The following is a 112,144-nucleotide window of genomic DNA, read 5'->3' as shown; positions in this document are numbered from 1 at the left end:
CCGCCGACAAATCGTCTGCGAACGCGATCTCGAGGGCGGCCTGAATGACGTGCTGTGTCGAGTCAAGGTTCTCGTCAGTCACCCACGCGTAATCACGTGGGAACACGTACGACTTGTCGAAATACGGCGGGTCATCGATTTCGCCCAATTCAGGCGCCTCCCCACCACTCTCCTTCTCGAAGACCCCAACGATGTAGTCGCTGTATGTCGCGAGCAACGAAAACATGATATCGAACGTATTGAGGCGGTCAGTCGGAAGTTCGAGGAGATCACCCATGATGAACGGATAGGCACCGAGCTGCTTCGTGAGTTCGTTTTGGACGGCGTGAAGCCGGCGGATATAGGGGTCGCGATAGCTCCCCAAGATGAAATACGATGTCCGCTGACTCCAGAGATACGGCAATTCACGCTGGGTGAACCGCCAGATTTCCCGTTTCTCTGCAGGCTCAAGTTCGATGCCCCCGACGGCCTCGTGAACAACGGTCATAATCTCCCCAGCGTCCGGCGGCGGGCTTGAGTCAGTCATTAGCTGCTGATTCAAACCACACCACCTTATTCCTTCTGAATCACTTTGGTTTTTTCTGAGTTAACCAACTTGGACAACCCTAACTGTTATAGCGTCCTATCTCGTACCATCACGTATGAGCGAAACCGACACTGGCGCGGCCGATGCAGGGCCGTTCGCGGAACAGCAGCGGCTGTTCAAGCTGCTGTCCCAGGATACGCGCCATCTCATCATCCAGGAGCTGCTGGGCCACCCCGCCCATCTGATGTCGCTCGCCGAACTCGAGTATATGACGGGAAAGAGCCAGGCGGCCATCAAAGACCAGTTGGAGACGTTGATCGACGCCGGGCTCCTCGCACGCTACACGTACGAACCAAGCGAGGGAAAACGTGATCTCCCCTCCCAGTTCTACGGATTCACGGAGCGGGGCGTCGAGGTCCTCCACGACTACAAGTATCTCCGTGGGCTTCCGGTCGCACGCGCTCTCTACGAAAGCACGCGGAAGACCGAGAAAATCGAACGCCACGAATCGGCGCCCCGTCCGGAGCTTCCTGAAGCTGTCGCGGAAGCACTCGAGTTCGACGAACCCGATCTCGACGCCGTCGATGGTGGTACAACCCGATAGTTCGTCGTAGAACAGCCCCGTTCTCAGTGCCGGAGACTGAAGGTATGCTGACTTCGCACCCTGGTCAGGACTCCGTCGGCTCTAGCGTGGCTGGCTCGACGTTGATTCGAAGGCGATACGTGCTGTCGGTCGATCCGGTTTCGGGCCGCGTCGGATCCAGCAGCGAGTACCCACTCGTGAACGACGCGACGAGTTCCTCACGGGCGGGGAGGTTGATGCCGAGCTGGTCGGCGAGGTAGACGATTCGCTTGGTCGCAGCACCGTTGTCGAGGCGTCCGAGGTACTCACCGACCGTGTCCCAGTCGCAGCCCCGTTCGTCGGCAGTTCGCATCGCGGTCGCAAGTTCCCGAAGGCCACCACAGAACTCGGGGTGGTCCGCACAGTCGACCAGCGTCTTCTCCAGGTCGCTGACCTGAACGGTCGTGCCCTCGATCGATGTCGACTCAAAGCCGAAGAATTTCCGCTCGGTGACTGTCGTGACGCGGTACGGGACGCCGTGGATCTCTCGGCTTTGCGCCCGGGTCGGCGTGACGACGTACACCGTCCGGGGGACCTGTTCGGTCAGCCCGTGGTGGCTGAGGGCGCTATAGTAGCCGATGTACATCGGCTCGGCGACGTGGGCGGCGATGAGGTACTCGTGGGTTGTGTACACGGCTTCCTCGCCGGCAGTGAGTGGAATGATGAGATACGTGCCCGGGAAGAGCTGGTCGAGCCAGCCCTTTTCGGTGAGCCGGGAGGCGATCTCGCGGGCGGTGTTCGGGGGGACCTCCAGCGTCGTCTCGATGTCGTCGACGGAGATGATCTGGTGACCCGCGCCAGCGAGTCGTGTAAGGAGTCGACTTTCTCGAGTCGAGAGACTCTGGCGTATATTTTGCAATCGTTCTATAGTACTCATACCTGCGTTTCCTACATAGAGTATAAACACGGGCCTGCTTTAGCCTTGCCCCATCCCTCTTAGCTTCCTTAGAGGGTGTCATAGAATCCATCTCATACCGTGATGACGGTGCTTCCCGGATTGTCACCTCGTTCGTAGTTGGTGACGGCGACGACGAGTCGAACGCAGAGCGCAAGGAACACCTGCGCTCGGGCGTGGACGCGGCCTCGGGCGCGTAGCGTCCCGAGGCCGCAGTCCTTGACCGCATCGTTCGTTCGCTCGACCTGACTCCGGCGGTTGTACGTCTCGTCTAGGATCGACTGTTTGAGCTGAATCTCGTCACTGTGTTTCTCGATGCGGTCTTCGACTCTGTACTTGATATTGAGCGGATCGTCGGTGTTTCGCGGGTTGTACGGGGCGATTGGCACGACTCCTGCGGTCAGCAGGAGGTCGTGCCAGTCGAGCGTGTCGTAGGCGCTGTCACCGAGCATCCAGATCGGCTGGGCGACGGCGAGCGCGTCACGGGTGACGCGCATCGCCGTCTCTTCTGCGGCTTGTTTGCTCTCGGTGAACTCGGCTGCAATCGGGATCTTTGCGCCGGTTGAGACGATCGTACAGCCGTAGCCGTAATAGTACTCCTCAGCGGTTGGGTCGTAGTTCTTCGACGCATCTGGGTCGGATGGCATCGCTCGCACGTCCGTCGAATCGATTCGGTAGGTCATGTCGAGCAGGCCGCGGGCGGCGGCCTGCTCGACGAGGTGGTCGAAGACTTCGTCGACGACGTGTTCGAGGTCGGTGAGGAAGCGATCGACCGCGTCTCTTGAGGGCGGTCGATCGAAGCCACAGCTGAGCCAGACGACCGTGTTCTGGAGTTCTCGTGTGACCGGGCGAATGCCGTAGATGTCCTTGTAGTAGCAGTGGAGGAACGCTCGGAAGAGTTCTGGTGGGTGGTGGTCTCGTGTTCGCCCCCGGCGAGCGGGGGCGAACACGTCGAACTCGCTGAAAAAGTCGAACTCAAGATGCTCGAACAACGCGAGCGTCTCGGTAGCCACGACATTGAAGAACTCGTCGATAGAACCCTCTTCTTGCAGGGTGCTGGCGCTCGTAGACACAGTTCCAACACCCTGCGTCCTCGTGTGTGAGGCTTTCTATGACACCCTCTAGCTCTAGAGAACATAGATTGGTGCCTTTCCCAGGCTCCTGGTCAACCTGTTCATAGTCGATACTAAGCGTATTGGCTCTGTTGAAATCCTCTTCTTCAGATATATTCTCGCCTGAAACAGCCGGTCGATGAGAGCTGCGAATATGCCACTACATTCTTCGAGACTCGGTAGAGATACTCCCATACGATTCGTCGTTCTGTATCCGAATCAGAATCCCACGTTAAGTGCGTCTCAATTCTCAATCTCATCGAATAGGTGAGCGACTCGTTGTTCAATTTCATCACGTTGCTCCCTCGTCTCAGATGCATTTAGTGACCAAACACGATGTTCACCGTTCCACTCATTGGGTCGGAATTGATCGACGGAACAACCCATCGTCACGATGTAATTTGCATCCATACCGTCCTCTGCGGTAATTCTGCGTGGAGAGTGGTCGCTAATAGTAATTCCTTTCTCTTGGAGTGCCTCGATGACTTCATCATGGACACTCTCAGCGGGGTCAGTTCCTCCTGTGACGATGTCAATTTGGAATCCACGACGGTCACGCTCTCGTTCCGCGAACGCTGTCGCCATCTGGCTCCGACCCGCGTTTCCGACGCAGGCGAATGCGATCTTTGTCATTATATTCTTATTCGTCTTCTCACGACTACAAGCTTCTGCCCCTGCGCAGGTAGTAGAAATCAGACGGTATAACCGGGCACAGACGCAACTCCTGACCAAATGGCTCTGTTGAAATCCTATCCTTCAGACATATCTCGTCTAAATCAGCCGGTCGAGGAAGACTGCAAATATAGCGTACCCTTGTGAACCATGCAGTGTGATTATCCGTCTTTGCCACGTAGGGCTAATAATGAATACATCTGGACCAACAACGAAGGAAGAACTCAGTCACACTCTGGATGAAGCTATCCTACAGGCACATGAAAACGGTGTTGAGATAGAGAGTGGTGCGTATCCGCTTTATCATGATGACCCCGATATTCCAGACGTGGAAATTGTTCTTCCTACTACAATCGTAGCACACCCGAATTAATTTCTATCAGCTCATGCTGTGCTGTTGAGTGGTTGTATTGGTCGATTTTGTGCGAATGAGCGACTATTTGACTGTATCTCAGTTAATCAAAAGTATGGGTGAGAGTAAGATTCGCAAGCATTTATCAGTGCATACGGCCTCTCTATGTTAAGCCAATGACTTCACACAACAGATCCAATGATCTATTCCGAGACGACCCTGTTTCTGCCGACGAAGACGTAGCGAAACTCCGCCTCGAACTCAGAGACTACTCCCTTGAGCAATTAGAGGATATTGGGTTAGTCAGTTGGAACAGAGAGGACAATGTAGTTCGTAAAGGTCCTTACTTCGGTGAAAAGTATTCGTGTGAAGAAAAGAACCAAGACGGCTGATACTTGGTTCCTCTCGCCTTGTTGAAACCCTTGCTGACAAACACGACAGGTGAGTAGATAGAGAGGAGATGGATGCTCTCCCGAAGTCACGGCTTCTTCGATTCGTTGAACGGGCTATGGTAGTGGCTCGTCGTGCTGTGGCACGGTTTTCGAGTCGCTATTCACGGAAGCGGTTCACGCTCCGACAACACGTTGTCCTCCTCTGTCTCAAAGTGAAGAAGACGACCACGTACCGCGACCTCGTTGACGAACTCATCGAGATGCCCCGCATCCGTGACGCCCTCGATCTCGATTCGATCCCTGCACCATCGACACTCTGCAAAGCTTTCGACCGCTTGGAGATGGCTGTCTGGCGAGTGTTACTGAATATCTCGCTTGCTGACTTGCCACTGAACGGTGTCACCAGCATCGATGCGTCCGGGTTTGAGCGAGCGCATGCCTCAACTCACTACACGAAGCGAACGAACCTCACCATTCGGCAGTTGAAGACAACGCTGTTGGTTGATACAGCGACCAACGCCGTTCTCGATATTCACGTAACGACGACACGAAAACTCGATACACAGATTGCGCCACAGGTGGTGAAACGGAACGCAGCATCCATCGCAATCCTGGCTGGTGACAAGGGATATGATGACCAGACGCTCCGGCAGGTCACCTGGAATCACGATATTCGACCACTCATCAAGCATCGTGAGTTCACCTCACTCCACAAGGCATGGAATGCACGGTTGGACAGCGATCTCTACCGAAGGCGGAACATGAACGAGACAGTCAACGCGGCGATCAAACAGAAATTCGGAGCATTCGTCCGGTCACGCCGCTGGTGGAAGCAGTTCCGCGAACTCGTTATCAAGTGCCTCGTTCACAATCTGGAGCGAAGCCTCGATGTTTCACACGAGGACGGCGGATGTCCGTGATTCCGAGACGAAAGGACTGCTGAATATAGCGCGTGTCTCGCGCGGAATCCTTGCCGGAAAAAGATCGGTTGCACCGGCCAGTAACGATGAGATGTCGGCCGTTCGGCACAGGCCTAGTGCTGACCGCGCGAGCATCCGCAAGCGAAGCCAACGAGGAACGACGACGAGTAAAAGATTGCCTCGCAAACACCGTGGCCGGCCGAGTATCCGGCGTGTGAGGACGCAGTGGCTCCGAAGTGACGTTCTACGAGTGGTCTGCTTCGGTCGGCTCGTACACCCGTATCCATCCGTCGCTCTGGACTTTCACGAGGTAGTCGGAGTACTGAAACTCGACAGTCCCTACGCCCTGCCGAGAATCCCCGGCTCCGTTCGGCCCGAAGAACGCCTTTTCGATCGCTGGTACGTCCACGGAGTCGTACAGCGGTGGCGATTTCACCTCGCTCAGAGAGACGCCGTCGGCCTCTGCGATGGCGTAGATGATTGCGGTCGTGAGTTCCCCCTGGCCATTGTGTTCGTATTGCCGCTGTGCTACCTGCGTCCCGTGCGTATTGGCACTGCTGGTCAGGTCGTCTTCTGCCATCGTACTCTCGTCAGCCCTCTTGCTCATCCATGTCACTCTGGGCGTGCGTTTCCTGCTCCGAGTCGAGGCTGGCACCTATCCCTTTAAGGGCGGTCAACACTTGGTCGGCGTGTCTGGCGGTCGTGATCGTCTCGGTTGCTTCATCGAACGTAATCACGCCTTCGTCAACCAGTTTCGGGACGTGGGCGTGGTATAGCGAGGCGTACACCTCTTCACGCTGGTCTTCTGTTACGGTGTGTTCAGGAACGTCGTTCTCCCACGCGGCGATTTTCGTCGCCAAGTCAGTCAGCGACCATTCGGTGTCTTCGAGAAGCGTGTAGCATAGGTAGCGCCGTCGGGAGTGCGCCAATACCTCGTACACCGGCTCTATCTCCAAAATGTCCAGCGGCGGCAGTTGCGTTTCCGGTGACGCGGAGGCATCGGATGTTACTACCTCGTCGGAGTCGGGTTCACCTGCCATGACAGAGAGAGAGAAGACTAGAGAATATAATAATTCCGCCTATACCCGTCGGGACGGGGGTTTTCAATGCTGAATACGGCCGATTTGCGTTTTCATACTCTCCATTTATTGACCGCTCGAATGAGTCGCCATTCCCGACGTTCTCGACTAGTGATGTCACCGGGGCGTCTGAGGACGCGGCAGAATTGGGTGGCCAGATTGAGGCAAATCATCACACGGTGCAAAGTAGCACGGGTATATTCGTTTCTGGCGCAATGATGAGGGACGGAACCCCGACTGCACACTATTCGTTCGTGCTCCGATCATGAAGGGGCCGTTTGAGCCGGGATACCGGACGAACAGACAGTCTCCTCGTTCTCCTCGCGTGGCTGGCGCGCGGGACGCATCACACAGTACGCTCGTTCCGCAACAGCCACCACCCACCAATGCCCGCATTCGACCGCGAATTCCATGCAGATAAATGGTCGCAGACACTCATCGACTACCTAGCGGACGCCGACGACAGAACTGCATCGCTTGATGCCTTTATCGAGCACATCATCGACCAAGAGACGGATGCAGTCACACCCGACAAAGTGACCGTCACCTACGAAGTAGTAAACGCGTGTCCCCCGACGCTCGCCGAGAACGGAGTCGTCACGTTCGACGAACGACCGAGAGAATCAACTACCGACCACCAGCAGCGTCATAACCTTGCCTATCCGCTTCCAAGCGGTTCCCTCGCAGTTCGTGTGAAGCGATACCGACCCACTGCTGGTCTACGCTCTTCGTCAGCACGGGTTCAGAGAACTATCACCGATTGAGGGTTTCAACAAGGCCATCCGTCTCTAACCCTTGTTCAATTAGTTCGCGGTAGGCTCGCGGATGGCGGATACCATTCTCACGAGCGTACTCTTTGACCCGCTCGTGCAGGTCGCCACCGCGCTCCATATCTATCTCAGTTCGCACAAGAATTTGTACGTTTTTGGCACACTAAATACTTACGTTGGGCATTCAGTCTGGTAACAGCCACGGAAAGTGTGACACGGGAATTACACGATTCTCTCCCTCCCTGTTCGCTCCTCGGTTCCGACAGAGCGTCAGAACACTCGTCACTCACGGGGAGGCCGGAATTCTCTCACTGTATCAAGATAGTCCTCTGGGTCGCGAGCGACCTGGTAGCCACCGCGGGTCCAGACGTAGACCGCATCGATGCCAGTGTATGCATACTCCATCCCCGCGAACTGCGGGAGAACATACGCCTCCTCAGAGAATGGCTCTATCCCTTCATTATCAGCAGAAGACACTCTCTCTTGATCTAGATAATCACGCACCAACTCATAGGGGTTCTCACTTGTGAGGGGTTTCAGAGCAACTTCTTCCCCAATTCGCTCACTGAACGCGTGGTACTCACTCATCACGTCTTGCCATACCTCGGGAGCACAACCAAACAGCATGCATAGTCCCGAACTGTTCTGATCCATCAGGTGCCGAATGCTGTTGAGTGTTGCCTGTTCATCCTTTGGTGAGAGTCGCGTTGCGGACTTGCTCGTCGACGGGGAGCTCGGCGCTCTCGAGAGTGATCGTTATTCGACACGCTGACGTCTTGTTGGTTTCTTTCATTTGGTTCGCCTCTGGGGGTACGTTTGATTCCCCTGCACCCCTTTGGGGGAGAAAAACTATCCCCAGCTGTTACCCTCCGGCGTTAATGGGTGGTTCCACTCTCGAGAATGGCAACGATATCGGAGAGATCGAATAGCCGGAGATCATCACGCTCGTCTGCAGCTTCCTCGACGGAGCGTTTGAACCCGGAGCGGCTGAACAAGGCGAATTCATACGTCGGCTCACCACCTCCGGTGGGTGTCCAATCGATTTGCTCCACGTCGTCTTCGAGGTCCGCGAGCACGTCATAGCCGAGGGGGGTGTTGGTAAATTTCGCTTCGCCAGCGATCAGCGTTGACTCGTCAGTTGGTGCGACGACATCTACTTCCTGGCCCTTGTACCACCACTGGCTTGGCACCTGTGTGAGCTGGTAGTCTGCATAGAGCGCCGGCACTGCCTGGTGACAGAGCGATTCGAACGTTTCGCTGACGAAGTCGGGCAATTCCGGTTCGATGAGATCTGCATAGGCGTTCTCGCCGTAGAGTTCATACTGTCCCTCGCGGCCGTAGAGATACCGGAAGTAAAACCGGAATACGGGATCTCGAATCTTGTATCGAGTCCGCTTGCTGCGCGCCGGATCGGCGAGTGCCGGATGATGTTTCTCGATGATCTGGAGGGTTTCCAGCCGGTCGAAGTAGTACGACGTGTTGGTGCTCTCGATGCCGGCTCCCTGGGCGATCTCGTTTCGACTGCGGTTCCCGCTGGCCATCGACTCCAGAACCGAAAAATACGTGTTCACCTCGTTGAGCTCCATCTGGAGGACGGTTTCGGGCTCGTCGTGGAGTGGGCCATCCGGGTCGCACAGCAGCCGCGTGATGTTCTCTCCGAAGCTCTGTGATGGATCGAGCGGGCTGAGATATCGGGGTGTACCGCCGAAGACGCCATAGACGAACACCCGTTCTTCGGGATCGTACGTCGGCACGAACTCTTGGATGGAGCGAAACGGCAGCTGGGTGAGTTCGAGGCGGCCATTCGGTGTCTGGGATACCCGTCCGTAGAGTGGCGCACCGCCATCGAGGACGTGGGTATGGATCATGCCGATTGCAGAGCCTGTGAGTACGAGCGTCGCCTGACTCTCTTCGACAGCTGTATCCCACAGATGTTGAATGACAGAGGGAAGTCCCCCGTTCGATTCGATGAGGTACGGGAATTCGTCGATAACGATGATGGCGTCTCTGTCGGTGAGATACGTTAAGAGCGGTTCCCACTCCTCTTTGACGGCCGTGATGTCGGGATAGGTCGACGCTGCGGCCTCGACGAACCGCCTGAGCTGTGTCGTCGCTGTTCCTTGGACTGCCTGATAGTACACGGCTTCGTCGCGGTCGGCAATCGATTGGCGGACGAGTTCGCTCTTGCCGATCTGGCGCCGCCCATAGATGATTGCGAGTTCTGCAGTGCCACTCTCATAGAGGGTCTGCAACCGATCGAGTTCATCGATACGATTGACGAACTGGTCCATACTCCCAGTCGTTGTGGGAGATACATATGTGCTCCGAAGTTAGGAATCAGACTATAATAGTCTGAACTATAATATTCTAATCCCTAATACGGTGGGTCAATCATTCGATCCTTCATATACAGGTGGTCAAGGCAGAGAGCCTCGGGGCTTGAACCCGAGGGTGAATGCCGGCAACGCCTGACCTATCAACACTAATCTATACCTTTACAACACCTGGGTCCGTCGATTAAGGTATGGAGAAGTCGCTCACGAAGACACTCGTCTTCCAACTCCAACCCAAGAAAGAGCGACTTCTCTCCGACGCGTACCACGAAGCCCGATGGGTGTACAACCAGGCCATTCAATTAGCGAAAGATGGGGTGGACTGGGACGACATCTCGCCACGTCTTGAAGACGAAGCTGACCTTGTAAAGAACACCACCCAACGCATCATCGCCAAGGCATTTGATGCACTTCAGCAGTTCTACGACCGCGACGACTACAATATGCCCAGTCACGAGAAAACTGGACCGTACCCGTTGCGGATGAACTTCACTGAAGGCTACACCCTCACACTCAAAGACAGCGAGATACACTACCGTATTAGTGCTAAGCCGTACAACCCGGTGGACGGCACGCTTCGTGGCGCACCCGATACCCTCGAACTCCTCAAACAAGCCCTCGAAAGTGACGAATGGCGAGTCGGAACCGCTGAAGCGATGGCTCGTAACGGCAACCACGAACTCCACGTCAACGTCACCCATCTCAAAGCTACAGTTCAAGACAAACACGACGCTCAAACCGTCGTGGGAGTGGACATCAACGAGGACTGTATAGCACTCGCTGCGCTCCACGAAGACGACATCATTGACTCCGTGGTCATTGATACCCGGAAATCAAGCAAGAGCGCCACCGATACTTCACGATGCGGAAACGAATGCAGAACGCGGGGCAGACAGCGTTTGACTGCGTGTTCGAGGACAAGGAAGAACGATACATTCACGACCAACTTCACCAAGTATCCCGACGAACCGTGGAGTGGGTTCAGCACTTCGAGTCGCCGCTTGTTGTGTTTGAAGACCTCAAGCACATGCGAGACTCGATTGACTACGGCACTCGGATGAACCGTCGGTTGCACTCGTTGCCGTTTCACAAACTCCGTTCCTTCGTTGCGTACAAAGCGGCGTTCGAAGGGATTCCGAGCGATGACATCGACCCGGCTTACACCAGTCAAGCGTGTTCTTTTACGGGGTGTGAGCATACGGCTCGGTCGAATCGTCGGAAGAAGCGGTTCAATTGCAAAGCGTGTGGTCGGCAAGACCACGCTGACCGGAACGCGGCAGTGAATATCGCGAAGAAAGGATTGGAGGAACTGAATCGAAATGTGCCTGTTCTCAACAGCCTTCCCGTTGTTCGGAAGGTGCGACGGCAGGCATCGGGGGCCGTGGACGCCCCGACCGTGACCCACCCGACTGTTCGAGGCTATCAGGCCGATGGTCGCGTGGGAGTGTCCGACTAACCCACGGGAAGCCTCGGGCTTGACCCCGAGGCAGTTCACTAAGGCTCCGACAGACATCCCCGAATGTTCCGTTAGTCGTCCTGTGAGCGGATTTTGCTGGCCCGCTGTTCAAGTCGGCGGAGGATCTGGATGCGCTGCTGATTCGCGTTCTCGTAGGCGACGCAGGCTCGGAGTGTCTCCATGTTATGAATAGTCGCGATACCAGCGTTGATGAGTCGGGTGTTTGGTGGTTCGAGACGCTGTTCCGGTGTGAGACCGTCTGGTTCGACGGATAGATTCGATGAGTCGCTCATTTTGTTCGCCTCTGCCCTCTCAAGGCGACAAAAACAGCTGCTAGGCCACTCCCGGTCGAAGAAATTCCTTGTCAGAACTCTACGTTAGTTGGACGGTAGTTCGCGTCAGTGTCGACGCTGTCGTACATGCGGCCGAGCATGTCGAGTGCTGACTGGAAGTGCGCGTAGTGCTCGTTTGCGAACGCCACGGTTTCTTTGAGTGGGATGACGGGCCGTCCGTCGACCATCTCGGCCTCGATCTGTGGCCGCGGCTCGAAGATCACCTGTATCGAACCATCGAGGTCGTCAGCGGACTGACGCTCCTCTGCAGTCGGGATCCTGAACCGGTCGAAGAATGCCACCCAGGCGTCGAGGTCGGACTCCTGGACGGCGATGAACAGCGGATAATCCCCCGGGTCGCGAGCAACCTGGTAGCCACCGCGAGTCCAGACATAGACCGCATCGATGCCGGTATAAGCATACTCCATCCCCGCGAATTGCGGGAGGACGTACGCCTCTGAGATCGACGGTGGCGAGGTGTCTGCTGCCGCCTTCAGGAACTCGAGACCGGCGTCTCGGATTGTCTGATCGACGAGATGGAGTCCATCGTCGTACGCGACGTATCCCGCCTCCTCGAGGCGATGCACGACGCGACGGATCGTCTCCCGATTCTCGTCGGTCTTCCGTGCGACGCCTGAGATGGAATCGCCCGGGTCAAGCGCGAGGATGACCTTGAGTTCCTTCTCACCGCACACTTCGTACATTCTATGGTTACACAATTCTGTGCAATAGTCAAAAAAAGTACTATTCGTGTGGGTCGGCTGGCTGGATCTGGCGAGTGTCCTCAGCGAGGTCGTGGATATACTCGCGGAGGGTTTCCATATCCTCGCGGGCGTCTTCAAGCGTCTTACCCTTCACTTTGGCCGTAATCTTGTCTTGGTCGCGGGTGCCAGTACCGCGAGTGAGTTTGACGGTGAGTCAGTAACCCACGACCTAAGCCGTGGGCTTGTCAGTGGACTCCCCTTCTGACTCTGTAATAGAGTAGGCATGGAACTCGCCATTCAGGTTCAACGTCCCTGACGTCAGCGCACACTGACAGGGTGCGCCTCCACTCGAAGACGTCTGCCCCGAGTGGAGTCGCTTCATCAGTTTCCAAGCAATGTTCTTACTCGCGTTATAATCCGCGTTCAGTTCGTACGCGCACTTCTGACACGCGAACTGGTGCTTCGACCGTCGATTAGTCTCGTGGGTAAACCCACACGATGAACACCGCTGAGACGTGTACGCCGGACTCACCTGCTCAACCTCGATGCCAAACATCTTTGCTTTGTATTCGACGTATTGGTGCAGACGACGGAACGCCCACGCGTGGAATCGCTTCGCACCAGCCATCCGCTTGCGAATATCTGTCAAGTTCTCGAACGCGATATGTGTACAGCCGCGGTCACGAGCTTCTTCGAGAATCTGAGTCGAAGCCTGATGCAATTTGTCTTGCATCCAGCGATGTTCGCGGTCGTTCATCGACTGAATCGCCAGGTGCGCCGATCGCGTCCCCGTCCGTTGCATCGAACCGCGAGTCTTCTCGAACTCTCGGCGTCGATGATTCATCTCGTTGGCGTTTCCGATGAACGCGCCCGTTGAAGTTACCGCGAGCGAGCCGTCCACGTTCAGGTCCACGCCAAGGACTGTTCGGTGCTTGGCGTCCTCAGGACGCGACACGTTCTGATGAACGTCGGAAGAAGGAGTTGTAGACTGTTCTTGCTCGTCGTGTTCGACTCGGCGCATCCGCGCATGGAGATAAAACGACTCTGAATGGCGGTCGTACTGCAACGTGGACATTCGAAACTCGTAGTCCTCGTTCAGTAGATACTCGCCAATCGGTGTTCCATCTGGATTGTTAGGAATCACGTAGTCGCACTCAACACGACCGTTCACCGTTGAAAGGGAGACGTGGTCGCGGTGGAACGTCGCAGAGCGTTTGTCATAGACGACGCTCCACGCATCGAAGTGTGGTTGACTCGTGTTCTCACCTTTTTTGAGGCGAGCGACACCGCTTTTCGTGGCCTCGATCGCGCGTCGAATCCCCTTCTGTACGAGGTTCGCGGTCAACTTCGTCTCGCCACGGAGTCGTTCGTAGAGGGCTTTCTCAGCTTTCTGTTTTGAGGTTATACAGTAATCGTCCGGGTGTCTCCACGCCCACTTTGCTGTAGTGTTCGCACAGTGGAGGAACTGGTCTTTGGTTTGATGGAGGTCCTCGCACCGTTTGTCGGGGACGTCGAGTTTGACTTGGACAGTGCGAATCACCTCCATCCGTGGTTCACATATTAGACTAATTCTTTATAATAACTTGGATTAAAATGGGGAGTTGACCTGCGACCGCTCTTGGTTTGTGGAGAGGGTTGTCGGATTTCTATCACGGCTAAAGCCGTTGGCTTCCTCCTTGGAGTTCTGTGAGACGCCGACATCGCTTCGCTCGACGTACTCGGTTGGTGCCTGACGCTCACTCTGCGGCGATTCTGCGCTCGTACGAGGTTGCTGGGTGTGTTCTGACATTGATAGGTCTCTGTGATCGTTAGTTGACGGACGGTGCGACTGGATCGTCGACTATCTCACGAAGGGTTGTATCTATCTCGTGTCCGGTGAGTCGCCAGCAGTTGTCGGGTTCTGTACACTCTAGCTGGCTCACCACTTCGGTCTTGAACGCCTTGTACTCCGCCAGTGCCACCTCCTCATTGTCAGTGTAATCGAGCAGGAGGGCGAGTGCGAGTTGCGCCGGCCCACTCCCACCATATCCCCATTCAAAGCCCGAAGGACTGTGATTCGCCAGCTCGAGACTCCGATCTGGCGTGAGCTGTTCTTGGTCCGATTGCTTCTCGACGATGGTGCGGCCTCGACGACGGTAACCGACGTAGATGACGTCGGGATCAGCCGAGGTCCGTGACTGTACGCGCGAACGTGGGTCGCTGATTCCACTCATAGGTTGGTTCGCGGGAGGCTCGTTTGATCACCCCCGCACCCCTCTCGGGGGTTCAAAAACAGGGCGGGGCTGCGTTCGGCAACGTATTTGACAGTTGCAACGTACTGTCCAGGTATATCGGAATGGCTGTACTGGACGATCTCTCAGGGTTTGAGTTCGAGGACGTGATAGAGGACGTCTTCCGAAATCTCGGGTACGAGAACGTCCGTCAGGCCGAGCGAACCGCCGACGAGGGGCGGGACGTCATCATGGAGGAGGTCGTCGACGGCACCCGGTGCGCGATCATCGTGGAGTGCAAGCACACGGGGACGGTCGGGCGACCAGTCGTCCAGAAGCTCCACTCGGCGATCGCGACGTCCGACTTCGACGGCCCGAAACGCGGGATGGTCGTCACGACGGGTCGGTTCACGAATCCCGCTCAGGAGTACGCCCAGCGTCTCCAGCAGAGCGATGATCCCCATCCCATCGAGTTGCTCGACGGCGAGGACCTCCGGGAGATCGCCGACGAGATCGGTCTCGATCTCTACAACGGCCGCATCGAGATCCTCTGTGACGAGACACTACGGCCGTACGACCCGGCGGCGGATGTCGACGCACCTGTCCAGGAGGCGTTCCGCGACATCGAGCACATCGAGGCCGCGAATCTGCCGGTGCCGCGCTCGCAGGTAACGTTTCGGCCGGTGGTCGCGATCACCGCCGACACGAACGCTGTCTTCGAGACCTCCGTCGGTGTCATCCACCGGATCAACGACCGTACACAGTTCGTTGTCCACGCTGAACGCGGCCATCCGAAGGTGGCCGATGACGATGTCTCGACGCTGGTCACCGAGAACTTCCACGCGACGGTTCCCCTCGATACCGGGCAGCTTACCGAGGTATTCGACGACGTCGAGGAACGACGGTTCGGCCAGACCCAAACGGAGTACAAGGAGTGGGCTGTTGACCGCCTCCAGGACTACCACACGACGACGGTGACCTACACCGGCGACAACAACGTCACCTACAACAAGACGTGTGAGCCGAATCTCTCGGACATCTCAGTGCAATCGATTGAGCCGGTGTATCTACCTGAGGTTCGGCAGACGACAGAGATTCTGGAATACTCGTATCCATACGAATACTATGCTGCTGGCCCCTCACGGGTCACTCTGGAGGACGGGATTCATCGGTGCGTCCACTGCGAAACGAGCGGCGTCGACGAGACGTACACCTACTGTCCGAAATGCGGGGCGATCGCCTGCAACACCCACATCAAGACCGAACGGCTCGAAGGGGAGCCGGTCTGTACCGGCTGTGCAGTGACTGAACGGTTCGCGCTGCGAAGTACTTCTACGACGAGGAGAACCTCGAGGCGTTCCGAGAGGAGTACGCCGAGATGCCACTCCACGAGAAGGCAATGGAGAACAAGCTGCTGGCTGGCGGGAGTGTGGTTGCGACCCTGTTAATCGTCCTCGGCGTTCTCGTGATCGGCGGCATCATCTAATCCGTCGCAATTTTCCGCGGGGCTGCGGGCGTTGTTGTTACGAGACTCCGTACTGCTCTTTGAGTGCCATATATTTGTCCTTCTTTGGAAGGATGACTGGCAGATCATCTGTCCTGTCGTAGTCACCCTGAAGTGGCCGATACAACGCGTCCACAGTAGGTTCCAGGTCGTACCACCGTGCGGTCTCGATGAGTGCTTCTTGATCGATATCTTGCGTCTCGATCAGCAGCATCGAATAGCTGACCCGTCGGGATCCGCTATCGAGAAGGAGCGTATGGCACACGGCTTCAGCAGGCGTTAGCTCCTCGTCTGGAGCATACCAGAACGGAGGCTCGCCGGCGAGGAAAAACTGTAGACCATACGCTGCAAACCGGCCCAGTCCGGTCATCTCCCAGCCTGGAGCTGCTTGGAGCGCGTCCGTATCCTCAGCGGTCTGTACGCGGACGAGGGATCGCTTCGGATCGCACCACGCGATCGTGGCGCTGGGGGCGATTTCCCGGACTCGTGCTCGATGTTCGTGCTCTATGGCGGCCCGAGCGAACTCCAACAGCGGCGAGACCTCGTCCCGGAGGGCGTACTTCGGATCGGATCTGGAGAGTAATGCTCGGTGCTTGAGCGGTGATAACGCGCTGTGGACACCTTGTCGGGTGATTCCAAGCCGGTCTGCGATATCAGCGATGTGTCGTGGCCTATCGAGATACCAACACACGCGGAGGGTGGCTGGGGAGAGCAGTTCCGTCCAGTCTACGTGGCTGAACTCCGACTGGAGCGTTCGATACGCTTCGGCGACGGGATGTCCCGCGATGCGGACTCGACGCTGATTGCTGGGGCCACGGTTTTCTGCGAGCAATCCCGCTGCGAGCAATTCGTCGAGTACGTCGTACAAATGTTCTCGTGAGTACTCGGTTTCAGCCGCGAGTTCCTTCGGTGTTGCTTCACGGCCGGTACTCAGCGCGTCAAGCACGGCGAGTCCGGCCTTCGTAATCATCTGGGTCTTTCTAAATCCTAACTATATAAATACGATTTGGGATTTTACTTGACGACTGCTTCGTCCCGAACCAGTTCTGTGAGCGCGTCCTCAAGCGACCCGTAGAACTGCCAGCTGGCCTGCTCGAAGGCCTCGTCCGTTGGGCCGTCTCAGCGGGGGAACACGGAGTGACCGCTCACTTTGACTGTCCACTCGGTCGGCTCGTCGAACGGGTTCTCCGTCGGGAGTTCCACGACGTAGAGGAACTCCTCGTCGCCGTGAATGCCGTCAGCTGGATCCTCGACTCTGTGGCCCAGCAGGAACAGCGGCTGGTCGAGGTGCTCCATGTTGGACGGCTCAAGGAGATCCGCTGGCTGAGCCGCGTCGATCGTTCGCTCTGGGTCGTCATCCAGATAGAGGCCGACCGTCGAGAGCTTGTCGAGGAACACGAACGTCGCCGCCGTGTAGCCCGGTCCCCGCTCGGCACGAGTGCGCCGGCGCCCATCACCGGCGCACCACAAACACTGATGCCAGCTACTTACTCGATTTCCAGATTCCCCGTTCCTCCTTCAGCACTCTCACTGTTCTCATCCCATTCGAGTTCGAACTCGATGCTCAGCTCTCCAGGGCCATCGGCCGGCCCTTCCCGTTCGGCTTTGACTTCGAATGTCGGACGTTCGGGAGGGTCCATTGTGACGGACTCTGCCCCCGTCTTCAGGGTGATCGAATCTCCCTGTTCGAGTTTTTCGGCGACGCTCCGGAGGTACGACGCGATTTCGTCTCGGCTCTGGGCACTCTCAGATTTGAACAGGCCTTCTTCAGGCATACACTCTTACCTACACCCCCTACTCGAATAAGTGGCCCTCTCACTCTCACAACGAAAATTTTCTCGTTACGCTAGGTGAGAGACCTCCGAAGGTTCCTCGACGTCGGCGAACTCTCTGCGCTCGACAGGTATCCAGTCCACATCTGGCTTCGGACTCCACCAGTCGACCTGGTACGCGCCCGGTGCGCCGAGGACCTTCACCCGCGCCGATCCATCCGGAAGATCGCGACGGAGTTTCTCGTCGACGTGGAGATTCCAGGTCGTGGCGGTATTAAAGCAGGCGAGAACGGCCTCTTCGTAGCCGCGTGATTCCCGTGACTCTTGCAGTTTGACCTGCGTATTGCAGTTCTTGCAGAACACTCCCTCGAAGGGAATGTGACGGAACACCTCGTGCCCGCAGACCGGACACCAGAGGAACTCGAATAGTGCTTCGCTGTGGCGGTCGATGACTTCCAGACTCATCTGTGGATCTGGCCCAATTGAGACGGGCCACCCATTCCGGCCGAAAATAAACGTCACCGAAGATACGTTCCCACCAGTCAGCGCTCGGCGCCGTACACGATTCGCGAGGGCGTTTCGTACCCACAGCTCCGACACTCAAACCAGCGCTGAATCTTCGCGCAGTCAGCTGTTTTCCCACCGATTGCCACGTCGCTGTTCGGACACTCGGGACAACTCAGTTCGGGCGCTGGCCGTGCCCGGAGTTTGTCACGGAACGATTTCGCGTCCTTCGTCTCGTACCCCCGCGACCACACTGGGTAGCCGTCGACGAGGATTACGCCACGCCATTTGTAGCGGTACGAGTCCGGTACTCGGTGTAAGACAGCCCGAGCTCCGGTCTCGGTATTCCGGTATGCGAGTGTGGGCGTGCGGCTCTCGCGCTTCCAATTTGTGATCCGGGACATCTGTTAGAAGTGGACGTCGGCGGGCACGATCCAGAGCTCTTCGCTCTCCTCCAGCACTCGATCCAGCTGCTCACGGTGACGGATACCGTTCGCATATTCGTTGTACAGGAAGATCGTTGGCCCGTCGTAGGCGCCGACCTGGTGGAACGCGTGCCGAGCGAGATCTTCGTCGCGCATGATCTCCCCATCGGAAAGTTCGTCAAGTACCTCCCTCACCCGGTCGAGGTTGCGCTCGAACTCCTCTTTCGTCGCCTCCCAGCCACGCTCAAGCAGGTCCTGGCCGTCATCGGAGTCGACAGGGGCCGCGGTCGGCAACTCACCCCATCGCGCCTTCCCCGCAACGGACGTGTCCTTCTCGTCGAAGGTCACATAGTAATCGAAGACGGCGCCGGCGTGTGGGTCCGCGCCGACCAGGCGGTCGAACACCGTCTTTCCGGTGGCCAGGGCGTCGTCGTGCGTCGATGCCTCTACGAGGGCGTAAATCACCATATGCATCTCGAACACCTCGAAACGCCGACGAACCGGGTTTCGTTGCTCGCACCAGCTGCGCCGGCACCCATTGCCGGCGCTCGAAAAACTCTCCTCGTGACGGCGGATTCTCAGGATTCGTCCGCTCGTTCGACAGTGATGGTCAGGTCGCCCGATTCGTAGTCGGCCTCGAAGTCGACCGCGAACGCGTCCGACTCGTAGGCGGCGTGGTAAGCACGGTGGCGTGCGAGCGAGCCAGTTGCCTTGAAGTGGAAGAACGCGGCCGCCGTGTAGGGCTTGCTCTGTGTTTCGACCTGTGACTCGACGGAAGCGGGAAGCGCGATCTGGGGCGTCTCTGTGTCGATACTCGCAGCGAACTCCTTCGCTTCCTCGACGGTTGCTTGCGAATGTGCCGGTGTCTCGCCGGTCAGCACGTTCACCGGGGTTTCCGTCTCGTCGGTGAACAGGACGTCTTCGAAGGTGTGTGTCCCGAGGATCGCCTCGGGATCCAACTCGCAGTCGTGAAACGGATCGTCGTCTGAGGTCATCGAATCACGAGCCTACGGCGGGGCTCACCCATTCCGACCCCTGAAAAACAGCAGCTGCCACGAAGCAGATCGAACTAGGAGTGGTTCAGGCTCGCCTTCTCGAAGGGTGACTCTCCGGTCGGAATGAGCAGCTCCTGTCGGTCTCCGACTCGCTCGGCCAGCTTCCGTTTCAGGTACTGCCTCGCCGTCGACGGCGTGAAGACACCCTTGTCGAGCATGTCGCCGACGACGTCTTTGAGGGCCGCGAACTGTCCCTGCAGGTGGCCGTCGCCGACCGGCTCGCCGTCGTACCAGCGCACCGTCGCGAGCGCGCCGTTCCCAACCGTCTCTCCCTCTTTGACCGTCTCCGAGTCGTACTGGAGCCCGAACCACAGCGTCCGATAGGCGGTCACCTCGAACGTCGTCGACACCACGAAGAACGCCTCGTGGTGGAGATAGTCGAGATGGTCAGCGACGATCTCGTCGAGGGTGAGCCCGGTAGCGCGGGGCTTCGGCTCGACGACCGTCGACGGTCGAGCCTCGCCGGCGAGGTAGCCGTCGACGGCTTCTGCCTCGAGGCCATCGGCAAGCTCTGCGAGGAGCTGTTTCGCCCACTTGGAGTCGGTGTCGTCGCCACCGAACGGCGACTCAGCCGAGATTCGGTGCTTGAGCTTCAGGTTCGCTGCGCCCCAATGGCTGTAGTGGAGCGTGTACTGTCCGTCTGTGCGTTCATACGCAACGAGTGCGCGGTGTCCCATCGAGCAATCACCTCACGGGGCGACCGCGACTGGATCGCCCCGCACCCCTCCCGGGGGGACGAACAACGCTACCAGTAGTGCCAGCGGGGCTTCTTTATTCGGGATGAGTCCTGAAATTGGGGCGGCTAAATCGGCAAGTAAAGGTGGTATACTGAGCGAATCAAGGGAAACCCCTTGTTGGTGGCTCCCTTACGGTCCTTGTCCATGGCCTCAGAGGAACTTGATTCGGTTGACAAAGGCATCCTGTATCTCTTACAGAAAGATGCCAGGAATAACACGACGAACGCCATCGGGGAACAGGTCGGCGTCTCGTCCAGTACGGTCGCCAATCGCATCAATAAGCTCGAAGAGGGCGGCGTTATCACGGGGTATCACCCGACGATAGACTACGAGCAAACGGGGATGGGCCATCACTTGCTCGTCATTGCGACGGTTCCAATTGATGACCAAGAGGAGATCGTTGACGACCTCGTTCGCGTCCCTGGTGTAGTAAGCGTCAGTGAGTTATTAACGAATAACGCAAATCTCTCAATTGAGTTAGTCGGGCAGAACAAGCAAGAGATCGAGAAGAGTATCGGTGAGATGAGTGAGTTGGGAGTCGATATCGAGCGCCTGGATATGCTGAAGCGGGTTCGAGCGTTTCCCTACAATCACTTCGGAGAAGAATTCACGAACGAGGACGATACTGGCTGATTTCCAGACCTTATTTAAGTCCCTGTGGTTATTATCAAATACCCGATATGTTTATCCGATGCGCTGGCCTAGTCGTTTCCGATGAGCCAGGTTCAGACCATCGAGACAGATGAGCGGAGCGTGAGTCAGGCAGTCATAGATGCAGTAGCTGCCGTGGAGGATACTCCACCTACGGAATTAACGCCGCCACTATACGACGTAGTTGACCCCGAGGCGTTGGACAAAGTGTTCGCTGGGAAGGCATCTCTGGGGAAGGTGGTGTTCAACTACAACAGTTACGAGGTTAGTGTGGATGCCGATGGCCATGTGGCCGTCAAGGACCACAGTGGATAGCGACCGTAGTGAAACCATGAACCGTTCTGGAGAGCAGGAACATCCGTTTCCTTCCCCTCAATCAACAATCGAATGTACCGACTGTGAAAGTGAGGATGGGAAAGTAACTAAAGTAACATACGAGACTGGGAAGATCTATCGGGCACCCGTTTGCGAGGACTGCATTATAGAGTACGTTATGAATTCGAATGTTGCTGAAATCGACCGTGTACGGCTATCCTGAGATATGGTCTGTAAACAATCTGTACTGACCGGCTGTTTCAGCCCTCATCATGGATAAAGAAACCGTATCGACAACTACTCCCACTCGTCGATCGGGTTGGGGGAACTGAGGTCCGCGTGGAGGACTTCGCCGTCGCGAACGACGTACCGCTTGGCCAGGACCGGGAAGCGGCACTTGGTGAACCCCGCCGTCTGGATATCGAACTCTTCGTCGGCTTCGAGGTGGTTGGCGAGTTCTCGCAGGAATTCGTGGGTCACGATGCCGCCCTCGTAGTCCGGGAGGCCGTTCTCCCGCGCCTCGTACACCTCGAAGTCGTCGTAGCCCCAGATGGTGAGCTCTCCGTCTTCGGTAACCTCCCAGTCGAGCGTCCCGAAGCAGTAGCTCTCACAGAGCTCGCGGACTGCCTGCGGATCCGATACGATCGCGCCGGTCGATGTCGTCGAAGCTTGCAGTGTCGCCATGTCTGGACTTCACGGGGTCGCCCCCGCACCCCTGTCGGGGGCAATAAACCGATGCGAGAGGTGGTTCCCGAGGCGTGGCCGGCGACTCCAGTTAGGAGTCTGCGTGGGCGTTTGCCCCGGCTCTGTCGCCCGGCCGCGTGAGAAGGCTCACCTCTTCCAGGAGGTCTCTCGCGGTCTCAACTCGCTCTCGATCCGCGTCGTCCAATCGGTCGACGTCGAGTTGGTTGAGATTGCTGAGTATACGATGCATCCGGTAGCCCTGTTTGAACTCTTGCTCCATCGGAAGCGCCTCACCGCTCGCCGGCCCGGAAAGACTCCCCATCGAGACTGGCGTCGGACTTGCAGGAGCTCGTGGCCTTAACCAACGAACCTCGACGGTACTCGCAAGTTGTTGGTTAATCGATGCTCAGCACTGGGGCTACTCGAGACTGGGTCCGTAGCGAGCCGAGCCACACACCCGACACTCCCAGATCGGTTGCCCCGTCCACGCTTCATCCGGGACCGACTCGTGGGTCTTGAACCGATGGTCGGTCGCCTGTCCACAGTTTTGACAGTCGAGTTCCTGCGTCGTCGGTACCGACGACTCCTGCCGATCAGCCCCAGCTTCGCCGGCGGATTCGGTCAGCGCTATCGCTGGAACCAGCCACACCGCGTCGTCGGCGTCGTCGAGGACCGCGTCGAGACGCGACGCGTCGCGGATGCCGTCCCCACGCTGGTCGTAGAGCCGCGTCGGGGCCTGCTCTTGACGCTCCGATGCTCCCTGCCCGTGCCATCCAGTCCGGTCACGGGCGGCACTGAGAAGCCGCTCTCCCTCCTCTGACGACACCTGTACCGCGTCGGGAAGTGAGGGCCATTGTTCGGCCAGCTGGCGCGCCGGCGCCTCGTCAAGGTCGTAGATGAGCGTGTAGTCGTCGACGGCCGGCTCCGCCTCTTTGGCGGAGAGGAGGTTCGCCGCCGCGCCGCCCTTCGCGACGGCGCCGTAGAACGTGGTCGACTCGACGACCAGGTGGACGATGCCGAGGACCGTCGTCGACGCTGACTCGTCCGTGCCAGTCGGGTCACCACCGAGATGGTTGGCGAGACAGAACCGGCATTTCGTCTGGTCGTCTGGGACTGACGCCCCACAGGACCGGCACTCGCCGTCGGTTACCGTCGGCGCATCAGGGTAACCACCAGAGCCCGTCGCGACGCGTTGCCGTCGGGGGTCACCTTCACACCCGCCGTTGACCTTCTCGTCCGGAATGTGGGACGCCTCGCCAGTCGGCCGCAGTTCCTCAAAGTCAGAATATTTGTAGTGCATCGGTTGGCTCATAGCTTCTGTCGGTCTCGCATTTCAATGTCCGGACGACTATGCTCGTAACATACTCTTGATTATACAAGAGTGTACAAACATATACGCGAATACGGCACGACCCTGTTGCAAGAGGTGCTAAGCATGTCGGAATCCCCACGGAATGGCGTCCAGTCGTGGACTGAGTCGATGAGCGCTCGCGACCGTATTCGAGCGGTCGTCGAGACGCTCCGCGAACCGTGGTCGGTCAACTGGATCAGCGAGCAGGCCGACGCCGCTTGGAGTACGACCAACGATGAACTCCAGGATGTCGTCGACCAGGGCCAGCTGCGCCGCGTCGAGGCCAGCGAGACCACGCGCTATCAGCCGGACTACACGCGACTGCTCTTCGAGGAAATCCGCACGCTCATCGACGAAAACACCCGCGAGGAGCTCCGCAACGAATTGGCCGCGATTACCGAGGAGATCGAGGAGTGGCAGGCGACCTACGACGTCGAGACGTGGGAAGAGCTCGAACAGTCGCTCGCCGACGGTGACCTTGCAAGTGCGGAGCTCCACGAGCGCCGTGAGGTGATCACGCGGTGGGAGGAGAATCTGGAAGACCGTCGCCTCATCAAGCACGCGTTGGCGCTCTACTCGGATGTCGAAGCCGCTCGTGAGCAGATGATGGACGTGGCTGACCGCGCCATCCGCTAATCCCGTCTCACGGCGGGTTTGAGGCGCTATTCAGCTGCTCTATGTCGTTATCCTCGTACGCTGCCCGCCACATCGCATGAACTGCACGCGTCACGAGTGACACCTCGGTCACGTCGATACAGGACGATTCGGCGTCCGTTGTTGCGGCTTCAGGCGGCCGGTGGAAATGGATTTCGGGAGAGTGTGTATTTGGGTGGCGATCGAAGCGCCAATTGACGTCGTCGCTATCGACGTAATGGAACGAGTACATCCCCCATTCGCTCCATTGGATATCGAGTCGAGCGTTCTCGGCGTTGCCAAGCCCGTCGCTGAGACTGATCTGCAGTTCCGTGGGGGCGACGACGTCGTCGTACGCTGTTTCGTCTACAAGCGGTTCGAGTTCGAGCCAGAGGTCACGAATCCGCTGGAGTGCCGGAAGATAGATTGGTCCGAACTCGCCGGCGCGGTCGTCGTCGTCGCTCATACAGCGAGCTGGTGGCTGGCCTCGTCGTAGGCGAGTGCTGCTTGGGCAACGGCGAGATTCTGCCGCGTCGTTCGCCACGCGGTGAGATCGTCCCAGCCCGCTGTCTCGTCGGCGTCGAGTTGCTGGGCGAGTTCCTCGGGTGAGACCACATCGTAACGATCCTCGTAGCGCCGGATCTCAGCCTTCATCTCCTGGATGCTGTCGAGCAACTCTGGCCGATTGACTTCCTCACGCAGCTCACGGATCCGGGACATCAAAACCCGGTCGCTATTGCGCTTATACAGCGTTGTTTGGCCGTCCTGTTCCGTCTCGGCGAACCCGGTGTTCACGAGCGTCTTGCAGTGGCGACGCGCCGTCGGCTCGCTCACGAGCGCTCGATCGGCGATCTCGGCGGCCGATTGCCCATCGTGGGTCTGTTCGACGATTTCGTACACCCGCTCGAACGGCGTGGTATCGTCTTTCCACTCCGCTTTGACTTGCTCGTTGACGTCGTCCCACGTCTCGGTCATACTGGGGTCTACACGGTCGAGAAACAAATAGTTTCCTGAGAAAATTATCTAACGGCCGTATTTGTACAGGGGCGTTGTCGGGCTACTTGTTCCTCTAGTGTCTGGTGATGCGTCCGGACAGTTGTTGGCGTGACGTTCCCGGACTCGGCGACGTCACTTTGCGTCAGCCATCGGCCTTCTTCGCGACCGGCCTTGTAGAGACAAGCCGCTGCGAACCCAGCCGGATGGACACCCGTTGTGACGCCGTGCTCCTCGGCCTGCTCCGCGAGCGTTCGGGCCCGTTGACGGATCTTGTCCGGACACTCGAGGTCCGAGGCGAGTCGCGGCACGAACATACTGGGGGAGACGGGCTCGGCAGGGAGCCCCAACTCTTCGTTCAGCACCTTGTACGCATTCGTGACTCGCGACTCCGCGACGCGGGCCATCTCACTGACCTCGCCTACCAACCGCGAGAGGCCGTTGCACCGGCAGGCTCCGTACACGCTGGCCGCGGCGATGGCCTCGATGGACCTGCCACGAAGCAGATCCTCGTTCTGGGCGCTCCGGAAGAGCTGACACGCCTGGTCATGAACCGAATCGGAGAGGCCGAGGGCACTTGCTAAGCGGCGCACCTCGCCCAAGCCGTGTGCGAGATTCCGTTCCGCTTTCGATCGCCAGCGACCTCGGGTCTGCTCACGGCGCATCCGGGCGAGTCGCCGTCGCTTCTGTCCGGAGAGTTCGTTCCCGTTCGCGTCGGTGCCGTAACCGATTTCCGTCGACAGGCCGCGATCGTGGCGAGCCGCAGTAAGTGGGGCGCCGGTTCGTTCGCACTCCTCGTCGTCGTACGCCCGCCACTCCGGCCCGTGATCGATACGCTGCTCGTTGATGACCAGCCCACAGTCCTCGCAGACTGTTTCGACCGCGTTCGTGGTGACCCGGCCGTCGCACTCGGGACACTGGTTCGCACTTGATTCCGTTCGGACGTCTTCGTCGAATCCGCTTTCGTAGATGTCTCTGGTTGCCATCGTTCTCACCGTGTTCAGGGAACTCGCCAGTTCGGCGCGCCCCTCACCTATCGAGGGGTCAATAAACGCTATCGAGTACGAATATGGATTCAGCTGGATTGTGGCTCAGACGACAGTACTTGAGTTACTGCGGTGTCCCTCATCTCGATAGAGTTGGACACTCCTCGAAGTGGGGACTAATTAGACGTACTTTTCTGTAGTAGTACTGCCAGTAGGTTAGTATGGATTTGGAACGAGGTTGGCGGGGTGATGCATCAGAAGCCTTAGTCGCCGCAGACATTCTTCGAAATGGGTATGGCGTAGCTTATCCCCATGGTCATGAGCAGAAGTACGACCTGATAACCGACGTTGAGTGGGGGCTGTTACGAGTTCAGGTAAAGACGGCGAGCGATTATGATAAATACCGTTACGAGTTGGAAATCTCTCCAGAGCGGTACCCCGATGGTACCGTTGATATATTCGCTGGTGCCATCCACGAAGAGGGTACGGCAATATACGTCCCTGCTCACGAAATGGGAAAGACGCAACGTGTGAATTTCAATCCGCCAGAGGAAATGCCCAGTGATTGGCATCGGGAACAGGCGAACCTGCCCGGAGATTTCTCTATAGATGAGGCTCTCCTTAAAATTCGAGAGGTGACCGACTCTCAGTGACATGCGTATCTGATAAACGAGGGTGTCATAGAATCCATCTCATACCGTGATGACGGTGCTTCCCGGATTGTCACCTCGTTCGTAGTTGGTGACGGCGACGACGAGTCGAACGCAGAGCGCAAGGAACACCTGCGCTCGGGCGTGGACGCGGCCTCGGGCGCGTAGCGTCCCGAGGCCGCAGTCCTTGACCGCATCGTTCGTTCGCTCGACCTGACTCCGGCGGTTGTACGTCTCGTCTAGGATCGACTGTTTGAGCTGAATCTCGTCACTGTGTTTCTCGATGCGGTCTTCGACTCTGTACTTGATATTGAGCGGATCGTCGGTGTTTCGCGGGTTGTACGGGGCGATTGGCACGACTCCTGCGGTCAGCAGGAGGTCGTGCCAGTCGAGCGTGTCGTAGGCGCTGTCACCGAGCATCCAGATCGGCTGGGCGACGGCGAGCGCGTCACGGGTGACGCGCATCGCCGTCTCTTCTGCGGCTTGTTTGCTCTCGGTGAACTCGGCTGCAATCGGGATCTTTGCGCCGGTTGAGACGATCGTACAGCCGTAGCCGTAATAGTACTCCTCAGCGGTTGGGTCGTAGTTCTTCGACGCATCTGGGTCGGATGGCATCGCTCGCACGTCCGTCGAATCGATTCGGTAGGTCATGTCGAGCAGGCCGCGGGCGGCGGCCTGCTCGACGAGGTGGTCGAAGACTTCGTCGACGACGTGTTCGAGGTCGGTGAGGAAGCGATCGACCGCGTCTCTTGAGGGCGGTCGATCGAAGCCACAGCTGAGCCAGACGACCGTGTTCTGGAGTTCTCGTGTGACCGGGCGAATGCCGTAGATGTCCTTGTAGTAGCAGTGGAGGAACGCTCGGAAGAGTTCTGGTGGGTGGTGGTCTCGTGTTCGCCCCCGGCGAGCGGGGGCGAACACGTCGAACTCGCTGAAAAAGTCGAACTCAAGATGCTCGAACAACGCGAGCGTCTCGGTAGCCACGACATTGAAGAACTCGTCGATAGAACCCTCTTCTTGCAGGGTGCTGGCGCTCGTAGACACAGTTCCAACACCCTGCGTCCTCGTGTGTGAGGCTTTCTATGACACCCTCTGTTACAAGCTGTTTTAAACACGGGATGTGAATTCGGTCTCGATAAGCGGAGTCTCAACCAGATATGGAACCGCCCCGGTCAAGAGTCGTTGAGATCGCAACCCTCCTCGAGAGATATCTCGCGCTCTCCGTCTATATCGGCGTTCGAGGAATGATATTTTTTGGGAGCTGGTTTATTCTGTATACCATTATTGGACTATTTGTAAAAATGTCTGGGTGGTTCGACCCACCGTATCCTCCATTATCACTGGAATCTGACCCATTCTTCGTCATCGGAGGCGCAATTGTGGGGTTATTCGTCGTTCAGAGTGCTGGTTCGTTCTTGCTGTATCATTTCCTCGTTGGGGTCGAGGACGAGAAGTCAGAGTTCGCAGTCCTGATGGGATTCATCAGTCTTGGATTCGGTGGCGCACTGCTTCGAGTGACCCTCCCTCCTGCGCTTCGAATGGTCTCAAGCATAGTATAATCCGGAATTAATTCGTATCCTCACCAATTGACGGTGAGGACCTGACTGGTATCAGACCACAACGTCTTTTCTCGGAGAAGTCGGAGGACCTACCAGTCATCTAATTGGACAGCCAAACTGTATTGGACTCCTGGCTTGAGCACTATGTTGGGACTCAAGAACGATTCCGTATGCTGCTCGGCAACGATGAGTGCTCTCTTCGCGGGTCAACCGAGGTGGGAACCCAATTCTCCAGTTCCTTTGCATACCAGGCCAGTGATCCTATCTCGTTCTGAGCCGTAGGAGTTGTTGAACTCTGTCACTCTCTGACACTTCATGCGTCTGGGACTTACGGAGATTCTCATAGGGCCATCCGACTTGATCACAGTATCGCCAGTCGCGTTGTCGGGGTATTGTCGCGTGGACTCTCGTTCTGGTCGCCGTAGGATGCAGTATTTACTTATTTATAACTGGCATACAGCCACGCTAGTATGGCCGATGATTCAATTTCGTCTTCTACTCAGGCAGGGGGTGGGCAAAGCGTAACCGAAGAACTCAATCCGGAAATCGGGCTCCTCGGCGCGCTGGCGATCGGCGTGGGGACGATGATTGCCGCTGGCATTTTCGTTCTGTCCGGCCTCGCCGTCGAAAAGGTCGGTGCCGTCGCTATCCTCTCGTTTCTTATCGCTGCGATAGTCGCCGCGTTCACCGCCGCCGCCTACGCCGAATTCTCCTCCATCTACCAGGAGAGTGGGGGCGGATACATGTACACCGCTAACACCTTCGACAACAATCTCACCTACATCATGGGATGGACGATGATTCTCGGCTATCCCGCGAGCGCCGCCTTCTACCTCGCTGCGTTCTCTGACTGGTTCTACCGGTTCATCTATCCCGCTCTGAGCATCCCCGAGGCAATTCCGTTCTGGGTCCCGGGAATCGTCATTCTCTCTTTGCTTGTGCTCGTCAATATGCGCGGCACAGAGGAATCCAACCAGTTCCAGATCATCGTCACCGGCCTGAAGGTCGCGCTGTTGCTGTTGTTTCTCTACGGTGGATTACAGGCGCTGGATCCGGCGGTCATCCAACAGTCAGTCACAGAGAACATTAGCGAGTTCGCCAACATCGGCCTGACCAGTGCCCTCGTGTTCATCACGTTCTTCGGCTTCTCCGCGATCGCCACCAACGCCGAGGAAATCAAAGACCCTGGTGACACTATCCCGAAAGCGATCTATCTCAGCATGGGGATTGTGACGGTCATCTACACGCTGGTCGTGCTGGTGATCGTCATCGCCGTCAACAGTGATGCCTTCGTTCAATTCCTCGCAGCGAATGTTGATCTCGGTGGCGTGGACGCCGCCGAATACATCGCTACCCATGGAGAGGTATCGATGGGGTACGCGGCTCGGTTCTTCCTCGGATTGCCCTACAACGCCGGGTTCTACGTGATTATCGTCGGGGCACTGTTCTCGATGCTGTCGGCTGCAAATGCGACGATCATGGCCGGGTCGCGCGTGAAACTGGCAATGAGTCGCCGGAACCACCTGCCACGAAGCCTCGAGGCGATTCATCCGAACTGGGGGACGCCGTACAAGACGGTGCTCATGACTGGGGGACTCATCTTCCTGTATATCTTCGTGTTCGCGGTGTTGTTCGGTGAGACCGGTGGCTCCCGCCCGCTGTTCGGTATACACCTCGGGATCGAGGGGCTCGCACAGTTCGCTAATTTCCTGTTGATCACTGGTCTCACGGTCGTCAACGTCGCGTTAGTCGTCAACCGTCGCAAGTATCCTGACATCAACCGTGGCTTCCGGGTCCCGCTGGTCCCGATCATCCCGGCGATTGCCGTCCTCGCTAACCTCGTGCTCATCGGAACCATCGTCACCGATACGGTCGGACAGTACGCCGTCGCACTCGGGGTTCTAGCGGAGGTTATCGGCGTGGGAATCTGGTTCGCCTGGAAGAGTCGGACACCGTCAGTCGAACAACTCGAGGAGGAGACACCGACGGCTGTCGCCGAATATACGGCTCCTGGTAACGGCTATCAGATTGTCGTCCCGATTGCGAATCCACGGAATGCACCCCAGTTAATGCGAACTGCGACGACACTCGCCAATGAAAACGACGGCGAAGTGCTCGTCATGAGTGCGGTCACTGTTCCCAACCAGACGCCGCTCTCGCGTGGACGTGAACGGACCGGCGAGAAGCGTGCCGTCCTCGACCAAGCGATGGATATCGCCGAGGAGGAGGGAGTTCCCGTCAGCGGGACGATCAGGATTGGCCACCACGCCGCCGACGCCATCATCAACACGGTCGCCCAGCACGGCAGCGACGCCGTCCTCGTCGGATGGGGTGGCGACCGGTCGAGCGATAGTGACGTCGTACTCGGCTCTGTCGTCGATCGTGTTGTCGCCGAAGCCGACTGTGACGTCTTCGTCGAGCGGATCGGGATAGAAGCCGACGGCGATCTCGATTCGATCCTGTTACCGACGGCGGGTGGCCCACACGCCGAACTGGCAGCCGAAACGGCCGCCGCGCTCGCCCGCGGAACTGGCGCGACAGTGACGTCCGCCTACGTCATCGACCCCGACGCGTCCGACGCGGAATACGAGCGGGCACGCTCGTTGCTCGCTTCGGCGACCGAGGCGTTCGAAACCGGTGGAGCATTCGAGACAACCCTCCTAGAAGGAGAAGACGTGGTGGCGACCTTGGTTGAGGCGAGTGCAGATCACGACCTCACCATCATCGGCGCGACGCGGGAAGGCGCGTTCCAGCGGTTCCTGTTCGGCACGATTCCGGAAACGGTCGCCATGCGAGCGTCTAACACGGTCATCATGGCCAAGCGGAACCTAGACGTGCGGTCGCGACTTCAACAGTCGATCGACATATTACGCGAGCGTCTGACTGGGCAGTCAAACACGATGGAGCAAGGTGGGGAGGAATAAATGTCCGAGCCGGATGCGGATCCGTTGCGCGTAGAGTACACGACAGTTGGTGAACTCATTGACTTCATCATATATGCGATCGAGGATATTAGTCTCGAATTCGAGAGGTGGGGCGAAGAGCACGTTCGGGGACCGGGGTTGTACTTCGTGGTCGTGGCAGGGGTGCATTCTGGCGCGTATGCGGACCCACTGGGCGAGAACGTCTGGCCGACCGAGACCTGTCGGGTCGTCACGGAGAATCTCGACGGATTCGTCCAGGCAGCGCGAACGGTCGGCCATTCACGTGACGGCGCGGTTGTCGTCAGTACGGACGGAACTATCCAAGAGCAGATGGTCCGGATCAAAAGTCCGAATTCCGACGAAGCGGAGGCGGCAGAAACGATTGAGTATGCTGACTGGATGGGAACGAAGCACTTGAGCGCAATCGAGGTGTCTGTCCGTGAAGAAGTGGTCGCGGCTGTGACGCTCAGTGAGGAAGACGGTCGCATGACACTCTTTGAGGATGGGGATTACAACGATTATCAGCGCGATGAGTTAGGTGGTGAGTGGCGTCCTTCGGGTTGATTCAGACTCTTCAAGAACATCCTTCCTTAGAAGATTCGACCCGGAATGTCGAGAACGACTTTTTTGTAGGGTTCGCCCTTTAGTCACGTCTAATGAGTACATTGAGGGAGAACCAATGCGTGTAATCGTAGTTGGGGCTGGTGAAGTCGGTTCCAATATCGCAGTCAGTCTCGCCGAGAGCCACGACGTCATCGTTATCGATGTTGACCCCGAGAAAGTTGATGAACTTACCTATTCGAACGACATCTTAGCGATAGAGGGGGACGGGACCTCGCTGGAGACACTCGAAAACGCTGGCATCGCCGAAGCAGACATGCTCATCGCCAGTACAGACGACGATGAGACGAACCTCGTCACCTGTGGAACCGCGAAAACAGTTGGTGGCGTCTTTACTATTGCCAGGACTCGAAATACGAACTTCTTCAAGACTTGGACAAAGTCGGAGGATGCATTCGGCGTCGACTTCATGGTCTCGACGAATCTCCTCACGGCGAATGATATCGTCCGCGTCGTCGGGCTCCCAGCAGCAATCGACGTCGACCCGTTCGCTGGCGGACTCGTCCAGATGGCCGAGTTCGAGGTGACAGCAGAAAGTGAAATCGCGGGACAGACCGTCGAAGAGGCGGATAAATTCGAGGCGCTCACGTTCGCTGCACTTGTTCAGGATGGCGACGTCGTAATCGCTCGTGGGCAGACGCGTATCGAAGCTGGGAACAGGGTGATCGTCATCGGCAGTCCAGAGAGTGTCCAATCCTTTTCGAGAACGGTTGCCTCACCTGAATCTTCAGATGAGGCCCGCAATATTGTCGTCGTTGGTGGGAGCGACATCGGATATCACACGGCTAAGCTACTCGAAGAGCGTGGTATCGAACCTCGTCTAATCGAACAAGATGCGGACCGTGGTCGGGAACTCGCCGAAGACCTCCCCGGAACAATCGTGTTGGAACACGATGCGACAGATACAGATTTCCTCGTCGGGGAACAGATCGATCGAGCGGACGCAGTCATCGCAGCGACCGACAGCGACGAAAAGAACCTCCTCGTCTCGCTGCTCGCACAGAACATTGGAGTTCAACGAACAGTCGCCGTTGTCGAGGAAGGGCAATACGCCGGCTTATTTGAGGCGATCGGGATCGACGTCGCAATCAATCCACGTGAAGCGACTGCAGAGGAGATCATCCGCTTTACACAGAAGGGCCAGGTCGAAAACCTCTCACTCATCGAAGATCGTCAAGCTGAGGTGCTGGAGATCGAGGTCGACGAGGAAAGCGTCCTCACCGGTCGACCGATCCGCGAGTGCGTTACCGAACTCCCATCCGACGTCGTCATTGGAGCGGTCACTCGCGATCAGGAGTTCATCGTTCCCCGCGGCGAAACCGTCATCGAACCCGGCGATCACGTCGTTCTCTTTGTGGCTACAGATGTCCTTTCTCCTGTTATGGATCTCGTATGAGGATTCGCGTCGATTGGCGGGTTAGCTGCCGACTGGTTGGAACGATTCTCAAGTGGCTGTGGGTGCCATTACTCTTCCCACTCGGTATCGCTCTCTACGACGGAACGGCACTGCTCCCGTTCGTCCTCCCGATATTGGGCACGGTACTCCTAGGATTCGGTCTCGAACAGCTAACCGACGAGCGTGACCTCCGTGCCCGGGAGGCGTTCCTGATGGTCTCGCTGACGTGGCTGAGCATAGCTCTCGTCGGTGCCGTCCCATTTCTGCTGGCTGGTGAAGGCACTCTTGCAGAACCTGTGAACGCGCTCTTCGAGAGTATGAGCGGCATCACGACTACCGGCGCGACGGTCATCGTGAATTTCGACCGCCACTCGCGGGCCATCCTCATGTGGCGAGCGGTTCTTCAGTGGCTCGGTGGGCTCGGAATCCTCGTGCTAGCGACGGCGGTCCTCTCCCAGTTATCCGTCGGTGGGGCGCAGCTCATGGAGACCGAAAGCCAGACCCAAGACGTCAACAAACTCACTCCCAAAATTTCGGAAACGGCTGCTCTTCTCTGGAAGCTCTATATCGGCCTGACCGGGCTCCAGGTGGCGGTTCTCTACGGGCTTCACTTGGTTGGATATGCACCGGAGATGACGTTGTACGATGCGATTGCGCACGCATTCACGACGATCGCGACGAGTGGCTTTTCACCCCGGGGGGACAGCATTGCTGCCTTCTCTCCTGCTGTGCAGTGGGTGATTATTCCGTTCATGGCAATCGGTGCAACCAGTTTCGTGTTACTCTACTTCGTCTTCCAAGGGAACTTCGACCGGCTCCGGAACAGCGACGAGTTTCGGTTCTACGTCGCGATCCTCGGGTTCTTTTCCCTCGGTGTTGGCGGGATGCTGTTCGCGAACGGCGGGCCATACACGAGCCTCGAAGAGATCGCTCGACACGCTATCTTCCAGGTTGTCTCAATCGTCACAACCACTGGCTACGCGAGCACGGACTTCAACCTCTGGTCGGCGGGACCCAAACACCTCCTGTTCGTCTGTATGTTCATCGGTGGAATGGCTGGCAGTACGACCTGTTCGATCAAGACGCTGCGCTGGTTGGTCGTCGTGAAGGCGTTTCGGCGCGACCTGTTTACGGCAGCTAGTCCAAGTGCGATTCGCCCAGTCCGACTGAGCGGATCCGTCATCGACGAAGAGACGATTCGGGATATCTATGCGTACACCCTCGTGAGTCTCGTGTTTTTCATCCTGGCGACGATTTTCGTCGTGCTCGACGCTTCTCGGGTACAATTAACGGTTTCTGAGTTTGAGGCGATGAGTGCTGCAGCAGCAACGTTCTTCAATATCGGACCGGCCTTCGGTATCGCAGGCCCACTCGAAAGCTACGAGCCGTTCCCGCGGTCGACGAAGCTCGTTATGACGTTCCTCATGTGGGTTGGACGGATCGAAATCATTCCGGTGCTGGTGCTATTGACGCCGTCCTACTGGCAATCGTGAAAAGCGTGGAGAAGCGGTACTAGTCCAGCTGCTTTCCACATCGAGGGCACAGACGGACTGAAGAGAGGATTGGATGGAGAAACTTGACTTGAAACTCGAAGCCACAGTTCTCACACTCGTAGACGGGTGGTTCTCGAATCCAGATCGTCCGGTTTGGTTCGGGCTCTTTTTTCCGGACTTTGTCTTCGCCGACGAGCTTGTTCAGAAACGACCAAATGAGACCTTTCGATGTCTCGAGGCGGCGTGCTAACTCATCCGTAGTGTATGGTTCGAGCGGGTCCATAGTCTCATAGACATCCTCAGGGGAGAGCTCATCCCCATTCGACGACTCGCTATCGGGATTCGGGTCAGGCATGATGAGGGATAGTACGGGTACCTACGCGTCGCATACGGCTTTCGAGCTTAAATAGGGTCGGAATGCCCTTCAAGATATCCCGGCTTCACTCGGGTGTTGACTTTCGCAGTCTCAGTGGAACACGGTCCAGAATCGGATCCGAGTTCTGGATCAGAACAGTCCCCAAGATGCTCATCAGCAAGACGTAACCAACCGTAAATGCGGGAATTACGGATCCGAGTGCCCCAGTGCCAACACTGGCAGCAAGTGTAGCGATCACGAGAGAAAACTCACCTCGTGGCACCATCCCAAAACCGACACGGGCCGAACGTATTCGATCCAATCCGTAGACTTGACCGGACAGTGTGCCACTCACCAGCTTTCCAGCAGTCGTGACGAGAATGGCTGCAAGGAGCAACCAGACGACGTTGGCGAGTAATGTAATGTCTGTCGTGAGCCCGATCGAGAAGAAGAACACAGCAGCAAAGAAGTCACGGGCAGGTGCGACGACGTCCTCGATCCGTTCGGTATGGTCGGTTCCGCTGAACGCTGTCCCGACGAAGAACGCAGCGACAGCTTCACTGAGTCCAGCGGTGAGAGCTGCACCGGCTATGAGTGTCGTGATCCCCAGAACCCGAAGCAGGAATAGTTCATCTGAATCCGCGTCGAACGCTCGCTCCACGTACTCCGAGCCGTACCACGCAACGACGGTGAGGACACCGAGAAACGCAAACGCCGACCCCACAGACATCGCAGCATCCAGAGCTGTCCCCTCACCCAGTGCGACCGCCGATAGTAGTGCTAAGTAGATGGCGATGAGAATATCTTCAAAGACGAGTGTGCCCAAGATCGGGCTACTCTCCGGGTTCGCAACCCAGCCGTTATCGATGAGTGACTTCGTGATCACGGCACTCGAGGAAATGTAGACGATCCCCGCGATGAAGAACGTCTCCAAGAGCGTGTAGCCGAAGACGACACCAAGAGTCAGGCCGAGACCGAAGTTGATGAGGAAGTCGATACTCCCGATTTTCGCGATGCGTTTCCGATCGGCCAGCAGCTGAGAGACGCTGAACTCGAGACCAAGGAAGAACAACAGGAATATGATACCGAGTTCAGCGAGTACATCGATAAACTCCCGATGTTCGACGAGGGTGAGTGAGATTCCGCCAATTGAGGACGGCTCATTCGGTCCGATGAGGATCCCGATGATGATGTATGCTGGGATTACGGACAGGCCGATGCGGTTGGCCAAAGCACCTGCGAGCGCGATACCAGTCAGTGCGATGCCGATCTCGACAAGCAACAGTTCCGCCATTCTTAGGCCTGCGAAGTATCGGTAGATCCGGTTTCGACAAGTTCGGAGAACGCCTGTTGCTCGTCCCGGCTCCCGAGCGTGACGAGGATATCATCAGCCTCGATAGTCGTATCGGGCATCGGATTCGCTATCGTCTTTTCGGCCCGCTGAATTGCAATAATTGATACGCCGGTCTGCTCCCGAATATTGGCCGCCCGGAGGGTCTGTCCCACTAATGGTGATGATGAATCGATATCGACCCACTCGATGATCGCTTCGCCCAAGGGCACTTGGATTTCGTCCATTTCGATGGGCTGAAAGTGTGCTCCCTCAAGGATAGAGCCAAGCTGGCGCGCTCGCTTACCAGTAAGACTGAACAACTTCTGGCTGTCTTGGTTTTCTCCAGGACGGCGATAGACCTCACGCTTCCCATCGTGGTGAATGAGTACAATTAGTCGTTCCTCACCATCCAGTTCGAGTTCGAATTTATGACCGACCCCTGGAACTTCGGTTTCATAGATCGTCATACGTTATCGCGGGAGGCCGAGTATGATAAATGACGTGCGTTGAAGCAATTTCCGGCGAGTTGCTACTCAACGTCGCTCCTGGCGGCTTTATGTCCAGCCGAGAAATAGTCTTCTAGAGCGCTTATGGAGGAAGTGACCGACAAAAACTCTACGAGTACACGACTGAGATAATCGTCGAGGTCATGGGCATCGATAATCGTGGTGAGTTCGCTATTGCCACCTATCAGTTTACGTTTGAAGAGAGAAGTGGATGGTTCAAGCAAAAGGCGAACTTGACATCCTCCATGAGCCTCACGTCGAAAGGGCTCTGGAAGAAGCCGGCTATTCATTCAAACGGTCGAAGTGAGCACAGTTTCAGATTACACTAGTGGGACCTAAGAATGGAAGCGACGAAGCAAAAAGTTCATAGCCTTTTTGAAGAAGGTGTCGGTATGGAAAAACTCCGAGTGATGGTTCGGAGATTGAGTGACATCTCATTACTCTCCAGTCCAGACTTTGAATGTCCGAACTGCGAAACTACGGTTAAGTCACAATACGAAGAGTGTCCATCCTGTGGCCGACAGTTGCTCTAACTCCGAACATCTGTTATATATTGATGAGATGTTTAATTCTATGTTTTTGCAGGGAAGCGAAATACCAGTTCCGTTCTGGAAATGAGCTCAGTCAAAGTTGTATTTGGATTACAGGGGTGGGCTCATGAACCGGAATCAAGTACGCGCGACTGCACTCGGATTTCTTGGCGTGTTTGTCGTCTTTGGTATATTGGCATATCTTGTCGGCGCAGAAGGATTCATTCAGGAACTTGCTGACGCTAATCGTCGTATCGTTGCACTTATCCTCCTAGTTACACTCGGATGGCTCGCTGCGTGGGGAATTGGTCTTCGGACAGTCCTGGCGGTGATGGACATCGAGATCTCGTTCATACGATCGTTTTTCATTCTCAACGGAGCAATGTTCTCGAACAACATCACCCCATTTGGGCAAGCAGGTGGTGAACCGGTGACCGCACTGCTTATCTCAAAAGTAACTGACTCGGAATACGAGCAAGGGCTAGCAGCTATCGCAAGCGTAGATACCCTCAACTTCATTCCATCGGTGACGTTCGCTCTGATCGGTGCCGGATATTACGCCACCAAAATGTCGTTCGGGCGGCGCCTGCAATTCCTCGTCGCTGGTATCATCATCCTTGCTATAGTTGCCCCCGCCGTCGGATATCTTTCGTGGCGAAGGCGAACTCGGGTACAGTCGTGGATCGTTCGAATTCTCACTCCAGGTCTCAAACGGCTAGGTGGGATTCTCCCGCGGATGCAATCCCCCACACGACAGGCTATCCGCTCTCGGGTCAGGCATTTTGTCGCCGCTATAGAACGCGTGGCGGGGGATCGTCGGGGAATTATTGTTGCACTCGCTGCCTCGACGGCTGGCTGGGTCCTCCAGATGGTCGCGCTCTGGTTAGCCTTTCTGGCGATCGGTTCTCCGATCCCGTTCTCCGTCCTGTTATTCGTGATCCCAGTTGGGGCTCTCGCTGCGATCACGCCGCTTCCAGGTGGCGCTGGTGGCATAGAGGTAGTACTCGTCGGCGTGCTTACTACCCTTCCTGAACTGGCGATTGGAGGGGGTACCGCCTTCGCCGCTGTCGCTATTTTTCGGGGAGCAGTTTACTGGGTTCCTGTGACTATCGGTGGCGTAGTAATGGGAATCGTAGGCGTTGACGCTGTTTGATACACATTCGTTGTTTCAAAGAACGTCTGCAACCATACCATGGATTAATACTCTACAGCCCAACCACCGGACAAGGATCCAGAGTGCACTCGTACCTCCGCGAATATCTCCGGCGTCTTCGCTTAGTCGTATGGAACAAGCGAGAGCAGCGACCTCGGGCGTTTCTTCGGATATATATCTTCTTGATAGCCTACACCATTATCTTCATCTCGATTCCGGTCCTCGTAGCGCCATCTGGTGACAGCCTCTTCCGGTCTGCTTTGCTTCGCACGATACTCACAGTCTGTGTGATTGGGCTCCTGTTTGGGGCAGCAACCTACATCGACAAACGCCCCATTCGCTCGTTTGGACTCGAGATTGACGGGCGGTGGGGGGTTGACGCACTCGTCGGCCTCATAATTGGAGGCGCAATCCCAACAGTAGCAACTGTACTCGGATTGGTTGGTGGCTGGATGACAGTTAGTGGAGTGGAGTACACTCCAACAGCCACCTATCTCCGAGATCTCGGCTTTGCTATCGTTATTACAGTGGGTATCGCGATTGTTGAAGAACTCGTTTTTCGAGGGTACGTACTCTCGAACGCCATCGAGGGGCTTAACTTTCGATGGCTGTCCCAGCCCGTAAGGGTCGGTACTGCATTGGGGTTGTCCGCCCTTCTATTCGCACTCACGCATCCAGCACCTGAACTCGTCAATGGTCTCCATTTCCTGTGTGCCGGTCTTTTGCTGGGCCTCGCATACCTCTGTTCGGGACAGCTCGCCCTCCCAATCGGCATCCACGCTGGCTTCAATTTCGTCTCTGCGTACGTCTTTCCGACAGCTGCTGATCCATCAGTAGCCGTGCTCTCGTTGACCGTCCACGGGCCCTCCTGGCTCACCGGGCAGACGGGATTTATACCGTTGGTACTCCAGTTCCCGGCGGCACTTGCGATCATAGGATACATTTGGTGGCAAACTGGCGATTTCGGTATCAGCCCAACGGTTAAATCCAGAAATCTCGAGGGGTGACCGCTCTACATGTGCGCTTGAATGCTGTCTCAAAGACGGTTAGATCGGAGCCCCTCGACACGAGGTATAAAACGACACGTCTGGAAAAGGTAGTATACCCATGCCCCTCACCGGTGACTCGACGATTCTCGTTCCGGTCGACGTCTCCGTCGCAGAACCACCTGATCAGGAGGTTTTAGAACTACTTCGACCGGTTAACCTCGTGGTACTCGGTTACTATCCGGTCCCAAAACAGACCGCCCCAGCTCATCTCAAGGAAGACCACGAATCCGACGCCTCAGAGCGATTGGACGACCTCGTTAGACAGTTTGACAGTACTGAACACGACGTCGAGGGCGTCCTCGTCTTCACGAAGGACCGTCAGGATTCCATCGACCGGGTCGCAGATCAACACGACTGCGACGCGGTCTTTGTCCCCGGTGAAGCCGGACCCGTCGAACGGATACTCGTTCCCCTTCGAGGAGACGTGAACCTAGAGCGAATCATCTCACTCGTCGGCGATCTCGTCCGAGCGAGTGATGCGACTGTCACCTTGTTTCATTCTGTTGAGGAGGGGACCGATCCGAGTCAAGGAGAGTTTGTTCTCCGGGGTGCAGCTGACCGGCTATCGGAGGAGGGAATCGATCGCGACCGGCTCGACTGGGAACTTTCCGGAGCCGAGGATCCGAAGTCAGCGATTATCGACATCGCTGCGGAGCACGATCTGATCATTCTTGGGGAAACAGAACCATCACTTCGAGGCCGGATTCTGGGAACTGTTCTCACTCCGATCCTCGATGGAACCGAGAAACCTGCGATCGTCGTTCGAGACATCAATTAGACTCTTCATGACAACTATTTCTGAGCGACCAGCATGACCGACGACAGCGGCGGGGAACTAGAGCGGAATATCGGGTTCCTCGAGGCGATGACACTAGGCGGTGGTACGATGATTGGAGCGGGAATTTTCATCCTACCAGGAATCGCAGCCGAAGGTGCCGGCCCCGCGAGTTCGATCTCCTTCATACTCGCTGGCTTCGTCGCGTTGCTCGCGGCCCTGTCGCTCTCCGAGCTGGCGACAGGAATGCCCATTGCCGGCGGAAGCTACCATTACGTGAATCGTGCTCTCGGTGGACTGTTCGGAAGCATCGTCGGATGGGGAATGTGGAGTGGCCTCATGTTCGCCAGCGCGTTCTATATGATCGGATTCGGCCAATACCTCGTCGAGCCGATTCCATTTCTCGATGGCCGACTGTTCATTGTCCTTCTGGGACTCGCGGGACTGGCCCTGATTGTCGGGGTGAATTACTACGGGACAGAGGAGTCGAGCCAGCTACAAAACGTGATGATTGGGACGGAAACCGTAGTCGTCCTGGCGTACGTGGCTCTCGGTCTGTTCTTTATCGACCCGTCCAATCTCGAGCCGTTTGCTCCCACGGGACCGAGTGGGATTATCGCCACGACTGGCGTCGTTTTCGTCTCATTTCTCGGCTTCGAGATCATCGCGACTGTCGCAGGGGAAGTCAAAGATCCCAGCCGGAACATCCCGCTGACGATGATTCTCTCGGTCGTCCTCGTCACGATCCTCTACGCATTAGTGATGCTTGTCAGTACCGGGGTCATCCGATACGAAGCACTTGGTGACTCACTCGTTCCGGTTTCGGATGTCGCAGTCGTGTTTATGGGCTCAATCGGAGTTGTGGCAATCGTCGCCGCTGCAGCCATCGCAGCGATTTCCAGTTCGAACTCTTCGATTCTCGCAGCGGCCCGAGTGAACTTCGCGATGGGGCGCGATGAGTTGATGAGCAACTGGCTGAACGTCACCCACGACAGATTCGGTACCCCACACCGGGCGATCATCGCAACCGGTGCCGTCACGGCGTTACTGATTGCTGCCGGGCTCAATATCGAGACGATCGTCGCGCTCTTGGCCGAGGTTGCGAGTTTCAGCTTCCTCGTCTCGTATTCGATGGTCCACGTCGCCCTTGTCGTCTTCCGTCGGGCCGATCCCGAAGACTACGATCCGTCGTTCAAGATTCCCGATGTATTGTATCCGGCAGTACCGATCCTCGGGGTGGTACTCTCGCTCGTCGTCATCTCACAGATGGCGTCGGTCATCATCCTCCTCGGATTAGGAATCGTCGGAGTCGGTGTGGGCTGGTACTTCATCTACGTCAAGGAGCACGCCATCGACAGAGGCCTCATCGACGATGCAATCTCGCCGACAGTAGATGGATACACGGTCGTTGTTCCAGTCGTGAATCCCGAGACACAGCAGGACCTCCTCCGACTGGCAGCGGCAACTGCACACGCACATACCGACGAAGAGACGCCAGAACTCGTGGCAGTGAACGTTCTCCAGGTTGCCGACCCGTCACCACAACAGAACATCGAAGCCGAGCGCCTCGACCACCAGCACGACCTCCTCGAAGCGGCACGGGATATCGCAGCGGAGATGGACGTGAATCTGCGGACGGTGGCGATGACCGGACAGCGCGTCGACGAGACGATTCTTGAGGCGATTCTCGAAGAGGACGCCGATCAAGTGCTGCTCGGCTGGAAGGGAACGCTCACTCGACTGGGGCACGTGTTCGGCCCGAATCTCGACTCCGTCGTCGAGAGGGCACCATGTGAAGTCACTCTCGTTACGCTCCACGACGAGACGATCGGTACCACCGTGGCCCTGGCAGGTCCGGGGCCCCACTCGCCGGTTGCTGCACGGCGGGCTGCTGAGTTTGCGACCGTCGACGGGAGCGTCCCGACACTAGTGAACGTTCAGCCAGAAAGAGAACCGGAATCCGCTGCTGTCGAACGAGGGGAAGCAGTGATCGAAGACGTTGCACACCAAGCAGGACTCGATCCAGAGGAGTATGAGAGTGAGGTCATCGTTGCCGATGATATCGAAGCCACGATCCTCGAGACCGTTAATCACTACAATACGATCTGTGTCGGGCTGTCCGAACGGAGCGAAGCGTCTCGGATTATGTTTGGAACGATCGCAGAACGCATCAGTCAGGAGGCAACGAGCAACGTTGGCATCGTTCGCGGTCCCCTCGAAGTCGACGAGCCAGCTACGCGTCCTCTAGAGGAACAGCTATCGAAATGACCAGTGCGGAGTCCCCCCTAACGGTGAACACACCTCTCCGGACAACAGCAAAACGTTATCCCGGGGATGCACCTGTTCCCAGATAGTCGTCAATTTCGGAAAGTGCCTCAGTCGCAACATCACCGAGTTCCCCAGCCTCGATATGCGAATACCGTTCGCGAACCATCTCCTCGGAGTTGTCCAAGTACCGGGCAGCGACAGTGTACCCGAACGCCCGAACGAGGACCTCTCCCATCCCACGTCGACCGCCGTGAGGGGCGAGATAGTCGTGTTTCGGATGGTCGATGTCGATCTCTGCGGCCTCTGAGAGTCGCTGGAGAATCGACCGTGCGCCGTCCGTCGTGATCGACGGCGGTCGCACGTCCTCATCGAGCGCCAATAAGAGGTCACGAGCGAACTCGCTACGTCTATCGTCGATTGTATCCGGGTGTTTCCCTCGGTCGGCCAGCTCGTCCTGTACGAGCGTCGCAAGCGTCCGCTGGTCGAACGTCGAAAACACCGGCCAGCGGTCCGTCGGCGGGTCCATCAGCTTGCGGTAGCTCCGCAGGGGCGAGATCACCGGGTCGGGGAGACTGGCGGCGTCCCACTGCTGTTTCTTCCGGTAGACGTCCATACTCCCGTCGTCGAGGGAGAGGTCCTCCCAGCGGACGCCGCGCCGGCGCGGATCGTTTGGGTCTCGAAGGAGTTCCCCGACCCGAACGGCGGTGTACGCGAGAACGAACACCAGCGCCCGGTCACGAGCCGCCTTCAGCGCCGCGTAGCGCGCTCGCTGTTTGTCGAGGGGGTCAGTATCCTCCGAGAGGGTCGTGTACGCCTCGACGGCGTCGCGGGCCCGTTCGTCGACGTGGCGGGTGAAGGCGTGGCGCTGCTCGGACGTCCAGGCCTGCTGGTCGCCGGGCTTGCGGCCGTCGTCTTCGGGAAGTGGAGCCATCGCACTCGCCCGCTGAGCGTAGTGGGCCTCGAGGTAACCCTCGTTGACGCACCAGCCACACCACGCAGAGATATAGCGGTAATAGGTTTGTACGGTATTCTGCTTGAGCCCGCGATCACCGGCGAGGTGCCGGGCGTACTCCCGGAAGACGCGTTCGTCGAGGTCCTCAAAGGTGGGTTTGCGGTCGACGTCGTCGGTAGTGATACCGGTCCAGTCGTCGTCACCGCGGTCGCCGGCGGCCCACTCGGCGAACCGCTCGAGCTCGCGCGCCGCGTTGCGTCGGTAGTTCCCGCCATCGCCACCCCGGCCTTTCCCCTTGTCCTGCAGGTAGCGCTCGAAGCTGTCGTCGAGCGGTGTCGAACCATCGCGTGTCGATGAGGTGTTCTGATTCATACGGTTTCGTCACGGGAGCAGGTGGTCGTCCAGAATATCACTACAATCAATCGGGATCGCCTCCCACGCAGCTTTCACGGCGTTGTATCCGGTCCAGCCCTCACGTTCCAACATCTCGCCGCACGCTTCGCAGAACTCGCGACGCGAAATTAGCTCGTTGTCGTAAAGAATGTAGAACAAAAACGGCGGTGTCACGACACGGATATCTTCGTCTTGGTCGTCGACAGCACGACGAATCGAGCGCCGGCCCGCCGCGTCCATCAAGATGACGTAGTCAACGGCCCCCGGGTTCTGTAGCACTTCCTGTCGGAGCGATTCCTCGCCGGCGTCCGCTCCGTGGGGACGGGGGACGCTCGTCACCTGGGTGAGCGGTGTTTCGTTATCCTCGAGCGCATCGAGCGCGGTACGGCTCCCGTAATGAAGCCGGTACGGACGGCTTCCCTCTGGCGCTGTCTCGCGTGTGTTCTCGACGTGTCGCTTGAGTTCCTGTTTGCAAACGTTTGTCGTCGTGAGGCCGATTTGGTCGGTTATCTCGGTCCACAAGGGGCTGTTCGCGACGGCAATCAGCGCGTCCGTATCGACCAAGATCGGATACCGAGTGTCGTCACTTGCCATTTAGACGAGATAGTCACTAGTGTCATCCTTGGCAGCCTCACGGAAATCGCCAATGTCCTCTTCGAGCAGGTCGAACTCTTCACCGAGGAGCACGCGAGCAGCGTCCTCCGAGAGGTCGCCCGCTGAATAGCGTTCGTAAATCGCGATCTTGTCGTCGTCCGTCATCGCTCGCCGAAGCATCTGAGTGAGCCCTTCGCGTGCGAGTTCACTAATGTTGATTCCGCCCAGATGGACGGAATCGAGTTCGTTCGCCGCCTCTTTGAGCGGCCCAGCACGGAATTTGATCGTATCGTCAAGCGATTCCTGGCTCATGATACGAATTACGCGGGGCAGAGTGATAAGTTGTTCCCCCATGTGTGAACACGTGGGTGGGTGGCGAGCTTCTATCGAGCGTAGAGGTTCGCGTTCGGATCACCACCTGGATGTGGGACCGACATCCGTTAGCTGTTGGCCTCGGCAGGCTCTGTCGTCGGAGCGAGGAAGTCCCATTCGCGGATGGCGAAGCCAACGATCTGGATACGCCGCTGAAGGTGCTCCCACTCGCGGGCGATCTCACGGCGCCGGTCTTCCTCGTCGGAGTCAAGGGACTCGTCGGCGAGCGTTCCACGAAGCTGGTTCGGTGACTCGACGCCGAATTCGTCCTCCCAGTCGCGAATCTGCGTCTTCATATCGGCGAGACGGTCCGTGAGCTCCTCGACAGTGTGCCCGCTGTCTCGGAGGCGCATCGCCTCCTGCATCGCTTGGCGGCGGTAATCAGGGTAATACGTCGTGTGAGTGCCGCTTTCGTCACGATGGAGGATCCCATCGTCGACGAGGCGTTCGAGGACGCGTTTGGTTGGTTCGTGTGACCAGCCCGCTTCGGAGGCGATCCAGTTGGCCGTCCGCGGCTCCGACAGCTGCCGGGCGACCATCCGCACGCGGTCTTCGCCCGTAGTCTGTTGATTCCGTAGTCCAGTATCTTCTGTCATATCCTACTATCAACGCGATTTCTTAATATAGGTTGAGATGGATAGTTCTATATCGACATCAGGGGATGGGTCACCGAAATTCGTTGGCGGTGATCGTCTCGAGATACTCGACGCTGACGTACCGGAATTCGATTCGGTCGCTGAAGCCGTGTTGAGGGAGGAGCGTCTCGGCCGCGCGTCCAGCCGGTTTGTCCGTCGTTAGGAGAACAACGTGGTCTGCCTCCCCAGTGTCGAGTACTTGAGCAGCAAGCCCAACGAGTGCCGTGTCCGCTTTCTCGGTGACATCCTCGTCGCGGTCGGTCTCGTTGGCGATGAATCGGCGCGCTTCGTCCATCACTGTCGAGACGAGTGGATTGGTGTAGTCGAGCTCGTCGGCGACGACGATCCACCCCTCCTCGAATCCATCGGGATAGGGAATGTTCCCCGAGGGATACTCGTCCGCTGCAGGATCGCCCCCGAGCTCTTCGTAGACGCGCTGCGGGATACGCAATGAGACACCGGCCTGTCGGAGTGCCCGACGAAGCCGTTGAAATTTGTCCTTGTCCGGGCCACCACACCGTACAAAGACGCCGGTATCGGCGATATAGACCGTCGTCATGCAGCCGCGTCGGCGTACTCGGTCGCAACCGGTTCCAGCGCCTGGAGGATGATCTCGGCCTCAAGCGGTGAGAGGTCAAGCTCCCGGGCCGCAATCCGATGGTTGACCGTGCCGTCGACGTACTCGTAGGCGTACTCGAGGGCGACAGCAAGGCTGTCGAGGCCATGACGCTCGATGTAGACGTCGACGTCCTCGTCCTCCTCTCGGCGGGCGACGGCTGCAATAAGGGCCGGCGTGATCGTTTGGGTCTCGCCGTCCGTCGAGAGCGTGAGTGCAATCGACTCGGCGTCGTATTTATACGGTCGCTGATCACGGGTTTTCTCCACTAAGCCAGCTGTTTCGAGGTTCTGCACGTAGTCGTAGGTGGTCCCTTGTGGGATATCGAGCTCGTCGACGATCTCGGAAACGGTGACGGGGCCGTGCTGCAAGATGTAGGCGTACAGCCGAGCGAGTGCCGGCGTCTCGAGAAGGTCGACGACCGTCTGCAGCTGCTGAATAGGTGGTCGACCTGACCGGGGCGGCGAGTGCGCCATCTCGATTACGAATTATAGATAATTCGTGATAAGACTTCCGGCGATGGATCGGAACTCGCAACCAGTCCAATACCCGCAGAGAGACAGCCGCTTGCTGCGGCTCAACCCCGGGGGAAGCGGCGTCGTGAGGCGGTTGCAGCATTCGTGCTTCACCGACGGCGGCGGGGTACTTCAAACTGGTCGTGATTACGGGCATAATCATGACCACCGGTGACAGAAGTCTCATAACCATTTTTCCTATGATAGAAGGGTTCTATACCCCGAAATTCGGATTTGGCCAACGGTATAAATCATATACCGCTATACCAAAACCGCGACCGGTGAAGTTGAGACTACAGCGGGTTTAGCGGGGCTGTAATGCGTGGTTTCGGACGGATCAGTGAGACAAGACAGCTTCAGATCGGCTCTCAACCACACCACCTTATCGAATTTGTAACTAGTTCAGGAATTTTCCTCTCTGCTCCATAGTGTCGCCACTCACGACTCGACTATCTCAGCAAATAGCCGCGGTCTATCCGATTCCAGTCTCCTTCTTCAACAGCGTTAGCGTATTGTCCGCCGTCACGAGTGGCGAATGTTCGTACTCACCGGTCAATTCGACCTGCACCAGCGCATCGACTGCCCGCCAGATCGAATACAGCAGACACGCGAACGCGAAATAGAAGAACCGGAGTCCGAAATCCTTCGAGGTCGTCGCCGCCATGAATCGCTTGATCGACCGATACCCACTCTCGATCTCCCAGCGATACGCATACTCGGTGAGGAAACTCCCGCCATGATTCGACATAAACACTGAGTACTGCCGGTGATCATCGTGCTCAGCGTTCTCTTTGCGCCGGTAGATCAGCGTCGTCTCGTGCCACTCGTTATTCCCGAGATGGAGTTTGCGGTCCGCTTCGTATCGATCATCATCCCGCTGGAGGAGTCGCTTCGCCTGAGCTCTCTCGCTCGTCTGCATTCGTTTCGGCACGACGTATGAGAGTCCGCGCTGGCTAATCATTTCCAAAACATGCTGGCTATCGAACTCCCTATCCATCAGCACGTTATCGACATGGACCAATTCCTCGGCGGAGTTGAGAAGGTCCTCGACGATCTCCTTGCGTGACTCACCTCGTCGAACAGGGCGAGCATCCAACACGATCGGGATGGCGTTGCCGACCAGCTGGACAGTGGCCCACTGGTAAGCGTACTCATCGGTCTTCTCCTTCGTCCCTATAATTTCGTCTTCGTGTCCCGTTCGATCACCGGTGAAGGAATCCGCTTCGGTGATGTCGATCGCGATGATCCCGGCCCGGAAGAACTGCTCTGTCTCCGAGACTTCTCCTAACAACCGATCTACCGCCTGTCGGTACATCTCGCGAGTCTGTTCGATTGAGAGGTCACGGATGTGCTCGCGATGGACGTGCCCCAGCGGTGTCCGCTCACGCATCGACTCGTAGACGAAACTGCGAGCGCCTTCATTGACAGCCAGCCGCTCACGAAGCCCGAGATACGTCTGTAAGTCCCAGTAGGCGTTCTCATGAATCTCACAACCGTCGCCACGATTCAGTGAGAACGCGGGGAATACGACGCGGCTGATGTGGTCCGTGATCGGTGCCGCTTCGTCGAGGACAGTTCGATTGTCTGGGTCCGATTCGTCCTCTTTGCCACCTCGAGATGGAAGGTGTCTTTCTGGCTTGCGCGGAACGGTGACACCCGCGTTCTGGGCTTTGATGAGGATGGTCCGCGCAGCTGTCTCGACTGTACTGCGAAGCTCGGCAGTGAACCGGTTGTGCCAGCTGCGCCACAGCGTTGATTGGTTCGGTACTGTCTCCAGATCCAGTTGGTCGCAGAGTGCTGGACGACGCTCAAGGTACTCAATTAGTGCGGTTTCGTGCTCCCATCCGTGGCATTCTTTCAGAACGAAGACGCGAAAGAGCGTGTCCATCTCGTAGCGAGTCGCCCCCACATAGCGGTCGTGCGCGGCGAATACGAAATACGCCAGAGGGAGTGAGCAGACGAAGTTCTCAACCGATACATGGCGGTCGTGCCTAAACCACGTCTGTGAGACCGTCCGGATATCGGACTCCAACCCGGCAAGCGTGCTTCGATCGTATACTGGCGTGGCATCGTATACTGGCCACTCGACGTGCGTTCGTTGGGCAATCCGTCGAAAGACAGTTCGTCGCGACTCACGAATTGCAACCACTACGGGACGTTGAACACGACTCTCTCAAAAACGCCACTCTCTGGTAGTAGTTGCAATGGTGCAATCCGCCTCTGCGCTATTTTGATTTAGGATCAAAATGCCAATAATGGATCGTGTTTTGTACGGCTACTACCAGTAATGGATCGAGACGACTTCGAAGAGACGGCACCCGGTGAAATCGTTCCGATTACGACCCCAAAGGGAACGTATTCGGCGTTCAAACCTGGATCCGTTACCGCCCACAACTAGCACTGACCAACTGATGCCCGTTAGCGAGGGCGACGCAAGCTAAGCCGGCTCCACGGCATTGGCCCTCGCATCGGGTCAAGAGAGATCCTCATTGAACCGTTCATTCGGAAGGAGACACTGGAAGCGTCCCAGATCGAAGGCACTCATGTGACCCTCTCAGATATCTACGCGTATGAAGCAGGACAGGAGACGTTCATCGACGAGGACAGACGACAGGGTACCCAGGAGATCATAAACTACTTGCACGCCCTGACACACAGCCGAGATGCGATAACGGCAGGTAAGACTGTCACCGTCGAGTTGTTGTGTGAGATGCTTCACCGATTGCTCTCGGGGTACGCGGGGACGAAGCAAACCCTATTGTCTCGACACTGTTCCTACTGAAACAGCCACCAAGTCGGTATCTGATATAATGGTGTTGTTGACTCAGCTACTCTTTGAGCCTAAGGGATAATTTTACCTCTCGGCACTCAATAATCTCACTATGAATCGCCGTGCCCTCCTCTCTTCTTTTGGTGCAATAAGCGTTGCAAGTGTCGCAGGATGTCTCTCGACACTCAATTCACCTACAGCTGGATCTCCAACAGCGACAAAACAAAAGGAAACAGATGGTCTGTCAGCGACCGTCACGAGTGTCTCATACGATGGGACGGCCGGAGAAAATGAGGAGAGTGTGTCTCAGTCCGGCGACTGCACGGCTCAGAGCGCAACGCTCAGTGGGTGGTTCTCGACGAGTAGTTGTCGGACAGTGGCTATTCGGGCGCTCCAATACAACAGCACCGAGCGGTACGCAGAACTGGTCTTGTATCCCCGTTGGACCAACTCAGACCCCCCCGAGAGTGTTGACTGCGCTGGTGCCTCGTATCAGTATCAAGTCGAACTAACGGCACAAAATCATCTTCCAACAGACATTAAGATCGTCTACCAGCGTCCCGACGAACGAGCGGCGACTGAGTTTACTGTGCAGATCATTGAGTGCTCATAAGCGGAACGCAGACAGTCTGTCTCTACCGAACTCAAATATAGAACACAGATTAGAGATTATTACTTTCTATACGTTAGTGTACACCGTTATTGTAGGCATGCTCTCTAGAATAGTTCATTCCTTCAACCGTACAGTAGGTAATATCGTAAGTCACACCATCAGTATTCTTATCGCGGTTGCAGTCTCCCTTAGACTCGTAATTTTCGCTACTATCACCGTATGAGGCGACCATTGGTGTTGCATTATCATATGAACCCTCATCAGCATCCTGGCCGAGTGAGTGATCATCCCCTGGAAGCTTGAGACAACTGTCCAGCAGGAAGGAATGTAATGCCTCTTGAATTGCCACGGCTCCCAGCATGTCACCGGAGTACCAGTCGGTACTGACGAATGCCTCAGTCCGACCCTCCCATGCCCCTTCTGAATCAGCGAAGGCATCGGAACAGTTTGTCACCCAGAGGAACTGTCCATCGGTGAACCCATTATTATCCAACCACGTCGTCGCGGAACTTTCCATATTGGAACAATTTAAAGAGTGGTCAGTTTCATACTTTTCTATTACATAACCTGGTATGTCCATACCATAGGCACTTCCTGTCTCGTCCATAATTTGATCCAGTGCGTTGAGAACCGCCTGATATACCGTATCAAGCTCACTTGTGCTGGGGACCTTTGCCTTCATTAGAGGGTGTCATAGAACGATTAGCACACCAAAGAGCAGGGTGAACGCTGAGGTGGATGAGTTCAGCGACCCTGCAAGATGATCCTTCGGTAGAGTCGTTCTTCAATGTCGTGGAGACAGAGACGCTAGCGCTGTTCGAGCACCTCTCCTTCGAATTTCTCGAAGAGTTTGACGTGTTCGCCCCGGCGCAGACGGGGCGAACACGAGACCACGAACCACCAGAGCTGATGCGTGGCTTTCTCCACTGCTACTACAAAGATATCTACGGCATCCGCCCCGTCGAACGAGAGCTTCGGAACACGGTCGTCTGGTTGAGCTGTGGCTTCGATCGACCGCCGTCGAGAGACGCGGTCGATCGCTTCCTCACCGACCTCGAACACGTCGCTAACGAGGTGTTCGATCACCTCGTCGAGCAGGCCGCCCGCCGCGGCCTGCTCGACTTGACCTACTGTATCGATTCGACCGACGTGAGGGCGATGCCAGCCGACCCAGATGCGTCAAAGTGCTACGATCCAACCAAGGACGAGTACTACTACGGCTACGGCTGTACAATCGTCTCGACCGGGCAAAAGATACCGATCGCAGCGGAGTTCACCGAGAGCAAACAAGCACCAGAAGAGACGGCGATGCGCGTCACCCGTGACGCGCTCGCCGTCGAGCAACCGATCTGGATGGTCGGTGACAGCGCCTACGACACGCTCGACTGGCACGACCACCTGCTGGCCGCAGGGGTCGTGCCAGTCGCTCCGTACAACGCGCGAAACACCGACGACCCGCTCGATATCGAGTACAGGGTCGAAGACCGCATCGAGGAACACAGTGAAGACGTTCAGCTGAAGCAACCGACGCTAGATGAGACGTACAACCGCCGCACGGGAGTTGAACGAACCAACGAATCAGTGAAGGACTGCGGCCTCGGGCGCACCCACGCCCGAGGCCGCGTCCACGCACGAGCGCAGGTGTTCCTCGCGCTGTGCCTTCGCCTTGTCATCGCGATCACCAACTACGAACGTGGAGACAATCCGGGAAGCACGATCATCACGGTGTGAGAAGAGTTCTATGACACCCTCTCTATTTCTGGTTGAGTACGCGGTCAAATTCACCAGCGGCATCTGAATTATCAGATCATGACGTTTTCCACTCTGTAGAACTGCTTGATTCACTCGACGAAGAGTCTCTCTACACCGCACGCTTGCACAACGACCATGAGAGTATCTGTGTCGGAATCACGAAGGCAGCTGTCGAGCTCGAATCGGCACAGTCAACTCCAAACAAGTGGACGTTTCGACTTCGAGCCGAATCAGCTGAACAGCTCTCCACATTTCAAGCGTACTGCCAAGAGAACGATTTCGGTGTTCGGTTGACCCGGTTCCCGACCCAACTCCAGATTTTCAATTCGCAGGAGTACAATCTCACAGACAAGCAGCACGAAGCATTAGCACTCGCGTATACGGAGGGCTATTTTGAGACACCTCGGAAAATCACTCTAGAGGAACTCGGCGAGTTATTAGGGATTACACAGCAGGCTGTGATAGCGAGACTACGGTACGGAGAAAAGAACATCCTCGAAAATACAATCGTCCATTCAGTGAACTCAGAGTCTAACCCATAGTATCTACTCTATCGAATTATGACGTTGCAGCTTCGGTGGCTTCAATTTCATCGAATAGACTACGAACCCGCTGTTCGATTTCATCGCGGATGTCGCGCACCCGATCAGGATCCTGTCCGTCAGGGTCCTCCAGCGCCCAATCACGGATATCGACGTCGTCACCGACTTCGCCGACGTCGAGTGTCGAGCAGCCCATCGTGGCAACGTAGTCGCAGGAGCGCAGTTCGTCCAGCGTGATCTCTCGTGGCGTCCGCTCGGAGAGATCGAACCCCGCCTCTTCCATCACGTTGACGACTTCGTCGTGCACGTGGTCGGTCGGATGCGTCCCTCCGGTGAGGATTTCGACGCGGTCTTCAAGTCCACGTCGCTCCCGTTCACGCTCCGCAAATGCCGTGGACATTTGGGAGCGGCCAGCATTCTGGACGCACATAAAGGCGATTCGAATCGGATCGGTGTCGCTGTGTTCAGTCATTGTATCTGGTGTGTGTGGTTTCTTCGTTCCGCTTCGGTCGGCAGGTCGGCAATTAGTTCGATAACGCGCTGTTCGATCTCTGTACTGATTGCCCATACAGACTCCGTATCAGCATCCGCCGGATCGATGAACCCCCAGTCACGAACGACCACTCCCACTGGAAGGTCATCGACCGACAACGAACACCCCATCAAGGCGACGACATCACACCCCTTGAGGGTCTCGCGGGAGATCTGTGTCGGTGTCCGCGTCGACAGGTCATAGCCTTTCTCCCGCATTACGTCGATTACGGCCGGATAGATCTCCTCTGCTGGGTCCGTCCCACCGCTGAGGATCTCGATATCCGTTCGGTCCTGGATCTGAACTTGGGTTTCAGCGATGGCGGCCGCGATCTGACTTCGACCCGCGTTTTCCACGCAGACGAACGCGAGGCGAAGGGGATCAACGGAGTTTGTCTGGGGAATCATTGGATTGTTTGGGGCTCAATCATCCTCAGGAGTGGGTTCTGAACCAGTTGGGGTGAGCTGTCCGGTCGTGGCGCCACGCCAGTCGAACTTTCGCTGGAAGTACAGCGCGACGTTGACCAGCGCGAGCAGGACGGGAACTTCGATGAGTGGGCCGACGACGGTGGCGAACGCGACGCCGGAGCCAACACCGAACACCGCCACGGCGACGGCGATGGCGAGCTCGAAGTTGTTCGACGCCGCCGTGAAGCCGATCGCCGTCGTCGTCGAGTAGTCTGCGCCGATGCCCCGCCCCATCCCGAAGCTCACCAGGAACATCACGACGAAGTAGATCGTCAGCGGTACCGCGATCAAGAGGACGTCGCCCGGCGAGGCGACGATGGCGCCGCCCTGCGTGGCGAACATCACGATGACGGTGAACAGCAACGCAACGAGCGTCAGCGGATCGATCTTCGGGATGAACTCATCATCGTACCAGGCTTCGCTCTTGACGCGAGTTCCGACATACCGGGTCAGGAAGCCGCCCGCGAACGGAATCCCCAGGAAGATGACGATCGCCTCAAACACCTGCATCGGCGAGATGTCGAAGGTCGTGATCCCGGCCACGAGTGACTCCATGCCGAGCAGCGGCGGGAGGAACAGTGCGAAGAACCAGACGTACACCCCGTAGGTGACGATCTGGAAGAGGCTGTTGAACGCGACGAGGCCGGTGACGTACTCGGTCGATCCTTCTGCGAGTTCGTTCCAGACCAGGACCATCGCGATACACCGGGCCATCCCGATGAACACGAGCCCGAGGAAGTACTCGGGGCGTGCCGGCAGACCGGGAACGAGGCCGCTGAAGAAGAATACGGCGAGCCCGAACATGAGCGTCGGACCGATCAGCCAGTTCTGGATGAGACTCAACCCGAGTACCCGCCAGTTGCTGAAGACGGTCCGAAGTTGCGAGTAATCGGCCTTCGCCAGTGGCGGGTACATCATCAGGATAAGTCCGATCTCGACGAGGTGGAAGTCCTGAATCGGTTGGGTTACTGATGGGGCGACGAATCCCAGCCCGACGCCGATCGCCATCGCACCAAAGATCCAGACAGTGAGGTACTTGTCGAGGAAGTCCATCGACCGTGGGTCGCCACAGCTCTCACAGTCGCAGTCGGGCCCGTGGTCGTGTTCGACGTTACTCATCTGCCACGCTTCCCTCAAGAACGGTAACAAGCGCAACAGCTCGATTGGTAGCCCGATACTTCTTCCAGCGCCCGTCCTTCCAACCCTCGACAAGGTCTGCGCCGACGAGTGCCGAGAGGGCATGGCTGAGACCGCTCTCGGTCACGTCAACGACGGCGTTCAGCTCGCAGACGCAGAGTTCCTCTTGGGCTGCAACGAGGACGCGCACGAGCGTATAGCGCGTCTCGTTGGACAGCGCCGACAAGACGTCGAGTTCGGCCTCCGCCTGTGCCGTCCCGAGTCCGGCCTCAAGCGTGGAGAGTTCGTCGAGACGGCGCTCGACATCCTCGCTGCGGCACTCCCCGAGTTCGTCATCGAGATACCGCTGTAATCGTTCGGTCGCTTGTGCCATCAGCAATCACTTGATCACTCTCTCAATTAACCATTGCGGAATATTCCTAGCAGAAGATTAACTCACATACTCTATTAAGTCGTTAATGGAGGTCATTAGTGGGGCGAGTACTCGTGGGTGAGCGAACCAAAGTGTTTATGCTGATGTCTGAACAGAGTTTTAATTGAATCGTTGGTAAACTAGATGCGGTGGTTTGTGACCACGACTCTACCGGCAGCCGGAACGGTAACCGAGGAGACCACATATGATAGAACTCACACTGTACGAAGAGGCGATGTGCTGCTCCACAGGCGTCTGTGGCCCCGATCCCGACGACGAACTCGTCGAGGTCAGTGCCGCACTTGATCAACTCGAAGAGGAATTCGATCTCGAGGTGTCGAGGGCGAATATGCAACACGACATCGACCGATTCCTCGAGACCGAGGCGATCGCCGATCTCGTCGACGAACACGGCCCCTCGATCCTCCCCATTACGGTCCTCGACGACGAGATACTCGCCAAATCGGCGTACCTCTCCTACGACGAGCTCGCGGGCGAGATCCGCGAGCAACAGAACACGCCCCAGGAGGCTTAACCGATGAGTACGGACACTACGCCACGAGAGCTCGTCGAACCGAGCAGTGACGACACAGAATTCGTCTTCTTCAGCGGGAAGGGCGGCGTCGGCAAGAGCACCGTCAGTTGTGCGACTGCGACGTGGCTCGCCGATAACGACTACGAGACGCTGCTCGTGACGACTGACCCTGCACCGAACCTCTCGGACATCTTCGGCCAGCAGATCGGCCACGAGGTGACTGAAATCGAAGGCATCGAGAACCTCTCTGCCATCGAGATCGACCCGGACACGGCGGCCGAAGAGTACCGCCAGGAGACCATCGAACCGATGCGCCAGCTGCTCGACGACGAGGAGATCGAGACTATCGAAGAGCAACTCAACAGTCCTTGCGTCGACGAGATCGCAGCCTTCGACAATTTCGTCGACTTCATGGACAGCCCCGAATACGACGTGGTGGTCTTCGACACCGCGCCGACCGGCCACACCATCCGGCTTATGGAGCTGCCCTCCGACTGGAACGCTGAACTCGAGAAGGGCGGCTCGACCTGTATCGGCCCCGCGGCCTCGATGGAGGACAGGAAAGACCAGTACGAGCGGGCCATCGACACGCTCCAGGACACTGAGCGGACGACCTTCGGGTTCGTCGGCAAGCCCGAAGACTCCTCGCTCGACGAGATCGAACGCAGTGCCGCCGACCTCGGTGAGCTCGGCATCGAGTCCCAGATGCTCGTCGTCAACGGCTACCTCCCCGAGTCGGTCTGTGAGGACCCCTTCTTCGAGGGGAAACGCGAGGACGAACAGGCGGCCATCGAACGCGCGGAAACCGAGTTCAACGCCGACGCAATGGCAACCTATCCCCTCCAGCCTGGCGAAATCGCCGGCCTCGACCTGCTGTCGGACGTCGCGGGCGTCATCTACGACGGCGAGAACGCTATCGTCGACGTCGGCTCGGCGACCGACGTCGAGACCGACCAGTCGGTCGACGTCGATGCGCTGGCCGACCCAGAGTCGGTCGCCGACCGAGTGACGCCGGGCGACGACACGCGGTACCTGTTCTTCACCGGGAAGGGCGGCGTCGGCAAGAGCACCATCGCCGCGGCGTCGGCGACGAAGCTCGCGGAGGCGGGATACGAGACGCTCGTCGTGACCACGGACCCGGCAGCCCACCTCGAGGACATCTTCGGTGAGCCGGTCGGCCACGAACCGACGTCGGTGAGCCAGGCGAACCTCGACGCGGCCCGCATCGACCAGGAGAAGGCCCTCGAAGAGTACCGCACGCAGGTCCTCGACCACGTCACTGAGATGTACGAGGACAAGGAGGACACCCAGATCGATGTCGACGCCGCGATCGCGAACGTCGAGGAGGAACTGGAGTCACCCTGTGCCGAGGAGATGGCGGCGCTCGAGAAGTTCGTGAGCTACTTCGAGGAAGACGGCTACGACGTGGTGGTCTTCGACACCGCGCCGACGGGGCACACGCTCCGCCTGCTGGAGTTGCCCTCCGACTGGAAGGGATTTATGGACCTCGGCTCGCTGACGAAGGGTGCCGCCCCAGCGAAGGGCGACCAGTACGACGAGGTCATCGAGACGATGCAAGACCCTGAACGGACTTCGTTCGCGTTCGTCATGTATCCTGAGTACACGCCCATGATGGAGGCGTACCGCGCGGCCGAGGACCTCGAAGACCAGGTCGGTATCGAGACAGCGTTCGTCGTCGCGAACTACCTGCTCCCCGAGGAATACGGCGACAACGCGTTCTTCGCGAACCGGCGGGCACAGCAGGAGAACTACCTCGATGAGATCAAGGACCGCTTTGAGACGCCAATGATGCTCGCACCACTGCGCCGGGACGAGCCAGTCGGACTCGAGGAACTGAGCTCGTTCGGCGACGAGATCACTGGCTTGTCAGCTCTCCCGAAGAAGGAACCGGAGGTGACGATCTCATGAGTGAAGTTCGCTCGGACGAGGAGCCAGTCGAAGCGTCGTTCCAGACGTTCGTCGAAATGCTCACCGATTCCGAAACCTATCAGGAGTTCACGGCAGCCAGCCGAGCCCTCGAGAACGACTCGGAAGCGACGGCACTCCTCGAGGAGTACCGGGAAAAACAGCAACGGATGCAACGCGATGGATACGATCAGTCGCTGCTGAGCGAGCTGCGAGAGCTCAAATCGGAGATGGCGGACAACGAGACCATCCAGCGACACAAGGACGCACAGGAGACGCTCGTCGATCTGCTCCAGGAGACGAACGACGCGATCAGTGAGCAGATCGGCCGCAAGTTCGCCCGGTCAACTGGAGGTGGGTGCTGTTGAGCGCGACCGACGAGGAAGTACTGGCCGCTGCCGAAGCGTTCGGCGAGGAACTGGCAGAGAGTCAGCCTGACGGAGCGTCATCTGAGTTCGAGACGATGCTCAAAGAGTACAACGACGCGATTAGCGAAGCGACCGGCCTGAACTACGGGAGCGTCTGTAGTACCGACGACTGCTGCTGACTATTCCCATGTAGAGGCCGGTACTCGTCCGGCACTTGTATGCGGATATATATTCTTCGTGATAGCACATTCGACGGGTGGTTTCAGCGCTGAAAGGTACTTCGTACCAGGGTACTGTCATCTTATGGGGGCCGTCCACGTAGTGGTTCCTGTGATACTCCGATGACAAGCGTCGAAGTCGAATACTGTGACCCGTGTGGCTTCATCGACCGCGCAACGGAAACGCAGACACAGATTCTGGAGTCGTGTGGCGAAACAGTGGACGGCGTCGAACTGGTCCCCGGCGAGGACGGCATCTTCGAAGTTCGAGTCGACGACGTTGTCGTCTTCGACGTCGACGAGATCGAGTACGACCTCACGACAATTATGGAGGGTGTGTGTGGGCAACTCTCTGACTGTGACTGTGATCCCCGCGAACTCGTCGACGAGGTTCCCGATTCGAATGATTGCAGTCCTGGGTGTTGTTGAGTTCACTCTATACAGATGAGCAAGACTCGTGTCGATGATTTCGACCAAGCTATTTGTCGAGGAACCCACCCGGACGTCGAGACAGCGTGCCCACATCTCGTGGCCGGCCAGGACGGAACGGGTCGTGCAGTTGTTGATAGACTCGCTCGGCTCGAGACGAAAGCACTCGAAGCCGCGACTGGTGCCAAGCAATTCAAGTGCGAACATTGTGGCTGTCCACTCGCGAACCTGGAGGGAATGAATCTCGCTCCTGATGAGTGTCCTCGCCTACAGATTCACGACGGGTGAGCGCGACAGCTGACAGAGGCCACTGACGATACTTTCGAGTGTTTGCACGCCCATTAGCGGGTATGAAGACGACCGACGTGTCTGATTGGCAGCAGTCGTGGCACCAACTGCGAGAGATTCTCGGCTCGAAGTGGGCGTTTCACGCCTTGCGGTTGCTTTCGGATCGACAATACGGGTTCAACGAGATGCAGCGCTCCATCGACGGCGTGACGGCGACGATGCTCTCACGACGACTGAAAGAGCTACAGTGTCACGGCTTCGTCGAGAAGCACGTCGAAGCGACGACGCCGCCCTCGACGACGTACGAACTGACCGAGAATGGGGACGCATTCGTCGAACTCCTCGAAGAGATGGAAGGAATGATTGGTCTTGCGGAGTGCTCCGACGGAAGCGAGTGTGCAACCACGGACGAGTCGTCGAAATGTGCGACAGTTCAGTAGTTCAATATCGAGATCAGACGGTTCTCGATCGGTTTGATGATTCGTAGGGGTTCGGTTAATTCGCCTGCAAGAATGCTTGAGTAGTCGAACCCAGCAGTACTCGAAGTGAGTCAGACGTCGCGAGGTGGTCTCCGGGCCTCGATGGTTGCAGATACGAGGTAGTCACCGAGGTCCCGGTTCGCATCCCAGTCACTGATGAACTCGGTGCTCTCGTCCTTGGGCTCTATCTCGATTGCTTCGAAGCCGGCACTGTCGAGCATCGCTTCGAGGGCGTCGACCGTTGAGGCCCCAGCGACGCAGCCAGTCAGCGAGTCCGGATCCATCTTGACATCGTCCGGGAACGGCGCGGTTTGGACGACGTCTGAAATGGCGAGGCGGCCGCCGGGCTTGAGGACCCGGTAGGCGTCATCAAACACGCGCTGTTTTTCCGGGGCGAGATTGACGACGCAGTTCGAGATGACGACGTCGACGGTTGCGTCAGCAACGGGGAGATGACTAATCTCGCCGAGACGAAACTCGACGTTGTCGGCGTCGTTCTTCGTCACGTTCTCTCTCGCTTTTGAGACCATCTCCGGGGTCATGTCGACACCGATGACGTGTCCGTCCGGGTCAACCTCCTGTGCAGCGAGGAAGCAGTCGAAGCCCGCACCGGAGCCAAGGTCGAGCACTATCTCGCCGGGCGTCATCTCGGCGAACGCTTTCGGGTTTCCACACCCGAGGCCGAGGTCCGCACCGTCGGCGACGGACGCGACGTCGTCCGCGTCGTAGCCGAGGCGTTCGCTCCCGGTCACGTCCGTGTCGCCGTCACAGCACCCACCGTCGTCGGTGACATCGATGCCGACATCGCCACAGCAGTCTTGGTCATCCGAAGCGATAGTCCCGTAGCGTTCGCGCACCATCTGACGAGTCTCCTCGGGATCGGGGTCACCGGTCGCTGTCTCAGTATCGTTACTCATAGGTTCCTCGCAGGTCGTCGAGCGTTTCGAGGAGGGCTGAGGTCGTTTCAGTCGTTTCGTAGTACCGCCAAGACCCCTCCTTGCGGCGCGTGACCAATTGTGCGGTGTACAAGCGAGAGAGTGCTTGGCTGACGGCACTTTGACTGACGCCGACTGCGGCTTCGAGATCACAGACGCAGACGCCGTCGTCGGCGTTCGCGATTCGGCGAAGCAGCTCGTATCGCGTGTCGTTCCCCATCGCGGTCAGCACTTGGAGATCCGTCGCCATCGTATCTGAGTCAACATCACCGGGCGGTGCACAGCAGGGAGCAGTCCCTTCCGCGGTTCCGTCAACGATCGCGTCCTCTACCATATCAGGTTCAGCTTATACAAGCAAATACTAATATGTTTTCCTCGACGGAACCATTCGCAACTGTAGAATCATCTTAGACCCTCGGTGTAGCCTCAACACCACCGATTTGAATCCCGAATCAGTGCGCTAGAAAGACGAGTACATCGACGAAACTGTCTGAAGTAAAATCCACGTTCGGGATTATGTGTGCTGAATGCGTATGCATTGAGAGCTCCAGTCTCAACTTCTGCGCGACCGCCGTTCGGACCCGGTTCCGAGAATAATCGCGAGACTGCAAGCAGATAGCTTGCTACACAATCTGCATAATGTACAATGCGCACGAAATCTGAATGATGAGGGAAATCACCCAAATCCAATGTTAGTCGTTCGTAGCTTGCTCGCTCAGCATCTCCACAACTTCCTGAACACGTTCCTCATCGGCTTCGATACCACGCTCCCGGAGGATCTGGAGGGCGACCTCATCACCGTGGTCCGCAATTACCCGGAGACACGCATCTTGAAACTCTCTTCCCTCAAATTCGGGAACATCAAACATAGAGCACACAGCAGTTACCGATGATCGCATCCGGGTGACGCCATCCCACGTGTCCTCCCGGACATAGAAGCCGTGCATATCGGTCTCATCAAAGGAGAAGGCCGGTCCACCGGTGGATTCGTCCACATCCTCCTCATCCTGCTCAGGAATGGACTCAGTCTCCGACTCTGTGTCCTCAGTAGTTATCTCTTCATCCGGTTGCAGTTCATCCTGGGTGTCAGTACGTTCGTCGTCATCCGATTCGGCTCCTTCCTCCGTTTGTTTGAGCTGTTCAGCGACGTCCCCGAAACGGTCGTCCTCATTAGGCATAGCTGTGTTCCTCCACGAGGTCCGCTAAGTGGTCGAAATTCGGGATCTGGTCGCAATCTTCGTCGAACTTCGAGACGGGCATTCCTTGCTTGAAGGCGCGGGAAATTGCGGTCCGTTCGCGAATCCCCGGCTTCGGGATATTATCGATGGTGCGTCCCGAATCATCGAGGGCATCAAAGATCTCCGGGTCCACACGAGCGTACTCAGGGACGAACGAACCGAACTCTCGGTTGAGATTTTCAACGAGAGTCCGATGCTCGTTGCGTTGTCCCATTGTTTCGCGAATCATATTCGGAGTGACTGCGAGGATATCCAACCCGATATTCTGCCGGATTGGGGAGATCTGGCGTTCAATCATCTTATTGAGGCCGTTGATCGAGCCAGCACGCGGGATTAGCGGGATTATGACGCGCTGGACGGCGATGAGGGCGTTGTCGGAGAGTTTCCCACGGCCGCCTGCGGCATCAATTATCACGTAGTCGTATCCATTTTGAATGAGCGGATCGACAACGTTCCGCCGAAGCTTCACGTCTGCGAACCGTTCGTCCTTCAGCCTCGTCTCAACATTCTCGAGCTCGTTACTCGACGGGAGGAGGTGAACGCCGAAGTCCGTCTCGATAAGCAGGTCTTCGGGGTCCTCACCATCGATAAGGGCGTCACCGAGGTTCGCATCTCGGTCGTACGCATCGTCGTATCCCAACTGGGTCGTCATGTGCCCGTCCTTATCCAGATCCAATAGTACCGTCTCATGGCCACGAGCAGCGAGTCGATCAGCGATGTTGAGCGCGATCGTGGATTTCCCTACCCCTCCCTTGAGCAACGAGACAGCTGCTCCGGGGAGCCCTTCAAACTCGTCAGCACTCATAGCTCAGCACCCCGTAAGAAGCGGATTTTGTACATTTTGTAGGTAATGTACATTGGGTAGATGTTAAAGGTTGCGCGAGTTTTGTCGATAATGTACGTTTTGCACTGGTCATACGCGGTCAATGAAGCTCGTCCATCTTAATTCTGTGTCAGACAGATTGCGTACGCCATCCCCACAATCTACATTTTGTACATTACGTAGATTGTTGGCACAATCTCAATTGGCATAATCACCGTCGACCCTACGCAATCTACATAATTTAGATTATCAGCATTTCATACATATTCATCACAATCTTTGCCACCCACACGAACCAATTGAAGAAGCCCAATTTGCATTATCTACATTATCCACATTATGCAGATTGGCTATGAGATCTACATTCTTCAGTCATTCAATGGGAGAGTCCTGAGTGATAGAACTCAGACAGAGCCGTTCTACCCCGTCCTCTAGTAAGACTTTTAACTGTTACCGGATTATTGGTAACCACCAGATGTATGAGGTTCTCGACGACACCGCGGCGCAGGTCATCCTCACCATCGAGAGTGGTGACTCCATCCGCCGTGTCGCCCAACACCTCCACACGCCCTACGAGACAGTGAGACAGGCCGTCAATCGGCTGGAAGACGCAGGCTACGTTTCATATGACGACGGCCTCACTGTCGTCGACGAGCGCGTACGCGACGCAGCGCTCGAGCTCGTCGCTGCCAGCGCCGGCGTCAGTCCACCCTCCATCGAGGAAACGTACGTCATCCCACAATTCGGTGACTGGTCGTTCGCGTTCACGCGGATCGACGCCGTCTACGTGTGGACTCAGGGCGGCTACCAGGTCGGTCGCGAGCCCGACGACTATCCACTGTTCCTGGCGGTTCGTGAGCAGGACGTCGACGCCTGGGAGGGGTTCTTCGAGTCCTTCGACCTCCCGACCGCATTCGAACGACAGCCCCGAGACGAGCTTAACGGACCGCTACAGATGGTCCTCGAGCCACGCCCGTCACTCGACATCGGATACGTCGAGGGGTACCCGGTGATACCGAGAGCAGAGACGATCGAGTACATGCGCGAGAACTACGCCCAGTTCCAGTCGGCGCTGGCGATGCTCGACCGGATGTACGAGGACCTCGACCTCGGCGTCACGTATCGAGAGACGGAACGGGCACAGCCATGAGCTTCAACAATCGAAGTGACGCACTCATCGAACTGCTCGAAGAGCTCACCCAAGAAGGCCACGAGTACGTTCTCGTCGGTGGCTACGCAGTCTCAGCGTTCAACGCACGCTTCTCTACGGACCTCGATATCGTCGTCGCACCGGACTCCAAGGCCGAGTTCGTCCGATTCCTCGAACGTCGGGACTTCGAGGAAACGGACAGCCACGCCAAGGAGTGGTTCTACGACACCGAAGTGATCGAGTACGAGAAGCGACTCACGCCGCAACAACCGATCGGCTTCGATCTCCTGGTGAACGGCCTTGGGTGTCGCCAGACTGAGGCACAGTGGTCGTTCGACTACCTGTACGACCACAGCCACCAACAGGAGGTGAGCGGGGGCACAGTGACGACAACGGCCAGAGTCATCGATGGGGCAGTCCTCGTCGCGGCAAAGCTCCACAGTGGCCGAGAAACGGATCTCCGAGACGTCCTGGCAGTGGCTGAAGAGATCGACCTCGACGCTGTCACACCCCACCTACGGCGAGGGGACGACGATGCGCTCCGGGAGCAACTTGAGCGTGGTCTGGAGATCTTGGAGAGCGACGAACTCAAACACGGATTTCGGAGTGACTTCGGGGCCTCAGCTGTCTCAGAAGAAACGGTCACCGCTCTCCAAGAGTATCTGTCTGCACAGATTGACTACCTGAGCTGAAGCGGTCGGGACCCCCTTGATCGGAAGTGAAGATAGGGACTTCAGCGGTGCTTGCAGTCAGTCAAAAAATTGGAGGGGCGGTGTCAGTCGACCGTCGCTAACACACGGACATCCGTAGCTGAGTGTCGTTCCCGTTCAGTTCGAGCGCCGTGCTCGCGGAGGAACTCATCAATACGGTCGGCAAGGGACTCCGCATCCTCCCTATCGACGTGGACGATCAGCGTCGGTCGCTCCTTGTCGCTGTTCTCAATCACGAGCGAGACATCCTTGAATTCGTCCGGCTGTCTATACGCCTCGAACTCATCGGCGACCTGGTCGGCCAGGTCATCGAGTACCTCAATCGGTTCCTTTGTCATAAATTGAATTTCGGCCTTGGAAGGTTGTGCCATCGCGAACGCGTGAAGAAAACGTGACGTGACTTTCAGAACCACCTCCATCAGACAAACTCGAACGGAGCCTTCTCACACCGATGGTTTACCGAGAAGAAGACTGATCCACAGAAGGGAAATGGGTTAGAGTGCTCGCGGATCGCTACCGACGATGCTCGCAAACGCGACGTTCTCCTGAACTTGTTCGATTTCGACTGTTGGCTCGTCGCCGGGTTGAGCGCCGGGAACGATCACGACGTACCCCCGTTCGACTTTCGCAATACCGTCTCCTTGATCACCGACGGTTTCGATTGTCACGTCGCGCACTTCTCCCTCATCAACAGGAGGACCAGATGAATCGTTGCTCGTGTTCCCCTGAGAGGAGGGATGCCGTGGGCTCTGTGGAGATGTTGATTCAGCTTCGGAGGATGAATCAAGAAGAGCGATGCGGTACGTTTCATCAACAGTCAGCGCCCCATGCTTGATCTCACTCGGAGGAATCTCGATGACGAATGTGCCATCCTCCTCCTTAATTTTCGCAGTGAACAGCGAACACAGGGAGTCTGAGATTTCTACCATAGCTGGGTTTTGATACTGGATACAATTAATCGGTCTCTTTGAGAAGGAGCGAACTATAGTGGACGTTAGAAATAATTGCTCACCTTTGGAAGCGACAGTTGGTCGAGAGCAGTATCGATCGCGGTGGTCAGTTGCTCAAGCGAGTCGAAGAACCGGTTGCTGAGAGCGTTTTGGAGTTGTCGCCAGCACTCTTCGACAGGGTTGAGTTCCGGCGAATACGCCGGTAACGTGACGAAGGCGAGGTCGTCACGGGCCGCTAGGTCCGTGACGGCCGACGCCTGGAAGTACGGCGCACCATCTAATACGACGATCAAGTCTTCTTCGAATTCTTCGCATAACGCGAGAATGAAATGTTTTGCATGATCGGCGGTGACGTACTCGGTGAACCGTGAGAAAAAACAGTCACCGTCTTCGGTGATTGCGCCGAGCAGACACGTCCAGTCGCGTTGGCCGGACAATTCGGCGCTCGGCCGCGTGCCGCGCGGAAACCACGCGGCACGCGGCTCGACTTGCACCGATTTCTTCGTCTGATCGATACAGACTATTTTGGCGTCCATCTCCGCTCGCTTTTTTTGATCTCGTCGTGGAACTCTTCTTGGTCGGATTCTTCAGCTTCGGCGGCTGTGCGGCGTGGTTTTTGATAACTCAATCCAGCTTCTTTCAACAGCCGCCGGCAGCTCGGATAGGAGTACTCGACATCGTAGGCGTCTTCGAGAAATTCCTGGACGAGCGCCGGCGTCCACGCCGGCGCGTCGATCCCGGCCTCTTCGGGCGGTTCGTGCACGGCTTGTTCGAACTCTTCTTGCTGTGATTCTGAGAGTTTTCGTTTTCTCCCGGATCGATGATCATCAGACACAGCTTGCTCAAGCGGTTCGTCCGTATCAAATCGCATCAGCCAGCTGTAGATCGTTCTTCGACCGGTGTCGTGCCACTCTGCAAGTTCGGATTGCGTTACGCCGTTTTTGTACGCAATTGCGGCTAACAACCGTTGTGTCGGCTTGTTTCCCTCGACGTTGTCGAGGGCGTCTTGGAGGTCTTCGACGGAGATCTCGTCGAGGTGGTCCATTGATCACAGCAACACTCTCTGAGCGGAAAGTTCTAACGGCTACTATAGATCAGCTGTCCTCAGTTGGTTCTTCCCAAGGAATGTCTCGCTTGTGGACTACAGCGAGCTTCGAGTCGTCATCATCTTCCATTGTACTAAGACCACGCTGGACAAGAGTGTGAACCTGTCCAGCAGACTCCGGGAACGAAAATTGGTCATCCTCCGCGTCAGCACGGAGTTCCAGATAATGGAGGTACAACCTGAACGTCGTATCTGCTCCGATAGGCCACCAAATCGTCCCTATCTGCTCATCTACCTGATTGTCCCAATGCTCTATGAGTTCACGGATATCGTCGACGAGCTCCTCCCCCGGAGGTGCGAAGGCGGAGGGAGTATTCCCGATCCCGCTCCATATCTTCGATTATATCCTGAAGGAAAGGCTCAGCCTCCAAGGCGGTAGGTGAGGTCTGATCCGCTTCTAGAAGGTGTTCTAACGCCCGAATTTCTTCACGCCGAGCGGCTACAGCGTATGCGACATTGTACTTGTCCTCGGGGAAGATTTCGTGCTGACTCGGTTGCTGTGCCTGAGGATCAGTATCCCCGGTGGATGAGCTAAATAAGGTCTCAAAGAGTCCCATACGCTTCGTCCGGACGGCACCCATAAGTACTTCCTGTCAGAGTGGACCTCAGCTCCGGCGACAGTGTACCTTCTAACCAGTCGTTGCGTAATCAGAAGATTTCGTGTGAATCCTGACCGACTTGGGAACGAGTATGAAACTCATCCAAAATATAGAGGATTGTAACATCAAATAATGACGTCAGTTGTTGCTGATATCGGACGATGTCTTTCTTATCTCCGGTCACAACACGGTGAAGCACATCGCGTTCTGCAAGCCCTATTGCGTCAAGAAGCCACTGAGAGTCTACAGGAGGAATCCGGGACTCTTGAATTCCGATGTGCTCCTTGACTAGACCGCGAGCGCGCTCCTGATCGTCATAAGTTGACGACATGACGTGGACAGCATCCATTAGTGCGTCTTTCCGCTCCTTTGCGTCGTGGAGAACACGATCTCGAAGATCTTCGACACACCGTTTTGCATTCCGTGGGGTGATTTCACGCGAGGAGAAGTAGTTCTGGAAGTGCCGAACAAAGTGTGGCTTGGCCTGACTTCGAACCTCAATATTATCGAAGAAAATCTCTAAGATACTCTCAAAGGAAAGCCCATCGTAGCGCTGTAAATCGATTTCTCGATTGTACATTGGGATATTATCCTCGACATTCTCTTGAAAGTCTTCAAGAACGGTCCCGAACACGCCATCGGTATCGTCAGGGTCAACTTGTAGCTGATCGGGGTCGGACACAACTCGAGGCGCTCCTTGTGGACGGCTGCAATACTCGTAGATTACAAACTCACTCGTGAAGAGCGTGTTATGACCGTCTAGGATACGCTCTGCTTCTACGGCCCACCGGTCGTGAGAAAACGTGAGTCCAATGAGGACGTTAGTGTCTACGAAGTATCGAGTCATTGGCCCGGATGGAGATCTTCGTGCGCAATTCCCCGGCGTTCAAGAATCGGAGCAACAAGTTCGTCGGCTGCACTCCGTTCAGATTCGAGTTCGGTCGCTAATCCAGAAAATTTCGCATCAAGGTCTTCCTCTTCGAATTCGTCAAGTTTCTGGATCGCAGAACTCCGAGCCTCCTCAAACGAGGTTATACCGAGGTTTCCACGGACCTCTTCCGGAGACATTCCCTGGGCATGCCGTTGAGCAAGCTCGAGTGCAAAGATACGCCAGAACGTTACATTCACCGTCATCAATCTGGAGGGATCAGGAGAATGCGAATGGAGTTCTCGAGTGACTGCGTTATACCACTTGATTAGTGGTCGATCATACTCCGGAAATCGGTTGTTTGGAAATGATTCAAAAGTGTCGTGGACGGAGCTGAGTACCGACTCTCTGCTTGGGTCAACCTCAAAGAAATCGTGGTACTCCGTATGTAACGTTCGTATTTTCTTATCTAACTCCCGAAAATCCCGCTGAACCTGATACGGTGCATCATCATACATTCGGTCTGTGAGCCATTCTAATCCATGTTCGTAATATTCAGAGAGAGCCTCTGAGACAACAGAACGTAGGCGATCTTCAAGTCCGGGCTCGTTAATACTCGCTGAGGGGACAGTCGAGGGCGTGGCTGGAGAGACGGTACCAAAGAGATACCAATAATACGGGATCGAGATATCCAGATTTCGCTCGGCAGATTTGACGTCAATACGGTAGAGGAGCTTGTGAAGCGACTTTTTCGGTAACGCATCCGCGGCCCCACGTTCGCGATTGAGGAGACGCAGAGTCGTTCCCAAGTCCTCGCGGTTCATTATCTCCAATATATACCGCTCGGATTATAGAAGTACCGTCGTATCCCAGTAGACTATCCAACGACTGAGGGAAAAGTAATTCACACGAGACTTCCTTGTAACGAGATACAACGTGCCCATCTACAATCTATATAAAGAGCGGGAAGGGACGGCGAGACGCGGGGAGGACTATAAGGAAGTCGTCATCGAGTACATGGAAGGGCTGAATTACATGGTCGAACGGGATTCAGCCTTCCACTCTACGCTTGACGATATTCAGTTTGTGAACAAAGCTACGGGCGATAAAGTGGTAGCTGAGGCAAAAGCGTATTCCACAGGCCTCAGCCCGAATGATTTTAGAGACGAACTCGCCCGGTATTTCCTCGAATACATCAAACAGCCCCAACCCCACCGTTTTGATTTCTATATTTTTACGGAGACACTCTCTAATGACCAGCTCTGGAAAGCCCTATTCGATCGTGATATCACCGATAATCAGAAACTGGTCGACTTCTACGAAAAACTCAAAGACAGCGTTAACGATGAGGTCGTAGGTCGGCTAGATGATACTGATGTAGATGAGTTCCGAGATTTTGCTATTGATACCCATGTTTTCGTAGGTACATACGATGACCTCCGTCAACAAGCTCATCAACTCGAGAAAACAGAACGGTTCCAGTACGAACCATATCTTCATTCGTATGAACCGGTTTCTGAGGAAACAGAATATGCGACGAATCTGTTTCAGGTAACCCGCTACCCAGAGACACTGTACATCATAGAGACGACAGAGGATGCCGAATCTGCTCGAGTCTATAATTACAACAACGAAGCGTTCCCCATCAAGCTTCACGAGCGGAAATTATATTCGCTCGTTCATCCGGACCATCTTCCGGGGTCTACTCGTCATTACATACACGAGGACCGTTTCGAAACACGAGAGTTCGAGGAGTTCCTCCAAACGCGGGCTCAAGAAGAGGAGCGTGAAAATATCGTAAGGTCCCTTCTCAGAGGGATTTTCACTCTCGTTGCAAGAGATAACGATTGTCTCATCGACCGTGAGAAGGGAACAACCGTATACCCGAAACTAGACCGCAGACAGCACGGTACCGAACGAAAACTAGGTCGATCATGGGTTACAAAGGAGTTATAGTAGCCGTTAGATATATTTGCAAGTAATTTGTTGAAGTAGTTAGTGGAGCACCTCGACGAGATCTCCGTCGAAGAGCTGCAAACTGCTCTCGACAACGTGGAGGGAAAGAAGCCAACAGAGCGGTTGTTAGCAGCTATCGCCTACAAGAACGGAGTCACGCAAGAGGAACTAGCCGAGTGGTACGACGTCCACCGGAAAACGATCTACAACTGGCTCAATCGACTCGACACCGACGAGTCGATTGAGCACGCCGTTGCTAATGCTCACCGCTCTGGAAGAAATCGAAAGCTTTCGGACTCACAGCAACAAGAGTTCGAAGAAACTGTTCACGACCTACCTGAAGCGGCTGGGCTCGACGCGCCGGCGTGGACGCCGGCGCTCGTCCAGCAGTTTCTCGAAGAAACCTACGGCGTCGAGTACTCCTACCCGAGTTGCCGGCGGTTGCTGAAAGAAGCGGGACTCAGCTATCAGAAACCGCGCCGCTCAGCCGCCGAAGCTGATGAAGACGACCAAGAAGAATTTCACGAAGAGTTCAAAAAAAGCGGCGGGAGATGGACGCCACCGTAGTCTGTATCGACCAGACCAAGAAATCTGTCCAGGTTGAGCCGCGTGCCGCGTGGTTTCCGCGCGGCACGCGCCCAAGCGTCGAACTCTCTGGGCAGCGTGACTGGACGTGTCTGTTGGGCGCGATCACCGAGGACGGTGATCGCTTCTTCTCCCGGTTCGAAGAGTACGTCACCGCCGACCACGCAAAACATTTCATCTTAGCACTATGTGAAGAGTTTGAGGATGACTTGCTCGTGGTGCTTGATGGCGCACCGTACTTCCAGGCGTCAGCTGTCACGGACCTGGCGGCCCGTGACGACCTCGCCTTCGTGACGTTGCCGGCGTATTCGCCAGAGCTCAACCCGGTCGAAGAGTGCTGGCGACAGCTACAACAGGCGCTCAGCAACCGGTTCTTCGACTCACTTAACGAGCTGACGACGGCGATCGACACCGCTCTCGATCAACTCTCTGTTCCAAAAGTAAGTAATTACTTCTAACGCCTACTATAGACTCCTACCCCGATGTCATCCACCGCGGTGTCAAAGTACGAGTACGGCGCTATGCGGGAGAATACCACTACGTTCTGCTACCCACACAGGTTTTCACTTCAGATGGTCGTCGACCTGTAACAGGCGAGCGTAAATCACGGCTCCAAAACGACTTCTCGCCAAATCGTTTCCACGCCCAGAATAGTAAGTACGACCGCTGCGTGTCTGGGAAGAGTTGCTGATGTCGGATCAGACCCAGCTTGACCGGTTTCTGGGTGAAAAGATACCCGTCGTAAAGGAACTCGAAGTAATCAGAGTTGACTCGCTGTCCCTCAATGTCCGCCCGCCCAAAGACGGAGACGAACGTGATGAGCTCATCGAGTCAGCTTCTGATCTCGAAAGCACAGGGGGAATTGAACAATGACGCCTGAAGCTTCCCCGTTCACGCTTCGTCACCTCGAGGAGCCAGAGATTCAGTTTGAAGGAGGTACTGAAACCTCCCCCAAACGAGGCCTTATCAGATATGGTCCACGGCTCTATGAGGAAGGACACCATACAATCAAACTCGGGATTATCGGCGATCGAGATTCGATCCGCCGGTTGACCGAACTACTTCATGATATGGAGGTCGGGATCCATCCAGGAACAAGTGATAATCCGTGGCAGGTTCCGTATCCCGGCCTAGGTAAGAGTTCCCCGCTCAATCTCTCTATTAATGCAAAAAAGGGCTGGAGACGCCAAATTCGTCGACGAGACATCCAATCTGTTACGGGTAAATCGACCCCCAGAGATCGGATGGAGCGATTCCTGAAGCTAGTGCGGAAAGACATAGAGATAATCGAACGGGATTCGGTTCAGCCGAACGCAATCATCGTCTGTATTCCGCAAGAAGTGATGGACGCGTGTACTCCTGAGAACCAGGACCATGCGCGAATCCAGTCGGAAGGTTCTGACCTGCGAAATCGAATCAAGCTGATCGGGATGGAGGCTCGAATCCCCACACAGCTGATTAAGCCATCCACACTTGCGATCCGTACTGGCCGACAGCGAGCATCTCGGGCCTGGAATCTCACAGTTGGACTTCTATACAAGTCTCAACGAGGGCATCCCTGGAAAACTCGGCAGATCGAAGATGGGCACTGCTACGCAGGGCTCTCGTTCTACAGAGAGCGAGACGAAGGAGATGATGTGATTCGAGCTGCTCTTGCTCACGTCTTTCACGGACGGGACCATATTATCCTTCAGAGCGATCCACTCCCGGATATCACCGAGGACGAGAATGGATCTCCCCACCTCTCATATGAGGCGGCTAGACAGGTAGGTGAGCAGATTCTGGAATATTACGAAGCTCAGAAAGGGACACGTCCCAGCCGGTTCGTCCTTCATAAGCCATCTGTCTTCTGGGAAGAAGAACGTGAAGGGTTGCTTGATGCCACAGACGGTGTTCGCGATTTAGATCTAGTCTGGGTTCGTAGGCGGCCAAAGGTCAGATTGTTCCCACCTACGGATTATCCCGCCATGCGGGGAACCCTCCTGAGCGTCCCTGATGACGACGTCCACTATCTCTACACATCCGGATATGTCCCGGAAGAGACGACCTATCAGGGGAGTGGAGTACCATCGCCGATTGAGATCCGACCTGACGAGATTTGTGAGACACCCTCGTTAGAGATCTGTAAGGAAATTCTCTTTTTCACAAAACTCGACTGGAATACATCGGACTACGCAATTCGGATGCCAGCAACCGTGAGTGTTGCAAAGCGTGTCGGTACAATCCTATCCGAAGTAGATACTGAGTCCATTTTAGAGGTTCGGCCACAGTATTTCTACTATATGTGAATCGGTGAGTGAGGGGCTTATTCGTCTGAATCAGAGATCAGATCTAGCTGATAACCAGCAGACCGCAGAAATTCGCGGATTTGCTCAACCTCCTGCTTCTCCTCAGGAGAACTCGTCCCGAGTAGTTCTTCAATTACCTGCTCTCCATCCTCACAGAGAGTAATTGATTCATTGAAGGGGGTGTTCTCAAGTGGATCTCGTTGCTCATCTATCACGATCGGTTGCCACCCGCCCTGGTACTGGTATCGGTAGAGGGTGATAGTGCGGACGGTGTCTTCGTCGACGAAGAAGCTCGTTTGTTCGCGTTTGCTGGCGACCGCGAACTTCCCGCTGTCGAGATCCGCAGCAAAGTCCTCGAAATTGTGGAACTCAGCAGGAACCGGCCCATCGACGACGTGAGTGATAACTCCTGGCCATGTAAACCCATAGACACGCTCGAAGAAGCTGACACCATTGTCGTCGAGAGAATCAAACACGAGGAGAAGATCGCCCAGCTGGATTTCTGTACCGTCTACGCTGATATGCGATGAATACGGATAGGCGTCGCCGTCGTCGAGGACTTCAATATCCGGCTTCGGCATATTGTCAGAGTCTAATTGGAGCTACAAAGAGATAGCTAATGGAGCACGAGGGTGTCATAGAACGATTAGCACACCAAAGAGCAGGGTGAACGCTGAGGTGGATGAGTTCAGCGACCCTGCAAGATGATCCTTCGGTAGAGTCGTTCTTCAATGTCGTGGAGACAGAGACGCTAGCGCTGTTCGAGCACCTCTCCTTCGAATTTCTCGAAGAGTTTGACGTGTTCGCCCCGGCGCAGACGGGGCGAACACGAGACCACGAACCACCAGAGCTGATGCGTGGCTTTCTCCACTGCTACTACAAAGATATCTACGGCATCCGCCCCGTCGAACGAGAGCTTCGGAACACGGTCGTCTGGTTGAGCTGTGGCTTCGATCGACCGCCGTCGAGAGACGCGGTCGATCGCTTCCTCACCGACCTCGAACACGTCGCTAACGAGGTGTTCGATCACCTCGTCGAGCAGGCCGCCCGCCGCGGCCTGCTCGACTTGACCTACTGTATCGATTCGACCGACGTGAGGGCGATGCCAGCCGACCCAGATGCGTCAAAGTGCTACGATCCAACCAAGGACGAGTACTACTACGGCTACGGCTGTACAATCGTCTCGACCGGGCAAAAGATACCGATCGCAGCGGAGTTCACCGAGAGCAAACAAGCACCAGAAGAGACGGCGATGCGCGTCACCCGTGACGCGCTCGCCGTCGAGCAACCGATCTGGATGGTCGGTGACAGCGCCTACGACACGCTCGACTGGCACGACCACCTGCTGGCCGCAGGGGTCGTGCCAGTCGCTCCGTACAACGCGCGAAACACCGACGACCCGCTCGATATCGAGTACAGGGTCGAAGACCGCATCGAGGAACACAGTGAAGACGTTCAGCTGAAGCAACCGACGCTAGATGAGACGTACAACCGCCGCACGGGAGTTGAACGAACCAACGAATCAGTGAAGGACTGCGGCCTCGGGCGCACCCACGCCCGAGGCCGCGTCCACGCACGAGCGCAGGTGTTCCTCGCGCTGTGCCTTCGCCTTGTCATCGCGATCACCAACTACGAACGTGGAGACAATCCGGGAAGCACGATCATCACGGTGTGAGAAGAGTTCTATGACACCCTCAATGGAGCACGCCAAATTTTCCCGAGCGTTCAAAGTGCATCTCTCCCACCATCCGGACCCCTCACGCCGGTTGAACGACGTCGTATCCTTCTCGACCAAGTAAGTCAACAGCTAACTGTTCCAGTCTCGCACCGTCCCCGATAGCGCGGAGATTTGCTTCAAGAGCAGTATTTGGCATCTATTGGTTCATCTGGGAAGTCCATGCTTACAAAACTACCCAGCTACTGTGGCTGCTTTGTTGACTTCTCTCGGTTGTCAAGGAATTGATCACACCACGTCGGAAGGGAATCCATTGGTCCATTTTCAGTCACTGTCCCATCGCCTGCAATCCGGGTAAACACGCCGTCCCGCCCCCACGCACACACTACTGGCTCTTGGTCTTGATCGGGTCGAGTTACGATTCGCTGTTGGAATCGCGACGGATCCTCACTCACATCCTGCAGTACTGTGAGGAGTTGCACGAGAAGTGGATGACCTGGTGCAAGATGCTGAACCGATGGGAACTCGTCAGCACACACAGCCGAGAACGTCACCGCCACTTCGTCAGCAGCAGTCGCAATAGCCTGTGCAATCGTCTGTTCCCCATCCTCGGCTGGTACCTCAATCGGTGCATCACCTACTGAAAGGCGATATGTACTGTCCGCAAAGTCGAAGTCCCCGTCATCGTACTCGAAGTCAATCTCGTGAACCGGAGTGAATTCGACACCGGCCTCGGCAAGAGCGTCGTTATCGACCAACACTGACTGGAGGCTTGGTGTCTCGAACGGAGGTTGATACTCGTATTCCTCCTCGCCGACATCGACGAGATCTGGGTGACTGTAGGACTGCCACGCATCAAGTTTTGCTTCGTCGACGACGTCCTGAGCGACGAGGTCGTCGACGTCCTCGAGTGACTCTCCGACATCGACGCGATCGCCCTGATCGCGTTCTTCGAGTTCTTCAGAGAACTCGCGGTCAGCTGATTCGACCGCAGACTGGTCGTCAGCGCTGTCCGCGTTCAAGGTCGCATCCCGGATCTGTTGGCTGACGCCGGAGAGTATGGGTTGCATCTCACCGACGACGTTTTCGAAGAGGCCAATCCGGTCGTCAAGGCGATCATAGATGTCCGTCTCAACCGTATCCTCGTAGCTGTAATTGAGAATGCGAATCTCGTCGAATCGTTGGCCGATACGGTCAATCCGACCGATACGCTGTTCAACTCGCATCGGGTTCCACGGCAGGTCGTAGTTGATGAGCGCCCCACACTCCTGGAGGTTTAGCCCCTCACTCGCGGAGTCGGTACAGACGAGGATATCGACCTGCCCATCATCACGTGAGAATTCACGCTTCACGCGCTCTTTCCCGACGTGCTCCCACGTTTTAGAATCGGGGTCGTACAGCTCGCCGCCACGACCAGAGTACGTCGCGATTGTTGCACCAAGAAGGTCCGCGAGACTGTCCCGGATGAAGTCCATTGTGTCCGCGTACTGCGTGAAGACAATCACCCGGTTGTGGCCAGCACGGTCCAGCTCGTCGAGGTCGTTGTACAGCTGCTGAATCTTCGGGTCTGTATCAACCAAGTCTAAGTCGTTGACGAACGCTTCCAGAGCCTCGATTTCTTCCTCGATCAGCTGTTTCCCCTCTTCAGTCACGCTCGGGATGAGTTCAGAGAGGTCCAGGTCGTCGCTACTAGCGTCGAGTTCATCCAGAACGTCCCCGTCGTCGAGGTCTGCATTTTGTAGCGTTTCGAGGACGACCTGCTCCGCATCACCATAGTCCCGGTCACGAGCGCGCTCCCGACCGGCGAGCACGGTTCGTTGTGCCCGGAGTGTCTCAAGCCGGTGTTTCAGGCTCTGGCTGATCGCATAGACACTCGACGTGAGTCGCTGCCGGTACGTGGTCATCACGAACCCGATGGCGCGTGTTTGGGCTTCGTCAGTCTGTTGGGCTCGCTTGTAGAACTCACGTGTGTATTCGTCGATCTGGTCGTAGACCGCCCGTGTCTCCTCGGTGAGTTCGATTTTCCGTTGTTCGGGATTCCGGTTCGGAACGGTCGTATCGAGGAGTCCGACCGCCTCGTACTTCCGAAGCGTATCCCGTGTATTCCGATGGATGAGCGCGTCGACCGGTGTGGACTCCGCGAGAACATCGCGAATGACTCGCCAACCGCCCGGCGAGAGTTCGTCAAGTGCGTCCTGTCGGTCGCTGCGGGACGCCATCAACCACTCGTCGGCGTCTTCAGGATAGAGGAGCCGTTTGAGTTTCGTATCCTCGCTCGCCTCGAAGCGGTCGATGTCATAATCTGCCATCGCGTCGTCGACATGGTCGAGATAACCGTCGTAGGCGTCTCCATAGGCTCGTGCGAGCCGGCACGCGGTCAGCACACGCTCTTTTGCAATGGCACGGTCCTGTCTGTCCTCATTGATCTCGAGTTCGTCTGCAAGGTGCTGGAAGACTTTTGAGGAGAACGGTCGGTCCGTCGGGAGCCGGTCTTGGTGTTCCAGTCCATCGAGCGTGGCTTGCGTGTCCCAGGAAGCCTCCGCTTCGTCGGACTCTGAACTCGGGTTGTCGAGAACCTCGTTGAGGGCCTGCGACAGCCCATCTCGGGTTTCGAAGAACTCCATGAAGGTATCCCGGTTATCCCAACCACTCGGAAGATCCAGCAACTGCATCAGGTCGTGGAGTTCGCCAGAGTGCAATTGCATCGGGGTAGCCGTCAAGAGGTAGTAGGCGTGCGTATAATCGCGAAGCTGTTCGAGAAGAGCGTAGAAATTACTGCCACGGCGAGCGTTGTGCGCCTCGTCGACGATGACGGCGTCCCACACGCCCATCCGGTCTTCCGTATCATGGTCGCGTCCGCGACAGCTTGCCGGGATGCCGTTCCGAGACCGGTCGGATATCCGGTCTAAGGGGGCGACCTGATCCCAGCGGTCGTCGAGACGAGCCGTATGCCAGGACATAATGACGACCGTCGGCCCATCCAGTGGCGACGATGCATCGGCATCAGTCGACTGTTGTTCGTAGAGGAACCGCCAGATGGGGCTGTCCACCCATTCGCGCTCCCCAGTGAGGTCGAGGTCCGTAGCCGATGGTGGGTAGTGGTCGCGACCGCGGACGTCCCGGAATACGTGATCGCCCGCTGTGTCCCGGTCGAATCGGACGGCGTTGATGTTGAACTTCTCCCAGAGCTCTTCCTGCCACTGCCGCTGCAGACTCGCCGGAACCAGCAACAGCCCGGTTTCAAGCTCCCCGGTGAGTCCAAGCCTGGAGAGTGTAAGACCGGCCTCGATCGTCTTCCCGAGTCCCACCTCGTCACACAGCAGGAAACTCTGTGGATAGGTGTTGACGAGTGTGTCCGAGACGACTCGTTGATGCGGCCACGGCGTGATCGTGCTCGCTTCCTCGGCCAGAGCGAGCCCACCGGGCGAGAGCGGTCCATCCTGAATGATGTTCGCTTTGTCGCGCTCCGTCGGCGGAGCTGTACCGTTCGCGATCTGAATCGCTTCCTGGAGATCGCTTTCGGTGTCTGGGGCTTTCCAGTCAATGATGTCCTCTTCGATCGCCTCGGGGAGGTCATACACTTCGACGAAGGGGTGTTCATCACTCCACAGTCGCTCGAAGGTCTCCTCGTCGCCGGCGACGTAGTCCGCCTGTTCAGGAACCCACGAACGGTGGACTTTGAACCTCTCGTAGTTGCGAGCCCAGCCGCCGACCGTCTCGTTGACGCTGCCCTCGAACGAAATCGTGTTTCCGTCGCTATCGTGGAAGAGTCCAACTTTCGGATGGAAGATCTCCCAATCGTGAGAGGGAGAGCGTGGATAGGCGACCTTGATGTGGATCCGCCCCTCGCGGAGGAGACGCGCGAGAATACGGAGATTCGCATCCAGGCGTTCGTCATCGAGGTCCTCGAGGTTTTCCTCGAGGCGGTCGGTGAGCGTCTCTAGAACCGGACGGTCAGACTCGTAGAGTTCGGTGCCGACGATGAGGCGCATTTCACCATCGTTCTCGACGAGGGCGTGAATGCCGTTGGCAGCAGCCGCGAGTGCCGTACTGGAGAAGTAGCCCGCAATCCGGTCGTATTGTTGGCTGCGTTCCAGTGCGGGTTCGTAGAAGTCCTTGACGAGATGGGCGCGTCCCTGCTCGGGCTTGCTCTCGTAGATCGACTGCCACTCGCGGTCACGTAGATTAGTCATACTGGAGGAATTTCGAGTTAGGCGTGGTCACCGAGTTCGGTCTGTTCGGACCTATCTTTTGAGACATCAGTGAAATCGGTGGGGGTGAATTCGAGACCGAGGGCGTCGTGGGTCCGGCCTATGGCGAGGTCGCGAGCGGCCTCCCATTCCGAACTCCGCTGGGGAAGAACTTGCAGGAGAGCTTTCAGTGTTGCCTTGAACCCCGCATCTGTGTCGAAGTTGCGTTCTTTGAGCCAATCGATGGCGACGTCCTCGCCCTGTTTCTCGTAGACGTGCATAGCGGCGTGAACCGCATCGAGGGCGATCGTGTAGGACAGCGCTTCAGGATCGACGGGCGTCCGGTTAGATCTCTCTTCGGGGGGCAGTGTGATATCTTGGACGCGGTCCTCGTGAGTCTTCAGCTGAATGTCGCCACGTTTCTTCCCCCAAATTTTCGTAGAGCGTTTGATTTCGTCGATATCGACGCCCACGCCGAGGCCCAGTTGATGGCCGTCATCGTAGTGGAAGGTGTCGGATTCGTGAACCAGCCAAGAGAGGATATACCACTCAGTAATGTCGTCCAAGTCTCCGAGTCCTTCACCCTCAAGATACTCCTCAACAAGGACCCGCGTTACTGCTTCACGGGCTTCTTCAAGAGCGCGACGGGGTGGAACCTCATTATCTTGGTCATCAACAACTGGATAGGCGTCAGCGTAGACTTTCAAAGTTGGTCCGAATGCAGAGATAATCACGTCCGTTTTTGTTAGTGAAAGACCCGAATTAAGGAGTTCGCGGGCAGCATCCTTAGCAACGTCTCGTGTATCTGTACGAACATCACTCCAAAGGGTCGGAGTTGAGTCCGTCTCGTGCTGATTAGCATCAACGGGTTTGCGGCCCGTGAGGAGTAACGTGCTGTCGGCTGACCCGCCACCTCGGGTATCGGTCCTCTGTGGCATTTCACTCGTGATGGGATGTGTCGAAGTTACAGTGAATCCAGATCTGATGAGTGATTTAGTGAGAGTATCCCACGCGCTGGACTCCTTATGCGTGAACATAACGGTCATTACTCCACCAGGCTCAAGCACTCTGTAGAGTTCCTGGAAAATTTCTGCCATTTTATCTTCATAATCTTCAGAGGCGAACTCTTTTTTGGATTTTGAACTATCTGCGACTTCCTCGTACTCAGCGACATTCGCCACAGCCTCGTCGTCCTTATCTGAGAGTTCACCAGTGAACATCTCGGGGAAAGTGTCCCCAAGGTATTCTTTCAACCAAACGTAACAAATGTCCGAAAGTTCGGAATAGATAATGCTGTCGTAGTATGGCGGGTCAATAACAACCGCCTGGACGGTGTCAGATTCAATATCTAAGTCGGCTGCGTCACCGACTAGAACCTCTGATTCAGGATCTTCGATATCCTGAAGATATGAGACAAGCTCCTCGTAGGAGTCGCGGACACGATTGAAGTTATCTTCCCATGATTGATTCCCTGCACACAGGTTGTTATCAACGAACGACCACTGGAGTGTGAAGTGCTTCCCGCCAAGAGCATTTGCGGGGTATCCTTTTCCAGTGTCGAGTGGCGCAAACCGTGTATTTCGGTCAATGGCCTTACTGGATACAAGAGAGAGAATCGTGAGGATAGCTTCTGCCTCCTTCTCTGAGTGGCTTTCGCGGATTCCGTCTTCCACTTCCTCAAAGGCTCGAAGATACTCATAATGAGTGACGAGCTGGCGATCAGTGAACGCATCTCGCCATTTACTGACTCCGTACGGGCCAGCTCGATCCTCATCACCGATGTACCGATCTTGAGTGAGAATTGTATTCAGTCGGAAATCAGATTCCGTACGCTCAGACGCTTTTTCGCAGGCTTTGTAATCTTCCGTGGTCGGGGCCCGCCATCCAGAACCATCGTTGACATACTTGACACCGTAGATTGTCGTGTCATACTCGCCATTCTTAAACGCTGTACGGATATCATCTGACTCCATCACGACAGGACAATTCAGACATTCTGCGCCACTTCGGGAATGAGGGCCATTCTGAGGGTTGAACTCGTTTTTCGATACCTCATCAGGAAGCCGTACACAGTCGTACTCGACACTTTTCGTTTCTTCATTTAGACGCGGGCGGGCAGCAACGCCGCTTGTCGACGACTGTTTCTGAAGCCACCACTTCTTCACTAGAGGTATTTCGAATCCACAGTCAGGGCAAGTGACGGTATATGTACAAGCGTAATGGGAAGGACTACGGCGGTCGTTCTTACAAGGGAAGTACTCTTCAAGCCGCTCTGAAGCGAGCTCATCCACTTTGGCACTCCACCGATTCAATTCGCTCTGCAGAGAACCCACCTTCGGCGCGTACTCATTCATAACCTTGAGCATTAGCGACGGGATGGGATTCAATTCGTTTGCAATCGTAGGGAGATCGTACCGGAGTGCTTCAAATGGAATTACACCGCCACCAGCTGTTGGATCTGAACGGTAGGTAGTTCTCCATCCCATTGATTCCGAAGAAGCTGGTGAATCTCATTTCGTTCGTTCTCACTCGGTGACTGAGTGAATGGACGGGGGTAATCGTAGTGGTCTTGTAGTGTTCCATCCCGTTCATCCTCATTACTCTTCTTTCGTGCGACGTATTCTACAATACTCTCGCCGTCTGTTCCTTGAGATGGACCAATCTGCATCCACCGAAGCAGATCGTCAGCATCAACCCCCGAAGGTAGGACAGAAGCTAAGACGGCAAGTCGGGAGGCAGGAGTTGGTCGCCGCGCAAACCAAGGATGGAGATACCGGTGAGGCGGCATATGTTGGGGGTTAGCCTCTTTTAGATTCTCAATTCCAACTGCCTTGAGCGGGAGATTCCCCTCAATAGCAAGCTGATCTAATTCGGATTGCTCATCGATATCAGGGTTATTTTGAGTCATGGAAAATCACTTGATATGATCCGTCAGCAACACTCGAAGGGCCTTTTCGCCGTTCGGACTCGACGGAGACCGACACTTTGCGTACCAGTAGTAACACTCCTCATCGCTCATCCGTGCAACGCCTCGAGCCAGCGACCGCATCCGGTCGATACGCTGGATCGGCTTCACGCCACGGAAGGCAACAGCAAGCCGGACGCCTGCCGTCTCAGGTAGGAACACGAATCCAGCCCCCCCAGTGAGAACTTCTGATGAATCTCCTGGCGTGCCCTCAATCGCCTCCCTGACGACGTCCTGGAGCGCACGGACACGGGTCGGATCAAGCCGTGCGACCTTTGCGCCGGCCCACTCATCCCACGTCCAGCCATCGAGCTTGGAAAGGAGGTCGTCCCCAGCAATGTCCGAGACGAGATCCTCGACTGGTGTGATACTCAGCGAACGACCATCCCGCTCCAGGCGATCACGGCGGGCTTCAGCCTGTTCGCGAGGGAGTAATTCGTGGAGCGTCCACTCGCCGCCACCGTCTGTCTCTCGTCGGACGAGCGTGAACGTCGGGCGACCACCGAACATACTCGTCCCGTAGCGAACCAGCCGATCCTCCTCTGTTCCCTCAGCGGGTGAGGTCTCAAATTCCGAACCGCGACTCGCCATCAGACCGTCACCTCCGAGCTCGCCTGAATCGGGCCACGCCCTTCGACCCGGACGTCGATGTTGCCCGCATCGAGGTCATTATCGAGGGCAGCGAGGAGGTCGTCACCCTCGTCAGTAATCGGTTCGGGCTCGTCAAACTGGAAGCGGAACTGGATGGTCTCTCGATCATCGCCGAACGAGCCGGCTGGTCGATCACGTCACGGAATCGGCTCGGTGACCCCGTGAATTCCGCGCTGTACGTCCCGTCGTCAGTCTGGGTTTCGTACTGCATTCGAACCGTCACCGAGTCTTCGCGGGCTTTGAATCCGGGGCGCTGACTGATGAACTTGGCCGCTTGGAAAGGTTCGTCCCCACCGACCTGGATGGTCACCTCTTCAAGCAGCGGCGTCCGGTCAGTTCCGGCCTTCGATTCCGCATCGCGACGAACCTCTGAGAACGCCCGCGAAGCGGACATCATCTTCTTGCTCGCCTCCCAGGATTCGTCTGGCTGGCATTCCTCGCAGCGTCCGCGTGCGTCCAGCAGCTGCTCGCAGCGACCTCTTTTCCGCAGGAGCTACAGGTCGTATCGGACTGGTGTTCCTCACAGTAGTAGGGTTCGCTTCCTTCTGGGTTTTCAACCTCCGCCCCACACTCGGCACAGGTAGCAACCGTCTGTTCTGGCCGGTCGATTTCGTCGAGGTGGTCGTCGACGAGCGCGTCGATATCTCGATAAACGACGAAGTCACTCCCGATTTGGACATCGCTGTCCCGAATCGAGGTCTCGACATCGGGGGATTTCGCGAACGGTTCCGGATGCGGCCACGTTTCAGGCTCCGTTGTCCTGACCCAGTACGCTGTCCCAGACTCGCCATCCCAATATGCGTACCCGTGGTCACTAACGAGGGACGAGACAGTCTCTCGAATCGGTTTTGTGCTGAAGAGGTAGTCCAGCCCCGGCTTCTTCGCGTATTGGTTGACCAGCGCTTCGGTGGACATGGCGTCCTGGGTCTGCTGCCAGAGCTTCTGTTGGACGTGAGCGGACCCACGAGCGCCGGCGTCGCGTTTCACGATCTTATCCTCGAGCGTTGTCTGGACAGCGTCGACCAGTGTCGTCCCGCCGTTGGATTCGGTCGCACCGATGGTGATGTGGGTGAGCCCGTCCCGGTCAGGGTAGTAGAGGTGTCGGTAGACGTTCCGAACGAGCTCTCCGAGCATCAGCTGTGCCTCGTCGCTCCGTTCTCGAAGCTCCTCGATTTGTTCCGAGGAGAGGTCGGCTTTCTGTTCAGGGCTATCAAGCAGGGCCTCTATAGCCTCGAGACGCCGAGCCTCGTCGATTGCAGCATCCATTCGATCAGCGTCAGGGGCGAGGAACAGAGCGTAGTTCTTGTAGATTCGCGTCTCAGTCTCTCCCTCGTGTTTTGCGGCTTGCTGCTCGTAGAGCTGAGTTACCCGGTTCGGCGGCGTATCGCCGCCGTCTTCGACAGCAGCGGTGTCCGGATGCATCACCGCGAGTTTCGGCGTATCCGGGGTATCCGGTAAGTCCGCCGGCGATTCAGGGAACTCCACCGGCTGGAAGCCACCATCGCCGATTTCCTTCGAGGTGAGACGGTTCTGGAAACGCGAATGAGCGCTCGCTTCGGGAGTAGACTCGATCCGCTGGTCGATGATCCGGATCAGATTTGGTTCTTGCTTGAATCGGAGGCGCTCTTCCTCGTAGAGGAAGTAACAAGCGACGTCCATATCGTCGCCCCGGAGTGCGGATAGGGCGGCATCGTAGTCGTCGAAGTTCAGATCGGGGTGGCCGATAGCGAGGTTCAGATCGGCGTGAGTTAGGCCTGCAGCCTGTTCTCCGTATGCAAGGCTGTGCCAGAGAACTGTCGTCGTCAGATGGGTACCGAGAGGTGGGAGACCGTTTTCGGTCCATTTTCGGTCCTCGCTGGGCGTGCGCGGTACCATCGTCGTCGTAGATGTCGGCGGTCACTGCGGGACCGAGATCGACGAAGTCGAATAGGCGCTCACGAAGGATCGTCTGAATCCCACCGCCAGGATCGTCATCAGCGACTGTGAGGTCGTAGATCCGAATCCAGTGGCGGTCGTAACTGTCGGGCTGGTGATTCCAGAGGTAGTAGACGGCTCGAGCAAGCAAGCGGAGGGCGTCACGCGTGCGCTGGAATCGAGGGATCGTATCGATCTTGTCCGTGAGAGCGTCGATTAAGGAGGGATGGAAGGGGTATTCGCGTGCGAGGACATCCACGTAGCCAGCGTCGGTTGCTTCCTGTGGATACTGCCGGTCTTCCTGGTCATAGAATTGGAAGTATGAGTCAGCGGCTTCGTGCGCGGCGTTTTCTGGAACTTCCGAGAAGAGTCGGTGCTGAAGGACTTGTCCGATCTCGTTTTCGTCGGTCGGCGTGACCGTCTTGTGCTGCCGCCGGCCGATCTCGTTGACCTCCTCAATGTGATCACGGACGCCATCACGAACCCGGTCAGCCTGCTCACCAAACGCTGTATCCGCGATAGAGTAGACGACCGTGACGTGCTCCGACTCGGCAGCCGCTTCGAGGAGCGCCATCACGAACGAAAGCGTCTGATCGGCGAGCGTCTTGTCGCCGACAGGCGTGCCCGCGGCTTTGTTCATGTAGTCGGCGATTTCGTCGATCAGAATGAGGGCCGGCTGGTCGTGCTGAGCGAAAAGGTTCGAGAGGGTCCCCTCACCGGGGGCGTCCCGGTCTTGGTCGTAGTCCTTGAGGTACTCGTAGCCATCGAGCCCATAGAGCTGGTACGCAAGTTCACCCCACATCGTCCGGGTATTCGGAGCATCCGGATCGTCGTCGGCATGGCGGGCATCCTTGCTATCAGCCTTCGTTCCGATGAAGACCCCCGTCGCAATATCGAGCCCCTCTGCCACCGCATCTTGATAGTCGGCCGCAAGCTCCTCGTCGCCGTCCAGCAGGTAGTGCGAGAGGTCGTCAATATCTACGGGGTTCTCAGCAAGATGGTAAGAGGCGATGAGGTCGTGCGTTTTCCCACCACCGAACCGTGTGTCGAGACAGAGAATGCTCGAAGTATACGAGCCGGGGTCGTACTTTGTGGTCGCCAAGAAACGCCCCGTGAGATTGGAGAGCAGCGTGCGGAGACCCTCCGTGGGATAGGTCATATCGTAGAACGAGTCGGGGTCTCGATAGACTGGTGCTGCCTTCTCAGGGTTGTGGACGACAGTCGAGAGTTTCGCAGCGAACTGTTCCTCCTGGAGCGAGCCGTCTAAGACGTCGTCTCGTGGCTGACAGCTTTCGAAGAGAGAAGGGTACTCACTACTCATCGATTTCCTCCGTGGGTGAGGAATCAGCTTCTGGTTTGGATACGATTACGAATTCACACTCCGTGCTGTTCTCGATGATCGCCTTGGCGATCCCCTTCGACTCCGCGACATCGACCTTGATAGCGTCCCCAACCTCCGCATCGAATTGGTCGAGTTCGGGTCCCGACAGATTCACCCGACCCGATTGGCCGGTGTTCTGTCCAATTGTCTTCTGAGTCATCTGGATAGTCACATCACCCAGCGGGAATGTTATAACCTTTACTTAGTCTAAGTTCCCGATTTGTAGTATGGTGGTTCTTCTATAGCCCCTCCCCCCACTACCCCCTGAATACTAAGTGACTGGGGGTAATCGGTCTACTCACAATGCAAATTAATCGCGGTCCTCGCGACCACCGATATGGGACGTACTGGAATCGTATCCCGGAGTGTATGCCAAGGCACGTCCCGGTAGCAGACCTGGGAGGCTTCTCCATACCCCGTAACGAGGGGGGAGTACCCTCTAGAGAAGAGTTCCCCTATCCAGTAGTCCCGGTCACCGACCAATACCAGTTACATCTGTTTCCGGCACCCGACCATATCCGGCCGATGCTGGTTCGGCTCACCGATGGCGAAGTGCTCACCGATGGTCACGAAGCGTACGGATTCTGGTTGACCGTCGATGGGATTGCCGAAGCTCGAGAGACACTCATCGCACAGGCAGAGAACTATACGAACCAGACGGCCCCTCAAGAACTCGGAACCGCCCTCCAAGACGCACTCGTCACAGATGAACTGCTACACGACATCTTCTCAGAGCAACTTACTGAGAAGCTCCGTCCACCGACCGTTCGTTGGCTTCGTGACCGTACCAAGTCTGTAAGCGCAGACACTGTCGAATACACCGGAGGAGCGTACGTCAAAACGGAGTGGACCATCGAGTTGGAACCTGAATCAAACAGGGGGGAGCGATCCCCACGGACACTCGAGTTCCACACCGATGACCTCATTCAGCAGGATTCGCAACGGTTCACGGTTGATTACCGGCAGCTCTTCCGCCAGCAAATTCGATGCTCGAACACCTGGTGGACGGATCTCAGCAGATACTGGATCTCCTCGGCAACGGTCGAAGATATTGTAGACGACAATTATCCCACAGAAGACGAATCTGCATTCTCGCTCCGCCAATCGGGGAAGGCGAAGTACCACCTCGTACAGAATGAAACTGGGACGACCGTCTGTGGTCATGAAGCCCGTTCAGGCGACACCCGGGAATTCTCCCCAGATACGCTCCCGATGCCAGCGGCACTCTGCAATCATTGTTCTAGAGAAGTCAAACGACACCTGATTCCCAGAGAATAGTGTCAATCCAGGATGGATCGCTGATCGTGAGAGCTGAACACGATAGAATCAGGCGATTCGCAACACCTGTTTAAACCAGACAGAAGCGGTACAGCACCAGAATATTATGACGTTCCAGTCGTGGTATCTTCGTATGAGCATCCCCGATCTCACCCCGATACGAGAGTCTCTTGATGCCAGAATCGAGGAGCTGGAAGACGAGCAAAAACGCCAGGAAGAGCGGCACGAAGGAGATGGAAGCAACCCCGCGGTCTGGGACAAGGTGGAACCGAAAATTCGGCGAGATGTCGTGGAGGACTGCCAAGAGGATCTTGATGGCGTGGACGAACAAGACGAGGTCCTCCGAATATTGGCTGAATGGCGCCGTAACGAAAATCGAGAGTGGGAATTCAACAGGAACAGTTCCAAGGTAGAGAACGAACGAAACAACATCAAGAAGACTGAAATTCGGATCTGGAAGGAGAAGCTCATAGAACTAATTCCCGAATCCGAATTCAAGACCTGCGGCCTCTGTGAGTCTCTTCAAATGCCAAAAAGCGACCGGCGCAAGAGTCGGGGGTACGTATGGGAATGTCCTGACTGCTTCTAGTCTGGGCCCACGAACATCTATTATACTGACGACAAGAGGGGGGAGTATGGGCGCATCTGATTGGGCTGGCAGGATGTGTATGCGACTAGAAGAGGAATTTGACATAAGCGAGGACCGAGCCCTCCGTATCACGACACTCGTTCGACTACTCCGAGGGGAAGGATATGAGGGTGTCTTTGGCGAGTACGGAAGCGAACGACACCAGAAACTCCAAGAGCAGTTGATCGACGAACTCGATAAGTCACTCCTCGAGCAGTCCGGCAATACGATCGAAGAACGGTGGAATAACTTGATGGATGAGCTGGACTGTCAAAGTCACGCTGACAACGGAGTATACCTCATCCCCTGGAGTGAACACGAAGCCGACGACTGGCAAAATCCTGGTGTGACGAGTTCCCGCCCGTGACCTGATTCCGGAAATCCCGGAAACCTTGAGTTTCCACGAACAGGAATCGCGTTACTGCGCGAGGATTTAGTTAGGTTCAGGGGGCTAAATGGAGTGTTTCCGGAAGCAACCCGGTCACGTTTTTAGTACTGCCAAAATATCAGTCTATCAAGTAACGATGATCCGCGATGCTCGCGTTCTCCGCGCCGGGTTCGTCCCTCGGGAAGTTGAGCATCGCGACGCCGAGGTCAACCACCTCTAGCGTTCTCGAGCCCATCACGAACGGTGAACCCGCCGACACGGCCATCGTCACTGGACCCAGCGGCGCTGGCAAGACCTGCATCTCGAAGTTCGTCACCGAACGACTCAGGGAAGAGGTCCTCGACGTCGAGACCACCTACGTCAACTGCTGGCGTAACTACACCCGATTTCGGACGCTCTACCAGATCCTCGACGACCTCGGCGCGACCATCGACATCCACCGGCAGTCGACGCCCCACGACGAACTCGTTGATCGCCTCCAGCAGCATGACGGCCCGCGAACCGTCGTCATCCTCGATGAGGTCGACCAGCTTGAAGACCCCAGCGTCATCTACGACCTCCACAGCCTCCCGCAATTCGCGATCATCTGCATCGCGAACAAGGAAGAGGAGCTGTTCAGCCGCGTCGACGACCGCCTCGTGAGCCGGCTACGCTCCAGCGAACACGTCCGGATGGACAAGTACCACGACGAGCAGCTGTACGATATCCTGAGTGCGCGGGCAAAGTGGGGACTCGATGAGGACGTCATCACCGACGACCAACTCTACCGCATCGCCGACGCGGCCGCCGGCGACGCACGCCTCGCAATCGGCATCCTCCGAACGGCTGCCGGCAAGGCTGATCGCGAGAACCACGAGCGCATCACCGACGACATTCTCCTCGACGCCGCCGAGGATGCCCGGGCCCAAATTAAGCAGAAGAGCCTCGACTCGCTCACACCGCACCAGCGCGTCGTCTACGATATCGTTCGCGAGCACGGGCCGGTCGGCCCGAGCGAGATCCACGAGCACTATTCCGAGGACGTCGATGATCCGCGGACGAAACGGACTATCCGCACGTACCTCTCGAAGATGGAGCAGTACAACCTCCTCGAGGCGGAAGGGACGAGTCGAGACCGAGAGTACTCGCTCGTCGATTCGGCAGCTGCGTCACCGATGCAGTGACCGTGACGCCGCGACCTACCCCGAACTGAACTCGCCGAGGCCCGATTGCTCGTGGTCTAGCGGCTCGATGACCTGGGGATCGTCGTTGCCGGGGTTGTTGACCCGCGTCGAGATCTCGTAGGCGTCCAGATCGTCCTTCGGGTACGGTTGGCACAGTTCCTTGCGGGTGTCCGGATCTGCGGCGAGCCAGTCGGACTCAGCATCCTTTGGGAGGACGACCGGCATCCGGTCGTGGATTGAGTTCATCAGGTCGTTCGGCTCCGTCGTGAGAATCGTGACGCACGAGATCGTCTCGTCGTCGCCCTCCCAGACGTCCCAGAGGCCGGCCATCGCGAATGCGGGGTCGTCCTCCCGGTAAATCCGGTAGGGCTGCTTCGACCCGCCGTTCGGCGGTTTCCACTCGTAGAATCCTGACGAGGGGACGAGGCAGGGACGTGATTCCCACGCCCGCTTGAACGCGCTCTTCTCATCGGCAGTCTCGGAGCGAGCGTTGATGATGCCCTCCTCGGGTTCGTCCGCCCAGAACGGAATCAGCCCCCAGTGGGAGGCGTCGATCTCGTCTGAAGCCTCGTTCGTGATGATGTGGAGGTCGTCGCCAGGTGCGATATTGTATCGGGGGGTGTACCCGCCGTCCGCGACGACCTCGGCGTCGAAGCGAGCCTCGAGGTCAGCCTGGTCGATGAAGAGCGAGTTTCGGCCACACATACCGAGGAGTTTGGAGGGGAGGCATCTTCAACGTAATCGCACAGGAATCTCGCTGTTAACCAACATATTGCCCCGATGAGTCTGAGTTGTTGGTTAATTACAACGGGGCGAAGAATCCCCTAATGACAAACGGTACACCTAAACAAACGATAGAAGAGGCTACACTAACTACGCTCAAACAAAATGACCCACATTCTCGCCGTATCTGACTGGCGCTCTCAACCTATTGACGATCTCTACACCATTCTCGAAACTGTAGAACCAACTCCAGATTTACTACTGTATGCCGGCGACGACCTCTCACGTTTCAAAAACGCCGATACTGACACAGATCATCTTGCAGAACTTGCTCGCCTCACGAAGCACCAACAATCACTCTATGTCCGAGGAAACGACGACTTCCCCCCGTCAACCGGTCCGCAATTCGATTCGGAATTTACCACCGACCTCCACAGGACTCCATACACCTACGAGGATCTCGTGTTCATCGGCCAGGAAGGATCAACCCAGGGACCTGGTCTCATCACCTATATCGAGGACGACGTCCAACGGCACCTTTCCGAACAACGCGCCGCTTGTGAAGACAGAACTCCGATTCTTGTCACTCACACTCCTCCCTTCGGCATTCTCGATATCGGGAAGCGATTCGGGCAACAACATATCGGGTCGAAGGCCGTCAGGAGCTTCATAGACGACATCCAGCCCCCAGTCACCGTCTGCGGTCATTGCCATCAATTCGGAGGCAGAACTGAAACCCTCGAGTACGGCACGGTGATCAACATTGCGTCCCACGACGGAGTAGACGACCCTGGAAGGTACGCACTCATCACCATCGACGCCTCAAACGAGTCTATCGAGTACGAGTTCTACGACACTGGCCATCTGCTAGGGAGCCGGCTGACTGATCTCGTCCAGGTCGGGAGAAACCGAGTGGAACAGTTCAGTGAGTTAGGGATCACTAACCCAGATGAGATTACCGAAGAACGGCGTGCCGAACTCGAAGCCCTCCCTGGAGCCTCGTCATGGCACGTGGACCGGTGGATTGCTCATCGAGAGGCTTTCGAAAACGATGAGGTCGTGATTCTAAACAAGCCCGCCTTCAACGACCTTCACGATACGGAGCCTCTCCTCTTGGACATAGAAACGGACCTTCAGCAGGATCGGATCTGGCTGGTCGGCACCTACAGTTACCAGAACGATGCGTACCGACAATTCTTCGATCCGGACGACGAGTCAGCACTCCTTCAGGAACTGTCTGAGTACCTTAATGATCATGGCTCCGAGCCAATCATCTACTACGGAGGGAACTACTTCGACGAACAGTGTCTCAGTCGGAGATTCGACGAACACGGCATCACTGAGGGGATCGACCATCTGGAGCGAGCACACGACCTCGGGATAACTGCACAACAGGAACTCTTCGGGCCCTTCAATCGGCATAAATTGGACGTCGTAGCGAGCGCACTCGGCTTTGAATATCAAGACCCGACCGTCGATGGATTTGTGGTCGGGAGCAAGTACACACGATATCTCCTCGACGGCGAAGAACCAGACTGGGATCGACTCAAACAGTACAATATCGACGATGTAACCGCGCTGAGAACAATCGTCGATCACATCAGATCGTAGGCTCGGGGGGATATGCGGGGCCGTCAGCAGAATTACGTGAGGGCGATATCACCATAGGTTCAGAGAGTCTTAACCAACAGTTGAGCTGTGATCCCTCGGACTGTTGGTTAATCCTACACTGCTGTCCGCCTTCCTCTCTGGAAACGTTCTCGGAAACGGTCGAACGATGGCAGAAATCCGTTGCCTGAGTCCGGTTCTACATACCTTCCAGCCCTTCCCTGAAACGCGGAAGCGCCACGCCGCGGCTTATCGGGAACGTAGACAACTAGTCGAGTATGGGAGAACACTCAATATCGAACCGATTGGCGGTGGACCAGCCGACACGGGGGGCTGACCGCAATCGGTCCCTTGCTGACCAGGCCGATCCGGCTACGGACGAGATGCTGTTGCCGCAGCTCGACGACGGCATCACGCTGCTTGATGTCGAGGGAGGCCGCGGCGTCCCGATCCTGCAGTCGCTCGTGCTCGACCATCTCCTCCTGCACGACGGGCCCGCCTTCTGGGTCGACGCAAACGGACACGCGACGACGACACTCGCCCAGATCGCGCCCATTGACATCCTCCCATCCTTAGGGGAATGGGATTCCTCCGGTGGGGATATTGGCTATGCCGCACCCACGGAGGCAAGTTTCCCCGTGCGGGTACTCCGGTTTGTGCGCTCCTCGTTGGGACTGGCCCTCTCGGGAGAGCGTGATAACTCCGACCAGATATGGTCGTCCCACGTGAGGCGCACAGGCCGTGCCATCGACCCGACGTCCAGATTTACGCCAGCCTGTCGTTCGAGGAATGTCCGTGACGCACCGAGGTCGGCGTGCCCCTCATAGCCACACGAACAGCGGAACACGTCACCGTCTCGTTCCGTCTTCTCTCGTTCGCCACACACTGGACATTCCGCCGTCGTGTATGCTTCTGAGCGGACTTCGACCGTGATACCGTACTCCTCGGCGGTCGTGGCGAGACGATCGATGAACGAGCGATACGCCCAGAACTGGTGGGTTTTCTCGTTCACTTCCGCGCTCCAGTAGTCCACCAGCACGTCCGTAAGGTCGCCGACGTACACCGTATCGACACCTTCGTCGTATAGTCGCTCGATCAAATTCCGCACGAGAGCGTCTTGGGCGTGGTCGCGGCGGCGCGTTCGCTTGCGGTACAGGGATTGAATCCGCTGACTGCTGTTTCGGCCCTCTTGGAGTTTCGATTGGAGCCTCGCGATTTCTTCGGTGGTTTCACGGAAGCGGGCGAACAGGTCGCGTCCCTCGTAGAGATACTGTTGGCCGGTGGTTGTGGTACAGGCGACGAGATTGTTCGCGCCCACGTCAGAGCGGCTTCTTCGGAAGCCAGTGGTGAATCCTGTCGAGAATCCGGGACAGTGACAGGCTGAATGGCTCTGAACGTGTCGTCGATCTCGTCGAAGTACAGTTCCAATCGGCCCTGTTCGCCGTCCCACTTGGGAGCGCCGCAGACTTCGAGCCGCAGGCGGTCGTAGTAGCCAAGTCCGTACTCATCTTTCAGGTCTTGGCCGACCGGGATTTCGAGGCGACTCCGTTCACCAGTTTCGATGGTGTAGGAGTCATTACGGATGTACGTCCGCAACTCTCTACCGGCCTCCTCGTTGCCCCAGTAACCGGGAGGGGCTGTGTCCTCGCCATCTTCGCAGGCGGCGAAAAACGACCGCCACGCCTCGCTGTTCTTACGGATGACTTGTTGGGCAGTAGCGGACCCGAGGACACCGACGTACTGTTTGCGGTAGTCGGCAGTATCCCATACGGAGTCGCCGTCGAAGAAGTTCTGGCGGCGCTCGTAATTCAGTTCGTTCCACAGGCTGGCGGAGGCGTCCAACAGCTCGCGGAGCAGTTGCTCATCCTGCTCGGAGAGTGGTCGCACCGCGAACGTATTGGTTCGCCTCACGACAACAGACATTTGTGCCTGAATGTCTAAATGTCTTTTGGACACAAACGATGCGACCGAACATCGACATCTCGCACACACTGAACGGGCGGGTGAAAGACTACGCCGAACAAGAGGACAAGGACCTCGAAGAAGCCTATCAAGAGATTATCGAAGCCGGTCTAGAGGCGGTGGAACATCCAGACGAGCCATAGCGTCTGGATTGTGGGGCCGTGTTGTCGCTCAGACCCAGCCTGAAAGGATGGCCCACTCGTTACGAGTCATTCGAATCAAAGTCATTTTGGAAGCCTTCTCGGAAACCTTCGGACGATCGCCAATATCCAGCGCCTGAGTCCGATTTACCGCATTACTCAGTCATTCCTTGGAAATGCGGAAGCGACACGCCGCGGCTTATCTGGTACGTGGCCATCTACTGGAGTATGCCCGACCGCTCCACATCGACGTCGAACCGATTGGCGGTAGACCAGCCAAAACGAAGCGCTGACCGCAACCAGAATCTGGCTAATCAAGCCGATCCCGCGACGGACGGAATGCTGCTTCCCTCCCTTGATGACGGTATCACGCTCCTCGATGTCGAAGGTGATCGGGGTGTTCCGATCCTTCAGTCATTGGTACTCGATCATCTCCTCTTGCACGACGGGCCCGCTTTCTGGATTGACGCAAACGGCCATGCGACGACGGCCACGCTGACGCAGATAGCCCCCAGTCAACGGTTGCTCAACCGAATCCACGTGGCACGCGGATTTACCGCCTACCAGCACTACGGCGCCGTCTGTGATCTCCCGACGGCAGTGAACAAGTCGATCCAAATGTCCACCACCGATGCCGGGGCGGCCGGTCGACGGGCACCAAGTCGCGACAAGGAAACGTCCCCCCACACACCCGCCCTCATCGTCGCGCCGGCCGTCGACGCCCAGTACCGCGCCGACGATACCCTCGGCGAGACTCACGCAAAAACCCTCCAAGCCCGCACCCTTGCCCGGTTAGCGACCTACGCCAAGGGGTACGACATCCCGGTGCTCGTTACGCGAAACGAACAAAACGAATTCACCGAGCCAGTCGCGACGGTCGCCGACCATCACCTCGAGTGCGAGCAGACGCGGATGGGCCCACGGGTCGTCGGCGAGGACTTCGAGACGCTCGTCTATCCCGTCGACGACGGCGCGTACTACCAGACGACGTTCGCGTACTGGCGGCAGCTGCTCGCGGCACGCGCCACGCAGGTCGGCGTTGAACCTACGACGCCGGCCGCGCCGACGCCGACCCCAGAGGGCGTCGGGACAGGCGTCACAGCTGACGGTGAGACGGTGGCGGCCACCGCGGACCCCTTGCTCGATGCGTGGACGGCGAGCGGTACAGGAGGCCGATAGCGATGGGGCGTACGAACCCAACCTACCGAGATGCGCTGCGGGCCATCGAAGAGCGCTGGGCAGAGTTCCGGCGGGCACTGCGGCGTCGCGACCAACCGCGCTTCGACCAGCTGTTCGAGTACGCCCGCAAGCACGCCGACGCGAGCGGGCTGTTGAACCACCAGAACCCGCTGCTGCCGGCGCTGCTCAGCATTGATCTCGAACAGGAGGGCCGCCTCGACGACCACGAGGAACGCCTCGAGGAACTCGAGGCCGCGGTCGCAGCACGTGATGACAAGGAGGCCGCTCCATCAGACTCGGACCCGTGACGATGCCGTTCAGCATCGACTTCCTGGACGACGGCCGCGTCCTGGAGTGGGAGGCAACCGCCGACGGCGCCGTCGCGACCGAGCGCGATGACTACACCCCACGCTTCTACGTGGCCGGTCGCGACCCTGATGCCGACCTCGACCTCACGACACTCCAGTCGGTGTACGACCAGCACCCGGACGTCGTCACGACCGAAATGGTTACGCGACGGCCGGGCTTTCGACGGGCCGAGGAGACCGTTCTCGCGGTCGACGTCGCCCACATCGACCGCGTCACCCCACTCGCCCGGAAAGCGCGTCAGCTGTCGGAGTATCCGGTCGGGGATCTCGCCTGCTTCAACGTCGACTTCTCGCGGGAGTTCCGATACTGTCTAGAGACCGGCGCCGATCCGACACCCGCGAGCGAGCTGTCGACGCTCCGGCTTAGCGTGCCGGTGACCGAAACGAGCAACGACGTCTACGGGGAACTGTCCGTCGCCGGCGACACCGTCACCGGCTCGCCGACGGATATCCTGACCGCCGTCCAGGGGGCGCTCGAAGCACACGATCCGGACGTCCTGGTCTGCTCGACGAGCGAGATCGTCCCTACTCTGTACGAGATGGCGACGGACGCCGGCGTCGACGACTTCTCGCTGAGTCGATGGCCGGACATCGACTTCCAGCAGCTCGCGAGCCGGTCGACGTACTCGAGCTACGGCCGCGTCGGTCACTCACCGGCGCGGTACAACGTGCCCGGCCGGGTGATTATCGACGAGTCGAACACGTTCTTCTACGGGGAGACGAACCTCGACGGCGTCCTCGACCTCGTGTCGCGCTCAAAGAAGCCCGTCCAGGAACTTGCGTGGGCGTCGATCGGGAACGTGCTGACGGCGATCCAGATTTGCGAGGCCCACGACCGTGGCGTCCTCGTGCCATGGAACTCCTGGCGCCACGAGTTCTACAAGCCGATGGGGACGCTCCATGACGCCGACCGCGGCGGGTTCATCTTCGCGCCCGAGGTCGGCCTCCACGAGAACGTCCACGAACTCGACTTCTCCTCGTTGTATCCGAACATCATCTGTACCCGGAACGTCTCACCGGACGTCATCCGGTGTGACTGCCACGGCGACCGCGACGACGTCCCCGGCCTCGGATACTCGATCTGCGACGACCAGGGCTACCTCGTCGACGTGCTACAGCCGATCATCGACGCTCGCGACGAGATCAAGGCGGCCATCCGTCACGAGAAAGAACGGGACGACCCCAACGAGGACCGGCTGGCGGAACTCGAGGGACGGTCGGGAGCGCTAAAGTGGATCCTCGTCGCCTGCTTCGGCTATCAAGGGTTCAGCAACGCGAAGTTCGGCCGCATCGAGTGCCACGAGGCGATCAACGCGTTTGCTCGCGAGATACTACTGACGGCGAAACAGCGGCTGGAAGCCGGCGGCTGGCGGGTCGTCCACGGCATCGTCGACTCCATCTGGGTGACCCCGCATCCCGACGTCGACGACGATGACCGCGAGGACCTCCAGACGCTCGCAACGGAGATCACCGACTGCGTCGAGATTCGACTCGAACACGAAGCTCAGTACGACTGGGTGGCGTTCGTGCCGCAGCGCGAGAGCGACGCCGGCGCGCTGACCAAGTACTTTGGGAAGGTCGCCGGCGACGACGACTTCAAGGTCAGAGGTATCGAAGCCCGACAGCGTTCGACCCCGCCGTTCATCGAGGACGTCCAGCGGGACTGTCTCGAACGGCTCGATGCCACGCGGTCACCGGACACCGTATTTGACTGTCTTCAGGACGCGATCAAGCGCCTCCACGCTGGAACGGTGCCGGTCGAGCAGCTCGTCGAACGGAATCGTGTCTCCAAGCCGCTGGAAGGGTACACGCAGAACACGCAGAACGTGGCGGCGCTGAAGCGGGCTCGGGACCAGGACCTCGCTATCCACCCGGGACAGGACATCGAGTACGTGGTCGTCGACGACGAGAAGAGTTCGCGAGAGCGGGTCGCGTTGGCCCACGAAGAGGTAGAGTCGTACGATGCGTCGTACTACGAGACGCAACTCGTCAGAGCGGTCGAGAGTGTGCTGGCACCGCTTGGCTGGGATCGGACGGAGATTCAACGCGAGATCGAGGAAACTCGGGAAACGGACTTGGCCGCCTTCACCGAGATTGAGAGAGGTTAACCAACACTATCGAGGTATCGGGAGGTTTGTTGGTTAATGCTGAGTGGAGACACGGAAGGGACCTGGAGAGAATACTTCGCCCACACACCCCTCGTCCAGAGTGAAAACCAATCAAGAGAGTGGGGTGAGGTCCACGGGAAACGGGGGTTCTCGTGGGAGAAGCTCAGCAAGAATCACGGTAAGACTGCCTGAGACGAGAGAACACGGAAGAAATGGAACAGCAAACACGAGCAGCGGTTCGAAACCACCCGGACGAATGCCGCCTTCGTCCTCTTTCCTGTGCTGAATGCACTTGGAGAGTGGTAGGGGGTAGGTAGTAATAAAACTTCTAGGTAATACTATGCAGGTTGGTATGTTTGGAGGATCTTCGACTGTGTGACGACTGCTGTTCGAGGGATACTCGTCTCACGTCTTGTGATTTCGGTACTTCCCAGCCGACTCGTCGTGTGGTTCCCGCCCGGTGAGCCGAGGGACTCTCGTAGCGTTTCACTCTGGACGAGGGGTGTGGGGGTTCGATTCCATCGTCCGCGTATTATGAGACGTTGAAGGAACAATCGTCATTCTGACTATTCACCAACCACCGAACCGGCATCAAAGCCAAAATCGGGATTGGTATTTCCCGATCTCCCTCATCAATCGGAATCAAGATACTCGATCCCGACAGTTCCGATTGTACCCTGCTTTACTTCGGCTGGAGATCTGACCTGCGTCTTCACTCTTGACTGGGGGTGCCGACGAACGCTCGTCACCATCATTCGAGATTCACACTCCACTCCAGCTCGTCACACCGGCGCTTTCACTCTGGACGAGGGGTGTCTGCCGTGCGTCAGACATCCAGTGCCGATGTGTCCTCTCATAGAAATGATTGATTCCCCAGTTCGGGAGATACACTCTGGACGGGGGGTGTCGTCTCAACCAAGTACGCTGCTCACCGGATGGAGGGCTATTCACTCTTGACCAGGGGTGTGTCAAACCCGCTCCGGTCCGGCGCTTTCACTCTGGATTGGGGGTGCCGGTTTGCGTCGGTAACTCTTGCTCCGAATCCGATTTCACTCGGGACCGACTCGAACCTTTGTGAGGATGATACGCCAGCGACGAAACATCAGAAGACGACCATAGCCCGATTTACACTCTGGTCGAGGTAGCCAAATCATTAAGTAGGTCCCATCCGCGATATCTGATATTGATGGCTGAGGAACCGTCCCAACTCTCTGACTTCGACGGACGCTACGAGGATCCCGCTGACGATCCCCTCTTTGACTTTGATGAAGACGACCCCGACCGAGCCAACATTTTCGCTCGAAAGGAACTGCTGAAGGTTGGCCACGTCCCTGAAAGCGGCCGTATCGTCGGCCGGGATGGCGAGATCAAGGCCGTTGCTGCTGAACTCAGGCCGATCGTTCGTGGCGATCCGCCCAACAACGTGATTATTTACGGCAAAACGGGAACCGGGAAGTCGCTCGTTGCCCGTCACGTCACCGAACGAGCCCGCCGAGCCGCGGAGTCGAACGGTGTGTCCGTCGGCACGGTCTACGTCGACTGCGCGCAGCACAACACACAGACACGCGTCGCGAGGACGGTAACTCGTTCACTCAACGAGACGGACGAGACTGACTTCGATATTCCACGCGCAGGGATTGGCAGCGGTGAATACTACGACTATCTCTGGGAGATTCTGGATACTGCCTACGAGTCAGTTATCATCATCCTCGACGAGGTGGACCGACTCGATGACGACGATATTCTTATGCAGTTGTCGCGGGCCCGCGAATCGGGGAAAGCTGATTGCCACTTGGGCGTCATCGCAGTCAGTAACAAGATCGAGTATCGCGACCAGCTGAACGAACGCGTCAAGTCCAGTCTTCGCGAGGAGGAGTTTGTCTTCCAACCCTACGACGCGAATCAACTGCGCGAGATTATGAAGCACCGACGGGACGCGTTCCACGATGGCGTTCTCTCGGATGATGTGATCCCGCTGACGGCGGCACTAGCCGCCCAAGAACACGGTGACGCCAGAAAGGCAATCGAAATTCTTCGTCACGCCGGGGAACTAGCCGAGCGAGAAAACGTCGAGACGGTCGTCGAGGAACACGTTCGCGATGCCCAGGAGTGGGCCGAAATCGATCGGTTCGAGGAGCTGCTACGTGGGTCGACGACCCAGGTCAAATTCATCCTCTATTCGCTCGCGCTGCTCACCGAAGAGAATCCGAACGAGGATGGATTCTCTACCAACCGGATTTACGAACGGTATCAGGCGACGACAGAGAAGGCTGACGCGAAGACTCTCAGCGAGCACCGCGTCTACGAACTGTTGAAAGAGCAGGCGTTCCTCGGTGTCGTTGAATCAACTCGGACTGGTGGTGGCCGGGGTGAAGGCAGTTATCTCGAGCACCGGCTGGTTCAGGACACCGGCATCGTGCTGAAATCTGTCCTCCGGGACAGCCGGTTGGAAGACTTGGCCTAGCTCCCGTTTCGGTCGCTGACCACACCCCTGATCACGAGTGTATCTCCCGATACGTCGGAAACGTGGGGTGGGTGATCCGAGGTCGTCTTGTCCTCCCAATAATCGACTTTGGGCGGGGTGACGAAACGACGGAAACGTGGGGGGTCTGACCCCCTCAATCGTGGCTGCGTTCCCTCCACCGACCTCCAGTTACGACGGAAACGTGGGGTGGGTCTGTTCTCTCCGAGTGTTACCTGTCTGGGCTGACCGGACACATTCACACTGTGGGGTGGGGTTGAATCCATTCACACTGTGGGGTGTGTCCTCTGCTACTAATTGCGCTTGACAAAACCCTCGGCTACGGTTCACCACCCTCTACTCGTCGGGATTGACGGGGCCTTTATACTGGGAACGAACTTTTTCGCCTTCTCGCCACTGCCAGTAGTAGTAGCGGTTGTCGTTAATCTCCTTGATCGTGATCGTGGCCTTCGCCGGGACGTCGTCCGGCAGATCGTCGGGACGTTCTTCGATTTCGCTTTCATCTGAGTCCTTTTCGAGACGTGCCTCGCGAGCTTTGTGCTCAGCTGCTCTTCAACGTAGCGGGCAACGTGCTGGAGCTGCTCAGAAGAGGACCCGTTGAGCGTATTGACGAGGTCTGTCGGGAGTTCCGCCGGCGGCGTCGGTGGCTCGTAGGACATCAGCGGTCGCCTCGTGTTAACCAACAAAGCGCGCATCGGCATAGATTTGTTGGTTAATAAGATATCGTCCCGTCACGGGCTGAAGAGTATGAATAGCAAACTATTCAAAAATAGCAACCCGGGGACGCCGTCGATGTCAAACCAACGGCAATCAAATAAACCTCACCGTAGCGGAGGTCGAGAACTCAATTGGTGCTGTGAAGATCACGACCATTCTCTCTCTGACTCACGGTAGGAAACGTCGAGATCGAGATCGTCGTACATACGATTGAGCATAGCAAGTGCCGACTGAAACGTCGCATAATGCTCCCGCATGAACTCTATCGTCTCGCCCCGAGAAATGACTGGATATCCTTCGACGTGGTCGGGGTTGAGCACCGAACGCTCGTCGAGGACGACTTGGAGAGGGGCTTCAAACGAGTCCTCCGGTCGACGCTCAAATCCTGTCGGGATTCCAAATCGTTCGAAAAAACGCTGCCAGGCGTCGGCATCCTCCTCGAGGACGGTAAGAAAGAGCGGGTAGTCGTCAGGGTCGCGACCGACCTGGTAGCCGCCCTGAGTCCACACGTAGACGGCGTCCACCTGTGTAAAGGCGAAGGGCCAGTCACCGAACTGTGGGAGTACGTACGCCTCTTCGATGGACGGTGGATTCACGCCGGCACTTGTGACCAGCAGGTCTCGTGCCGCCTTACGGACGCGATCGTCGGTCACGAACAGTCCATCATCATATCGAAGATACCCCCTATCCTCTAGTTGATTGACTGCTTGTCGAACCGTTTCGTAGGGGGTGTGGAGATGTTGGGCTACCGTTCGGATCGAATCCCCAGGATTGACTGCGAGCAACACTCTAGCAGCAGTCTCATCAAACGGTTCGTACATCTATCAGGTGCCAATATTTTGGTAAGAGTCAAATAAATTACTACACTTTCGGCTATGCCGTTCTGAACGGCCTATGCAATCCGTCTGACTGACTCAAGTCCCGAGACACCAGCCAGTCTGTCTCTGACCTCTTCCTCGCCAATCGCCGTAGCCCATAGGACCGTAATTTCGACGGTGATGTGTGTGGCTGACAGCTGTGGCTCGATACTATCCAGTTCGTCAATCGTGACGTTATCGATAGTTTCGGGCCGCGAGAGACGCTTCTCAGCGTCAGTGACGAGGTCCCCATCCGCGCCGCAGGGGATTCGAATCGTCACGACGGCAATTGTCGTCGAGTCAGGTCGGTGGTATTGGATACTGCCATATTATCATCTCCGTTGAGGCGCGTCTCACGGGCCAGATGTTCGACAACTGTACTCTGAGTGCACGAGGGACGATTCGAACGCCCGTCTCGGTCGTGGCACGACCGCGTGTTTCCGAACTCCACCACTCGCGCATCCTCAAAGAAAAGATCCGAACAGGGCTAGGTCAGTTCGAACGCCTCGATCTCATCGATGATCTGCTTCGGATTCTCGGCGTGTTCGATGAACGAGAGGACGTTCTCCGACCATCCCGAGATGTTGTAGACGTTCTCGTAGCCTTCTGGCGTCACCAGGTCGCCGTAGGCCGCGAGATCGACGAGATACAGCGCGGTGTCCGCAGACACCTCGTCCCGATACGTATCGAACGCGTCTTTGACCGTCTGGGAATCGCGGGCCGTGAACGGCGTGTTGGCCCAGATCTGCATATCGGTGAAGACGACGATCCGTTCAACAGCATCCCCTCGGTCGTGGAGGTGCTTGATCGCCTTCCAGCCGTTCGTCGAGTTCCCGACGTCCTCGTCGAATGCCAACACCGCCGCTTGGCGCTGCAGTACTGGCGTGTCGACGTGCATCGGAACGGTCTGGAAGTCGTCGCCGAACCCGCCGACGTCGGCACCCTGGTCGGCCAGGATCGCACCGAACAACGCACCGATCTCCTTCAATCGGAGCGTGCTGTTCGCGGACAGCGGCTGATCCATCGATCCCGACAGGTCGACCGCGACAAAGGTATCGCCGAATCCGCCAGGCACCGTCTCGACCGCGACATCAATTGCGTCTTCGAGCCACTGCTCGACCGTCGGTGCCTGGACATCCGCGTCTTGCAGCGCGGTGTAGGCCTGGTAGTACCGGAACGGGTACAGCGGCGCGTGTCGGACTGCCTCCAGGTCGAGGTGATCCACGACGGTGTCCTCCGGAACGCCGGCTTCGAGCATGTTCCGGAGGTTCCGGATCGATGCGAAGATGGGCAACGTGTACTCGTCGTCCTCGATGAGCAGTTCCCAGGCGGCTTGGGTGTTGCCGCGCTCGGAGATAACCGTCTCCCAGGTGTTGGGCGCCGGCAACGGGTCGACGTCGGGATAGTTGTCGAGGCCGCCGCGCATGAACCGCTCGAAGAGCGCTTCCTGCTCGGCGTCGACGGGCGTGGGGTGGACGCGGTTGAAGACGTCGTATAGCGTCACCTCGCGCCGCGACAGCTCGTACTTGCCCAGCGTGTAGGCGTCGGCCATCTCCACCAGCGCGTCCTCGATCCCGCGTCGAAGCGGCCACGGCGCAGTCCCGCCAAACAGCTGATCGTGGACCGCGAGCGCGGTGGCCGTCTCGTCCATCCGCTGGATGATCGCCGGCGCCCATTCGCGGATGAGCGACTCGGGGGAGTCGTCCTTGAACCGGTCGTCGTTGGCCGCCAGTACGAGTAGCACTTGTGGGATGTCCCGCAAGTAGAGCTCCTGGCGCGCATAGGCTGCGAGCTTCAGGACGAACTCCGGATCCTCGTTTGCGGCGGCATCGAACTGGTGAACGACAGCAGCCAGCTGCTCGTCATCGGTCTCGTAGAACGAGCCCTCCAGCAGTTGGTTGATCGTGCGCTTGTACAGTGCGAGTCGGGGGTCGGCAGGCTCGAACGCTTCTCCACCTTCATAGTTGGTGGTCCGCGTTGCCTCCGCGACCGTTTGCTTTGGCGTGTTGAATTCCATCCTATCACCCGGAGCCGCAACAGGCGACTCCGATCGCTGCCCACACGCTCTGTGAGCAGCGAGTATCGGGAGAAACTTCCCGAACCAGCCTCGCTTCGCTCGGCTGGACGTTCCCGGCACGATTCGAACGTGCGACACCCGGCTTCGAAGGCCGGTGCTCTGTCCTGACTGAGCTACGGGAACACGAGTGGCCGGACAATTTCTGGAGCGAACGACGGGATTCGAACCCGTAATGTGCCATCGACGTAGCGCTCCAGATCGACGGCCACTGGCGACACGGCGACCGGAAAACTGTCGGAGCGGGACCGGTGTCGAGCGTCCTCTCGTACGCTCTTTGTCCGGGATGTTCTCGATGGACTGCGCCACCGACAGGATTTGAACCTGCGAGTTCCTAGCGAAGCAATGCTCCGACTCGACGGTCGCCACGTGCGGTCGGGCAACCGGTGGCGCGACGGGCTATGACTCCCGTTGGTGTGCTTTGCAGGCGAAGAAACGCACCACCTCGACGACCACACGCTTGGGGAAAGCCGACCGTGACAGCGTCACGGATCCGTGGCTGCCCGCTATGTCAGACACGGAAAAAACGCTGTCAGGGCCAGCCCCCGAGTGCTCCCGAGGGAATCGAACCCCCGACCTCCACCTTGAAAGGGTGGCGTCTCTCGCCAACGGAGACTCCGGGAGCGCAGTAGGGACGAAATCAAGCGCTGAGGTGCGGCGGATACGCACGGATTATCGCAGGCGTTCGAACCCCTCGAGTTGCCCGTGCGTGAACGTCACTTGATACGTGACGAGTGTATCGAGATTCTCGAAGGAGTGTTTGAGCTCGAAGCGGCCGTGGTAGTCGTCTCGTTCGATCCAGCCGTCGTGGACTCGGTTCCGACAGCCGGCCATGTAGAGGAGATCTTCCTCGTCGACGTCGTCACGGCTCGCGTATGGCCGGTCTTCCGGCGGGACCGCTTCGGTGTGCCACTCCTCTTCGAGGAGCCGACCGTCCGCCGTAATCCGAAATGTGGCCATGGTCGGTCGATCGATGCCTTTCGTCTGCCAGTCGACGTCCTCGGCAGGAGTAATCCCTTCGGGGTACTCTGGCAGGTGGACATCGTCGTAGAGTTCGACTGTATCGAATAGTCCCATTGTTGTCCTCCATTGCGGGACCAGGAGTCGAACCTGGGCCTCGGGGATATGAGCCCCGTGGACTGCCATTATCCTATCCCGCAGCACACAATTCGGAACTCACTCATGGGCATCTCTTAGTTCTCCACAGCTGTCCGTGTCCCTCAGTCTCGTCGGCTGGAAGTGAGAGGTCTCGGACTGTTGGAGAATGCTCCAGCCCGGATTCGAACCGGGGGCTCGGCCGTGAGAGGGCCGTGAGTTTGGCCGCTACTCCACTGGAGCGGGTTGGTCTCGTCTGGAACGAGTCGTCGGCCAGTGGGACGGGCAGGATTCGAACCTGCGTGTTCTCATTACAGGTGAGACGAAGGAACTCTCACCGTCGCACCGGCTCTCCGGTGAAAACTCGGTGAGAGTGTGTGAATGCCAGGCTCTTCCACCGTCCCGCAGTCTCCCCGGCACGACTCGAACGTGCGTCTCCTCCTCTACAGGGAGGCATCGTACCGCTAGACCACAGGGAGAAAATGTCGCCGCGAGGATTCGAACCTCGGAAGGACCTACGCCAGCGGGTCTGAACCGCTTCTCGTTGACCACTTGAGTACGGCGACGTAACGGTGAAGCGAGAATTGTCTACAGGCACGATGGCCGGATGCCGCCACCAGGATTCGAACCTGGGAAGGACTAACCACACGGGTCTCGACCGTGTCCGTTTGACCACTCTGGCATGGCGGCGCAATTCGAGAATTGCCAGCGACTCTGCGAATCACTTCGGCACGCAGCGGCGGGAGAGCCATTTGAACACTCGTGTCCTTGCGGACGCTGCGGTTCCAACGCAGTCCCTTGACCAAGCTACGGAAATCCCGCCAACGGTGAGACGGAGAGTCGAACTCCGAAGCCTCGCGGCTCTCGGTTTCACACCGAGCGCGGTCGCCTATCCGCATGTCTCACCATCTCCGTCGGAACTTGCTCCGACAAGCCCGCCTCGCGTTTCTCACCGGGACACCGGAAGACGCGCATTACTCAGCTTCTGACCCTCTCTACCGAGGCGAATGTGCTCATCAGCACCCAGTCACGGCAGGGATGGATGGCGGTCACCTTGTTCCGTGGAAGTATGCGCCGTCCTCGGTGACGCAGATTTCCACGCTTCCAATCGTGTCGATAGACGTTGTTTCACCGATCGGGACGTGACGGAACGCTTCCTCCTCGCAGGCAGGGCAGACATTCGTTGTCATGACGCCGCGACCCGGATTCGAACCGGGAGACCGATAGCAGACGGCCACGGCATAGCAGGCCGCTGGGTTCCCCAATACCCAGTCGCGGCACAGTGAGCCGACGCGGATTCGAACCTCGATCCTGTGCGCCCAAGGCACAGATCGTCGTCCGCTGGACCATCGGCTTACCGGACTGCCGAGCGTTCGGCAGTTGATTATCTATCTGTACGACTTTCCAACTGCGCAACCGCGACCGAGTAGTCGTGGTTGCGCGTCTCATCGCGGGGGCGTACTTCGGGAGGTTCCCGGGAATACCACACCGGCTCATGTAGGTTGCGGACCCTGCTGGGCCCAGCATCGTCGGAACGATCCAGCTGATCGCACCAACGGGCTGCCTACCTCGATGGGTATCCCCACGTGGCCACGCCACGCATCCACGCCGACGCCGGGGTTTGAACCCGGATCACGACCGCGACAGGGCCGTATGCTCGCCGGGTTACACCACGTCGGCATGTCGCCCCGGCCGGAATCGAACCGGCGACCTCCGGATTCAAAGTCCGGCGTCCCTCGCCAGCGGAGACTCCGGGGCTCTACGTAGCCGCAGCTCTCGCTGCGGGGCTGTTGGCTAACGACTTCCGTGCGCTCAGCGCGGACGGAGCCCGTTCGACCCTGTATCGAAACGAACGGAAACCAATCAGCCGCGAGCCTGGCATCCCGCACTCGTATTAGGCTGTGTCCTGAGCGAGTACTGGGCACAGGCAGGCGGCAATCCCGTGTTCCCCGACCCGTGACGGGTAGTCCGTATGGGGGCCGAGTTATGCGGGTGAGAGTGTCCGGCCGTCGCCGGATTGCGTCGAACTCTCGTATTCGAAGTCGACGTGGATCCGGCGGTTTGCGCCCGGGCTCTTCGCACGCTGATCTTGTAGGCACTCGCCGAACACGGGACCCGCGGCTAAGCGAGAACGAGCACGCCGCGGGGTGAGGCGAGTGATGATCATCGTGTTGAACTCTCTCGGTTTGAGGAGTGTATCGAACGTCAGCAGAAAATATCGTGGCAATTGTATTAAAATTAGTTTGGGTGTGTTACTCACAGGCACGGCAGTCACACTTCGAGATACGGTTACATATGACGTTCATCGTCTAGGATCGGCTGTCGTCGATAGCCGGGTGCTGGCCGGTGTCCTCGATTGGATTCACAGAAACTATTTACACCAACCTGCTCTCTGTGACGATAGATGAGTGGCCGATCGTCGGTTCGGTTCTAGCCGGGAGCCCAGTCACACGGCGTGACTGACGGTTCTCGGTTGGATACCAATGACCGAGAATACCGACTCAAACGAATCTCAGAAGCCAGAGAGTGCAAACAGCGGGTATTCCAACCACACCGAACAGCGATCATCCCCCGGATGCCAGTGCAGTGGTGCTTCCCCTCCGTGCGATGCGTGTAACACCACCCAGTCCGACAAACTCCACGAAATCTCCCTTGGTGAGCGGGCGTATGATGTGTGTGGTGATTGCCTCCAGCTCCTCGTTGACGACGTCGAGGAGTACCACTGGTGGGACCGCCTGACTGAAGCGCACTACAATCGCGCTGCCGAGTTTCTCCGCTCCCTTGATGCAGTCTGGTGTGTCAAAGATCAGGCGTACGCTGGCGGGGAACTGTGGGTCCACACGCCCTATTGCGATGCTGCAGTCGTCAGAGATGTGTGTGACCACTTTGGGTTCCAGATTCGCTGGTTTAGCGTTGTATACCCCGTTGACGATGGCTTCGAGTGCGTCTCCGAGCACGGACCCTGTATCGAGATCAACCTCACGTTTACAGCCCACCGTTCGGATCCACTCCCGCTTGAATACGACATTCAGAACGACGTGACGTACCACGAGATCGAGTGGCTCGATGAGTATCGGCGCCTGTTCACGTCGCCTCTCGAGTAGTTCGGACTCGCAGATCGAATTGCCTCTCCGAAATCCGTTTGTACAAACGCCTCACCATTTGACGCCCCGACCTGAGTGCCAAGAGCCTGTATTCCATCCTCACCGATATACGTATACATAAATCGGAGAGATTGGAATCTATGAGGGAGTGGAGCTACGGGTTATCGACTGTTTGCGGGATCGGTCCTACTCGGTTGGCGAGTTAGCCGATGCTATGATAAACGCAAATCGTGCGAGACTTTATACGTTGGCAGAGCCAAGATTTGCTTGACTAATGGATCTGGACGACGCGGTTGAGGAGGCTCTCGCAACATACGGGATGTCGCGGAGCGAAGAGGCCGAGGAGACGGGCCGAACAGTCGCGATGCTCCAAGACTAGCGCACGCCGTTCACTCGAGGTTCCGAATTTTCTCTGCGAACTCCGCCTTGGATAGCCCAGGGGTCTCCATCAGCTCGGGGTTGTCGGTGCGCTCTACTGCCTCTTCGACGAATTCGATCCAGAGTTCCTCGTGCGCTGTCGCGTAGACAGCTTTCGCTTCTGAGGGATACATATCCAGCTCGTATGCCGTCAGGTCGATCTGGACCTCGTGTTTCCGCTCAAGCGTTGTCGCTCCGAAGTCAGAGAGATGTTTGAGTAGAACATTCTTCCGACGAACCGTCAAGAGTCGTTTTGACTCGTTAATATACTCGTTTACCCACTCCCGCCAGTCGTATGTCTCTGAGTCGATTTCCACGGAGGTCTCTGGCATCGAGAAATCGGAAGCAATCCGACGGAGGTAGAACTGAATCAGGGCAACTGCAGTCCGATGGTTCCCATTCGGAAGCGCGTGTTTGAGAATGATATTTGAGGCGAGACGGCCTGCAACATCAGTCGCGCTGCCCTCCCACGATGTCCGGTTGAGCGCGTCTGGGAGTGCATCGATGTCGATGTTCTTGTACGCTTCAACGGGAACTCCTTCTTCTTCCTCGTTCTGGGCTATGAGTGCTTGATAGATCTCGAGGAGCCGGGCAACGATGGTACCGTTATCAGCACCCATCTCTGAGAGTGCCTCGCCAAGATCGAATTCGAGATCGCCGACGTCCCCACCACCGACGCGGAAGGTATAGATACCGAAGTACTCGCTGTCAAGATCGTACTTGCGAACCTTCACCGCCACGTCATCGTCGTACTCGACAATCCTGGCAACGATCTCTGATGGAGCCTCGTGGACAAAATCAAGAGAGAACTGATTGTCGCCGGTTGGTGATAATAGACGTGACCCATCTACCTGATTCGCTGTACTTGGAGGAGCATCTTAATTCACGCTACCTTTCGGACCGACCTGGCATCAGGATTCCATCGAACCGAGTCTCTCCCAGTCGACGTTGATTCGGAGATGATACTCACTGTCGTAGCTTCCCTGTTCGGATCGCATTGGGTCGAGGAGCGGACACCCGCTCGTGAATGACTTGAGGAGCGTCTCACGCGCCGGGAGGTCAATGCCGAGCTGGTCGGCGAGGTAGACGATCCGCTTGGTCGCAGCGCCGTTGTCGGGTCGCTGGAGGCACTCAACGACCGTCGCCCACGAATAGTCTCGATCCTCCGCGACGACTATCGCCTGTACGAATTCTCGGATGCCACCACAGAGTTCGGGATGGTCGGTACAGTCAACGGTCGTCTTTTCCACATCTGCGACGTTCACGGCGGTGCCCTCGATGAGCCTCGACTCGTAGCCGAAGAATTTGATCTTGAGCGGAGCGACTACGTCCGTGAAGTCGGTCAGTCAGTGGCTGATCTCCGGGACTAACGACAGACTATCGCTCCCTATTCTCTGACAATCACTCCTAATCCGGACGGGGTGTGTTCTCGTATTTGACCATCTTCTCGGGCTTATCGGCGATGGTGTCGTAGATCTGCTGAAGTGTCTCCTCCGCGGCGAGCAGATTGTGCGTCTCCAAGAACTCGCGGCCGTCTTCGGTGAGGCCGTAGAACTTCCAGGGATACCCCTGCCGGCGCTGGTCGTCGTCCAGGGCGACCTCTGTGACGATGCCGGCGCCGATCAGCTTCTGGATGTGCTTGTAGACGGTCGCATCGCTCACACTGGGATTCAGCTCTTCGAGTTCGTACATCGATGGGAGCTGTTGGGGGTGAGCGAGAATATCGCTGATAAGCGAAAATCGTGTCTGCTGTGTAATGAAGTGGACGAGTTCGCGTGGTGTCGTGTCGTCGCCGACACCCGAACCAGCATCCATAACGATGTGTTCGACCGGGCGTAGTAAAGTAGTTTACCCGAGAGTAAACTACCGGGCCAACTCACTCTGATGAGTGTACCGCCAAGCGAGTAGGGCAGGATAATTCACTGTTACCCACTCTCTTCCCACTCCGGACGTGGCGTCGGGGACGGGAGTTCGTCAACCACAGTTCGGAGTTCGTCCTCTGTCGTCCACGGGAAGCACCGCTCGTGGAGTTCGAATTTGCGGAACTTGTTGAGATGGACCCAACTGTACGCTGCCGGCTCTTCGCCCTCATCTGCCCGGTCGTCGATCACATCCCACACCTCCTGTTCGTCGATGTCGAGACTGCTCTCTTGGGCGCGATCAACGAGCGACTCGACTTTTGATTGGACTTCATCCGCCGACAAATCGTCTGCGAACGCGATCTCGAGGGCGGCCTGAATGACGTGCTGTGTCGAGTCAAGGTTCTCGTCAGTCACCCACGCGTAATCACGTGGGAACACGTACGACTTGTCGAAATACGGCGGGTCATCGATTTCGCCCAATTCAGGCGCCTCTCCCACCACTCTCCTTCTCGAAGACCCCAACGATGTAGTCGCTGTATGTCGCGAGCAACGAAAACATGATATCGAACGTATTGAGGCGGTCAGTCGGAAGTTCGAGGAGATCACCCATGATGAACGGATAGGCACCGAGCTGCTTCGTGAGTTCGTTTTGGACGGCGTGAAGCCGGCGGATATAGGGGTCGCGATAGCTCCCCAAGATGAAATACGATGTCCGCTGACTCCAGAGATACGGCAATTCACGCTGGGTGAACCGCCAGATTTCCCGTTTCTCTGCAGGCTCAAGTTCGATGCCCCCGACGGCCTCGTGAACAACGGTCATAATCTCCCCAGCGTCCGGCGGCGGGCTTGAGTCAGTCATTAGCTGCTGATTCAAACCACACCACCTTATTCCTTCTGAATCACTTTGGTTTTTTCTGAGTTAACCAACTTGGACAACCCTAACTGTTATAGCGTCCTATCTCGTACCATCACGTATGAGCGAAACCGACACTGGCGCGGCCGATGCAGGGCCGTTCGCGGAACAGCAGCGGCTGTTCAAGCTGCTGTCCCAGGATACGCGCCATCTCATCATCCAGGAGCTGCTGGGCCACCCCGCCCATCTGATGTCGCTCGCCGAACTCGAGTATATGACGGGAAAGAGCCAGGCGGCCATCAAAGACCAGTTGGAGACGTTGATCGACGCCGGGCTCCTCGCACGCTACACGTACGAACCAAGCGAGGGAAAACGTGATCTCCCCTCCCAGTTCTACGGATTCACGGAGCGGGGCGCCGAGGTCCTCCACGACTACAAGTATCTCCGTGGGCTTCTGGTCGCACGCGCTCTCTACGAAAGCACGCGGAAGACCGAGAAAATCGAACGCCACGAATCGGCGCCCCGTCCGGAGCTTCCTGAAGCTGTCGCGGAAGCACTCGAGTTCGACGAACCCGATCTCGACGCCGTCGATGGTGGTACAACCCGATAGTTCGTCGTAGAACAGCCCCGTTCTCAGTGCCGGAGACTGAAGGTATGCTGACTTCGCACCCTGGTCAGGACTCCGTCGGCTCTAGCGTGGCTGGCTCGACGTTGATTCGAAGGCGATACGTGCTGTCGGTCGATCCGGTTTCGGGCCGCGTCGGATCCAGCAGCGAGTACCCACTCGTGAACGACGCGACGAGTTCCTCACGGGCGGGGGTTGATGCCGAGCTGGTCGGCGAGGTAGACGATTCGCTTGGTCGCAGCACCGTTGTCGAGGCGTCCGAGGTACTCACCGACCGTGTCCCAGTCGCAGCCCCGTTCGTCGGCAGTTCGCATCGCGGTCGCAAGTTCCCGAAGGCCACCACAACTCGGGGTGGTCCGCACAGTCGACCAGCGTCTTCTCCAGGTCGCTGACCTGAACGGTCGTGCCCTCGATCGATGTCGACTCAAAGCCGAAGAATTTCCGCTCGGTGACTGTCGTGACGCGGTACGGGACGCCGTGGATCTCTCGGCTTTGCGCCCGGGTCGGCGTGACGACGTACACCGTCCGGGGGACCTGTTCGGTCAGCCCGTGGTGGCTGAGGGCGCTATAGTAGCCGATGTACATCGGCTCGGCGACGTGGGCGGCGATGAGGTACTCGTGGGTTGTGTACACGGCTTCCTCGCCGGCAGTGAGTGGAATGATGAGATACGTGCCCGGGAAGAGCTGGTCGAGCCAGCCCTTTTCGGTGAGCCGGGAGGCGATCTCGCGGGCGGTGTTCGGGGGGACCTCCAGCGTCGTCTCGATGTCGTCGACGGAGATGATCTGGTGACCCGCGCCAGCGAGTCGTGTAAGGAGTCGACTTTCTCGAGTCGAGAGACTCTGGCGTATATTTTGCAATCGTTCTATAGTACTCATACCTGCGTTTCCTACATAGAGTATAAACACGGGCCTGCTTTAGCCTTGCCCCATCCCTCTTAGCTTCCTTAGAGGGTGTCATAGAATCCATCTCATACCGTGATGACGGTGCTTCCCGGATTGTCACCTCGTTCGTAGTTGGTGACGGCGACGACGAGTCGAACGCAGCGCAAGGAACACCTGCGCTCGGGCGTGGACGCGGCCTCGGGCGCGTAGCGTCCCGAGGCCGCAGTCCTTGACCGCATCGTTCGTTCGCTCGACCTGACTCCGGCGGTTGTACGTCTCGTCTGTGATCGACTGTTTGAGCTGAATCTCGTCACTGTGTTTCTCGATGCGGTCTTCGACTCTGTACTTGATATTGAGCGGATCGTCGGTGTTTCGCGGGTTGTAGGGCGATTGGCACGACTCCTGCGGTCAGCAGGAGGTCGTGCCAGTCGAGCGTGTCGTAGGCGCTGTCACCGAGCATCCAGATCGGCTGGGCGACGGCGAGCGCGTCACGGGTGACGCGCATCGCC

General features: G+C 57.2%; 109 protein-coding genes, 13 tRNA genes and 13 pseudogenes (1 of these 135 cut by a window edge). 48 read left to right on the top strand and 87 right to left on the bottom strand.

Features of this window, described 5'->3' with window-relative positions:
• Positions 1-526, bottom strand: partial view of a hypothetical protein gene (locus tag PSC72_RS25175; RefSeq protein ID WP_248653023.1) — the 5' portion only. Its footprint begins 269 nt before the window's first position; the window shows 526 of its 795 coding nt (coding positions 1-526); its start codon is at positions 524-526; its stop codon lies off the left edge, out of view.
• A 115-nt stretch (positions 527-641) separates the two neighbouring features.
• On the opposite strand from PSC72_RS25175, the gene PSC72_RS25170 reads away from it, so the two are divergent.
• A complete protein-coding gene (locus PSC72_RS25170; protein ID WP_248653022.1) occupies positions 642-1,130 on the top strand; it encodes a helix-turn-helix domain-containing protein in 489 nt (162 codons plus the stop codon).
• A gap of 64 nt (positions 1,131-1,194) precedes the next feature.
• On the opposite strand, the gene PSC72_RS25165 is transcribed toward PSC72_RS25170, so the two are convergent.
• From PSC72_RS25165 to PSC72_RS25155, 3 genes are all read right to left on the bottom strand, one after another.
• Complete coding sequence (locus tag PSC72_RS25165) at positions 1,195-2,025, bottom strand: type IV toxin-antitoxin system AbiEi family antitoxin domain-containing protein (RefSeq protein ID WP_248653021.1); 831 nt, start codon at positions 2,023-2,025, stop codon at positions 1,195-1,197.
• A 92-nt stretch (positions 2,026-2,117) separates the two neighbouring features.
• On the bottom strand, positions 2,118-3,116 hold the full coding sequence (locus tag PSC72_RS25160) for a transposase (RefSeq protein WP_274321708.1): 999 nt from the start codon (positions 3,114-3,116) through the stop codon (positions 2,118-2,120).
• 282 nt (positions 3,117-3,398) lie between these two features.
• Positions 3,399-3,788, bottom strand: coding sequence for an arsenate-mycothiol transferase ArsC (locus tag PSC72_RS25155; RefSeq protein WP_248652997.1), 390 nt, complete (start codon positions 3,786-3,788; stop codon positions 3,399-3,401).
• Positions 3,789-4,355: 567 nt separating this feature from the next.
• On the opposite strand from PSC72_RS25155, the gene PSC72_RS25150 reads away from it, so the two are divergent.
• Positions 4,356-4,571 (top strand): hypothetical protein, encoded by a 216-nt coding sequence (locus PSC72_RS25150; protein WP_248652996.1) that lies wholly within the window; start codon positions 4,356-4,358, stop codon positions 4,569-4,571.
• Between the two features lie 68 nt (positions 4,572-4,639).
• Positions 4,640-5,491, top strand: a complete 852-nt coding sequence (locus PSC72_RS25145) for an IS5 family transposase (protein WP_248652995.1) — start codon at positions 4,640-4,642, stop codon at positions 5,489-5,491.
• Positions 5,492-5,735: 244 nt separating this feature from the next.
• Here PSC72_RS25145 and PSC72_RS25140 read toward each other — a convergent pair whose 3' ends face one another.
• A complete protein-coding gene (locus tag PSC72_RS25140) occupies positions 5,736-6,071 on the bottom strand; it encodes a HalOD1 output domain-containing protein (protein ID WP_248652994.1) in 336 nt (111 codons plus the stop codon).
• A 10-nt stretch (positions 6,072-6,081) separates the two neighbouring features.
• Positions 6,082-6,531, bottom strand: coding sequence for a DUF7344 domain-containing protein (locus PSC72_RS25135; protein WP_248652993.1), 450 nt, complete (start codon positions 6,529-6,531; stop codon positions 6,082-6,084).
• Positions 6,532-6,956: 425 nt separating this feature from the next.
• Between PSC72_RS25135 and PSC72_RS25130 the strand changes: the two genes are divergently transcribed.
• The gene (locus PSC72_RS25130) at positions 6,957-7,334 is read left to right on the top strand and encodes a hypothetical protein (RefSeq protein ID WP_248652992.1); all 378 of its coding nucleotides are present in this window, start codon (positions 6,957-6,959) and stop codon (positions 7,332-7,334) included.
• A gap of 327 nt (positions 7,335-7,661) precedes the next feature.
• On the opposite strand, the pseudogene PSC72_RS25125 reads toward PSC72_RS25130, so the two are convergent.
• The 3 genes and pseudogenes from PSC72_RS25125 to PSC72_RS25115 form a co-directional block, all read right to left on the bottom strand.
• A pseudogene (locus tag PSC72_RS25125) lies at positions 7,662-7,787 on the bottom strand (RNA polymerase subunit sigma-70); the annotation flags it as partial.
• Positions 7,770-8,057, bottom strand: a pseudogene (locus PSC72_RS25120) (BREX system ATP-binding domain-containing protein); the annotation flags it as partial. The pseudogenes PSC72_RS25125 and PSC72_RS25120, both read right to left, overlap by 18 nt.
• 158 nt (positions 8,058-8,215) lie before the next feature.
• Complete coding sequence (locus PSC72_RS25115; protein ID WP_274326371.1) at positions 8,216-9,631, bottom strand: ATP-binding protein; 1,416 nt, start codon at positions 9,629-9,631, stop codon at positions 8,216-8,218.
• 233 nt (positions 9,632-9,864) lie between these two features.
• Here PSC72_RS25115 and PSC72_RS25110 point away from each other — a divergent pair.
• A pseudogene (locus PSC72_RS25110) lies at positions 9,865-11,129 on the top strand (RNA-guided endonuclease InsQ/TnpB family protein).
• A gap of 71 nt (positions 11,130-11,200) precedes the next feature.
• Here the strand turns inward: PSC72_RS25110 and PSC72_RS25105 are convergent.
• From PSC72_RS25105 to PSC72_RS25090, 5 genes and pseudogenes are all read right to left on the bottom strand, one after another.
• Positions 11,201-11,422, bottom strand: coding sequence for a hypothetical protein (locus PSC72_RS25105; protein ID WP_248652990.1), 222 nt, complete (start codon positions 11,420-11,422; stop codon positions 11,201-11,203).
• A gap of 71 nt (positions 11,423-11,493) precedes the next feature.
• Positions 11,494-12,165, bottom strand: coding sequence for a helix-turn-helix domain-containing protein (locus PSC72_RS25100; RefSeq protein ID WP_248652989.1), 672 nt, complete (start codon positions 12,163-12,165; stop codon positions 11,494-11,496).
• 40 nt (positions 12,166-12,205) lie between these two features.
• Positions 12,206-12,379, bottom strand: a pseudogene (locus tag PSC72_RS25760) (DUF7389 domain-containing protein); the annotation flags it as partial.
• 15 nt (positions 12,380-12,394) lie between these two features.
• A complete protein-coding gene (locus tag PSC72_RS25095) occupies positions 12,395-13,711 on the bottom strand; it encodes an RNA-guided endonuclease InsQ/TnpB family protein (protein WP_248652988.1) in 1,317 nt (438 codons plus the stop codon).
• Between the two features lie 262 nt (positions 13,712-13,973).
• Positions 13,974-14,378, bottom strand: a complete 405-nt coding sequence (locus PSC72_RS25090) for a DUF6166 domain-containing protein (RefSeq protein ID WP_248652987.1) — start codon at positions 14,376-14,378, stop codon at positions 13,974-13,976.
• Between the two features lie 122 nt (positions 14,379-14,500).
• Here PSC72_RS25090 and PSC72_RS25085 point away from each other — a divergent pair.
• Positions 14,501-15,861, top strand: a pseudogene (locus tag PSC72_RS25085) (restriction endonuclease).
• A gap of 37 nt (positions 15,862-15,898) precedes the next feature.
• Here PSC72_RS25085 and PSC72_RS25080 read toward each other — a convergent pair.
• The 8 genes and pseudogenes from PSC72_RS25080 to PSC72_RS25045 all read right to left on the bottom strand — a co-directional run bounded on the left by PSC72_RS25080 (position 15,899) and on the right by PSC72_RS25045 (position 20,312).
• Positions 15,899-16,849, bottom strand: coding sequence for a MarR family winged helix-turn-helix transcriptional regulator (locus PSC72_RS25080; protein WP_274326370.1), 951 nt, complete (start codon positions 16,847-16,849; stop codon positions 15,899-15,901).
• A 44-nt stretch (positions 16,850-16,893) separates the two neighbouring features.
• Positions 16,894-17,319: pseudogene (locus PSC72_RS25075) on the bottom strand (hypothetical protein); the annotation flags it as partial.
• Between the two features lie 47 nt (positions 17,320-17,366).
• Positions 17,367-17,654: an amphi-Trp domain-containing protein gene (locus PSC72_RS25070; RefSeq protein WP_274326369.1), complete on the bottom strand. Its 288-nt coding sequence runs from the start codon at positions 17,652-17,654 to the stop codon at positions 17,367-17,369.
• 66 nt (positions 17,655-17,720) lie between these two features.
• Positions 17,721-18,116, bottom strand: a complete 396-nt coding sequence (locus PSC72_RS25065; RefSeq protein WP_274326368.1) for a DUF7567 family protein — start codon at positions 18,114-18,116, stop codon at positions 17,721-17,723.
• 77 nt (positions 18,117-18,193) lie between these two features.
• Positions 18,194-18,559 (bottom strand): DUF7568 family protein, encoded by a 366-nt coding sequence (locus tag PSC72_RS25060; protein ID WP_274326367.1) that lies wholly within the window; start codon positions 18,557-18,559, stop codon positions 18,194-18,196.
• 3 nt (positions 18,560-18,562) lie between these two features.
• The gene (locus PSC72_RS25055) at positions 18,563-19,054 is read right to left on the bottom strand and encodes a hypothetical protein (protein ID WP_274326418.1); all 492 of its coding nucleotides are present in this window, start codon (positions 19,052-19,054) and stop codon (positions 18,563-18,565) included.
• Positions 19,055-19,158: 104 nt separating this feature from the next.
• The gene (locus PSC72_RS25050) at positions 19,159-19,575 is read right to left on the bottom strand and encodes a hypothetical protein (protein ID WP_274326366.1); all 417 of its coding nucleotides are present in this window, start codon (positions 19,573-19,575) and stop codon (positions 19,159-19,161) included.
• Between the two features lie 74 nt (positions 19,576-19,649).
• Positions 19,650-20,312 carry a DUF6735 family protein gene (locus PSC72_RS25045; protein WP_274326365.1) on the bottom strand — a complete coding sequence of 221 codons (663 nt, stop codon included), beginning with the start codon at positions 20,310-20,312 and terminating at the stop codon, positions 19,650-19,652.
• Between the two features lie 204 nt (positions 20,313-20,516).
• On the opposite strand from PSC72_RS25045, the gene PSC72_RS25040 reads away from it, so the two are divergent.
• Both PSC72_RS25040 and PSC72_RS25035 read left to right on the top strand, forming a co-directional pair.
• On the top strand, positions 20,517-21,005 hold the full coding sequence (locus PSC72_RS25040) for an Lrp/AsnC family transcriptional regulator (protein WP_274326364.1): 489 nt from the start codon (positions 20,517-20,519) through the stop codon (positions 21,003-21,005).
• A gap of 81 nt (positions 21,006-21,086) precedes the next feature.
• Entirely contained in the window at positions 21,087-21,338 is a 252-nt protein-coding gene (locus tag PSC72_RS25035; RefSeq protein WP_274326363.1) for a HalOD1 output domain-containing protein, read from the top strand.
• A gap of 297 nt (positions 21,339-21,635) precedes the next feature.
• Here PSC72_RS25035 and PSC72_RS25030 read toward each other — a convergent pair whose 3' ends face one another.
• The 3 genes from PSC72_RS25030 to PSC72_RS25020 all read right to left on the bottom strand — a co-directional run bounded on the left by PSC72_RS25030 (position 21,636) and on the right by PSC72_RS25020 (position 23,322).
• Positions 21,636-22,022: a hypothetical protein gene (locus PSC72_RS25030; RefSeq protein WP_274326362.1), complete on the bottom strand. Its 387-nt coding sequence runs from the start codon at positions 22,020-22,022 to the stop codon at positions 21,636-21,638.
• A gap of 91 nt (positions 22,023-22,113) precedes the next feature.
• The gene (locus tag PSC72_RS25025; protein ID WP_274326361.1) at positions 22,114-22,302 is read right to left on the bottom strand and encodes a hypothetical protein; all 189 of its coding nucleotides are present in this window, start codon (positions 22,300-22,302) and stop codon (positions 22,114-22,116) included.
• 138 nt (positions 22,303-22,440) lie between these two features.
• The gene (locus tag PSC72_RS25020; RefSeq protein ID WP_274326417.1) at positions 22,441-23,322 is read right to left on the bottom strand and encodes a biosurfactant protein 1; all 882 of its coding nucleotides are present in this window, start codon (positions 23,320-23,322) and stop codon (positions 22,441-22,443) included.
• 135 nt (positions 23,323-23,457) lie between these two features.
• On the opposite strand from PSC72_RS25020, the gene PSC72_RS25015 reads away from it, so the two are divergent.
• Positions 23,458-24,009 carry a DUF7342 family protein gene (locus PSC72_RS25015; protein WP_274326360.1) on the top strand — a complete coding sequence of 184 codons (552 nt, stop codon included), beginning with the start codon at positions 23,458-23,460 and terminating at the stop codon, positions 24,007-24,009.
• Between the two features lie 7 nt (positions 24,010-24,016).
• Here the strand turns inward: PSC72_RS25015 and PSC72_RS25010 are convergent, their stop codons facing one another.
• The 3 genes from PSC72_RS25010 to PSC72_RS25000 are packed head-to-tail and all read right to left on the bottom strand — an operon-like array spanning position 24,017 to position 25,985.
• Positions 24,017-24,472, bottom strand: coding sequence for a hypothetical protein (locus PSC72_RS25010; protein WP_248653120.1), 456 nt, complete (start codon positions 24,470-24,472; stop codon positions 24,017-24,019).
• Positions 24,469-24,981, bottom strand: coding sequence for a winged helix-turn-helix domain-containing protein (locus PSC72_RS25005; protein WP_248653119.1), 513 nt, complete (start codon positions 24,979-24,981; stop codon positions 24,469-24,471). The genes PSC72_RS25010 and PSC72_RS25005 overlap by 4 nt, the downstream gene beginning before the upstream one ends.
• 44 nt (positions 24,982-25,025) lie before the next feature.
• Complete coding sequence (locus PSC72_RS25000; protein WP_248653118.1) at positions 25,026-25,985, bottom strand: transcription initiation factor IIB; 960 nt, start codon at positions 25,983-25,985, stop codon at positions 25,026-25,028.
• Positions 25,986-26,206: 221 nt separating this feature from the next.
• Between PSC72_RS25000 and PSC72_RS24995 the strand changes: the two genes are divergently transcribed.
• Complete coding sequence (locus tag PSC72_RS24995) at positions 26,207-26,638, top strand: group I intron-associated PD-(D/E)XK endonuclease (protein ID WP_248653117.1); 432 nt, start codon at positions 26,207-26,209, stop codon at positions 26,636-26,638.
• 39 nt (positions 26,639-26,677) lie between these two features.
• On the opposite strand, the gene PSC72_RS24990 is transcribed toward PSC72_RS24995, so the two are convergent.
• The gene (locus PSC72_RS24990) at positions 26,678-27,676 is read right to left on the bottom strand and encodes a transposase (protein WP_274321708.1); all 999 of its coding nucleotides are present in this window, start codon (positions 27,674-27,676) and stop codon (positions 26,678-26,680) included.
• Between the two features lie 113 nt (positions 27,677-27,789).
• Here PSC72_RS24990 and PSC72_RS24985 point away from each other — a divergent pair, with 113 nt between their 5' ends.
• From PSC72_RS24985 to PSC72_RS24965, 5 genes are all read left to right on the top strand, one after another.
• The gene (locus PSC72_RS24985) at positions 27,790-28,191 is read left to right on the top strand and encodes a hypothetical protein (protein WP_248653091.1); all 402 of its coding nucleotides are present in this window, start codon (positions 27,790-27,792) and stop codon (positions 28,189-28,191) included.
• Between the two features lie 470 nt (positions 28,192-28,661).
• Positions 28,662-31,115, top strand: coding sequence for an amino acid permease (locus tag PSC72_RS24980; protein ID WP_248653090.1), 2,454 nt, complete (start codon positions 28,662-28,664; stop codon positions 31,113-31,115).
• Positions 31,116-31,679, top strand: a complete 564-nt coding sequence (locus PSC72_RS24975; RefSeq protein WP_248653089.1) for a diadenylate cyclase — start codon at positions 31,116-31,118, stop codon at positions 31,677-31,679.
• A gap of 115 nt (positions 31,680-31,794) precedes the next feature.
• Entirely contained in the window at positions 31,795-33,132 is a 1,338-nt protein-coding gene (gene trkA, locus PSC72_RS24970; protein WP_248653088.1) for a Trk system potassium transporter TrkA, read from the top strand.
• Complete coding sequence (locus tag PSC72_RS24965) at positions 33,129-34,625, top strand: TrkH family potassium uptake protein (protein WP_248653087.1); 1,497 nt, start codon at positions 33,129-33,131, stop codon at positions 34,623-34,625. Before trkA ends, PSC72_RS24965 begins: the two co-directional genes overlap by 4 nt.
• A gap of 440 nt (positions 34,626-35,065) precedes the next feature.
• On the opposite strand, the gene PSC72_RS24960 is transcribed toward PSC72_RS24965, so the two are convergent.
• Together PSC72_RS24960 and PSC72_RS24955 are read right to left on the bottom strand one after the other, a co-directional pair.
• Positions 35,066-36,274 (bottom strand): cation:proton antiporter, encoded by a 1,209-nt coding sequence (locus PSC72_RS24960; RefSeq protein WP_248653085.1) that lies wholly within the window; start codon positions 36,272-36,274, stop codon positions 35,066-35,068.
• A gap of 2 nt (positions 36,275-36,276) precedes the next feature.
• The gene (locus tag PSC72_RS24955) at positions 36,277-36,780 is read right to left on the bottom strand and encodes a cation:proton antiporter regulatory subunit (protein ID WP_248653084.1); all 504 of its coding nucleotides are present in this window, start codon (positions 36,778-36,780) and stop codon (positions 36,277-36,279) included.
• Between the two features lie 696 nt (positions 36,781-37,476).
• On the opposite strand from PSC72_RS24955, the gene PSC72_RS24950 reads away from it, so the two are divergent.
• The 4 genes from PSC72_RS24950 to PSC72_RS24935 all read left to right on the top strand — a co-directional run bounded on the left by PSC72_RS24950 (position 37,477) and on the right by PSC72_RS24935 (position 42,594).
• A complete protein-coding gene (locus tag PSC72_RS24950) occupies positions 37,477-38,502 on the top strand; it encodes a lysylphosphatidylglycerol synthase transmembrane domain-containing protein (RefSeq protein ID WP_248653083.1) in 1,026 nt (341 codons plus the stop codon).
• A 182-nt stretch (positions 38,503-38,684) separates the two neighbouring features.
• The gene (locus PSC72_RS24945) at positions 38,685-39,509 is read left to right on the top strand and encodes a CPBP family intramembrane glutamic endopeptidase (RefSeq protein WP_248653082.1); all 825 of its coding nucleotides are present in this window, start codon (positions 38,685-38,687) and stop codon (positions 39,507-39,509) included.
• 100 nt (positions 39,510-39,609) lie between these two features.
• Positions 39,610-40,329, top strand: a complete 720-nt coding sequence (locus PSC72_RS24940; RefSeq protein ID WP_248653081.1) for a universal stress protein — start codon at positions 39,610-39,612, stop codon at positions 40,327-40,329.
• A 33-nt stretch (positions 40,330-40,362) separates the two neighbouring features.
• A complete protein-coding gene (locus PSC72_RS24935; protein WP_248653080.1) occupies positions 40,363-42,594 on the top strand; it encodes an amino acid permease in 2,232 nt (743 codons plus the stop codon).
• Between the two features lie 55 nt (positions 42,595-42,649).
• On the opposite strand, the gene PSC72_RS24930 is transcribed toward PSC72_RS24935, so the two are convergent.
• The 7 genes from PSC72_RS24930 to PSC72_RS24900 form a co-directional block, all read right to left on the bottom strand.
• Positions 42,650-43,918 (bottom strand): phage integrase SAM-like domain-containing protein, encoded by a 1,269-nt coding sequence (locus PSC72_RS24930; protein ID WP_248653079.1) that lies wholly within the window; start codon positions 43,916-43,918, stop codon positions 42,650-42,652.
• A 9-nt stretch (positions 43,919-43,927) separates the two neighbouring features.
• Positions 43,928-44,533 carry a hypothetical protein gene (locus PSC72_RS24925; protein ID WP_248653078.1) on the bottom strand — a complete coding sequence of 202 codons (606 nt, stop codon included), beginning with the start codon at positions 44,531-44,533 and terminating at the stop codon, positions 43,928-43,930.
• Positions 44,534-44,845, bottom strand: a complete 312-nt coding sequence (locus PSC72_RS24920; RefSeq protein ID WP_248653077.1) for a hypothetical protein — start codon at positions 44,843-44,845, stop codon at positions 44,534-44,536. It abuts the gene before it with no gap.
• Between the two features lie 128 nt (positions 44,846-44,973).
• Positions 44,974-45,501 carry a DUF7342 family protein gene (locus PSC72_RS24915; RefSeq protein WP_248653076.1) on the bottom strand — a complete coding sequence of 176 codons (528 nt, stop codon included), beginning with the start codon at positions 45,499-45,501 and terminating at the stop codon, positions 44,974-44,976.
• 70 nt (positions 45,502-45,571) lie between these two features.
• Positions 45,572-46,099, bottom strand: coding sequence for a hypothetical protein (locus PSC72_RS24910; RefSeq protein WP_248653075.1), 528 nt, complete (start codon positions 46,097-46,099; stop codon positions 45,572-45,574).
• Positions 46,096-46,632 carry a DUF7437 domain-containing protein gene (locus tag PSC72_RS24905; RefSeq protein ID WP_248653074.1) on the bottom strand — a complete coding sequence of 179 codons (537 nt, stop codon included), beginning with the start codon at positions 46,630-46,632 and terminating at the stop codon, positions 46,096-46,098. Before PSC72_RS24905 ends, PSC72_RS24910 begins: the two co-directional genes overlap by 4 nt.
• Before the next feature lie 511 nt (positions 46,633-47,143).
• Positions 47,144-48,820 (bottom strand): transposase, encoded by a 1,677-nt coding sequence (locus PSC72_RS24900; protein WP_248653073.1) that lies wholly within the window; start codon positions 48,818-48,820, stop codon positions 47,144-47,146.
• A gap of 306 nt (positions 48,821-49,126) precedes the next feature.
• Here PSC72_RS24900 and PSC72_RS24895 point away from each other — a divergent pair, with 306 nt between their 5' ends.
• Complete coding sequence (locus PSC72_RS24895; RefSeq protein ID WP_328518205.1) at positions 49,127-49,453, top strand: Fic/DOC family N-terminal domain-containing protein; 327 nt, start codon at positions 49,127-49,129, stop codon at positions 49,451-49,453.
• A 674-nt stretch (positions 49,454-50,127) separates the two neighbouring features.
• Here PSC72_RS24895 and PSC72_RS24890 read toward each other — a convergent pair.
• Positions 50,128-50,736 (bottom strand): hypothetical protein, encoded by a 609-nt coding sequence (locus PSC72_RS24890; protein ID WP_254270716.1) that lies wholly within the window; start codon positions 50,734-50,736, stop codon positions 50,128-50,130.
• Positions 50,737-50,792: 56 nt separating this feature from the next.
• On the opposite strand from PSC72_RS24890, the gene PSC72_RS24885 reads away from it, so the two are divergent.
• Together PSC72_RS24885 and PSC72_RS25520 are read left to right on the top strand one after the other, a co-directional pair.
• Positions 50,793-51,785 carry a transposase gene (locus PSC72_RS24885; protein ID WP_274322795.1) on the top strand — a complete coding sequence of 331 codons (993 nt, stop codon included), beginning with the start codon at positions 50,793-50,795 and terminating at the stop codon, positions 51,783-51,785.
• A gap of 32 nt (positions 51,786-51,817) precedes the next feature.
• The gene (locus PSC72_RS25520; protein ID WP_328518204.1) at positions 51,818-52,348 is read left to right on the top strand and encodes a helix-turn-helix domain-containing protein; all 531 of its coding nucleotides are present in this window, start codon (positions 51,818-51,820) and stop codon (positions 52,346-52,348) included.
• Between the two features lie 16 nt (positions 52,349-52,364).
• On the opposite strand, the gene PSC72_RS24875 is transcribed toward PSC72_RS25520, so the two are convergent.
• The 4 genes from PSC72_RS24875 to PSC72_RS24860 are packed head-to-tail and all read right to left on the bottom strand — an operon-like array spanning position 52,365 to position 54,857.
• The gene (locus PSC72_RS24875) at positions 52,365-52,820 is read right to left on the bottom strand and encodes a low molecular weight phosphatase family protein (RefSeq protein ID WP_274326414.1); all 456 of its coding nucleotides are present in this window, start codon (positions 52,818-52,820) and stop codon (positions 52,365-52,367) included.
• Positions 52,817-53,287: an arsenate-mycothiol transferase ArsC gene (locus tag PSC72_RS24870; RefSeq protein ID WP_254270709.1), complete on the bottom strand. Its 471-nt coding sequence runs from the start codon at positions 53,285-53,287 to the stop codon at positions 52,817-52,819. The genes PSC72_RS24875 and PSC72_RS24870 overlap by 4 nt, the downstream gene beginning before the upstream one ends.
• 15 nt (positions 53,288-53,302) lie before the next feature.
• On the bottom strand, positions 53,303-54,466 hold the full coding sequence (gene arsB, locus PSC72_RS24865) for an ACR3 family arsenite efflux transporter (RefSeq protein ID WP_254270708.1): 1,164 nt from the start codon (positions 54,464-54,466) through the stop codon (positions 53,303-53,305).
• A complete protein-coding gene (locus tag PSC72_RS24860; RefSeq protein WP_254270707.1) occupies positions 54,459-54,857 on the bottom strand; it encodes an ArsR/SmtB family transcription factor in 399 nt (132 codons plus the stop codon). Before PSC72_RS24860 ends, arsB begins: the two co-directional genes overlap by 8 nt.
• Positions 54,858-55,101: 244 nt before the next feature.
• Here PSC72_RS24860 and arsD point away from each other — a divergent pair, with 244 nt between their 5' ends.
• The 6 genes from arsD to PSC72_RS24830 all read left to right on the top strand — a co-directional run bounded on the left by arsD (position 55,102) and on the right by PSC72_RS24830 (position 59,100).
• A complete protein-coding gene (gene arsD, locus PSC72_RS24855; protein ID WP_248653057.1) occupies positions 55,102-55,431 on the top strand; it encodes an arsenite efflux transporter metallochaperone ArsD in 330 nt (109 codons plus the stop codon).
• Positions 55,432-55,434: 3 nt separating this feature from the next.
• A complete protein-coding gene (arsA, locus tag PSC72_RS24850) occupies positions 55,435-57,360 on the top strand; it encodes an arsenical pump-driving ATPase (protein WP_274326413.1) in 1,926 nt (641 codons plus the stop codon).
• Positions 57,357-57,725, top strand: coding sequence for a halo-CC-star protein HcsL (gene hcsL / locus PSC72_RS24845; RefSeq protein ID WP_254270705.1), 369 nt, complete (start codon positions 57,357-57,359; stop codon positions 57,723-57,725). The genes arsA and hcsL overlap by 4 nt, the downstream gene beginning before the upstream one ends.
• Positions 57,716-57,904, top strand: a complete 189-nt coding sequence (gene hcsS, locus PSC72_RS24840) for a halo-CC-star protein HcsS (RefSeq protein WP_248653054.1) — start codon at positions 57,716-57,718, stop codon at positions 57,902-57,904. The genes hcsL and hcsS overlap by 10 nt, the downstream gene beginning before the upstream one ends.
• Before the next feature lie 162 nt (positions 57,905-58,066).
• On the top strand, positions 58,067-58,372 hold the full coding sequence (locus PSC72_RS24835) for a SelT/SelW/SelH family protein (RefSeq protein ID WP_248653053.1): 306 nt from the start codon (positions 58,067-58,069) through the stop codon (positions 58,370-58,372).
• A 350-nt stretch (positions 58,373-58,722) separates the two neighbouring features.
• Positions 58,723-59,100: a winged helix-turn-helix transcriptional regulator gene (locus PSC72_RS24830; protein ID WP_248653052.1), complete on the top strand. Its 378-nt coding sequence runs from the start codon at positions 58,723-58,725 to the stop codon at positions 59,098-59,100.
• A gap of 110 nt (positions 59,101-59,210) precedes the next feature.
• Here the strand turns inward: PSC72_RS24830 and PSC72_RS24825 are convergent, their stop codons facing one another.
• The 4 genes from PSC72_RS24825 to PSC72_RS24810 all read right to left on the bottom strand — a co-directional run bounded on the left by PSC72_RS24825 (position 59,211) and on the right by PSC72_RS24810 (position 62,117).
• The gene (locus PSC72_RS24825; protein ID WP_274326412.1) at positions 59,211-60,056 is read right to left on the bottom strand and encodes an arsenite methyltransferase; all 846 of its coding nucleotides are present in this window, start codon (positions 60,054-60,056) and stop codon (positions 59,211-59,213) included.
• On the bottom strand, positions 60,049-60,408 hold the full coding sequence (locus tag PSC72_RS24820) for an ArsR/SmtB family transcription factor (protein ID WP_136718286.1): 360 nt from the start codon (positions 60,406-60,408) through the stop codon (positions 60,049-60,051). Before PSC72_RS24820 ends, PSC72_RS24825 begins: the two co-directional genes overlap by 8 nt.
• A gap of 358 nt (positions 60,409-60,766) precedes the next feature.
• Entirely contained in the window at positions 60,767-61,252 is a 486-nt protein-coding gene (locus PSC72_RS24815) for a hypothetical protein (protein WP_274326410.1), read from the bottom strand.
• Positions 61,245-62,117, bottom strand: a complete 873-nt coding sequence (locus PSC72_RS24810) for a ParA family protein (protein WP_274326409.1) — start codon at positions 62,115-62,117, stop codon at positions 61,245-61,247. The genes PSC72_RS24815 and PSC72_RS24810 overlap by 8 nt, the downstream gene beginning before the upstream one ends.
• Positions 62,118-62,610: 493 nt before the next feature.
• Between PSC72_RS24810 and PSC72_RS24805 the strand changes: the two genes are divergently transcribed.
• Both PSC72_RS24805 and PSC72_RS24800 read left to right on the top strand, forming a co-directional pair.
• Positions 62,611-63,285 carry a helix-turn-helix domain-containing protein gene (locus PSC72_RS24805; protein WP_274326408.1) on the top strand — a complete coding sequence of 225 codons (675 nt, stop codon included), beginning with the start codon at positions 62,611-62,613 and terminating at the stop codon, positions 63,283-63,285.
• The gene (locus PSC72_RS24800) at positions 63,282-63,977 is read left to right on the top strand and encodes a nucleotidyltransferase family protein (RefSeq protein WP_274326407.1); all 696 of its coding nucleotides are present in this window, start codon (positions 63,282-63,284) and stop codon (positions 63,975-63,977) included. Before PSC72_RS24805 ends, PSC72_RS24800 begins: the two co-directional genes overlap by 4 nt.
• 83 nt (positions 63,978-64,060) lie before the next feature.
• On the opposite strand, the gene PSC72_RS24795 is transcribed toward PSC72_RS24800, so the two are convergent.
• From PSC72_RS24795 to PSC72_RS24775, 5 genes are all read right to left on the bottom strand, one after another.
• Positions 64,061-64,414: a hypothetical protein gene (locus PSC72_RS24795; protein WP_274326406.1), complete on the bottom strand. Its 354-nt coding sequence runs from the start codon at positions 64,412-64,414 to the stop codon at positions 64,061-64,063.
• A gap of 75 nt (positions 64,415-64,489) precedes the next feature.
• Complete coding sequence (locus PSC72_RS24790) at positions 64,490-64,924, bottom strand: TRAM domain-containing protein (protein WP_274326405.1); 435 nt, start codon at positions 64,922-64,924, stop codon at positions 64,490-64,492.
• A gap of 65 nt (positions 64,925-64,989) precedes the next feature.
• Positions 64,990-65,990, bottom strand: a protein-coding gene (locus PSC72_RS24785; RefSeq protein ID WP_274324088.1) for an IS630 family transposase whose coding sequence is annotated in 2 segments (ribosomal slippage) — positions 64,990-65,498 and positions 65,498-65,990 — 1,002 coding nt in all. Because the reading frame shifts where the segments join, the coding sequence is not laid out codon by codon here.
• Between the two features lie 708 nt (positions 65,991-66,698).
• Entirely contained in the window at positions 66,699-67,331 is a 633-nt protein-coding gene (locus PSC72_RS24780) for a hypothetical protein (protein WP_248653044.1), read from the bottom strand.
• 161 nt (positions 67,332-67,492) lie between these two features.
• On the bottom strand, positions 67,493-68,341 hold the full coding sequence (locus tag PSC72_RS24775) for a hypothetical protein (protein ID WP_274326404.1): 849 nt from the start codon (positions 68,339-68,341) through the stop codon (positions 67,493-67,495).
• Positions 68,342-68,453: 112 nt separating this feature from the next.
• Here PSC72_RS24775 and PSC72_RS24770 point away from each other — a divergent pair, with 112 nt between their 5' ends.
• The 4 genes from PSC72_RS24770 (at position 68,454) to PSC72_RS24755 (ending at position 72,346) form a co-directional block, all read left to right on the top strand.
• Complete coding sequence (locus PSC72_RS24770) at positions 68,454-69,473, top strand: hypothetical protein (RefSeq protein ID WP_274326403.1); 1,020 nt, start codon at positions 68,454-68,456, stop codon at positions 69,471-69,473.
• Between the two features lie 42 nt (positions 69,474-69,515).
• A protein-coding gene (locus PSC72_RS24765) for an IS630 family transposase (protein ID WP_274326402.1) occupies positions 69,516-70,516 on the top strand; the annotation gives its coding sequence in 2 pieces (ribosomal slippage) (positions 69,516-70,005 and positions 70,005-70,516; 1,002 coding nt in all).
• Between the two features lie 232 nt (positions 70,517-70,748).
• Positions 70,749-70,931: a hypothetical protein gene (locus PSC72_RS24760; protein ID WP_274326386.1), complete on the top strand. Its 183-nt coding sequence runs from the start codon at positions 70,749-70,751 to the stop codon at positions 70,929-70,931.
• Positions 70,928-72,346: an argonaute/piwi family protein gene (locus tag PSC72_RS24755; RefSeq protein ID WP_274326385.1), complete on the top strand. Its 1,419-nt coding sequence runs from the start codon at positions 70,928-70,930 to the stop codon at positions 72,344-72,346. Before PSC72_RS24760 ends, PSC72_RS24755 begins: the two co-directional genes overlap by 4 nt.
• Positions 72,347-72,363: 17 nt before the next feature.
• Here PSC72_RS24755 and PSC72_RS24750 read toward each other — a convergent pair whose 3' ends face one another.
• Positions 72,364-72,927: a hypothetical protein gene (locus PSC72_RS24750; protein ID WP_274326401.1), complete on the bottom strand. Its 564-nt coding sequence runs from the start codon at positions 72,925-72,927 to the stop codon at positions 72,364-72,366.
• Between the two features lie 101 nt (positions 72,928-73,028).
• Between PSC72_RS24750 and PSC72_RS24745 the strand changes: the two genes are divergently transcribed.
• Positions 73,029-74,021 carry a transposase gene (locus PSC72_RS24745; RefSeq protein WP_274322795.1) on the top strand — a complete coding sequence of 331 codons (993 nt, stop codon included), beginning with the start codon at positions 73,029-73,031 and terminating at the stop codon, positions 74,019-74,021.
• Between the two features lie 242 nt (positions 74,022-74,263).
• Here PSC72_RS24745 and PSC72_RS24740 read toward each other — a convergent pair whose 3' ends face one another.
• The 7 genes from PSC72_RS24740 to PSC72_RS24710 all read right to left on the bottom strand — a co-directional run bounded on the left by PSC72_RS24740 (position 74,264) and on the right by PSC72_RS24710 (position 85,282).
• The gene (locus tag PSC72_RS24740; protein WP_274326383.1) at positions 74,264-78,214 is read right to left on the bottom strand and encodes a helicase-related protein; all 3,951 of its coding nucleotides are present in this window, start codon (positions 78,212-78,214) and stop codon (positions 74,264-74,266) included.
• 17 nt (positions 78,215-78,231) lie between these two features.
• Positions 78,232-80,184, bottom strand: coding sequence for a DUF1156 domain-containing protein (locus tag PSC72_RS24735; protein WP_274326400.1), 1,953 nt, complete (start codon positions 80,182-80,184; stop codon positions 78,232-78,234).
• 461 nt (positions 80,185-80,645) lie between these two features.
• Entirely contained in the window at positions 80,646-80,999 is a 354-nt protein-coding gene (locus tag PSC72_RS24730) for a hypothetical protein (protein ID WP_274326415.1), read from the bottom strand.
• A gap of 126 nt (positions 81,000-81,125) precedes the next feature.
• A complete protein-coding gene (locus PSC72_RS24725) occupies positions 81,126-81,767 on the bottom strand; it encodes a DUF7680 family protein (protein WP_066419074.1) in 642 nt (213 codons plus the stop codon).
• Positions 81,768-82,220: 453 nt separating this feature from the next.
• Entirely contained in the window at positions 82,221-83,312 is a 1,092-nt protein-coding gene (locus PSC72_RS24720) for a hypothetical protein (RefSeq protein WP_274326399.1), read from the bottom strand.
• Positions 83,299-85,062: a DUF499 domain-containing protein gene (locus tag PSC72_RS24715; protein WP_274326398.1), complete on the bottom strand. Its 1,764-nt coding sequence runs from the start codon at positions 85,060-85,062 to the stop codon at positions 83,299-83,301. Before PSC72_RS24715 ends, PSC72_RS24720 begins: the two co-directional genes overlap by 14 nt.
• Complete coding sequence (locus PSC72_RS24710; protein WP_004594467.1) at positions 85,055-85,282, bottom strand: hypothetical protein; 228 nt, start codon at positions 85,280-85,282, stop codon at positions 85,055-85,057. Before PSC72_RS24710 ends, PSC72_RS24715 begins: the two co-directional genes overlap by 8 nt.
• Before the next feature lie 209 nt (positions 85,283-85,491).
• Between PSC72_RS24710 and PSC72_RS24705 the strand changes: the two genes are divergently transcribed.
• The 4 genes and pseudogenes from PSC72_RS24705 (at position 85,492) to PSC72_RS24690 (ending at position 88,579) form a co-directional block, all read left to right on the top strand.
• Entirely contained in the window at positions 85,492-86,400 is a 909-nt protein-coding gene (locus PSC72_RS24705) for a hypothetical protein (protein WP_274326397.1), read from the top strand.
• A gap of 133 nt (positions 86,401-86,533) precedes the next feature.
• Complete coding sequence (locus PSC72_RS24700; protein ID WP_274326379.1) at positions 86,534-86,989, top strand: hypothetical protein; 456 nt, start codon at positions 86,534-86,536, stop codon at positions 86,987-86,989.
• Between the two features lie 46 nt (positions 86,990-87,035).
• On the top strand, positions 87,036-87,395 hold the full coding sequence (locus PSC72_RS24695) for a hypothetical protein (protein WP_274326378.1): 360 nt from the start codon (positions 87,036-87,038) through the stop codon (positions 87,393-87,395).
• 157 nt (positions 87,396-87,552) lie between these two features.
• Positions 87,553-88,579: pseudogene (locus PSC72_RS24690) on the top strand (Cdc6/Cdc18 family protein).
• A 15-nt stretch (positions 88,580-88,594) separates the two neighbouring features.
• Here PSC72_RS24690 and PSC72_RS24685 read toward each other — a convergent pair.
• Complete coding sequence (locus PSC72_RS24685; RefSeq protein ID WP_274326376.1) at positions 88,595-89,284, bottom strand: SOS response-associated peptidase; 690 nt, start codon at positions 89,282-89,284, stop codon at positions 88,595-88,597.
• A gap of 183 nt (positions 89,285-89,467) precedes the next feature.
• Between PSC72_RS24685 and PSC72_RS24680 the strand changes: the two genes are divergently transcribed.
• Together PSC72_RS24680 and PSC72_RS24675 are read left to right on the top strand one after the other, a co-directional pair.
• Entirely contained in the window at positions 89,468-90,913 is a 1,446-nt protein-coding gene (locus PSC72_RS24680; protein WP_274326375.1) for a ribonuclease H-like domain-containing protein, read from the top strand.
• Positions 90,914-91,188: 275 nt separating this feature from the next.
• Positions 91,189-91,464, top strand: a pseudogene (locus tag PSC72_RS24675) (hypothetical protein); the annotation flags it as partial.
• 53 nt (positions 91,465-91,517) lie between these two features.
• Here the strand turns inward: PSC72_RS24675 and PSC72_RS24670 are convergent.
• A pseudogene (locus PSC72_RS24670) lies at positions 91,518-92,833 on the bottom strand (RNA-guided endonuclease InsQ/TnpB family protein).
• Between the two features lie 38 nt (positions 92,834-92,871).
• On the opposite strand from PSC72_RS24670, the gene PSC72_RS24665 reads away from it, so the two are divergent.
• The 5 genes from PSC72_RS24665 (at position 92,872) to PSC72_RS24645 (ending at position 99,131) form a co-directional block, all read left to right on the top strand.
• Positions 92,872-93,015: a hypothetical protein gene (locus PSC72_RS24665; RefSeq protein ID WP_226043215.1), complete on the top strand. Its 144-nt coding sequence runs from the start codon at positions 92,872-92,874 to the stop codon at positions 93,013-93,015.
• A 225-nt stretch (positions 93,016-93,240) separates the two neighbouring features.
• Positions 93,241-94,191 (top strand): hypothetical protein, encoded by a 951-nt coding sequence (locus tag PSC72_RS24660; RefSeq protein WP_274326396.1) that lies wholly within the window; start codon positions 93,241-93,243, stop codon positions 94,189-94,191.
• Between the two features lie 2 nt (positions 94,192-94,193).
• On the top strand, positions 94,194-94,499 hold the full coding sequence (locus tag PSC72_RS24655; RefSeq protein WP_248653031.1) for a hypothetical protein: 306 nt from the start codon (positions 94,194-94,196) through the stop codon (positions 94,497-94,499).
• 2 nt (positions 94,500-94,501) lie between these two features.
• Positions 94,502-96,667, top strand: a complete 2,166-nt coding sequence (locus tag PSC72_RS24650; RefSeq protein WP_248653030.1) for a type B DNA-directed DNA polymerase — start codon at positions 94,502-94,504, stop codon at positions 96,665-96,667.
• Positions 96,668-97,853: 1,186 nt separating this feature from the next.
• Positions 97,854-99,131 carry a Cdc6/Cdc18 family protein gene (locus tag PSC72_RS24645; protein WP_092635370.1) on the top strand — a complete coding sequence of 426 codons (1,278 nt, stop codon included), beginning with the start codon at positions 97,854-97,856 and terminating at the stop codon, positions 99,129-99,131.
• A gap of 354 nt (positions 99,132-99,485) precedes the next feature.
• Here the strand turns inward: PSC72_RS24645 and PSC72_RS24640 are convergent.
• The 18 genes and pseudogenes from PSC72_RS24640 to PSC72_RS24555 all read right to left on the bottom strand — a co-directional run bounded on the left by PSC72_RS24640 (position 99,486) and on the right by PSC72_RS24555 (position 105,651).
• Positions 99,486-99,808 (bottom strand): annotated as a pseudogene (locus PSC72_RS24640) (hypothetical protein).
• 204 nt (positions 99,809-100,012) lie between these two features.
• Positions 100,013-100,687: a MarR family transcriptional regulator gene (locus PSC72_RS24635; RefSeq protein WP_248653029.1), complete on the bottom strand. Its 675-nt coding sequence runs from the start codon at positions 100,685-100,687 to the stop codon at positions 100,013-100,015.
• A 71-nt stretch (positions 100,688-100,758) separates the two neighbouring features.
• Positions 100,759-101,004, bottom strand: coding sequence for a hypothetical protein (locus PSC72_RS24630; protein ID WP_274326395.1), 246 nt, complete (start codon positions 101,002-101,004; stop codon positions 100,759-100,761).
• A 106-nt stretch (positions 101,005-101,110) separates the two neighbouring features.
• A tRNA-Gly gene (locus PSC72_RS24625) sits at positions 101,111-101,183 on the bottom strand.
• 27 nt (positions 101,184-101,210) lie between these two features.
• A complete protein-coding gene (locus tag PSC72_RS24620) occupies positions 101,211-102,740 on the bottom strand; it encodes a TROVE domain-containing protein (protein ID WP_248653027.1) in 1,530 nt (509 codons plus the stop codon).
• 108 nt (positions 102,741-102,848) lie between these two features.
• Positions 102,849-102,923 (bottom strand) — tRNA-Arg (locus tag PSC72_RS24615).
• 424 nt (positions 102,924-103,347) lie between these two features.
• Positions 103,348-103,422, bottom strand: a tRNA-Glu gene (locus PSC72_RS24610).
• A 47-nt stretch (positions 103,423-103,469) separates the two neighbouring features.
• Positions 103,470-103,874, bottom strand: coding sequence for a hypothetical protein (locus PSC72_RS24605; protein ID WP_158832329.1), 405 nt, complete (start codon positions 103,872-103,874; stop codon positions 103,470-103,472).
• Between the two features lie 12 nt (positions 103,875-103,886).
• Positions 103,887-103,957 (bottom strand) — tRNA-Met (locus PSC72_RS24600).
• 105 nt (positions 103,958-104,062) lie between these two features.
• Positions 104,063-104,135 (bottom strand) — tRNA-Glu (locus PSC72_RS24595).
• Positions 104,136-104,169: 34 nt separating this feature from the next.
• A tRNA-Thr gene (locus PSC72_RS24590) sits at positions 104,170-104,296 on the bottom strand.
• 4 nt (positions 104,297-104,300) lie between these two features.
• A tRNA-Tyr gene (locus PSC72_RS24585) sits at positions 104,301-104,371 on the bottom strand.
• Between the two features lie 4 nt (positions 104,372-104,375).
• A tRNA-Leu gene (locus PSC72_RS24580) sits at positions 104,376-104,458 on the bottom strand.
• A 42-nt stretch (positions 104,459-104,500) separates the two neighbouring features.
• Positions 104,501-104,582: transfer RNA gene (locus PSC72_RS24575), tRNA-Leu, on the bottom strand.
• 502 nt (positions 104,583-105,084) lie between these two features.
• Positions 105,085-105,171, bottom strand: a tRNA-Ser gene (locus PSC72_RS24570).
• Positions 105,172-105,175: 4 nt separating this feature from the next.
• Positions 105,176-105,248 (bottom strand) — tRNA-Pro (locus PSC72_RS24565).
• Positions 105,249-105,498: 250 nt separating this feature from the next.
• Positions 105,499-105,572 (bottom strand) — tRNA-Asp (locus PSC72_RS24560).
• A gap of 3 nt (positions 105,573-105,575) precedes the next feature.
• Positions 105,576-105,651: transfer RNA gene (locus PSC72_RS24555), tRNA-Gln, on the bottom strand.
• 724 nt (positions 105,652-106,375) lie between these two features.
• Here PSC72_RS24555 and PSC72_RS24550 point away from each other — a divergent pair.
• Positions 106,376-106,996 (top strand): hypothetical protein, encoded by a 621-nt coding sequence (locus PSC72_RS24550; protein ID WP_248653026.1) that lies wholly within the window; start codon positions 106,376-106,378, stop codon positions 106,994-106,996.
• Between the two features lie 389 nt (positions 106,997-107,385).
• Here PSC72_RS24550 and PSC72_RS24545 read toward each other — a convergent pair whose 3' ends face one another.
• From PSC72_RS24545 to PSC72_RS24525, 5 genes and pseudogenes are all read right to left on the bottom strand, one after another.
• Entirely contained in the window at positions 107,386-108,153 is a 768-nt protein-coding gene (locus PSC72_RS24545) for a hypothetical protein (RefSeq protein WP_248653025.1), read from the bottom strand.
• 171 nt (positions 108,154-108,324) lie between these two features.
• Positions 108,325-108,720, bottom strand: a pseudogene (locus PSC72_RS24540) (type IV toxin-antitoxin system AbiEi family antitoxin domain-containing protein); the annotation flags it as partial.
• 100 nt (positions 108,721-108,820) lie between these two features.
• Positions 108,821-109,228 (bottom strand): helix-turn-helix transcriptional regulator, encoded by a 408-nt coding sequence (locus tag PSC72_RS24535; RefSeq protein ID WP_274326394.1) that lies wholly within the window; start codon positions 109,226-109,228, stop codon positions 108,821-108,823.
• A gap of 110 nt (positions 109,229-109,338) precedes the next feature.
• Entirely contained in the window at positions 109,339-109,773 is a 435-nt protein-coding gene (locus PSC72_RS24530; RefSeq protein WP_274326393.1) for a hypothetical protein, read from the bottom strand.
• On the bottom strand, positions 109,757-110,134 hold the full coding sequence (locus tag PSC72_RS24525) for a hypothetical protein (RefSeq protein WP_274326392.1): 378 nt from the start codon (positions 110,132-110,134) through the stop codon (positions 109,757-109,759). Before PSC72_RS24525 ends, PSC72_RS24530 begins: the two co-directional genes overlap by 17 nt.
• A 115-nt stretch (positions 110,135-110,249) precedes the next feature.
• Between PSC72_RS24525 and PSC72_RS24520 the strand changes: the two genes are divergently transcribed.
• A complete protein-coding gene (locus PSC72_RS24520) occupies positions 110,250-110,738 on the top strand; it encodes a helix-turn-helix domain-containing protein (protein ID WP_274326391.1) in 489 nt (162 codons plus the stop codon).
• A gap of 64 nt (positions 110,739-110,802) precedes the next feature.
• Here PSC72_RS24520 and PSC72_RS24515 read toward each other — a convergent pair.
• Positions 110,803-111,629 (bottom strand): annotated as a pseudogene (locus tag PSC72_RS24515) (type IV toxin-antitoxin system AbiEi family antitoxin domain-containing protein).
• Between the two features lie 92 nt (positions 111,630-111,721).
• Positions 111,722-112,143 (bottom strand): annotated as a pseudogene (locus PSC72_RS24510) (transposase); the annotation flags it as partial.
• Position 112,144 lies beyond the last annotated feature (1 nt).

The sequence above is a fragment of the Halosimplex aquaticum genome (assembly GCF_028747785.1).
GTDB lineage: Archaea > Halobacteriota > Halobacteria > Halobacteriales > Haloarculaceae > Halosimplex > Halosimplex aquaticum.
Note: the sequence above shows the minus strand (reverse complement) of the source record. Positions and strands in the feature narration are given on the sequence as shown.

Coding starts and splice junctions, on each gene's coding strand:
- PSC72_RS25170 (WP_248653022.1), top strand. CDS start 642: ATGAGCGAAACCGACACTGGCGCGGCCGATGCAGGGCCGTTCGCGGAA.
- PSC72_RS25165 (WP_248653021.1), bottom strand. CDS start 2,025: ATGAGTACTATAGAACGATTGCAAAATATACGCCAGAGTCTCTCGACT.
- PSC72_RS25155 (WP_248652997.1), bottom strand. CDS start 3,788: ATGACAAAGATCGCATTCGCCTGCGTCGGAAACGCGGGTCGGAGCCAG.
- PSC72_RS25150 (WP_248652996.1), top strand. CDS start 4,356: ATGACTTCACACAACAGATCCAATGATCTATTCCGAGACGACCCTGTT.
- PSC72_RS25145 (WP_248652995.1), top strand. CDS start 4,640: ATGGATGCTCTCCCGAAGTCACGGCTTCTTCGATTCGTTGAACGGGCT.
- PSC72_RS25140 (WP_248652994.1), bottom strand. CDS start 6,071: ATGGCAGAAGACGACCTGACCAGCAGTGCCAATACGCACGGGACGCAG.
- PSC72_RS25135 (WP_248652993.1), bottom strand. CDS start 6,531: ATGGCAGGTGAACCCGACTCCGACGAGGTAGTAACATCCGATGCCTCC.
- PSC72_RS25130 (WP_248652992.1), top strand. CDS start 6,957: ATGCCCGCATTCGACCGCGAATTCCATGCAGATAAATGGTCGCAGACA.
- PSC72_RS25115 (WP_274326371.1), bottom strand. CDS start 9,631: ATGGACCAGTTCGTCAATCGTATCGATGAACTCGATCGGTTGCAGACC.
- PSC72_RS25105 (WP_248652990.1), bottom strand. CDS start 11,422: ATGAGCGACTCATCGAATCTATCCGTCGAACCAGACGGTCTCACACCG.
- PSC72_RS25100 (WP_248652989.1), bottom strand. CDS start 12,165: ATGTACGAAGTGTGCGGTGAGAAGGAACTCAAGGTCATCCTCGCGCTT.
- PSC72_RS25095 (WP_248652988.1), bottom strand. CDS start 13,711: ATGGAGGTGATTCGCACTGTCCAAGTCAAACTCGACGTCCCCGACAAA.
- PSC72_RS25090 (WP_248652987.1), bottom strand. CDS start 14,378: ATGAGTGGAATCAGCGACCCACGTTCGCGCGTACAGTCACGGACCTCG.
- PSC72_RS25080 (WP_274326370.1), bottom strand. CDS start 16,849: ATGATTACGAAGGCCGGACTCGCCGTGCTTGACGCGCTGAGTACCGGC.
- PSC72_RS25070 (WP_274326369.1), bottom strand. CDS start 17,654: ATGCCTGAAGAAGGCCTGTTCAAATCTGAGAGTGCCCAGAGCCGAGAC.
- PSC72_RS25065 (WP_274326368.1), bottom strand. CDS start 18,116: ATGAGTCTGGAAGTCATCGACCGCCACAGCGAAGCACTATTCGAGTTC.
- PSC72_RS25060 (WP_274326367.1), bottom strand. CDS start 18,559: ATGTCCCGGATCACAAATTGGAAGCGCGAGAGCCGCACGCCCACACTC.
- PSC72_RS25055 (WP_274326418.1), bottom strand. CDS start 19,054: ATGCATATGGTGATTTACGCCCTCGTAGAGGCATCGACGCACGACGAC.
- PSC72_RS25050 (WP_274326366.1), bottom strand. CDS start 19,575: ATGACCTCAGACGACGATCCGTTTCACGACTGCGAGTTGGATCCCGAG.
- PSC72_RS25045 (WP_274326365.1), bottom strand. CDS start 20,312: ATGGGACACCGCGCACTCGTTGCGTATGAACGCACAGACGGACAGTAC.
- PSC72_RS25040 (WP_274326364.1), top strand. CDS start 20,517: ATGGCCTCAGAGGAACTTGATTCGGTTGACAAAGGCATCCTGTATCTC.
- PSC72_RS25035 (WP_274326363.1), top strand. CDS start 21,087: ATGAGCCAGGTTCAGACCATCGAGACAGATGAGCGGAGCGTGAGTCAG.
- PSC72_RS25030 (WP_274326362.1), bottom strand. CDS start 22,022: ATGGCGACACTGCAAGCTTCGACGACATCGACCGGCGCGATCGTATCG.
- PSC72_RS25025 (WP_274326361.1), bottom strand. CDS start 22,302: ATGGAGCAAGAGTTCAAACAGGGCTACCGGATGCATCGTATACTCAGC.
- PSC72_RS25020 (WP_274326417.1), bottom strand. CDS start 23,322: ATGCACTACAAATATTCTGACTTTGAGGAACTGCGGCCGACTGGCGAG.
- PSC72_RS25015 (WP_274326360.1), top strand. CDS start 23,458: ATGTCGGAATCCCCACGGAATGGCGTCCAGTCGTGGACTGAGTCGATG.
- PSC72_RS25010 (WP_248653120.1), bottom strand. CDS start 24,472: ATGAGCGACGACGACGACCGCGCCGGCGAGTTCGGACCAATCTATCTT.
- PSC72_RS25005 (WP_248653119.1), bottom strand. CDS start 24,981: ATGACCGAGACGTGGGACGACGTCAACGAGCAAGTCAAAGCGGAGTGG.
- PSC72_RS25000 (WP_248653118.1), bottom strand. CDS start 25,985: ATGGCAACCAGAGACATCTACGAAAGCGGATTCGACGAAGACGTCCGA.
- PSC72_RS24995 (WP_248653117.1), top strand. CDS start 26,207: ATGGATTTGGAACGAGGTTGGCGGGGTGATGCATCAGAAGCCTTAGTC.
- PSC72_RS24985 (WP_248653091.1), top strand. CDS start 27,790: ATGGAACCGCCCCGGTCAAGAGTCGTTGAGATCGCAACCCTCCTCGAG.
- PSC72_RS24980 (WP_248653090.1), top strand. CDS start 28,662: ATGGCCGATGATTCAATTTCGTCTTCTACTCAGGCAGGGGGTGGGCAA.
- PSC72_RS24975 (WP_248653089.1), top strand. CDS start 31,116: ATGTCCGAGCCGGATGCGGATCCGTTGCGCGTAGAGTACACGACAGTT.
- trkA (WP_248653088.1), top strand. CDS start 31,795: ATGCGTGTAATCGTAGTTGGGGCTGGTGAAGTCGGTTCCAATATCGCA.
- PSC72_RS24965 (WP_248653087.1), top strand. CDS start 33,129: ATGAGGATTCGCGTCGATTGGCGGGTTAGCTGCCGACTGGTTGGAACG.
- PSC72_RS24960 (WP_248653085.1), bottom strand. CDS start 36,274: ATGGCGGAACTGTTGCTTGTCGAGATCGGCATCGCACTGACTGGTATC.
- PSC72_RS24955 (WP_248653084.1), bottom strand. CDS start 36,780: ATGACGATCTATGAAACCGAAGTTCCAGGGGTCGGTCATAAATTCGAA.
- PSC72_RS24950 (WP_248653083.1), top strand. CDS start 37,477: ATGAACCGGAATCAAGTACGCGCGACTGCACTCGGATTTCTTGGCGTG.
- PSC72_RS24940 (WP_248653081.1), top strand. CDS start 39,610: ATGCCCCTCACCGGTGACTCGACGATTCTCGTTCCGGTCGACGTCTCC.
- PSC72_RS24935 (WP_248653080.1), top strand. CDS start 40,363: ATGACCGACGACAGCGGCGGGGAACTAGAGCGGAATATCGGGTTCCTC.
- PSC72_RS24930 (WP_248653079.1), bottom strand. CDS start 43,918: ATGAATCAGAACACCTCATCGACACGCGATGGTTCGACACCGCTCGAC.
- PSC72_RS24925 (WP_248653078.1), bottom strand. CDS start 44,533: ATGGCAAGTGACGACACTCGGTATCCGATCTTGGTCGATACGGACGCG.
- PSC72_RS24920 (WP_248653077.1), bottom strand. CDS start 44,845: ATGAGCCAGGAATCGCTTGACGATACGATCAAATTCCGTGCTGGGCCG.
- PSC72_RS24915 (WP_248653076.1), bottom strand. CDS start 45,501: ATGACAGAAGATACTGGACTACGGAATCAACAGACTACGGGCGAAGAC.
- PSC72_RS24910 (WP_248653075.1), bottom strand. CDS start 46,099: ATGACGACGGTCTATATCGCCGATACCGGCGTCTTTGTACGGTGTGGT.
- PSC72_RS24905 (WP_248653074.1), bottom strand. CDS start 46,632: ATGGCGCACTCGCCGCCCCGGTCAGGTCGACCACCTATTCAGCAGCTG.
- PSC72_RS24890 (WP_254270716.1), bottom strand. CDS start 50,736: ATGAAGGCAAAGGTCCCCAGCACAAGTGAGCTTGATACGGTATATCAG.
- PSC72_RS24885 (WP_274322795.1), top strand. CDS start 50,793: ATGAGTTCAGCGACCCTGCAAGATGATCCTTCGGTAGAGTCGTTCTTC.
- PSC72_RS24875 (WP_274326414.1), bottom strand. CDS start 52,820: ATGACTGAACACAGCGACACCGATCCGATTCGAATCGCCTTTATGTGC.
- PSC72_RS24870 (WP_254270709.1), bottom strand. CDS start 53,287: ATGATTCCCCAGACAAACTCCGTTGATCCCCTTCGCCTCGCGTTCGTC.
- arsB (WP_254270708.1), bottom strand. CDS start 54,466: ATGAGTAACGTCGAACACGACCACGGGCCCGACTGCGACTGTGAGAGC.
- PSC72_RS24860 (WP_254270707.1), bottom strand. CDS start 54,857: ATGGCACAAGCGACCGAACGATTACAGCGGTATCTCGATGACGAACTC.
- arsD (WP_248653057.1), top strand. CDS start 55,102: ATGATAGAACTCACACTGTACGAAGAGGCGATGTGCTGCTCCACAGGC.
- arsA (WP_274326413.1), top strand. CDS start 55,435: ATGAGTACGGACACTACGCCACGAGAGCTCGTCGAACCGAGCAGTGAC.
- hcsL (WP_254270705.1), top strand. CDS start 57,357: ATGAGTGAAGTTCGCTCGGACGAGGAGCCAGTCGAAGCGTCGTTCCAG.
- PSC72_RS24835 (WP_248653053.1), top strand. CDS start 58,067: ATGACAAGCGTCGAAGTCGAATACTGTGACCCGTGTGGCTTCATCGAC.
- PSC72_RS24830 (WP_248653052.1), top strand. CDS start 58,723: ATGAAGACGACCGACGTGTCTGATTGGCAGCAGTCGTGGCACCAACTG.
- PSC72_RS24825 (WP_274326412.1), bottom strand. CDS start 60,056: ATGAGTAACGATACTGAGACAGCGACCGGTGACCCCGATCCCGAGGAG.
- PSC72_RS24820 (WP_136718286.1), bottom strand. CDS start 60,408: ATGGTAGAGGACGCGATCGTTGACGGAACCGCGGAAGGGACTGCTCCC.
- PSC72_RS24815 (WP_274326410.1), bottom strand. CDS start 61,252: ATGCCTAATGAGGACGACCGTTTCGGGGACGTCGCTGAACAGCTCAAA.
- PSC72_RS24810 (WP_274326409.1), bottom strand. CDS start 62,117: ATGAGTGCTGACGAGTTTGAAGGGCTCCCCGGAGCAGCTGTCTCGTTG.
- PSC72_RS24805 (WP_274326408.1), top strand. CDS start 62,611: ATGTATGAGGTTCTCGACGACACCGCGGCGCAGGTCATCCTCACCATC.
- PSC72_RS24800 (WP_274326407.1), top strand. CDS start 63,282: ATGAGCTTCAACAATCGAAGTGACGCACTCATCGAACTGCTCGAAGAG.
- PSC72_RS24795 (WP_274326406.1), bottom strand. CDS start 64,414: ATGGAGGTGGTTCTGAAAGTCACGTCACGTTTTCTTCACGCGTTCGCG.
- PSC72_RS24790 (WP_274326405.1), bottom strand. CDS start 64,924: ATGGTAGAAATCTCAGACTCCCTGTGTTCGCTGTTCACTGCGAAAATT.
- PSC72_RS24775 (WP_274326404.1), bottom strand. CDS start 68,341: ATGAACCGCGAGGACTTGGGAACGACTCTGCGTCTCCTCAATCGCGAA.
- PSC72_RS24760 (WP_274326386.1), top strand. CDS start 70,749: ATGTCGGATCAGACCCAGCTTGACCGGTTTCTGGGTGAAAAGATACCC.
- PSC72_RS24755 (WP_274326385.1), top strand. CDS start 70,928: ATGACGCCTGAAGCTTCCCCGTTCACGCTTCGTCACCTCGAGGAGCCA.
- PSC72_RS24750 (WP_274326401.1), bottom strand. CDS start 72,927: ATGCCGAAGCCGGATATTGAAGTCCTCGACGACGGCGACGCCTATCCG.
- PSC72_RS24745 (WP_274322795.1), top strand. CDS start 73,029: ATGAGTTCAGCGACCCTGCAAGATGATCCTTCGGTAGAGTCGTTCTTC.
- PSC72_RS24740 (WP_274326383.1), bottom strand. CDS start 78,214: ATGACTAATCTACGTGACCGCGAGTGGCAGTCGATCTACGAGAGCAAG.
- PSC72_RS24735 (WP_274326400.1), bottom strand. CDS start 80,184: ATGGAGTCAGATGATATCCGTACAGCGTTTAAGAATGGCGAGTATGAC.
- PSC72_RS24730 (WP_274326415.1), bottom strand. CDS start 80,999: ATGCCGCCTCACCGGTATCTCCATCCTTGGTTTGCGCGGCGACCAACT.
- PSC72_RS24725 (WP_066419074.1), bottom strand. CDS start 81,767: ATGGCGAGTCGCGGTTCGGAATTTGAGACCTCACCCGCTGAGGGAACA.
- PSC72_RS24715 (WP_274326398.1), bottom strand. CDS start 85,062: ATGAGTAGTGAGTACCCTTCTCTCTTCGAAAGCTGTCAGCCACGAGAC.
- PSC72_RS24710 (WP_004594467.1), bottom strand. CDS start 85,282: ATGACTCAGAAGACAATTGGACAGAACACCGGCCAATCGGGTCGGGTG.
- PSC72_RS24705 (WP_274326397.1), top strand. CDS start 85,492: ATGCCAAGGCACGTCCCGGTAGCAGACCTGGGAGGCTTCTCCATACCC.
- PSC72_RS24700 (WP_274326379.1), top strand. CDS start 86,534: ATGAGCATCCCCGATCTCACCCCGATACGAGAGTCTCTTGATGCCAGA.
- PSC72_RS24695 (WP_274326378.1), top strand. CDS start 87,036: ATGGGCGCATCTGATTGGGCTGGCAGGATGTGTATGCGACTAGAAGAG.
- PSC72_RS24685 (WP_274326376.1), bottom strand. CDS start 89,284: ATGTGTGGCCGAAACTCGCTCTTCATCGACCAGGCTGACCTCGAGGCT.
- PSC72_RS24680 (WP_274326375.1), top strand. CDS start 89,468: ATGACCCACATTCTCGCCGTATCTGACTGGCGCTCTCAACCTATTGAC.
- PSC72_RS24665 (WP_226043215.1), top strand. CDS start 92,872: ATGCGACCGAACATCGACATCTCGCACACACTGAACGGGCGGGTGAAA.
- PSC72_RS24660 (WP_274326396.1), top strand. CDS start 93,241: ATGCCCGACCGCTCCACATCGACGTCGAACCGATTGGCGGTAGACCAG.
- PSC72_RS24655 (WP_248653031.1), top strand. CDS start 94,194: ATGGGGCGTACGAACCCAACCTACCGAGATGCGCTGCGGGCCATCGAA.
- PSC72_RS24650 (WP_248653030.1), top strand. CDS start 94,502: ATGCCGTTCAGCATCGACTTCCTGGACGACGGCCGCGTCCTGGAGTGG.
- PSC72_RS24645 (WP_092635370.1), top strand. CDS start 97,854: ATGGCTGAGGAACCGTCCCAACTCTCTGACTTCGACGGACGCTACGAG.
- PSC72_RS24635 (WP_248653029.1), bottom strand. CDS start 100,687: ATGTACGAACCGTTTGATGAGACTGCTGCTAGAGTGTTGCTCGCAGTC.
- PSC72_RS24620 (WP_248653027.1), bottom strand. CDS start 102,740: ATGGAATTCAACACGCCAAAGCAAACGGTCGCGGAGGCAACGCGGACC.
- PSC72_RS24605 (WP_158832329.1), bottom strand. CDS start 103,874: ATGGGACTATTCGATACAGTCGAACTCTACGACGATGTCCACCTGCCA.
- PSC72_RS24550 (WP_248653026.1), top strand. CDS start 106,376: ATGACCGAGAATACCGACTCAAACGAATCTCAGAAGCCAGAGAGTGCA.
- PSC72_RS24535 (WP_274326394.1), bottom strand. CDS start 109,228: ATGGATGCTGGTTCGGGTGTCGGCGACGACACGACACCACGCGAACTC.
- PSC72_RS24525 (WP_274326392.1), bottom strand. CDS start 110,134: ATGACTGACTCAAGCCCGCCGCCGGACGCTGGGGAGATTATGACCGTT.
- PSC72_RS24520 (WP_274326391.1), top strand. CDS start 110,250: ATGAGCGAAACCGACACTGGCGCGGCCGATGCAGGGCCGTTCGCGGAA.